106 protein-coding genes, 4 pseudogenes and 1 riboswitch are annotated in these 112,424 nt (G+C 73.2%); of the genes and pseudogenes, 58 read left to right on the forward strand and 52 right to left on the reverse strand.

The features are described 5' to 3' along the window. Positions 1-393 (forward strand): annotated as a pseudogene (locus tag ACFYOJ_RS25780) (glucose-6-phosphate isomerase); the annotation flags it as partial. A 90-nt stretch (positions 394-483) separates the two neighbouring features. Here the strand turns inward: ACFYOJ_RS25780 and pgl are convergent. From pgl to tkt, 5 genes are read right to left on the reverse strand one after another with little or no spacing between them, the layout of a single operon-like run. Next, positions 484-1,266 (reverse strand): 6-phosphogluconolactonase, encoded by a 783-nt coding sequence (gene pgl, locus ACFYOJ_RS25785; protein WP_356554985.1) that lies wholly within the window; start codon positions 1,264-1,266, stop codon positions 484-486. Beyond that, positions 1,263-2,318 carry a glucose-6-phosphate dehydrogenase assembly protein OpcA gene (gene opcA, locus ACFYOJ_RS25790; RefSeq protein ID WP_356554987.1) on the reverse strand — a complete coding sequence of 352 codons (1,056 nt, stop codon included), beginning with the start codon at positions 2,316-2,318 and terminating at the stop codon, positions 1,263-1,265. Before opcA ends, pgl begins: the two co-directional genes overlap by 4 nt. Then, positions 2,315-3,838, reverse strand: a complete 1,524-nt coding sequence (gene zwf, locus ACFYOJ_RS25795; RefSeq protein ID WP_356554989.1) for a glucose-6-phosphate dehydrogenase — start codon at positions 3,836-3,838, stop codon at positions 2,315-2,317. Before zwf ends, opcA begins: the two co-directional genes overlap by 4 nt. 3 nt (positions 3,839-3,841) lie before the next feature. Beyond that, positions 3,842-4,960, reverse strand: a complete 1,119-nt coding sequence (gene tal, locus ACFYOJ_RS25800) for a transaldolase (RefSeq protein WP_356554990.1) — start codon at positions 4,958-4,960, stop codon at positions 3,842-3,844. A gap of 34 nt (positions 4,961-4,994) precedes the next feature. Next, entirely contained in the window at positions 4,995-7,082 is a 2,088-nt protein-coding gene (tkt, locus tag ACFYOJ_RS25805) for a transketolase (protein WP_356554992.1), read from the reverse strand. Between the two features lie 373 nt (positions 7,083-7,455). Between tkt and ACFYOJ_RS25810 the strand changes: the two genes are divergently transcribed. From ACFYOJ_RS25810 to ACFYOJ_RS25820, 3 genes are all read left to right on the forward strand, one after another. Beyond that, entirely contained in the window at positions 7,456-8,409 is a 954-nt protein-coding gene (locus tag ACFYOJ_RS25810) for a heme o synthase (RefSeq protein ID WP_356554993.1), read from the forward strand. 183 nt (positions 8,410-8,592) lie between these two features. Beyond that, positions 8,593-8,925, forward strand: coding sequence for a hypothetical protein (locus ACFYOJ_RS25815; protein WP_356554994.1), 333 nt, complete (start codon positions 8,593-8,595; stop codon positions 8,923-8,925). A gap of 66 nt (positions 8,926-8,991) precedes the next feature. Further along, positions 8,992-10,128 (forward strand): amidohydrolase family protein, encoded by a 1,137-nt coding sequence (locus tag ACFYOJ_RS25820; protein ID WP_356554996.1) that lies wholly within the window; start codon positions 8,992-8,994, stop codon positions 10,126-10,128. 51 nt (positions 10,129-10,179) lie between these two features. On the opposite strand, the gene ACFYOJ_RS25825 is transcribed toward ACFYOJ_RS25820, so the two are convergent. Genes ACFYOJ_RS25825 through ACFYOJ_RS25840 form a run of 4 tightly spaced genes read right to left on the reverse strand, consistent with a single transcriptional unit; the run spans position 10,180 to position 13,782 of the window. Then, positions 10,180-11,190 (reverse strand): COX15/CtaA family protein, encoded by a 1,011-nt coding sequence (locus tag ACFYOJ_RS25825; RefSeq protein ID WP_356555209.1) that lies wholly within the window; start codon positions 11,188-11,190, stop codon positions 10,180-10,182. A 54-nt stretch (positions 11,191-11,244) separates the two neighbouring features. Continuing rightward, the gene (locus ACFYOJ_RS25830) at positions 11,245-12,018 is read right to left on the reverse strand and encodes an ABC transporter permease (RefSeq protein WP_356554998.1); all 774 of its coding nucleotides are present in this window, start codon (positions 12,016-12,018) and stop codon (positions 11,245-11,247) included. Further along, entirely contained in the window at positions 12,015-12,938 is a 924-nt protein-coding gene (locus ACFYOJ_RS25835) for an ABC transporter ATP-binding protein (protein ID WP_356554999.1), read from the reverse strand. The genes ACFYOJ_RS25830 and ACFYOJ_RS25835 overlap by 4 nt, the downstream gene beginning before the upstream one ends. A 31-nt stretch (positions 12,939-12,969) precedes the next feature. Next, positions 12,970-13,782, reverse strand: coding sequence for an AAC(3) family N-acetyltransferase (locus ACFYOJ_RS25840; RefSeq protein ID WP_356555001.1), 813 nt, complete (start codon positions 13,780-13,782; stop codon positions 12,970-12,972). Positions 13,783-13,942: 160 nt separating this feature from the next. Here ACFYOJ_RS25840 and ACFYOJ_RS25845 point away from each other — a divergent pair, with 160 nt between their 5' ends. From ACFYOJ_RS25845 to dapD, 10 genes are all read left to right on the forward strand, one after another. Then, entirely contained in the window at positions 13,943-14,674 is a 732-nt protein-coding gene (locus ACFYOJ_RS25845; RefSeq protein ID WP_356555002.1) for an ArsR family transcriptional regulator, read from the forward strand. Beyond that, entirely contained in the window at positions 14,671-16,092 is a 1,422-nt protein-coding gene (sufB, locus tag ACFYOJ_RS25850; protein ID WP_356555003.1) for a Fe-S cluster assembly protein SufB, read from the forward strand. Before ACFYOJ_RS25845 ends, sufB begins: the two co-directional genes overlap by 4 nt. A gap of 60 nt (positions 16,093-16,152) precedes the next feature. Continuing rightward, on the forward strand, positions 16,153-17,373 hold the full coding sequence (gene sufD, locus ACFYOJ_RS25855; protein ID WP_388597967.1) for a Fe-S cluster assembly protein SufD: 1,221 nt from the start codon (positions 16,153-16,155) through the stop codon (positions 17,371-17,373). Then, positions 17,370-17,687, forward strand: coding sequence for a non-heme iron oxygenase ferredoxin subunit (locus ACFYOJ_RS25860; protein WP_351140629.1), 318 nt, complete (start codon positions 17,370-17,372; stop codon positions 17,685-17,687). The genes sufD and ACFYOJ_RS25860 overlap by 4 nt, the downstream gene beginning before the upstream one ends. A 7-nt stretch (positions 17,688-17,694) precedes the next feature. Then, complete coding sequence (gene sufC / locus ACFYOJ_RS25865; RefSeq protein WP_356555004.1) at positions 17,695-18,459, forward strand: Fe-S cluster assembly ATPase SufC; 765 nt, start codon at positions 17,695-17,697, stop codon at positions 18,457-18,459. Beyond that, positions 18,456-19,712, forward strand: coding sequence for a cysteine desulfurase (locus tag ACFYOJ_RS25870; protein WP_356555006.1), 1,257 nt, complete (start codon positions 18,456-18,458; stop codon positions 19,710-19,712). Before sufC ends, ACFYOJ_RS25870 begins: the two co-directional genes overlap by 4 nt. 17 nt (positions 19,713-19,729) lie before the next feature. Then, positions 19,730-20,200 carry a Fe-S cluster assembly sulfur transfer protein SufU gene (sufU, locus tag ACFYOJ_RS25875; RefSeq protein ID WP_356555007.1) on the forward strand — a complete coding sequence of 157 codons (471 nt, stop codon included), beginning with the start codon at positions 19,730-19,732 and terminating at the stop codon, positions 20,198-20,200. After that, positions 20,197-20,529: a metal-sulfur cluster assembly factor gene (locus ACFYOJ_RS25880; protein WP_009187969.1), complete on the forward strand. Its 333-nt coding sequence runs from the start codon at positions 20,197-20,199 to the stop codon at positions 20,527-20,529. Before sufU ends, ACFYOJ_RS25880 begins: the two co-directional genes overlap by 4 nt. Before the next feature lie 95 nt (positions 20,530-20,624). Next, positions 20,625-20,945 (forward strand): multidrug efflux SMR transporter, encoded by a 321-nt coding sequence (locus tag ACFYOJ_RS25885; protein ID WP_356555009.1) that lies wholly within the window; start codon positions 20,625-20,627, stop codon positions 20,943-20,945. Between the two features lie 139 nt (positions 20,946-21,084). Further along, positions 21,085-22,074 (forward strand): 2,3,4,5-tetrahydropyridine-2,6-dicarboxylate N-succinyltransferase, encoded by a 990-nt coding sequence (dapD, locus tag ACFYOJ_RS25890; protein ID WP_356555011.1) that lies wholly within the window; start codon positions 21,085-21,087, stop codon positions 22,072-22,074. 221 nt (positions 22,075-22,295) lie between these two features. Here the strand turns inward: dapD and ACFYOJ_RS25895 are convergent. Beyond that, positions 22,296-22,379 (reverse strand): annotated as a pseudogene (locus ACFYOJ_RS25895) (IS200/IS605 family transposase); the annotation flags it as partial. Between the two features lie 65 nt (positions 22,380-22,444). Here ACFYOJ_RS25895 and ACFYOJ_RS25900 point away from each other — a divergent pair. The 3 genes and pseudogenes from ACFYOJ_RS25900 to ACFYOJ_RS25910 form a co-directional block, all read left to right on the forward strand. After that, positions 22,445-22,650, forward strand: a pseudogene (locus ACFYOJ_RS25900) (IS5/IS1182 family transposase); the annotation flags it as partial. A 33-nt stretch (positions 22,651-22,683) separates the two neighbouring features. Then, positions 22,684-22,920, forward strand: coding sequence for a hypothetical protein (locus ACFYOJ_RS25905; RefSeq protein WP_356555012.1), 237 nt, complete (start codon positions 22,684-22,686; stop codon positions 22,918-22,920). Positions 22,921-23,130: 210 nt separating this feature from the next. Continuing rightward, positions 23,131-23,361: a hypothetical protein gene (locus ACFYOJ_RS25910; protein WP_356555013.1), complete on the forward strand. Its 231-nt coding sequence runs from the start codon at positions 23,131-23,133 to the stop codon at positions 23,359-23,361. Here the strand turns inward: ACFYOJ_RS25910 and dapA are convergent. Further along, positions 23,346-24,269 carry a 4-hydroxy-tetrahydrodipicolinate synthase gene (dapA, locus tag ACFYOJ_RS25915; RefSeq protein WP_356555014.1) on the reverse strand — a complete coding sequence of 308 codons (924 nt, stop codon included), beginning with the start codon at positions 24,267-24,269 and terminating at the stop codon, positions 23,346-23,348. The two genes, ACFYOJ_RS25910 and dapA, sit on opposite strands and share 16 nt — an antisense overlap. A gap of 156 nt (positions 24,270-24,425) precedes the next feature. On the opposite strand from dapA, the gene ACFYOJ_RS25920 reads away from it, so the two are divergent. Together ACFYOJ_RS25920 and ACFYOJ_RS25925 are read left to right on the forward strand one after the other, a co-directional pair. Continuing rightward, on the forward strand, positions 24,426-24,845 hold the full coding sequence (locus ACFYOJ_RS25920) for a phage holin family protein (protein WP_356555016.1): 420 nt from the start codon (positions 24,426-24,428) through the stop codon (positions 24,843-24,845). Further along, a complete protein-coding gene (locus ACFYOJ_RS25925) occupies positions 24,842-25,294 on the forward strand; it encodes a DUF3618 domain-containing protein (RefSeq protein WP_356555018.1) in 453 nt (150 codons plus the stop codon). Before ACFYOJ_RS25920 ends, ACFYOJ_RS25925 begins: the two co-directional genes overlap by 4 nt. Before the next feature lie 94 nt (positions 25,295-25,388). On the opposite strand, the gene ACFYOJ_RS25930 is transcribed toward ACFYOJ_RS25925, so the two are convergent. Beyond that, on the reverse strand, positions 25,389-27,215 hold the full coding sequence (locus ACFYOJ_RS25930) for an endonuclease/exonuclease/phosphatase family protein (protein ID WP_356555020.1): 1,827 nt from the start codon (positions 27,213-27,215) through the stop codon (positions 25,389-25,391). Between the two features lie 393 nt (positions 27,216-27,608). Here ACFYOJ_RS25930 and ACFYOJ_RS25935 point away from each other — a divergent pair, with 393 nt between their 5' ends. Both ACFYOJ_RS25935 and ACFYOJ_RS25940 read left to right on the forward strand, forming a co-directional pair. Next, on the forward strand, positions 27,609-29,036 hold the full coding sequence (locus tag ACFYOJ_RS25935) for a hypothetical protein (protein WP_356555021.1): 1,428 nt from the start codon (positions 27,609-27,611) through the stop codon (positions 29,034-29,036). A gap of 214 nt (positions 29,037-29,250) precedes the next feature. Then, entirely contained in the window at positions 29,251-29,814 is a 564-nt protein-coding gene (locus tag ACFYOJ_RS25940) for a helix-turn-helix domain-containing protein (RefSeq protein WP_356555022.1), read from the forward strand. Between the two features lie 98 nt (positions 29,815-29,912). Here ACFYOJ_RS25940 and ACFYOJ_RS25945 read toward each other — a convergent pair whose 3' ends face one another. The 3 genes from ACFYOJ_RS25945 to ACFYOJ_RS25955 all read right to left on the reverse strand — a co-directional run bounded on the left by ACFYOJ_RS25945 (position 29,913) and on the right by ACFYOJ_RS25955 (position 32,314). Then, positions 29,913-31,121 (reverse strand): TerD family protein, encoded by a 1,209-nt coding sequence (locus tag ACFYOJ_RS25945; protein WP_356555213.1) that lies wholly within the window; start codon positions 31,119-31,121, stop codon positions 29,913-29,915. Positions 31,122-31,206: 85 nt separating this feature from the next. Then, entirely contained in the window at positions 31,207-31,428 is a 222-nt protein-coding gene (locus tag ACFYOJ_RS25950) for a hypothetical protein (protein WP_356555024.1), read from the reverse strand. 76 nt (positions 31,429-31,504) lie between these two features. Further along, entirely contained in the window at positions 31,505-32,314 is an 810-nt protein-coding gene (locus tag ACFYOJ_RS25955) for an NAD(P)-dependent oxidoreductase (protein ID WP_356555026.1), read from the reverse strand. A gap of 268 nt (positions 32,315-32,582) precedes the next feature. Between ACFYOJ_RS25955 and ACFYOJ_RS25960 the strand changes: the two genes are divergently transcribed. The 18 genes and pseudogenes from ACFYOJ_RS25960 (at position 32,583) to ACFYOJ_RS26045 (ending at position 53,213) form a co-directional block, all read left to right on the forward strand. Next, a complete protein-coding gene (locus ACFYOJ_RS25960; protein ID WP_356555028.1) occupies positions 32,583-33,533 on the forward strand; it encodes a 5-dehydro-4-deoxyglucarate dehydratase in 951 nt (316 codons plus the stop codon). Then, the gene (locus ACFYOJ_RS25965) at positions 33,530-34,699 is read left to right on the forward strand and encodes a hypothetical protein (RefSeq protein ID WP_356555030.1); all 1,170 of its coding nucleotides are present in this window, start codon (positions 33,530-33,532) and stop codon (positions 34,697-34,699) included. The genes ACFYOJ_RS25960 and ACFYOJ_RS25965 overlap by 4 nt, the downstream gene beginning before the upstream one ends. A gap of 185 nt (positions 34,700-34,884) precedes the next feature. Beyond that, entirely contained in the window at positions 34,885-35,637 is a 753-nt protein-coding gene (locus tag ACFYOJ_RS25970) for an MBL fold metallo-hydrolase (RefSeq protein ID WP_356555032.1), read from the forward strand. A 170-nt stretch (positions 35,638-35,807) separates the two neighbouring features. Beyond that, the gene (locus ACFYOJ_RS25975; RefSeq protein WP_356555034.1) at positions 35,808-36,476 is read left to right on the forward strand and encodes a GntR family transcriptional regulator; all 669 of its coding nucleotides are present in this window, start codon (positions 35,808-35,810) and stop codon (positions 36,474-36,476) included. Then, positions 36,473-37,381, forward strand: coding sequence for a dihydrodipicolinate synthase family protein (locus ACFYOJ_RS25980; RefSeq protein ID WP_356555036.1), 909 nt, complete (start codon positions 36,473-36,475; stop codon positions 37,379-37,381). Before ACFYOJ_RS25975 ends, ACFYOJ_RS25980 begins: the two co-directional genes overlap by 4 nt. Next, positions 37,378-39,120 (forward strand): L-arabinonate dehydratase, encoded by a 1,743-nt coding sequence (gene araD / locus ACFYOJ_RS25985; protein ID WP_356555038.1) that lies wholly within the window; start codon positions 37,378-37,380, stop codon positions 39,118-39,120. The genes ACFYOJ_RS25980 and araD overlap by 4 nt, the downstream gene beginning before the upstream one ends. A gap of 139 nt (positions 39,121-39,259) precedes the next feature. Then, on the forward strand, positions 39,260-40,195 hold the full coding sequence (locus ACFYOJ_RS25990; protein ID WP_356555039.1) for a sugar ABC transporter permease: 936 nt from the start codon (positions 39,260-39,262) through the stop codon (positions 40,193-40,195). Continuing rightward, positions 40,192-41,088, forward strand: coding sequence for a carbohydrate ABC transporter permease (locus ACFYOJ_RS25995; protein WP_356555040.1), 897 nt, complete (start codon positions 40,192-40,194; stop codon positions 41,086-41,088). Before ACFYOJ_RS25990 ends, ACFYOJ_RS25995 begins: the two co-directional genes overlap by 4 nt. Beyond that, positions 41,085-42,380, forward strand: a complete 1,296-nt coding sequence (locus tag ACFYOJ_RS26000; protein WP_356555042.1) for a pectate lyase — start codon at positions 41,085-41,087, stop codon at positions 42,378-42,380. The genes ACFYOJ_RS25995 and ACFYOJ_RS26000 overlap by 4 nt, the downstream gene beginning before the upstream one ends. Then, positions 42,377-43,537 carry a Gfo/Idh/MocA family oxidoreductase gene (locus ACFYOJ_RS26005; protein WP_356555044.1) on the forward strand — a complete coding sequence of 387 codons (1,161 nt, stop codon included), beginning with the start codon at positions 42,377-42,379 and terminating at the stop codon, positions 43,535-43,537. Before ACFYOJ_RS26000 ends, ACFYOJ_RS26005 begins: the two co-directional genes overlap by 4 nt. After that, entirely contained in the window at positions 43,534-44,379 is an 846-nt protein-coding gene (locus ACFYOJ_RS26010) for a PmoA family protein (protein ID WP_356555046.1), read from the forward strand. The genes ACFYOJ_RS26005 and ACFYOJ_RS26010 overlap by 4 nt, the downstream gene beginning before the upstream one ends. After that, positions 44,376-45,893: a family 43 glycosylhydrolase gene (locus ACFYOJ_RS26015; RefSeq protein ID WP_356555048.1), complete on the forward strand. Its 1,518-nt coding sequence runs from the start codon at positions 44,376-44,378 to the stop codon at positions 45,891-45,893. Before ACFYOJ_RS26010 ends, ACFYOJ_RS26015 begins: the two co-directional genes overlap by 4 nt. 33 nt (positions 45,894-45,926) lie before the next feature. Then, positions 45,927-46,976: pseudogene (locus ACFYOJ_RS26020) on the forward strand (polysaccharide lyase family 1 protein); the annotation flags it as partial. A 93-nt stretch (positions 46,977-47,069) separates the two neighbouring features. Further along, positions 47,070-48,434: a sugar ABC transporter substrate-binding protein gene (locus ACFYOJ_RS26025; RefSeq protein ID WP_356555050.1), complete on the forward strand. Its 1,365-nt coding sequence runs from the start codon at positions 47,070-47,072 to the stop codon at positions 48,432-48,434. A gap of 271 nt (positions 48,435-48,705) precedes the next feature. Continuing rightward, complete coding sequence (locus ACFYOJ_RS26030; protein ID WP_356555052.1) at positions 48,706-49,506, forward strand: rhamnogalacturonan acetylesterase; 801 nt, start codon at positions 48,706-48,708, stop codon at positions 49,504-49,506. Between the two features lie 30 nt (positions 49,507-49,536). Further along, positions 49,537-50,883, forward strand: a complete 1,347-nt coding sequence (locus ACFYOJ_RS26035; protein ID WP_356555053.1) for a polysaccharide lyase family 1 protein — start codon at positions 49,537-49,539, stop codon at positions 50,881-50,883. Between the two features lie 115 nt (positions 50,884-50,998). After that, positions 50,999-52,126, forward strand: a complete 1,128-nt coding sequence (locus tag ACFYOJ_RS26040; protein WP_356555055.1) for a pectinesterase family protein — start codon at positions 50,999-51,001, stop codon at positions 52,124-52,126. Then, a complete protein-coding gene (locus tag ACFYOJ_RS26045) occupies positions 52,110-53,213 on the forward strand; it encodes a dienelactone hydrolase family protein (protein WP_356555056.1) in 1,104 nt (367 codons plus the stop codon). The genes ACFYOJ_RS26040 and ACFYOJ_RS26045 overlap by 17 nt, the downstream gene beginning before the upstream one ends. Here the strand turns inward: ACFYOJ_RS26045 and ACFYOJ_RS26050 are convergent. From ACFYOJ_RS26050 to ACFYOJ_RS26100, 11 genes are all read right to left on the reverse strand, one after another. After that, positions 53,170-53,892, reverse strand: coding sequence for a DUF6250 domain-containing protein (locus tag ACFYOJ_RS26050; RefSeq protein WP_356555058.1), 723 nt, complete (start codon positions 53,890-53,892; stop codon positions 53,170-53,172). The genes ACFYOJ_RS26045 and ACFYOJ_RS26050 overlap by 44 nt on opposite strands. Continuing rightward, the gene (locus ACFYOJ_RS26055) at positions 53,876-55,810 is read right to left on the reverse strand and encodes a hypothetical protein (RefSeq protein ID WP_356555060.1); all 1,935 of its coding nucleotides are present in this window, start codon (positions 55,808-55,810) and stop codon (positions 53,876-53,878) included. Before ACFYOJ_RS26055 ends, ACFYOJ_RS26050 begins: the two co-directional genes overlap by 17 nt. 234 nt (positions 55,811-56,044) lie before the next feature. Beyond that, complete coding sequence (locus ACFYOJ_RS26060; RefSeq protein ID WP_356555062.1) at positions 56,045-56,878, reverse strand: pectate lyase; 834 nt, start codon at positions 56,876-56,878, stop codon at positions 56,045-56,047. Between the two features lie 84 nt (positions 56,879-56,962). After that, positions 56,963-57,826, reverse strand: coding sequence for a hypothetical protein (locus ACFYOJ_RS26065; RefSeq protein WP_356555063.1), 864 nt, complete (start codon positions 57,824-57,826; stop codon positions 56,963-56,965). Further along, a complete protein-coding gene (locus tag ACFYOJ_RS26070) occupies positions 57,823-58,389 on the reverse strand; it encodes a SigE family RNA polymerase sigma factor (RefSeq protein ID WP_356555065.1) in 567 nt (188 codons plus the stop codon). Before ACFYOJ_RS26070 ends, ACFYOJ_RS26065 begins: the two co-directional genes overlap by 4 nt. A gap of 194 nt (positions 58,390-58,583) precedes the next feature. Further along, positions 58,584-60,041, reverse strand: a complete 1,458-nt coding sequence (locus tag ACFYOJ_RS26075; RefSeq protein WP_356555066.1) for a penicillin-binding transpeptidase domain-containing protein — start codon at positions 60,039-60,041, stop codon at positions 58,584-58,586. 64 nt (positions 60,042-60,105) lie between these two features. Continuing rightward, the gene (locus tag ACFYOJ_RS26080; protein WP_356555068.1) at positions 60,106-60,768 is read right to left on the reverse strand and encodes a response regulator transcription factor; all 663 of its coding nucleotides are present in this window, start codon (positions 60,766-60,768) and stop codon (positions 60,106-60,108) included. Between the two features lie 125 nt (positions 60,769-60,893). Then, positions 60,894-62,147: a histidine kinase gene (locus tag ACFYOJ_RS26085; RefSeq protein ID WP_356555070.1), complete on the reverse strand. Its 1,254-nt coding sequence runs from the start codon at positions 62,145-62,147 to the stop codon at positions 60,894-60,896. Then, positions 62,144-63,166: a hypothetical protein gene (locus ACFYOJ_RS26090; RefSeq protein WP_356555072.1), complete on the reverse strand. Its 1,023-nt coding sequence runs from the start codon at positions 63,164-63,166 to the stop codon at positions 62,144-62,146. Before ACFYOJ_RS26090 ends, ACFYOJ_RS26085 begins: the two co-directional genes overlap by 4 nt. 175 nt (positions 63,167-63,341) lie before the next feature. Continuing rightward, a complete protein-coding gene (locus tag ACFYOJ_RS26095) occupies positions 63,342-63,812 on the reverse strand; it encodes a GNAT family N-acetyltransferase (RefSeq protein WP_356555073.1) in 471 nt (156 codons plus the stop codon). 28 nt (positions 63,813-63,840) lie between these two features. Continuing rightward, a complete protein-coding gene (locus tag ACFYOJ_RS26100) occupies positions 63,841-64,614 on the reverse strand; it encodes an IclR family transcriptional regulator (RefSeq protein ID WP_356555075.1) in 774 nt (257 codons plus the stop codon). Positions 64,615-64,733: 119 nt separating this feature from the next. Here ACFYOJ_RS26100 and ACFYOJ_RS26105 point away from each other — a divergent pair, with 119 nt between their 5' ends. The 4 genes from ACFYOJ_RS26105 (at position 64,734) to ACFYOJ_RS26120 (ending at position 68,976) form a co-directional block, all read left to right on the forward strand. Continuing rightward, entirely contained in the window at positions 64,734-66,263 is a 1,530-nt protein-coding gene (locus ACFYOJ_RS26105) for an aldehyde dehydrogenase (NADP(+)) (RefSeq protein WP_356555077.1), read from the forward strand. 71 nt (positions 66,264-66,334) lie between these two features. Next, complete coding sequence (locus ACFYOJ_RS26110; protein ID WP_356555079.1) at positions 66,335-66,943, forward strand: DUF1349 domain-containing protein; 609 nt, start codon at positions 66,335-66,337, stop codon at positions 66,941-66,943. A 158-nt stretch (positions 66,944-67,101) separates the two neighbouring features. Further along, positions 67,102-67,821 carry a DsbA family oxidoreductase gene (locus tag ACFYOJ_RS26115; protein ID WP_356555215.1) on the forward strand — a complete coding sequence of 240 codons (720 nt, stop codon included), beginning with the start codon at positions 67,102-67,104 and terminating at the stop codon, positions 67,819-67,821. Positions 67,822-67,917: 96 nt separating this feature from the next. After that, positions 67,918-68,976, forward strand: a complete 1,059-nt coding sequence (locus ACFYOJ_RS26120; protein WP_356555081.1) for an aminotransferase class V-fold PLP-dependent enzyme — start codon at positions 67,918-67,920, stop codon at positions 68,974-68,976. Between the two features lie 169 nt (positions 68,977-69,145). Here ACFYOJ_RS26120 and thpD read toward each other — a convergent pair whose 3' ends face one another. The 5 genes from thpD to ACFYOJ_RS26145 form a co-directional block, all read right to left on the reverse strand. After that, the gene (gene thpD / locus ACFYOJ_RS26125; RefSeq protein WP_356555082.1) at positions 69,146-70,051 is read right to left on the reverse strand and encodes an ectoine hydroxylase; all 906 of its coding nucleotides are present in this window, start codon (positions 70,049-70,051) and stop codon (positions 69,146-69,148) included. A gap of 7 nt (positions 70,052-70,058) precedes the next feature. Continuing rightward, complete coding sequence (locus ACFYOJ_RS26130; protein WP_356555083.1) at positions 70,059-70,457, reverse strand: ectoine synthase; 399 nt, start codon at positions 70,455-70,457, stop codon at positions 70,059-70,061. A 92-nt stretch (positions 70,458-70,549) separates the two neighbouring features. Then, entirely contained in the window at positions 70,550-71,821 is a 1,272-nt protein-coding gene (gene ectB, locus ACFYOJ_RS26135) for a diaminobutyrate--2-oxoglutarate transaminase (protein ID WP_356555085.1), read from the reverse strand. Between the two features lie 181 nt (positions 71,822-72,002). After that, entirely contained in the window at positions 72,003-72,518 is a 516-nt protein-coding gene (gene ectA, locus ACFYOJ_RS26140; RefSeq protein ID WP_356555087.1) for a diaminobutyrate acetyltransferase, read from the reverse strand. 329 nt (positions 72,519-72,847) lie between these two features. Then, positions 72,848-73,978 (reverse strand): aminotransferase class V-fold PLP-dependent enzyme, encoded by a 1,131-nt coding sequence (locus tag ACFYOJ_RS26145; RefSeq protein WP_356555216.1) that lies wholly within the window; start codon positions 73,976-73,978, stop codon positions 72,848-72,850. A 167-nt stretch (positions 73,979-74,145) separates the two neighbouring features. Between ACFYOJ_RS26145 and ACFYOJ_RS26150 the strand changes: the two genes are divergently transcribed. The 3 genes from ACFYOJ_RS26150 (at position 74,146) to ACFYOJ_RS26160 (ending at position 76,898) form a co-directional block, all read left to right on the forward strand. Continuing rightward, positions 74,146-74,643, forward strand: a complete 498-nt coding sequence (locus tag ACFYOJ_RS26150; RefSeq protein ID WP_356555088.1) for a hypothetical protein — start codon at positions 74,146-74,148, stop codon at positions 74,641-74,643. 44 nt (positions 74,644-74,687) lie between these two features. Beyond that, a complete protein-coding gene (locus ACFYOJ_RS26155; RefSeq protein WP_356555090.1) occupies positions 74,688-75,779 on the forward strand; it encodes an amidohydrolase family protein in 1,092 nt (363 codons plus the stop codon). 186 nt (positions 75,780-75,965) lie between these two features. Further along, positions 75,966-76,898 (forward strand): SCO1860 family LAETG-anchored protein, encoded by a 933-nt coding sequence (locus ACFYOJ_RS26160; RefSeq protein WP_356555092.1) that lies wholly within the window; start codon positions 75,966-75,968, stop codon positions 76,896-76,898. Positions 76,899-77,001: 103 nt separating this feature from the next. Here ACFYOJ_RS26160 and cobC read toward each other — a convergent pair whose 3' ends face one another. From cobC to cobM, 6 genes are read right to left on the reverse strand one after another with little or no spacing between them, the layout of a single operon-like run. Continuing rightward, a complete protein-coding gene (gene cobC / locus ACFYOJ_RS26165; RefSeq protein ID WP_356555093.1) occupies positions 77,002-78,081 on the reverse strand; it encodes an Rv2231c family pyridoxal phosphate-dependent protein CobC in 1,080 nt (359 codons plus the stop codon). Next, positions 78,071-78,988, reverse strand: coding sequence for a sirohydrochlorin chelatase (locus ACFYOJ_RS26170; protein ID WP_356555095.1), 918 nt, complete (start codon positions 78,986-78,988; stop codon positions 78,071-78,073). The genes cobC and ACFYOJ_RS26170 overlap by 11 nt, the downstream gene beginning before the upstream one ends. Further along, the gene (locus tag ACFYOJ_RS26175) at positions 78,985-79,572 is read right to left on the reverse strand and encodes a precorrin-8X methylmutase (protein WP_356555096.1); all 588 of its coding nucleotides are present in this window, start codon (positions 79,570-79,572) and stop codon (positions 78,985-78,987) included. The genes ACFYOJ_RS26170 and ACFYOJ_RS26175 overlap by 4 nt, the downstream gene beginning before the upstream one ends. Beyond that, positions 79,569-81,251: a precorrin-3B C(17)-methyltransferase gene (gene cobJ, locus ACFYOJ_RS26180; RefSeq protein ID WP_356555098.1), complete on the reverse strand. Its 1,683-nt coding sequence runs from the start codon at positions 81,249-81,251 to the stop codon at positions 79,569-79,571. The genes ACFYOJ_RS26175 and cobJ overlap by 4 nt, the downstream gene beginning before the upstream one ends. After that, complete coding sequence (gene cbiE, locus ACFYOJ_RS26185; protein ID WP_356555099.1) at positions 81,248-82,483, reverse strand: precorrin-6y C5,15-methyltransferase (decarboxylating) subunit CbiE; 1,236 nt, start codon at positions 82,481-82,483, stop codon at positions 81,248-81,250. The genes cobJ and cbiE overlap by 4 nt, the downstream gene beginning before the upstream one ends. Beyond that, entirely contained in the window at positions 82,480-83,316 is an 837-nt protein-coding gene (gene cobM / locus ACFYOJ_RS26190; protein WP_356555101.1) for a precorrin-4 C(11)-methyltransferase, read from the reverse strand. Before cobM ends, cbiE begins: the two co-directional genes overlap by 4 nt. A gap of 86 nt (positions 83,317-83,402) precedes the next feature. On the opposite strand from cobM, the gene ACFYOJ_RS26195 reads away from it, so the two are divergent. Then, entirely contained in the window at positions 83,403-84,131 is a 729-nt protein-coding gene (locus ACFYOJ_RS26195; protein WP_356555102.1) for a ZIP family metal transporter, read from the forward strand. Positions 84,132-84,151: 20 nt separating this feature from the next. Here the strand turns inward: ACFYOJ_RS26195 and cobI are convergent, their stop codons facing one another. The 9 genes from cobI to ACFYOJ_RS26240 form a co-directional block, all read right to left on the reverse strand. Further along, positions 84,152-84,883: a precorrin-2 C(20)-methyltransferase gene (gene cobI / locus ACFYOJ_RS26200; RefSeq protein WP_356555103.1), complete on the reverse strand. Its 732-nt coding sequence runs from the start codon at positions 84,881-84,883 to the stop codon at positions 84,152-84,154. Continuing rightward, positions 84,880-86,343: a cobyrinate a,c-diamide synthase gene (locus tag ACFYOJ_RS26205; protein ID WP_356555104.1), complete on the reverse strand. Its 1,464-nt coding sequence runs from the start codon at positions 86,341-86,343 to the stop codon at positions 84,880-84,882. The genes cobI and ACFYOJ_RS26205 overlap by 4 nt, the downstream gene beginning before the upstream one ends. Beyond that, complete coding sequence (cobO, locus tag ACFYOJ_RS26210) at positions 86,337-86,936, reverse strand: cob(I)yrinic acid a,c-diamide adenosyltransferase (RefSeq protein WP_356555106.1); 600 nt, start codon at positions 86,934-86,936, stop codon at positions 86,337-86,339. Before cobO ends, ACFYOJ_RS26205 begins: the two co-directional genes overlap by 7 nt. Then, a complete protein-coding gene (locus ACFYOJ_RS26215) occupies positions 86,936-88,951 on the reverse strand; it encodes a putative cobaltochelatase (RefSeq protein WP_356555107.1) in 2,016 nt (671 codons plus the stop codon). The genes cobO and ACFYOJ_RS26215 overlap by 1 nt, the downstream gene beginning before the upstream one ends. A 166-nt stretch (positions 88,952-89,117) precedes the next feature. Beyond that, complete coding sequence (gene cobN, locus ACFYOJ_RS26220) at positions 89,118-92,768, reverse strand: cobaltochelatase subunit CobN (RefSeq protein WP_356555108.1); 3,651 nt, start codon at positions 92,766-92,768, stop codon at positions 89,118-89,120. Further along, the gene (locus ACFYOJ_RS26225) at positions 92,765-94,273 is read right to left on the reverse strand and encodes a cobyric acid synthase (protein ID WP_356555110.1); all 1,509 of its coding nucleotides are present in this window, start codon (positions 94,271-94,273) and stop codon (positions 92,765-92,767) included. The genes cobN and ACFYOJ_RS26225 overlap by 4 nt, the downstream gene beginning before the upstream one ends. After that, positions 94,270-95,253, reverse strand: coding sequence for a cobalamin biosynthesis protein (locus tag ACFYOJ_RS26230; RefSeq protein ID WP_356555112.1), 984 nt, complete (start codon positions 95,251-95,253; stop codon positions 94,270-94,272). Before ACFYOJ_RS26230 ends, ACFYOJ_RS26225 begins: the two co-directional genes overlap by 4 nt. A gap of 137 nt (positions 95,254-95,390) precedes the next feature. Next, positions 95,391-95,473: riboswitch (cobalamin riboswitch) on the reverse strand. A gap of 183 nt (positions 95,474-95,656) precedes the next feature. Further along, positions 95,657-95,878: a hypothetical protein gene (locus ACFYOJ_RS26235; RefSeq protein WP_356555114.1), complete on the reverse strand. Its 222-nt coding sequence runs from the start codon at positions 95,876-95,878 to the stop codon at positions 95,657-95,659. 34 nt (positions 95,879-95,912) lie between these two features. Then, positions 95,913-97,166: an inorganic phosphate transporter gene (locus ACFYOJ_RS26240; protein ID WP_356555116.1), complete on the reverse strand. Its 1,254-nt coding sequence runs from the start codon at positions 97,164-97,166 to the stop codon at positions 95,913-95,915. Positions 97,167-97,402: 236 nt separating this feature from the next. On the opposite strand from ACFYOJ_RS26240, the gene ACFYOJ_RS26245 reads away from it, so the two are divergent. The 6 genes from ACFYOJ_RS26245 (at position 97,403) to ACFYOJ_RS26270 (ending at position 104,304) form a co-directional block, all read left to right on the forward strand. Beyond that, positions 97,403-98,077 carry a class II aldolase/adducin family protein gene (locus tag ACFYOJ_RS26245; protein ID WP_356555118.1) on the forward strand — a complete coding sequence of 225 codons (675 nt, stop codon included), beginning with the start codon at positions 97,403-97,405 and terminating at the stop codon, positions 98,075-98,077. A 163-nt stretch (positions 98,078-98,240) separates the two neighbouring features. Continuing rightward, positions 98,241-99,365 (forward strand): alpha/beta fold hydrolase, encoded by a 1,125-nt coding sequence (locus ACFYOJ_RS26250; protein WP_356555120.1) that lies wholly within the window; start codon positions 98,241-98,243, stop codon positions 99,363-99,365. Between the two features lie 203 nt (positions 99,366-99,568). After that, a complete protein-coding gene (locus ACFYOJ_RS26255) occupies positions 99,569-100,996 on the forward strand; it encodes a hypothetical protein (RefSeq protein ID WP_356555122.1) in 1,428 nt (475 codons plus the stop codon). Between the two features lie 194 nt (positions 100,997-101,190). Then, on the forward strand, positions 101,191-102,789 hold the full coding sequence (locus tag ACFYOJ_RS26260) for an ABC-F family ATP-binding cassette domain-containing protein (RefSeq protein ID WP_356555124.1): 1,599 nt from the start codon (positions 101,191-101,193) through the stop codon (positions 102,787-102,789). A gap of 335 nt (positions 102,790-103,124) precedes the next feature. Next, positions 103,125-103,346, forward strand: a complete 222-nt coding sequence (locus tag ACFYOJ_RS26265; RefSeq protein WP_029385158.1) for a helix-turn-helix domain-containing protein — start codon at positions 103,125-103,127, stop codon at positions 103,344-103,346. A gap of 154 nt (positions 103,347-103,500) precedes the next feature. Then, positions 103,501-104,304, forward strand: a complete 804-nt coding sequence (locus tag ACFYOJ_RS26270) for an enoyl-CoA hydratase/isomerase family protein (protein WP_356555126.1) — start codon at positions 103,501-103,503, stop codon at positions 104,302-104,304. Positions 104,305-104,392: 88 nt separating this feature from the next. Here the strand turns inward: ACFYOJ_RS26270 and ACFYOJ_RS26275 are convergent, their stop codons facing one another. Continuing rightward, complete coding sequence (locus ACFYOJ_RS26275) at positions 104,393-105,163, reverse strand: nucleopolyhedrovirus P10 family protein (protein ID WP_356555128.1); 771 nt, start codon at positions 105,161-105,163, stop codon at positions 104,393-104,395. 86 nt (positions 105,164-105,249) lie between these two features. Between ACFYOJ_RS26275 and ACFYOJ_RS26280 the strand changes: the two genes are divergently transcribed. The 5 genes from ACFYOJ_RS26280 to amaP are packed head-to-tail and all read left to right on the forward strand — an operon-like array spanning position 105,250 to position 107,539. Continuing rightward, positions 105,250-105,711: an Asp23/Gls24 family envelope stress response protein gene (locus tag ACFYOJ_RS26280; protein WP_356555130.1), complete on the forward strand. Its 462-nt coding sequence runs from the start codon at positions 105,250-105,252 to the stop codon at positions 105,709-105,711. 25 nt (positions 105,712-105,736) lie between these two features. Continuing rightward, positions 105,737-105,922, forward strand: coding sequence for a hypothetical protein (locus ACFYOJ_RS26285; protein WP_356555132.1), 186 nt, complete (start codon positions 105,737-105,739; stop codon positions 105,920-105,922). Continuing rightward, positions 105,919-106,308, forward strand: a complete 390-nt coding sequence (locus ACFYOJ_RS26290) for a hypothetical protein (protein ID WP_356555134.1) — start codon at positions 105,919-105,921, stop codon at positions 106,306-106,308. Before ACFYOJ_RS26285 ends, ACFYOJ_RS26290 begins: the two co-directional genes overlap by 4 nt. Then, positions 106,305-106,955: a DUF6286 domain-containing protein gene (locus ACFYOJ_RS26295; RefSeq protein WP_356555136.1), complete on the forward strand. Its 651-nt coding sequence runs from the start codon at positions 106,305-106,307 to the stop codon at positions 106,953-106,955. The genes ACFYOJ_RS26290 and ACFYOJ_RS26295 overlap by 4 nt, the downstream gene beginning before the upstream one ends. Next, positions 106,952-107,539: an alkaline shock response membrane anchor protein AmaP gene (amaP, locus tag ACFYOJ_RS26300; RefSeq protein WP_356555137.1), complete on the forward strand. Its 588-nt coding sequence runs from the start codon at positions 106,952-106,954 to the stop codon at positions 107,537-107,539. Before ACFYOJ_RS26295 ends, amaP begins: the two co-directional genes overlap by 4 nt. Before the next feature lie 26 nt (positions 107,540-107,565). On the opposite strand, the gene ACFYOJ_RS26305 is transcribed toward amaP, so the two are convergent. From ACFYOJ_RS26305 to ACFYOJ_RS26325, 5 genes are all read right to left on the reverse strand, one after another. Then, positions 107,566-108,321, reverse strand: coding sequence for an SDR family oxidoreductase (locus ACFYOJ_RS26305; protein WP_356555139.1), 756 nt, complete (start codon positions 108,319-108,321; stop codon positions 107,566-107,568). A gap of 4 nt (positions 108,322-108,325) precedes the next feature. Continuing rightward, on the reverse strand, positions 108,326-110,110 hold the full coding sequence (locus ACFYOJ_RS26310; RefSeq protein WP_356555141.1) for a glycoside hydrolase family 15 protein: 1,785 nt from the start codon (positions 110,108-110,110) through the stop codon (positions 108,326-108,328). A gap of 58 nt (positions 110,111-110,168) precedes the next feature. Next, positions 110,169-110,969, reverse strand: coding sequence for an SURF1 family protein (locus ACFYOJ_RS26315; RefSeq protein ID WP_356555143.1), 801 nt, complete (start codon positions 110,967-110,969; stop codon positions 110,169-110,171). Positions 110,970-111,111: 142 nt separating this feature from the next. Then, a complete protein-coding gene (locus tag ACFYOJ_RS26320) occupies positions 111,112-111,345 on the reverse strand; it encodes a hypothetical protein (protein WP_356555145.1) in 234 nt (77 codons plus the stop codon). Between the two features lie 92 nt (positions 111,346-111,437). After that, on the reverse strand, positions 111,438-112,424 hold the full coding sequence (locus ACFYOJ_RS26325; protein ID WP_356555147.1) for a DEDDh family exonuclease: 987 nt from the start codon (positions 112,422-112,424) through the stop codon (positions 111,438-111,440).

Raw genomic sequence — 112,424 nt, forward strand, 5'->3', positions numbered from 1 at the left:
AAGGCCCAGCACGACCTGCTGATGGCCAACTTCTTCGCCCAGACCCAGGCCCTCGCCTTCGGCAAGACACCCGACGAGGTCCGCGCCGAGGGCGTCCCGGAGGAGCTGGTCCCGCACAAGACGTTCAAGGGCGACCACCCGACGACCACGATCCTCGCCCGCGAGCTGACCCCGTCCGTCCTCGGCCAGCTCGTCGCCCTCTACGAGCACAAGGTGTTCGTCCAGGGCGCGGTGTGGGACATCGACTCCTTCGACCAGTGGGGCGTCGAGCTCGGCAAGGTGCTGGCGAAGCGGATCGAGCCGGCGCTCACCGAGGGAGCGGAGGTGGAAGGGCTGGACGCCTCCACGAAGGCACTGGTGGGAGCGTACCGGGAGCTGCGCGGACGGGCGTGAGCACGCACGCAGAAGGGGCGGCGAGGGTTTTCCCACCCTCGCCGCCCCTTCCTGCCCCCGGCGTCGCGCTCCCAGGGCCGGTCCGGCTCCCTAAGCCGACGCCGGCGGGTACAGCGACCTCGGCAGCTGGGACGCCGCCGCCGTGTCCAGCAGCCACAGGGTGCGGGACCGCCCCCGCGCCCCGGCCGCCGGGGCCTGGATCTCGCCCGCGCCCGACAGGGCCATCGCCACCGCGTTCGCCTTGTCCTCGCCCGCCGCCAGCAGCCAGACCTCACGGGCCGTGCGGATGGCCGGCAGGGTCAGGGAGACACGGGTGGGCGGCGGTTTGGGGGAGCCGTGGACGCCGATCACCGTGCGCTCCGCCTCCCGTACGCCCGGGTGCTCCGGGAACAGGGACGCCACGTGCGTGTCCGGGCCGACGCCCAGCAGCAGGACGTCGAAGGACGGCACCGCCGCGTGGTTCTCGGGCACGGCGGCGTCCGCCAGCTCCTTCGCGTACGCCGCCGCCGCGGCCTCCACGGAGCCGTGCGGACCGTCGGACGCAGGCATCGCGTGCACCCGCTCCGGGTCCAGCGGCACCGAGTCCAGGAGAGCCTCCCGGGCCTGGGTGACGTTCCGCTCCGGGTCGCCCTCGGGCAGGTAGCGCTCGTCGCCCCACCACAGGTCGATGCGGCTCCAGTCGACGGCGTCCCGGGCCGGGGAGCCGGCGATCGCGGCCAGCAGGCCGTTGCCGTTGCGGCCGCCGGTGAGGACCACGGACGCCGAGCCCCGGGAGGCCTGCGCGTCCACGATCTTCGTGATCAGCCGGGCCGCCGCGGCCTCGGCCATCAGCTCCTTGTCCCGGTGCACCACCAGCTGGGGAGTGTCGCTCATTTCGCCGCCGCCTTCCTCACCGGTGCCTTCTTCCGCGCCGCGTCCTTCGCGGGTGCCTTCGCCGCCGTCTCGACGGGGGCGGGCACCGCGACGGGCTCCTCGCCCGCTTCCCCTCCGGTCGCGGCCGCGGTGTTCAGCCGGTCCACTCCGAAGCGCAGCGCAGAGGCGTAGGTGTCGTCCGGGTCGAGGCGCCGCAGCTCCTCGGCGATCAGCTCGGCCGTCTCGCGGCGCTTGAGCGCCACCGCACGCGCCGGCTGGCCCTGGATGGACAGGGTCGCCAGCGTGCCGTCGGCCCGGTCGAGCACCACGGGACCGCAGTCGGTGTCCATGCGGACCGCCGTCAGGCCCGGGCCGCTCGACGGTGTGCGCCGGACCGGGACGCCCAGCCGGTCCGCGAGCCACATCGCCAGCAGCTCACAGCTCGGGTTGTACTCCTCGCCCTCCACCTCGACGGCCTGCACCTGGCAGTCGACCTGGTCCAGGGCCGCCGCGAGCATCGAGCGCCACGGGGTGATGCGGGTCCAGGACAGGTCGGTGTCGCCGGGCGTGTAGGCGTCGGCGCGGGCCGTCAGCTCGCGTATCGGCTCCTCGCAGGCGTAGGTGTCGGTGACCCGGCGCTGGGCCAGCGCGCCCAGCGGGTCCCCGGCCGGGTCCAGCGGCGCGTTCACCGGCCACCAGACGACGACGGGCGCGTCCGGCAGCAGCAGCGGCAGCACCACCGACTGGGCGTGGTCGACGACCTCGCCGTACAGCCGCAGCACCACCGTCTCGCCGGTGCCCGCGTCGGCGCCGAGGCGGACCTCGGCGTCCAGCCGGGACCGGGTGCGGTCCCGGGGCGAGCGCGAGACGCGCTTGATGACGACGAGCGTGCGCGAGGGGTGCTCGTGCGCGGCGTCGCTCGCGGCCTTCAGCGCGTCGTAGGCGTTCTCCTCGTCGGTGACGATGACCAGCGTGAGCACCATGCCGACGGCCGGCGTGCCGATCGCCCGGCGGCCCAGCACCAGCGCCTTGTTGATCTTGCTGGCCGTGGTGTCCGTGAGGTCTGTCTTCATGGCCGGCGCCAGCTCCGTCCGTCTCGCTCGAGCATCTCGTCGGCCTCGACGGGCCCCCAGGTGCCGGCCGGGTACTGGGCCGGGGTGCCGTGGGTGTCCCAGTACTCCTCGATCGGGTCGAGGATCTTCCAGGACAGCTCGACCTCCTCGGTGCGCGGGAAGAGGTTCGCGTCGCCCAGAAGGACGTCCAGGATGAGCCGTTCGTACGCCTCGGGGCTGGACTCCGTGAAGGACTCGCCGTACGCGAAGTCCATGGACACGTCCCGGATCTCCATCGACGTGCCCGGCACCTTGGAGCCGAAGCGGACGGTGACGCCCTCGTCGGGCTGGACGCGGATGACGATCGCGTTCGAGCCGAGTTCCTCGGTGGCCGTCGTGTCGAAGGGGGAGTGCGGGGCCCGCTGGAAGACCACCGCGATCTCGGTGACCCGGCGGCCGAGCCGCTTGCCGGTGCGCAGGTAGAAGGGGACGCCCGCCCAGCGGCGGTTGTCGATGCCCAGCTTGATCGCGGCGTAGGTGTCGGTCTTCGACTTCGGGTCGATGCCCTCTTCCTCCAGGTAGCCGACGGCCTTCGCGCCGCCCTGCCACCCGGCCGCGTACTGGCCGCGCACCGTGTCCCGGCCCAGGTCCGCGGGCAGCCGGACCGCGCCGAGGACCTTCGTCTTCTCCGCCGCCAGCGCGTCCGCGTCGAAGGAGGACGGTTCCTCCATCGCGGTCAGCGCGAGGAGCTGCAGGAGGTGGTTCTGGATGACGTCGCGGGCGGCGCCGATGCCGTCGTAGTAGCCGGCCCGGCCGCCGATGCCGATGTCCTCGGCCATGGTGATCTGCACGTGGTCCACGTAGGACCGGTTCCAGATCGGCTCGAACATCGTGTTGGCGAAGCGCAGCGCCAGGATGTTCTGGACGGTCTCCTTGCCCAGGTAGTGGTCGATGCGGAAGACCTGGTCCGGGGCGAAGACCTCGTGGACGATCGCGTTGAGCTCCTCGGCCGACCTCAGGTCGTGGCCGAAGGGCTTCTCGATCACCGCGCGGCGCCAGGAGCCGCCCGACTGGTCGGCCAGCCGGTGCTTCTTCAGCTGCTGGATGACCACGGGGAAGGACTTGGGCGGCACCGAGAGGTAGAAGGCGAAGTTGCCGCCGGTGCCCTGCGCCTTGTCGAGCTCCTCGATGGTGGCGCGCAGCCGCTCGAACGCCTCGTCGTCGTCGAAGGTGCCCTGGACGAAGCGCATCCCCTGGATGAGCTGCTGCCAGACCTCCTCGCGGAACGGCGTACGGGAGTGTTCCTTGACGGCGTCGTGCACGACCTGGGCGAAGTCCTCGTGCTCCCAGTCGCGGCGGGCGAACCCGACGAGCGAGAAGCCCGGCGGCAGCAGACCCCGGTTGGCGAGGTCGTACACGGCGGGCATGAGCTTCTTGCGGGACAGATCGCCGGTGACGCCGAAAATGACCAGACCCGACGGCCCCGCGATACGCGGGAGCCGTCGGTCTGCGGGGTCACGCAGCGGATTGCTGCTTGACAATTCCTAGCCCTCCGAGGGAGCGAGGCGCTTGAGCTCCGCCTCCGTCGACTTCAGCAGGTCGTTCCAGGCGTCCTCGAACTTCTCGACGCCCTCCTTCTCCAGGAGCTGGACCACCTCGTCGTAGGAGATGCCGAGCTTCTCCACGGCGTCGAGGTCGGCGCGGGCCTGCTCGTAGGTGCCGGCGACGGTGTCGCCGGTGATCTCTCCGTGGTCCTCGGTGGCGAAGAGCGTCGCCTCCGGCATGGTGTTCACCGTGTTGGGTGCGACCAGGTCGGTGACGTACATGGTGTCGCTGTACGCCTTGTCCTTGACGCCGGTCGACGCCCACAGCGGACGCTGCTTGTTGGCGCCGGCCTTCTCCAGGGCCGCCCAGCGGTCGGAGGAGAAGACCTCCTCGTACGCCTGGTAGGCGAGGCGCGCGTTGGCGACGGCGGCCTTGCCGCGCAGCGCCTTGGCCTCGTCGGTGCCCAGCGCGTCGATCCGCTTGTCGATCTCGGTGTCCACGCGGGACACGAAGAAGGACGCCACGGAGTGGATCTCCGACAGGTCCAGGCCGCGCTCCTTGGCCTTCTCCAGGCCGGTCAGGAAGGCGTCCATGACCTTGCGGTAGCGCTCCAGCGAGAAGATCAGCGTGACGTTGACGCTGATGCCCAGGCCGATGGTCTCGGCGATCGCCGGGATGCCGGCCTCGGTCGCCGGGATCTTGATCAGCGTGTTGGGCCGGTCCACCAGCCAGGCGAGCTGCTTGGCCTCGGCGACCGTCGCCTTGGTGTCGTGCGCGAGGCGCGGGTCGACCTCGATGGAGACCCGGCCGTCCTTGCCGCCGGTGGCGTCGAAGACGGGGCGCAGGATGTCGGCGGCGTCACGGACGTCCGCCGTCGTGATCATCCGGATGGCTTCCTCGACCGTGACCCGGCGGGCGGCGAGGTCGGAGAGCTGCTGGTCGTAGCCGTGGCCCTCGGAGATCGCCTTCTGGAAGATCGACGGGTTGGTGGTGACGCCCACGACGTGCTGCTGGTCGATCAGCTCGGCGAGGTTGCCGGACGTGATCCGCTTGCGCGACAGGTCGTCCAGCCAGATCGCGACGCCTTCATCGGAGAGGCGCTTGAGTGCGTCTGTCATGGAAAATACATCTCCTACGTGTCGTATACGAGCGTCAGCGCTGGGCTGCGGCGATCGATTCCCGCGCCTTGGCGGCCACGTTCTCGGCGGTGAAGCCGAACTCCTGGAAGAGCAGCTTGCCGTCGGCCGAAGCACCGAAGTGCTCCAGGGAAACGATGCGGCCGGCGTCCCCGACGTACTTGTGCCAGGTGAGACCGATACCGGCCTCGACCGCGACACGGGCCTTCACGGACGGAGGCAGGACGCTCTCCCGGTACCCCTGGTCCTGCTGCTCGAACCACTCGACGGACGGCATGGACACCACCCGGGTCGGCACACCGTCGGCCTGGAGCGCCTCACGGGCCTCCACCGCCACGTGCACCTCGGAACCGGTGGCGATCAGGATGACCTCGGGCTCGCCGCCCTCCGCCTCGAACAGCACGTAGCCGCCCTTGGCCGCGTCCTCGTTGGGCTCGTACGTCGGCACGCCCTGACGGGTGAGCGCCAGACCGTGCGGCTGGCCCTTGCCGAACTCCTTCGTCCAGCGGCGCAGGATCTCGCGCCAGGCGATGGCGGTCTCGTTGGCGTCGGCCGGGCGCACGATGTTCAGGCCCGGGATGGCGCGCAGCGAGGCCAGGTGCTCGACCGGCTGGTGGGTCGGGCCGTCCTCGCCCAGGCCGATGGAGTCGTGCGTCCACACGTAGGTCACCGGCAGGTGCATCAGCGCGGACAGGCGCACCGCGTTGCGCATGTAGTCGGAGAACACCAGGAAGGTGCCGCCGTAGATGCGGGTGTTGCCGTGCAGCGCGATGCCGTTCATCTCCGCGGCCATCGCGTGCTCGCGGATGCCGAAGTGGATGGTGCGGCCGTACGGGTCCGCCTCGGGCAGCGGATTGCCCGCCGGGAGGAAGGACGACGTCTTGTCGATGGTCGTGTTGTTGGAGCCGGCCAGGTCGGCGGAGCCGCCCCACAGCTCGGGGATGACCCCGCCGAGCGCCTGGAGGACCTTGCCGGAGGCGGCACGCGTGGCGACACCCTTGCCGGTCTCGAAGACCGGGATCTTCTCCTCCCAGCCCTTGGGCAGCTCACCGCGCGCGATGCGGTCGTACTCGGCGGCGCGCTCGGGGTTGTTGTCCCGCCACTGCTGGTAGGACTTCTCCCACACGGCGCGGGCGGCCTCGCCGCGCTCCAGGGCCTTGCGGGTGTGCGCGATGACCTCGTCGGAGACCTCGAAGGTCTTCTCCGGGTCGAAGCCCAGGACGCGCTTGGTGGCCGCCACCTCGTCGTCGCCGAGCGCCGAGCCGTGCGCGGCCTCGGTGTTCTGCGCGTTCGGGGCGGGCCAGGCGATGATCGAGCGCATCGCGATGAAGGACGGCCGGTCGGTGACCTTCTTCGCCGCCTCGATCGCGTCGTACAGCGCGGCCGGGTCCAGGTCGCCGTCGGGCTTCGGGGCGACGCGCTGCACGTGCCAGCCGTAGGCCTCGTAGCGCTTGACGGTGTCCTCGGAGACGGCGGTCTCGGTGTCGCCCTCGATCGAGATGTGGTTGTCGTCCCACAGCAGGATCAGGTTGCCGAGCTTCTGATGGCCCGCCAGGGAGGACGCCTCGGCGGAGATGCCCTCCTGGAGGCAGCCGTCACCGGCGATGCAGTAGATGAAGTGGTCGAACGGGGACTCGCCCTCGGCGGCCTCCGGGTCGAACAGGCCGCGCTCGTAGCGGGCGGCCATCGCCATGCCCACCGCGTTGGCGACACCCTGGCCCAGCGGGCCGGTGGTCGTCTCCACGCCCGTGGTGTGGCCGTACTCCGGGTGACCCGGGGTCTTGGAGCCCCACGTCCGGAAGGACTTCAGGTCGTCCAGCTCCAGGCCGAAGCCGGCCAGGTAGAGCTGGGTGTAGAGGGTCAGGGACGAGTGGCCGGCGGACAGGACGAAACGGTCGCGCCCGACCCAGTTCGCGTCGGCGGGGTCGTGCCGCATCACCTTCTGGAAGAGGGTGTAGGCGGCGGGCGCCAGGCTCATCGCCGTACCCGGATGGCCGTTGCCAACCTTCTGTACGGCGTCGGCGGCCAGAACGCGGGCGGTGTCCACGGCCCGCTGGTCCAGTTCGGTCCACTCGAGGTCTGTGGTGGTCGGCTTGGTGCTCACCCTGAGTCAGGGCTCCTCTCCACATGATCGGATGCCGGTGCACGTGGCGCCCACCGGCTGCCGGCGCATTCGTGCGTCGGCCGGCCGTTGTCGAGCCTACCCCCGTGAGTACGTGCGTTTTTCCCCCGGAAACCAGACTGCCGGGACTCTTCGGGATCCGCCTGCCGACTGGGCTGGACGGCATTCGGCAAGTGAATGCGCGGCCGCTCATCTGACCGCTCAATCGACTCTCCGTATGCACGTCGGAGCGTCCTTCTCAACACGAACGCACCCCCGCGAATGCCGGGGTATGGGCAACGTCTAAAGTGGCGTGGTACGCGCGAGCCTCTTCCGTCACTTCGTACGGGGGGCTTGCTGGGAGTCTCTGTCAGGGGTGTGCGTGACGGCCGTTGAATCCCGTCCTGCGGGGGTAATCGGGACGAGCCAGGGCCCGAGTCACCGGCCGTTCGGGGCCCGTGTCAAGGCGTTCGTGGCGCTGACCAAGCCGCGGATCATCGAGCTTCTGCTGATCACCACCGTTCCGGTGATGTTCCTCGCCGAGCAGGGCGTGCCCGATCTGAAGCTGGTCCTGCTGACCTGCGTCGGCGGCTATCTGTCCGCGGGCGGCGCCAATGCGCTGAACATGTACATCGACCGCGACATCGACGCGCTGATGGACCGCACCTCGCAGCGCCCGCTGGTCACCGGCATGGTCAGTCCGCGCGAGTGCCTGGTCTTCGGCATCACCCTGGCGGTCGTTTCCACGCTGCTGTTCGGCCTCACCGTGAACTGGCTCTCGGCGTGGCTCGCGCTGGGCGCACTCCTGTTCTACGTGGTCGTCTACACGATGATCCTCAAGCGCCGGACCGCGCAGAACATCGTCTGGGGCGGCATCGCGGGCTGTCTGCCGGTGCTCATCGGCTGGTCCTCGGTGACCAACTCGATGTCCTGGGCGCCGGTCGTCCTCTTCGCCGTGATGTTCTTCTGGACGCCGCCGCACTACTGGCCGCTGTCCATGAAGGTCAAGGAGGACTACGCGCGCGTCGGCGTGCCGATGCTCCCGGTCATCGCCTCCAACAAGGTCGTCGCCCGGCAGATCGTCATCTACAGCTGGGTGATGGTCGCCGTGTCGCTGCTGCTGCAGCCGCTGGGCTACACCGGCTGGTTCTACACGGCGGTCGCCCTGCTGGCCGGCGGCATGTGGCTCTGGGAGGCACACGGCCTGCAGAACCGGGCCAAGGCCGAGGTCACGGGCGTCAAGCTCAAGGAGATGCGGCTCTTCCACTGGTCCATCACCTATGTGTCGGTGCTGTTCCTGGCCATCGCGGTGGACCCCTTCCTGCGCTGAGCCCCCTGCGCCGAGCAGACGGCCGTCCGACGGGGGGGGGGGGGGGGGGGGGGGGGGGGGGGCGCGCCCCCCCCCCCGGCCGCCCCCCCGCGGGCGCGCCCGCCCCCCCCCCCCCCCCCCCCCCCCCCCCCCCCCCCCCCCCCCCCGTCGCCGTTCGGGCTACCCGTCGGTAGCATCCTGGGCATGGCAGACACGCAGCAGGTTGACGCGAAGGCCGAGCGCCAGGTGACCCGGCTGGCCCGGCGGATCGACTCCTTCTCCAAGGCGCACGGCGGCGCCGAGGGCCAGGTGGCCTACCTCGGCGAGCGCGGCGCCCGCATCGTCCTCGTCGGCGAGGACGGGAGCTGGGGCGACCTGGTCGCCACCTCCTGGGAGATCGCGCAGAAGGCGGTCGAGAAGGCCGGGATCACCGTCCACGAGGACTTCGACGGCGAGTTCGCCGCCAAGGTCACGACCGGCCCGTACGAGTGGTCGCGCATGGCCGGCATCCAGGTGGGCGGGCCGAGCAACACCTGACGCCGGTTCACCCGTTAGGACCGTAGGAAGCCGCACAGCGCACGGTCCCGACGCGGGGAGCCCCGGATGATCGAAACGCCGTCCCTGGTGGACCAGTACTGCCACGGCGTGCTGCGGACGGAGCTGGGCCTCGGCACCTTCGAGGCCCGGCTGGTCCGCACCGAGGGACCGCCCGCACCGGGCACCACCCTCTTCGACACCCAGACCGGCTTCGCGGTACGCCGCTGGTGCGCGCCCCTGCTCGGTCTGGAACCCCACTGCCCGCCCGCCCACTACCTCGCCCGGCGCCGCGAGCTCGGCGTCCTGGAGACGGACCGCAGGCTGCTGCGCGGCAGCGGCATCACCACCTACCTGGTCGACGCCGGGCTGCCCGGCGACCTCACCGGGCCCGCCGAGATGGCGACGGCCGCGGACGCCGACGCCCACGAGATCGTCCGCCTGGAACTGCTGGCCGAGCAGGTCGCCGACACCTCCGGCACCGTCGAGTCCTTCCTCGCCAACCTCGCCGAGGCCGTGCACGGCGCCGCCGCGCACGCGGTCGCCTTCACCTCCGTCGCCGGGCTGCGGCACGGGCTGGCGCTCGCCCCCGAACCGCCGGGTCCGGGCGAGGTGCGCGGTGCCGCCGCCCGCTGGCTGGCCGGACGCGAGGTCGGCGGCGAGCTCAGCGACCCCGTCCTGCTGCGTCACCTGCTGTGGAGCGCCGTCGCCTCCGGGCGCCCGCTCCAGCTGCACACGGGCCTCGGCGAACCGGGCCTGCGCGTCGACCGCACCGACCCCGTCCTGCTCACCGGCTTCGTCCGGGCCACCGCCGGCCTCGGCACCGACCTGGTCCTGCTGCACGGCCACCCGTACCACCGCCACGCCGCCCACCTGGCCGGCGTCTTCCCCCACGTCTACGCCGACTCCGGCACCGCCCTGGTGCGCACCGGCGCCCGCGCGGAGGCCGTCCTCGCCGAGATCCTGGAGCTGGCCCCCTTCGGCAAGGTCCTCTTCTCCAGCGGCGCCCAGGGCCTGCCCGAGCTGCACGTGGTCGCCGCCCGCCTGTTCCGCGAGGCCCTGGGACGGGTGCTGGGCACCTGGGTGGCCGAGGGAGCGTGGTCCCTGGGGGACGCGCAGCGGGTGGCGGGGATGATCGCGGCGGGGAACGCGGGGCGGGTGTACGGCCTGGAGGCGCCGGCCCCGGCGGGTTCCACCGGGACGTGAGCCCGCTCCGGCCGGTGGTGTGTGAGCCGGGGCCGGCCGGTGCGAGCCCGGTCAGGCCTTGGTGAGCGTCGCCTCCGCCACCACCGGGCCGGGAGCACCGGCCGTCTCCTCCGGCCGCTCGCGCAGCGCCAGCAGCACCCTCAGCGTCGCGATCCACATCACGCACGAGCCGAACATGTGCAGGCCGACCAGGACCTCGGGGAGGTCCGTGAAGTACTGGATGTAACCCACCGCACCCTGCGCGAGCAGCACCAGGAACAGGTCGCGGGTGCGGGCCAGCGGGCCCTTGGGCGCGTCGACGGCCTTGAGCACGAACCACAGGGCGAAGGCCAGCGTCACCACGATCCACGCCAGGACGGCGTGCACCTTGCTGACCGTCTCCCAGTCGACCGGCATCCGCTCGACCTCGCTGGAGTCGCCCGCGTGCGGGCCCGCCCCGGTCACCACGGTGCCGACCGCGATGAGCAGCACGGAGACGACGACCAGGACCCACACCAGCTGCTGGACGGCCTTGCCGGCCAGAGGGCGCGGTGCAGCGTCACCCTCCCGGGTGCGCTGCCACATCACGGTGGCGACCGCGATCAGCGCGGTGGACAGCAGGAAGTGGGCCGCGACCGTGTACGGGTTGAGGCCGACCAGGACGACGATGCCGCCGAGGACCGCGTTGCCCATGACGATCCAGAACTGCGCCCAGCCCAGCCGGGTGAGGCTGCGCCGGTACGGCTTCTGCGACCGGGCGGCGATGATCGCCCAGCCGACCGCGGCGCACAGCACGTACGTCAGCATGCGGTTGCCGAACTCGATGATGCCGTGGAGGCCCATCTCGCTGGTGGTGGTCAGCGAGTCGTCGGTGCACTTCGGCCAGGTCGGGCAGCCGAGGCCCGAGCCGGTCAGCCGTACGGCACCGCCGGTGACCACGATGAGCACGGACATGGCGAGCGCGGCGAAGGCCGCCCGCCGGACCGTCCGGGGATCCGGGGTCCAGCGTGCGGCGATGAAGGCGAGCGGGTTGCGCACGGCGGCTGCGGCGTCGGCGCGGGTCAGGTTCGGCACGCCGTCCATCGTAGGGGGCCGCTTGTGCACGCGTTCACGAGGGTCGGTCCCGGGCATGTGTCCCTACTCCCAGCGGAAGAACTTCCCGGCAGCCGCGAGACCCGCGACCGCCCACACGGCGAGGATCCCGAGGTCTCCCCACGGCATCGAGGCGCCGTGCTGCAGCACGTCCCGCAGCCCGTCCGACAGGGCCGAGATCGGCAGCAGGCCGAGCACGTCCCGCACCGCGTCCGGGAACTTGTCCAGCGGCACGATCACCCCGCCGCCCACCAGCAGCAGCAGGAAGACGAGGTTGGCGGCGGCGAGCGTGGCCTCCGCCTTGAGCGTGCCGGCCATGAGCAGGCCGAGGCCGGAGAAGGCCGCAGTGCCGAGCACCATGAGCAGCAGCACCGGCAGCGGGCCGCCGTGCGGCGACCAGCCCAGCGCGAAGGCGATCACGGTCAGCAGCGCCACCTGGAGCACCTCGGTGACCAGCACGGACACCGTCTTGGCGGTCATCAGTCCCCAGCGCGGCAGCGGCGAGGCGGCCAGCCGCTTCAGCACCCCGTACCGGCGCTCGAAGCCGGTGGCGATGGCCTGCCCGGTGAACGCCGTCGACAGCACGGCCAGCGCCAGGACGCCCGGGGCGAGGAAGTCGACGGCCTCGCCCTCGCCGGTGTCGACGATGTCGACCGAGCTGAACAGCACCAGCAGCAGCGTCGGGATGACCACCGTCAGCAGCAGCTGCTCGCCGTTGCGCAGCAGCATCCTCGTCTCGAGGGCGGCCTGCGCCGCGATCATGCGGCCGAGCGGCGCGGCGCCGGGCCGGGGGGTGTAGGTGCCGGTGGTCGTGGTCATGCGCGCAGTTCCTTGCCCGTGAGCTCCAGGAAGACGTCCTCCAGGGTGTGCCGTTCCACCGAGAGGCGGTCCGGCATCACCCCGTGCTGGGCGCACCAGGACGTCACCGTGGCCAGCAGTTGCGGGTCGATCTTGCCGACGACGCGGTAGGAGCCCGGGGCCGGCTCGGCGACCGAGCTGTCGGCCGGGAGGGCCTTGAGCAGCGAGGCCACGTCGAGACCGGGCCGGCCGGTGAAGCGCAGCGTGTTCTCCGCGCCGCCGCGGCACAGCTCCTCGGGCGAGCCCTGGGCGACGACCCGGCCGGCGTCGACGATCGCGACGTCGTCGGCGAGCTGCTCGGCCTCCTCCATGTGGTGCGTGGTGAGGATCACGGAGACACCGTCGCCGCGCAGGTCCCGTACGAGGTCCCAGGTGGCGCGGCGGGCCTGCGGGTCGAGACCCGCGGTCGGCTCGTCCAGGAACACCAGCTCGGGGCGGCCGACCACGGCCATCGCGAGGGCGAGCCGCTGCTGCTGGCCGCCGGAGAGCCTGCGGTACGCCGTCCGGCCGCACGAGCCCAGTCCCAGCCGCTCGATCAGCGCGTCGACGTCCAGCGGGTGCGCGTGCAGCCTGGCGACGTGGCGCAGCATCTCGTCGGCGCGGGCACCGGAGTAGACGCCGCCGGACTGGAGCATCACGCCGATCCGGGGGCGCAGCGCGGCGGCCTGCCGCACCGGGTCCAGGCCCAGGACGCGGACCGTGCCGGAATCCGGCTTCCGGTATCCCTCGCAGGTCTCGACGGTGGTCGTCTTGCCGGCCCCGTTGGGGCCGAGCACGGCGGTGACACCCGCCCGGGCCACCAGGTCGAGGCCGTCCACCGCGGTCTTCGTGCCGTACCGCTTCACCAGGGCCTGGACCTGGACCACGGGCTCGCTTCGCATGGGTCACGAGTCTAGGTACGCGGGCGGGGGCTCAGACGCGGGGGTGCTCGATGTCCCCCGCACGGGGCCGGTGCACCGGCAGCCACCGCTCGGCGTGGGCGACCGCGTCCGCCAGCGGGAACAGCCGTACGCCGGCCGCGCCGATCCGCCCGCGCAGGACCGGCCGGTCCCGCTCGAAGTCGCGGCCCAGCTCGTCGAACCGCTCCGAGGTGATCGACACCTCGGTCACCCGCTCCCAGCCCGCCGGTCCCGGCCGCCCCACCTCCACCAGCGGGGAGGGGATGCGGTACTCGGCGAGGTGGAAGGCGGTGCACGCCTCGTAGCCCGCCCCCAGCAGCAGCACCCGCGCGCCCATCCTCTCCAGGGTGGCCAGGGGGCTGTGCTCGCCCAGCCGGCAGTCGACGGCGTGGTCCGCGACCACCTCGGCCGCGCGCGGGCCGACGGCCGCGAAGGACGTCTGCGGGTGCGCGCTGCGCAGGGCACCGGGCCAGGTGCGCACGGTCTCGGGGACCACACCGACCCCGCGCGAGGGCGTGATCAGCGGATCGTAGGGCGGCATCGCGGCGCGGACGGTGTCCCACCACTCCTCGGGCACCGGCGGACTGCTCCACAGGGCCGGGTCGGACAGGTCACCGGTCTGGGTGGGGACGACCAGGGTGCCGCCCGGGCCGAGCGCGTCGAGCAGCCCCTGGACGACCGCGACGGGACCTCCGCAGACCCAGCCGAGCGAGCTGAGGGAGGAGTGCACCAGCAGGGTGTCGTCGGACCGGACACCCAGCTCGCGCAGACCGGCGGCGATCATGCCGCGGGTGACGAGAGGGCCGGTCGGGGCGGGTGTCGGCATGCGGGGGAGTCTTGCCGAAGCCGGCCGCGGACGCCAGCGGTCCGATCGGCCGGAGATCGTTTCCGCAGGTCATCTTAGGTATACCTAAGTGACGCAGGGCACCGTCCGGCTGTTCGGACGCGGCTTGCCGGGCCTCGAGGAATTACGCAACAATGGCGTTGTGAAAAACGTTGGCGAGGCTCCGCAGGAGGAACTCGCGACCGGTGAGCGGTCCACCCGCAACCGCGTCGCGCGCTCCATCCTGGACCACGGGCCGTCGACCGTCGCCGAGCTCGCCGGGCGTCTGGGGCTGACCCAGGCCGCCGTCCGGCGCCACCTCGACGCGCTGGTCGCCGACGACGTGGTCGAAGCCCGTGAACAGCGGGTCTACGGCACGCGCACGCGCGGGCGCCCCGCGAAGGTCTTCGCGCTCACCGACTGCGGCCGCGACGCCTTCGACCAGTCGTACGACAAGCTCGCCGTGGACGCCCTGCGCTGGATCGCCGAGCAGGAGGGCGGGGAGCAGGCCGTCGCCGCCTTCGCCCGCGCCCGGATCGCCGCCCAGGCCGGTGCGTACCGCAAGGCGGTCGAGGGCGCCGCTCCCGAGCACCGGACCCAGGCGCTGGCCAAGGCCCTGAGCGCGGACGGGTACGCTGCTACCGCGCGGAGCGCGCCCCATCCTCAGCAGGGTGAGCAGCTGTGCCAGCACCACTGCCCGGTCGCGCACGTCGCGGAGCAGTTCCCGCAGCTGTGCGAGGCGGAGACGGAATTCTTCGCCGAGCTGCTCGGTACGCATGTGCAGCGGCTCGCGACCATCGCGCACGGTGACGGCGTCTGCACCACGTACGTTCCCAAGACTTCCAAGACCACCGATATCGCATCCGCAAGCACGGCCGGGAGGAACCCCGCATGACTCTCCCCACGGAGACTGCTCACCCTGAGCTCGAGGGCCTGGGCAAGTACGAGTACGGCTGGGCCGACTCCGACACGGCCGGCGCCTCCGCCAGGCGCGGCATCGACGAGGACGTCGTCCGGGACATCTCCGCCAAGAAGAACGAGCCGGAGTGGATGACCAAGCTCCGCCTCAAGGGCCTCAAGCTCTTCGAGAAGAAGCCCATGCCGAACTGGGGCTCGGACCTGTCGGGCATCGACTTCGACAACATCAAGTACTTCGTGCGCTCCACGGAGAAGCAGGCGGAGTCCTGGGAGGACCTGCCCGAGGACATCAAGAACACGTACGACAAGCTCGGCATCCCCGAGGCGGAGAAGCAGCGCCTCGTCGCCGGTGTCGCCGCCCAGTACGAGTCCGAGGTCGTCTACCACCAGATCCGCGAGGACCTGGAGGAGCAGGGCGTCATCTTCCTGGACACCGACACCGCGCTGAAGGAGCACCCGGAGCTCTTCAAGGAGTACTTCGGGACCGTCATCCCCGTCGGTGACAACAAGTTCGCCTCGCTGAACAGCGCCGTGTGGTCCGGCGGCTCCTTCATCTACGTGCCGCCGGGCGTGCACGTCGAGATCCCGCTGCAGGCCTACTTCCGCATCAACACGGAGAACATGGGCCAGTTCGAGCGGACCCTGATCATCGTCGACGAGGGCGCCTACGTGCACTACGTCGAGGGCTGCACCGCGCCGATCTACAAGTCGGACTCGCTGCACAGCGCCGTGGTCGAGATCATCGTCAAGAAGAACGCCCGCTGCCGCTACACGACCATCCAGAACTGGTCGAACAACGTCTATAACCTGGTCACCAAGCGCGCCGTGGCGTACGAGGGCGCGACCATGGAGTGGATCGACGGCAACATCGGCTCCAAGGTGACGATGAAGTACCCGGCCGTCTACCTGATGGGCGAGCACGCCAAGGGCGAGACCCTGTCCATCGCCTTCGCGGGCGAGGGCCAGCACCAGGACGCCGGCTCCAAGATGGTCCACATGGCGCCGAACACGTCGTCCAACATCGTCTCCAAGTCGGTGGCGCGCGGCGGCGGCCGCACCTCCTACCGCGGGCTCGTCGAGATCGGCGAGGGCGCCCACGGCTCCAAGTCGAACGTGCTGTGCGACGCGCTGCTCGTCGACACCATCTCCCGCTCCGACACGTACCCCTACGTGGACGTCCGTGAGGACGACGTGTCCATGGGCCACGAGGCGACCGTCTCCAAGGTCTCCGAGGACCAGCTCTTCTACCTGATGAGCCGCGGTCTGAGCGAGTTCGAGGCGATGGCGATGATCGTGCGCGGCTTCGTCGAGCCGATCGCCAAGGAGCTCCCCATGGAGTACGCCCTCGAGCTCAACCGGCTGATCGAGCTGCAGATGGAAGGCGCGGTCGGTTAAGACCCGTCCTTCGCAGCAGTCCCAGATTTCTTGACGCAGGAAGAGAGCAGACCGACAGCCATGGCTGAGGCTCAGAACTCCCCCACCCTCAACTCCGTTCGGGCGGGGGGACCCCCACCCGCGGGTTCCACCACCGCGGGCCAGATCGCGGTGGCCGCCGAGTCGACCGTCGCCACGCGCATGAGCGCCCCCGCGTCCTTCGACGTGGCGGACTTCCCGGTCCCGCACGGCCGCGAGGAGGAGTGGCGGTTCACCCCGCTGGAGCGGCTGCGCGGGCTGCACGACGGCACCGCGGTCGCCACCGGCGACGGCGTGAAGGTCGACATCGACGCCCCCGAGGGCGTAGTCGTCGAGACCGTCGGCCGTGACGACGCGCGCATCGGCCGGGCGGGCACCCCGGTGGACCGGGTCGCCGCCCAGGCCTACTCGGCGTTCGAGAAGGCCGGCGTGATCACCGTCCCCAAGGAGACGGTCCTCACCGAGCCGATCCGCATCGCCGTGCACGGCGAGGGCGGCACCGCCTTCGCCCACCAGGTCGTAGAGCTGGGCCCCTTCGCCGAGGCCGTGGTCGTCATCGACCACACCGGTGACGCGGTGCTCGCCGCCAACGTCGACTACGTCCTCGGCGACGGCGCCAAGCTGACCGTCGTCTCCGTCCAGGACTGGGACGACAAGGCCGTGCACGCCGGCCAGCACAACGCGCTGATCGGCCGGGACGCCTCCTTCAAGTCGTTCCTGGTCACCTTCGGCGGCGACCTGGTCCGCCTGCACCCGCGCGTGACCTACGCCGCCCCCGGCGGCGAGGCCGAGCTGTTCGGCCTGTACTTCACCGACGCCGGCCAGCACCAGGAGCACCGCCTCCTGGTCGACCACAACGTCCCGCACTGCAAGTCCAACGTCGTCTACAAGGGCGCGCTCCAGGGCGAGGACGCGCACGCGGTCTGGATCGGCGACGTCCTCATCGAGGCCGCGGCCGAGGGCACCGACACCTACGAGATGAACCGCAACCTCGTCCTCACGGACGGCGCGCGGGTCGACTCGGTGCCGAACCTGGAGATCGAGACCGGCGAGATCGTCGGCGCCGGCCACGCCTCCGCCACCGGCCGCTTCGACGACGAGCAGCTCTTCTACCTGATGGCGCGCGGCATCCCCGAGATCGACGCCCGCCGCCTGGTGGTCCGCGGCTTCTTCGCCGAACTGGTCCAGCAGATCGGTGTCCCGGACATCGAGGAGCGCCTGATCGCCAAGATCGAGCAGGAGCTGGAGGCGTCGGTCGCATGACCTTCGTACGCGTCTGTGGAGCGGACGAGCTGGAGGAGGACACCCCGAAGCGGGTGGAACTCGACGGCACGCCGATCTCCGTCGTGCGCACCGAGGGCGAGGTCTTCGCCATCCACGACATCTGCTCGCACGCGAACGTCTCGCTGTCCGAGGGCGAGGTCGACGACTGCCACATCGAGTGCTGGCTGCACGGCTCGCGCTTCGACCTGCGCTCCGGCAAGCCCGACAGCCTTCCGGCGACGCGCCCCGTCCCCGTATACCCCGTAAAGATCGAAGGGGACGACGTGCTCGTCTCCCTCACCCAGGAGTCCTGAGGCACCCATGGCAACGCTTGAAATCCGAGACCTGCACGTCACCGTCGAGGCCGACAACGCCACGAAGGAGATCCTCAAGGGCGTCGACCTGACCGTGAAGCAGGGCGAGACGCACGCCATCATGGGCCCCAACGGCTCCGGCAAGTCGACCCTCGCCTACTCCCTCGCGGGTCACCCCAAGTACACGATCACCGGCGGCACCGTCACCCTCGACGGCGAGGACGTCCTGGAGATGTCCGTCGACGAGCGCGCCCGCGCCGGCCTCTTCCTCGCCATGCAGTACCCGGTCGAGGTCCCCGGCGTCTCCGTCTCCAACTTCCTGCGCACCTCCGCCACCGCCGTCCGCGGCGAGGCCCCCAAGCTGCGCACCTGGGTGAAGGAGGTCAAGGAGGCCATGGAGCGCCTCCACATGGACCCCGCCTTCGCCGAGCGCAACGTCAACGAGGGCTTCTCCGGCGGTGAGAAGAAGCGCCACGAGATCCTCCAGCTGGAGCTGCTCAAGCCGAAGGTCGCGATCCTCGACGAGACCGACTCCGGCCTGGACGTCGACGCCCTGCGCGTCGTCTCCGAGGGCGTCAACCGGGTCCGCGAGACCGGCGAGGTCGGCACCCTGCTGATCACGCACTACACGCGCATCCTGCGCTACATCAAGCCCGACTTCGTCCACGTGTTCTCCGCCGGCCGCATCGTCGAGTCCGGCGGCGCCGAGCTCGCCGACAAGCTGGAGAACGAGGGCTACGAGGCATACACGAAGGGTGGCGTATCCGCGTGACACAGCTGCCGGGCCTCCTCGACACCGAGGCGATCCGCAAGGACTTCCCCATCCTGGACCGCCAGGTCCACGACGGCCGGAAGCTCGTCTACCTGGACAACGCGGCGACCTCGCAGAAGCCGCGCCAGGTGCTCGACGCCATCAGCGAGTACTACGAGCGTTACAACGCCAACGTCCACCGTGGCGTGCACGTCCTCGCCGAGGAGGCCACGGCGCTGTACGAGGGCGCGCGGGACAAGGTCGCGGAGTTCATCAACGCGCCCTCCCGCGACGAGGTGATCTTCACCAAGAACGCCTCGGAGTCCCTCAACCTCGTGGCCAACATGCTGGGCTGGGCCGACGAGCCCTACCGCGTGGACCACGAGACCGAGATCGTCATCACGGAGATGGAGCACCACTCCAACATCGTGCCGTGGCAGCTGCTCGCGCAGCGCACCGGCGCGAAGCTCCGCTGGTTCGGTCTCACGGACGACGGCCGCCTCGACCTGTCCAACATCGACGAGGTCATCACCGAGAAGACGAAGATCGTCTCCTTCGTGCTGGTCTCCAACATCCTGGGCACCCAGAACCCGGTCGAGGCGATCGTGCGCCGCGCCCAGGAGGTCGGCGCCCTGGTGTGCGTCGACGCCTCCCAGGCCGCGCCGCACATGCCGCTGGACGTCCAGGCCCTCCAGGCCGACTTCGTGGCCTTCACCGGCCACAAGATGTGCGGCCCGACCGGCATCGGCGTCCTGTGGGGCCGCCAGGAACTGCTGGAGGACCTCCCGCCGTTCCTCGGCGGCGGCGAGATGATCGAGACCGTCTCGATGCACTCCTCCACGTACGCCCCGGCCCCGCACAAGTTCGAGGCGGGCACCCCGCCGATCTCGCAGGCGGTCGGTCTCGGCGCGGCGATCGACTACCTGAACGCGATCGGCATGGACAGGATCCTCGCCCACGAGCACGCGCTGACCGAGTACGCGGTCAAGCGGCTGCTGGAGGTCCCCGACCTGCGCATCATCGGCCCCACCACGGCCGAGGAGCGCGGCGCCGCGATCTCCTTCACCCTGGGCGACATCCACCCCCACGACGTGGGCCAGGTCCTGGACGAGCAGGGCATCGCGGTCCGGGTCGGCCACCACTGCGCACGGCCGGTCTGCCTGCGGTACGGAATTCCTGCGACCACGCGAGCGTCGTTCTATCTGTACTCCACGCCGGCCGAGATCGACGCGCTGGTCGACGGCCTGGAGCACGTACGGAACTTCTTCGGCTGACGGGACGAGCGAATCGCATGAAGCTGGACTCCATGTACCAGGAAGTCATCCTGGACCACTACAAGAACCCGCACGGGCGTGGTCTCAGGGATGGCGACGCCGAGGTGCACCACGTCAACCCGACGTGCGGCGACGAGATCACGCTGCGCGTGAAGTACGACGGCACGACGGTCAGCGACGTCTCGTACGAGGGGCAGGGCTGCTCGATCAGCCAGGCCTCCGCCTCCGTACTGAACGACCTGCTCGTCGGCAAGGACCTCGCCCAGGCGCAGAAGATCCAGGAGACCTTCCTGGAACTGATGCAGTCCAAGGGGAAGCTCGAGCCCGACGACGCCATGGAGGAGGTCCTGGAGGACGCGGTCGCGTTCGCCGGGGTCTCGAAGTACCCGGCCCGGGTCAAGTGTGCCCTGCTGAGCTGGATGGCCTGGAAGGACGCGACCGCCCAGGCACTGGACGGAGCCGACGCCGAGAAGGAGACGACGGCATGAGCGAGACCGTGGAGATGAAGCCGGCCTCGGAGGAGGAGCTCCGCGAGGCCCTGATGGACGTCGTCGACCCCGAACTGGGCATCGACGTCGTCAACCTGGGCCTGATCTACGGCATCCACGTCGACGACGCGAACATCGCGACCGTCGACATGACCCTGACGTCGGCGGCGTGTCCGCTGACGGACGTGATCGAGGACCAGGCCAAGTCCGCCACGGACGGCCTCGTCAACGAGCTGCGCATCAACTGGGTCTGGATGCCGCCGTGGGGCCCGGACAAGATCACGGACGACGGCCGCGAGCAGCTGCGCGCGCTCGGGTTCAACGTCTGAGACACGCTGACGCGTCGTGCGCGGGACGGCGGTGCCCCTCGGGGTGCCGCCGTCCCGGCGTTCTCGGGGCCGGCTCGCTGTGTACGCTCGTACACATGGGTTATCTGCTCCTGGCCGGAGCCATCGCCGCCGAGGTCGCCGGGACCACCGCCATGAAGTACAGCGAGGGCTTCAGCCGCCTGGTGCCGTCCCTGCTGACCGCCCTCGGGTACCTGGTCTCCTTCACGCTGCTCGCCCAGACCCTGAAGACCCTCTCCGTCGGCACGGCGTACGCCATCTGGTCCGGGGTGGGCACCGCGGCCATCGCCACGATCGGGGTGGCCTTCATGGGGGAGGGGATGACCGCCACCAAGGCGGCCGGGATCGCGCTGATCATCATCGGCGTGGTGGTGCTGAACCTGGGCGGGGCGCACTGACGGCCCGGTACCGGCCGAGCCGTCCCTGACCTCGGTGCGGGCCCTTTCCGGCACTGTGGGAGTCTTTGCGGCGCCCGGCACGCGAGACGGCCGCGGGGTCGGCTCGCTTCCTTGCGCGGCGGCCGGTTAGGTTGCCCTCATGACCGACACGACTGCTTCCCGCACCACCGGCGCCGTGGCCGCCGGCCTCGCCACGATCGCCGCCGACGGCACCGTCCTCGACACCTGGTTCCCCGCCCCCGAACTCGTCGCCGAGCCCGGCCCGGCCGGCACCGAGCGGCTCTCCGCCGAGCAGGCCGCCCAGCTGCTCGGCGGCGGCGCGACCGCGGCGGCCGGCCCCGACGCCCGGCGCGGCGTCGAGGTGGTCGCGGTCCGCACGGTCATCGCCTCCCTCGACGACAAGCCGATCGACGCCCACGACGTCTACCTGCGCCTCCACCTGCTCTCCCACCGCCTGGTCAAGCCGCACGGCCTGAACCTGGAGGGCCAGTTCGGCTTCCTCGCCAACGTCGCCTGGACCTCCCTCGGCCCCGTCGCCGTCGACGACGTCGAGAAGGTCCGCCTCAACGCCCGTGCCGAGGGCCTGCACCTCCAGGTGACCTCGATCGACAAGTTCCCGCGCATGACGGACTACGTCGCTCCCAAGGGCGTCCGCATCGCCGACGCCGACCGCGTCCGCCTCGGCGCGCACCTGGCCGAGGGCACCACGGTCATGCACGAGGGCTTCGTCAACTTCAACGCCGGCACGCTCGGCACGTCGATGGTCGAGGGCCGCATCTCCGCCGGCGTCGTCATCGGCGACGGCTCCGACATCGGCGGCGGCGCCTCCACCATGGGCACGCTCTCCGGCGGCGGCAACGTCGTCATCTCCATCGGCGAGCGCTGCCTCATCGGTGCCGAGGCGGGCGTCGGCATCGCGCTGGGCGACGAGTGCGTGGTCGAGGCCGGCCTCTACGTCACCGCCGGCACCCGCGTGACGATGCCCGACGGCCAGATCGTCAAGGCCCGCGAACTCTCCGGCGCCTCCAACATCCTCTTCCGCCGCAACTCGGTCACCGGCGCGGTCGAGGCCCGCCCCAACAACGCGGTCTGGGGCGGCCTGAACGACGTCCTGCACAGCCACAACTGATCACGGGCGGCCGTGACCTGCGGCCGCCTTATGGATCAACGCCCTGACCTGCTGCTGAGCTGTCGGCAGTTGTCGACGTTGGTCAACGCCGAGCGCCCTTCCACGGCCCGAGGACGGCCCGGGAGGGCGCTTACCGGGGCCCTTGCAGAAACCCCCGGCGTTCACGCCGGGGGTGAATGCATCACGAGGCTGCTCTGAGGTGCGCTTCGGAGCGGACGTCTTTACTGCTCGGTGTACTGGCGGACGATCGCCGGCGGTGCTCCGCCGCACGGTGCGGAGAAATACGAGGGCGACCACAGGTGCCCGTGCATGATGGCGCGGTCGATCCGGCCGGTGAACTCTCCCCCGGCCTTCGGCCGGGAGGCGCCCCAAGGAGAAGGGCCGTCGGGGCGGCCGGCCCGTCACGCACGACGCCGAGCTGTACGAGGAGCGCAACACCGGCGAGCGCCTGATCAGCAAACTGAAGGCATGGCGCGGCATCGCCGCCCGCTACGACAAGCCCCCGAGAGCCACCTCGCCGGACTTCACCTCCGCGCAGCGGCCGTCTGGATCGGCAGCCTCCTGCAACCCCGTTGATCACGGCAGGGTCTGTCCGCAGAATGGTTATCCATGACCGACGCCGTACCCTCACGTTTCCTGCGCATCGTCCTGCGTGCCGACTCCTTCGCCACGTCCTCGGTCGGGACGATCACGCTGATCACGGCCCTGCTCATGCTCGTCATCATCGACACCGTCGCGGGCTTCGTCGCCGCCACCGTCCTCTTCGCCGCCTGGGTCGCCGTCGGCTTGACCGGCCGCAGACAGCAGCGGCTCGGTGGGAGGAACTGGACCGCTGAAGACCGATGATGTCCACGATCTGCCACCTCGTCGATCGCGACCGAAGACAGTCCCTGGGCGGGCGGGCGGGTGGTGTGCCGCCGAGGGGATGGTGACCGCGTGCTTCGTGCGCCCCCTGCCCGCAGGGGTGACGGGGCGTTACCTTCCGGTGGGCTCGGCGGATGAACGGGTGGACGCAGGGTCCGATCAGACGCCGATCAGACGAGACGAGGGGCTGGTATGACGAGCGAGCGGGTGAGGAACGTGGTGGGCCGGCTGGCCGGGGTGGGGGCCGCGGTGCTGGTGTGCTGGGCCTCCGCCGGGACCGCGCACGCCGACGAGACCACCACCGGTTCGCACAACGGCCCCCGCTTCGGGCTCCTCAACGTCCACGTCGGGCAGATCGACGACCCGGCCGAGGACGTCCTGGAGCACACGCTGCTGTTCGGTGACGGTTACGCCTGGAACTGACCGGTGGCGGTGACCAGTTCCCCGTACGCCGCCAGCAGGGCGTCGGTCGTCGGACGGTCCGCGTCCCGCAGTGGGGCGCGGACCGGGCCCGCGGGCAGGTCCAGGGCGCCCAGCAGCGCCTTCGCGGTGACCGTGCCGGGCAGTCCCGAGGCCATCATCGACTCGACGAGCGGGAGCGTCCGCCGCTGCAACAGGGCGGCCCGCCCGGTGTCGCCCGCGTCGAAGGCGTCGAGGACGGCCCGGAACACGTCCGGTACGACGTTCGCGACCGTGCTCACGTATCCCGCCGCGCCGACCGCGTACAGGGCGAGGATCTGCTCGTCGCAGCCCGCGTAGCAGGCGAGATCCGTGCGGGACAGCACCTTCTGCGTGCCGAGCAGGTCGTAGGCGCAGTCCTTGACGGCGACGATCCGCGGGTGCCCGGCGAGGCGGACGAGCGTGTCGGGCTCGATGCGGGTGCCGGTGCGGCCGGGGATGTCGTACAGGACGAGAGGCAGGCCGGAGGCGTCGGCGACCTCCCGGAAGTGCGCCTCCAGGGCGTCCTGCGGGGGCCTGCTGTAGTAGGGCGCGACCACCAGCAGCCCGTCCGCGCCGGCCTTCTCCGCCGCCAGGGCCAGCTCCACCGTGTGCCGGGTGTCGGCGGTGCCCACCCCGGCGACGAGTGCCGCCCGGTCCCCGACCGCCTCGCGCACCGCCGTCACCAGCGCCGTCTTCTCGGCGTCCGTCGTGGTCGGCGACTCGCCCGTGGTGCCGGACAGCACCAGGCCGTCGCAGCCCCGGGAGACCAGCCGGTCGGCGAGGAGCTGGGCACCGTCGAGGTCGAGCGCGCCGGTCCTGGTGAACGGGGTGACCATGGCGCACAGCGCGCGGCCGAAAGGTGCGGGGGAACGGTCGTCCGTCGTCGTCATGGGAGCAGTCTCGGAGGAACGATCGCGTAGTTCCACTTAAATCTTCTACGAGGTAGTGATAAGGAACGCTGCGAGGTCGTCCGGGCGGAGGGCGCGGGGTAGCGGTGGCCGGCCGGGGGTACCCGGAAGGTTCCCGAAACGAGAGGAGGCGGAACTGTGACCGGGACCATGCACACCAGGCCTGTGCACGACGAGCACCACTCCGTGGGCGAACTCGTCGGTCAGGCCACCGAACAGCTCTCCCGGCTCGTGCGCCAGGAAGTCGCCCTCGCCAAGATGGAGCTGGCCGAGAAGGGCAAGCGTGCCGGGCGCGGCGGCGGGATGCTCGGTGCCGCCGGCGCCGTCGCGTACGTCGGGCTGTTCGCCCTGGCCGGTACGGCCGTCGCCGCACTCTCGCTGGTGCTGCCGGTCTGGGCCGCGGCGCTCATCGTGACGGCGGTGCTCTTCGCGATCGCGGGTGTACTGGCCGTGACGGGCCGTTCCCAGCTCCGCCGTGCCGTGCCCCCGAAGCCCGAGGCGACCCTCGGAAGCGTCAGGGCCGACGTGGACGTGATCAGGGAAAGGGCGCATCGATGACCGACACGACGAGGGGTGACGGCGCGAGGTCCGGCTCCACCGCGCAGCCGGTGGGCGGGGCCAAGGGGCCCGACGAGCTGCGGCAGCAGATCGAGCAGACCCGCAGCCAGCTCGGTGACACCGTGGAGGAGCTGGCGGGGAAGGCGGACGTCAAGGGGCGTGCCAAGGCCCGCGCCGCCGACCTCAGGGACAAGGCCGGTGCGATGACCGTGCAGCTGCGCAGTTCCGTCGCCCAGGCCGGCCACGGCGTGCAGGACAGAGCGGGCCGGGCCGGCCACGCGGTCCAGGAGAAGGCGGGCCGGGCCGGGCACACGGTGCAGGAGAAGGCGGGCGGGGCCGGGCAGGCCGCGCGGCGGCGTCCGGGGCCCGTGCTCGTCGCCGGGGCGGTGGCGGGTGTGCTGGTCGCGGTGGGCGTGGTGCTGCGGCGCCGGAGCCACGGGTACTGCTGAGGGAGCGGACACGGTGGTGAGGGGACCGGTGCACCGGGCCCCTCACCTGTGTGTACGGCGCCGGCTCGGCGACGGCCGGGTGGGCTCCCCGTCCCTACGGGCGGAACCGCAGGACCTGCGGGTCGTGGTCGCTGATCTGGTCGTGGAACTCGGCGTTGATGTGCACGCTGTCGTAGGACAGGTGGCCGCCGTGCCGGACGGAGGGGCTGACCAGGATCTGGTCGAGGACCTGGCTGTTGCCCTGGTAGACGTACGAGTAACGCTCGCCGCGGGGCAGCGACTTGACCGCCGACCACAGGGCGCCGTCGTCCTCCAGGATGCGGGTGGTCGTCGAGAACTCGAAGTCGTTGATGTCGCCGAGGGCGATGACGTCGGCGTTCTTCTGGGCGGCCAGGATCTCCTTGACGAAGGTGTTGACCACCTTCGCCTGGGCGTGGCGCTGGGTCTCCGAGCTGCGCGCCGGGGGCTGGTACTGCGCGGTCAGACCCTGGTCGCCGCCCTTGGAGTTGAAGTGGTTGGCGATGACGAACACCGTCCGGCCGCGGAAGACGAACTCGCCGGCCAGCGGCTTGCGGCTGTCCTCCCAGGCCGCGTTCGCCGGGTCGACGCGGCCGGGGGAGTGGGTGAGGACGGCCTTGCCGCGCACCTTCGTCACCCCGGTCGCGGTGGTCGCGTCGCCGGCCGCGCGGTCGGTGAAGGAGACCCGCTCGGGGTTGAACAGGAACGCCTGGCGGATGTTGCCGCCGGGCTGGCCGCCGTCCTCGCCGTCGGCCGGGTCGATGCCGCGCCACTCGTAGCGCGGGCCGCCCGCCGCGACGATCGCGTCGATCAGCTTGCCGACCGTCGCGTCGGCGGCCACCGTGCCGTCGTCCTTGGTGCCGTTGTTGTCCTGGATCTCCTCCAGGGACACGATGTCGGGCGACGCGAGGTGGTGCACGATCGCCTCGGCGTGCGCGGCGAAGGTGGCGTCGGACGGGTCGAGGTTCTCGACGTTGTACGTGGCCACCGCCAGTTCGCGGCCGCTCTGCGCGCGCGTCGTCTCGCGCTCGGTGCCGCCGCTCTCCAGGGTGCCGATGCGGCCCGCGACCAGGGTGTAGCCGCCGTACTGGTTGTAGTCCAGCGGGCCCGACGTCGTGCCGGCGAGGGTGTCGCCCACGTTCGCGTCGGGGAAGTCGGCCGGCTTGCCCAGGGACTGGATCTGCAGGCGGCCGGTGTTCTGGGAGCCGTAGGAGCCGTAGACCGTGCCGCCGCGGCGGTTGGCGTTCTCCCACGGCTTCACGGTGACCCACAGCTCGGTGTACGGGTCCGAGGCGCCGACCACGCGGACGTCCGAGACCTGGACGTTCATGCCCTCCAGGGACTCGTAGTGGTCCAGGGCGTACTCCGAGGGGCGCAGCGGCAGGGCGTTGACGGAGCCGTTCGCGGCCGGGTCGCCCTCGGGGGCGTAGGCGCGCGGCACGGAGCGGGCGGAGACGGCCGTCGGGGCCGGGACCGTGTTGCCGCCGGAGACGACGGTGACCGTCGGGCGGGTGATCTCGGTCAGCGACTGGTTGCCGGACGAGGTGCCGCCCGGCACGTACTCCGTCACCGTGCCGGAGACGGTGACCGCGTCACCGACGGCGACCTTCGGGGTGGAGCCCGTGAAGACGAAGACGCCCTCGCTGGTGGCCGGATCGGCGTCCGGGCGCGGGTCCTGCATCCAGAAGCCCCTGGAGGAGCCGTAGCCGCGTACGCCGGTGACGATTCCGGCCACGTCCGTGACCTGCTTGCCGGCGTACGGCGACAGCCGGGTGCTGCCCTGGATGTCGTGGATGCGCACCGGGTCGGCGTGCGCGGGCGAGGCGATGACGACGGTGGACGCCGCCGAGCAGACGGCGGCGACGGTCAGCGCGGCGAGGCGCGTGGAGGACTTGCTGGCCAACGGGATCCCTCCGGGGAGGTGACGGAGCGCCGGGACACAGGCGGGGCGCGGACGGGACAGGGATGGGACAGAGGTGGAGCAGGGCGGAGCAGGGTGGAGCAGGGTGGAGCAGGGTGGGACGGGAGCGGGACCGGGGCGGGGTGCGGGGACCGCAGGGCCCGCAGGATCCGCAGGGCCTTTCAGGGGCCCGGTCGGACACCTGTCCCACCGCTTTCTACGCGCGTCAATCTCCTTCTTGCTCACGTGCGTTGTCAAGGTTTCGGCCATGTACGGAAGCCGACGGGGAGATGAACCGGGCGGCATGGGTGGAAACCCGTCTAGGCTGAGCGGCTGAGCCGTACGGCGGTGAAGGACGGCCGTACGGCGGTCGAGGCGCGCGAGGAGAAACATCCGATGTCAGACAGCTCCACCCTGCCGCCCGCGCGGCTGCACCCCGAAGCGGAGCTGGCCCGCGACGCGCTGTCCACGCCGGTGCTCTCCCGGGCCGCCCGGCTGGCCCGCTGGGCCGGACCGGACACCCGCGTCGACGCCGGCGGCGGACTCGTCGAGGAACAGCTGCCGGCCGCCGCCGAGCTGCTCGGGCTGACCGGGGACGACGCCGCGGCGTACGCGAGCGAGGCGTGGCGGATCGCCGTGGACACCGGCCTGGTGGAGATCACCGACGAGGAGAAGGGCACCGTCGCGACGGGCGAGGACCTCGCCCTCCTCACCGGCGGCTCCCCGCAGGACGTGCTCGGCGTGTGGCTCACCGCCCTGGAGACGGTGCTCGCCGACGCGAGCGTGCCCGACCTGGACGACATCGTCGACGCCATGGCCGAGGGCGGCGAGATCGACCTGTCGTCCCTGGGCTGGGACCCCGAGGCCGAGGCCGAGTTCCTCGACGGCGTGCTGGGCAACCTGTACCTGCTCACCGTCGGCGAGGACGGCTCCGGCGACACGCCGGTTCCGCTGCCCGCGCTGGCCGCGTCCGTGATCGTGCCCGGCGACATGGACGAGCCCACCGACGACGTCCTGGAGCAGGTCTCCGACGCGATGATGCGGCTGGACGACCAGTTCCGGCTGCTGGAGCCCATCGGCCTCGTCGCGTACCAGCCGGTGGACGAGGCCCTCATGGCCGACGGCGACGAGGAACCCGCGGCGCCCGTCGACGACACCGACGTCGCCCGCTACGGCATGGTCCGGCTCACCCCGCTCGGCCTGTACGGGCTGCGCGCCCGCCTGCTGGAGGCCGGCTTCGACGCCCCCGCCGTCGGCGACCTCGCCGACAAGGACGCCGACGCGCTGCTCGACGGCACCGCCCACTTCCCGCCGGCCGCGGCCCACGCCGAGACCGAGCGGTGGCTCGCCCGCCGCGATCCGCTCGCCTCCGCGCGCGAACTGCTCGCCGCGGCCCGCGGCTCGGACACCGGCGCGCCGCTGCGCCGGCTGCGCTGCCAGCAGGCGCTGTCCCTGGTCGGTGCCGATGCGGAGCCCGCGCTGCGGGAGGTCCTCGACGACCCGGAGCTGGGCGGCCTGGCCCGGGTCTGGCTGACCGAGCACGGCGCCCGGGACGTGCCGGCGCCGCCGGAGGCGATGGTCTTCTGGCTGACCGTCGACACCCTGGCCGCGCAGCTCGCCGCAGAGGGCGACTCCGAGGAACTGCGGGCGCTGGTGGAGGGACTGGCCCTGCAGCACAGCGGTTTCTTCGACACGGCGTGGCGGGTCGAGCACCCGGCGACGGCCGACGTCCTGGAGGCGATGGGGCGGCTGCACCCCGACAAGAGGATCGCCAAGGAGGCGCGGAAGGCTGCGTTCAAGGCGCGGTCGCAGCGCGGGGGGTGAGCGCGGGGCGGTGCGCCGGGGCCGGCTCCGGCGGGCCCGGCGTCGCCCCCGGCCGGGAACGGGGTGCGCGGCCCGGCGAGGAGGCTGCCGGGCGCGGCGTTCCGGACGGTGCCGCTGCTCGGGGCGGTCCGGGACGCCGACCGGCTCCGGGACACCCGGTCCGGGCACCCGCGGTAGGGTTCCCGAAAGGTCGGCAGGGCTGCGGGGAGGGGCGATGACGCAGGTCAGGCCCATGCGGGCGGATGCGCGGCGCAATCGTGAGCGGCTGCTCGCGGTGGCGGTGGAGGCCTTCGCCGAGCACGGTGAGGGCGCCTCGCTGGACGACATCGCCCGGCGGGCCGGGGTCGGCGTCGGCACCCTGTACCGGCACTTCCCGACGCGGCAGGCGCTGCTGGAGGCGGCCTACCTGGAGCGGATCGAGGCGATCGCCGCCCGCGCGGACGAGATCGCGGCCGGGCGTGAGGCGGGCGAGGCGCTCGTCGCGTGGCTCGACGAGCTGGCCGTCGGGATGCTCCGGGTGAGGGGACTGAGGGCGCTGCTGGGCAACGCCGTCACCAGCGGCGGACCGGCCTGCGGCGACTGCGTGCGGGGCGCGGCGACGCGGCTGGTGCGGGCGGCGCAGGAAGCGGGGGCGCTGCGGCGGGACGTCGAGCCGATCGAGGTGCTGCGGCTGGTGCACGCGGTGGTGACGGCGTCCGAGGCGGCCGGTGAGGTGGACGGGACGGCCGTGCGGCGGTATCTGTCGCTGCTCATGGAGGGGCTGGCGCGGGTGCGGTGAGCCGGTGAGCCGAGAAGCCGGAAGCCGGTGAGCCGGGAGGCGCTCGCGCCGGGGCAGGGGAGCCGGGGAAGGCCGGGCGCCCCCGCCCCGGGCACCGCCTACAGTGCCTGGGCCGCGGGCTTCACCATGCCGCGGACCGTGCGGGACTTGACGAAGTCGCCCATGGCGGTCATCTCCCACTCGCCGGAGAACTGGCGGATCAGCTTCGCCATCATCACGCCGGTCTGCGGCTCGGCGCTGGTGAGGTCGAAGCGGACCAGCTCCTCGCCGGTCGCGGCGTCCATGAGGCGGCAGTACGCCTTGGCGACCTCGGTGAACTTCTGGCCGGAGAACGAGTTGACCGTGAAGACCAGGCCGCTGACCTCCTGCGGGAGCCGGCCCAGATCGACGGTGATCACCTCGTCGTCGCCGCCGCCCTCACCGGTGAGGTTGTCGCCGGAGTGCTTGATGGCGCCGCCGACGATCTGGAGCTTGCCGAAGTAGCAGCTGTCGATGTGGTTGCGCCGCGGGCCGTAGGCGATGACGGAGGCGTCCAGGTCGATGTCCTTGCCGCGGTACGCGGGCTCCCAGCCGAGGCCCATCTTGACCTGGGAGAGCACCGGACGGCCGCCCTTGACCAGGGACACGGTCTGGTTCTTCTGGAGGCTGACCCGGCCCTTGTCGAGGTTGATCTTCCCGGCGCCCGGGGCGGGGGCGGGCGGCGCGGCGGGCGCGGCCGGGGGAGCGGACGGCGCGGCGGGAGTCGTGGGCGCGGCGGCGGGGGCGGCCGGCGGCGTGACCGTCTGCGGCGGGGCCGGCTGGGCGGGGGCCGCGGGCTCCTCCACGGAGACGCCGAAGTCGGTGGCGATGCCCGCCAGGCCGTCGGCGTAGCCCTGGCCGACCGCGCGGGCCTTCCAGACACCGTTGCGCAGGTAGACCTCCACGATCACCAGTGCCGTCTCGGAGCCGAGCTGCGGCGGGGTGAAGGTGGCGAGGACGGAGTTGTCGTCCGCGTTGCGGATGGTGGCGGTCGGCTCGATGCCCTGGAACGTCTGGCCGGCGGCGTCCGGGCTGGCGGTGACGACGATCTTCTCGATGCCCGGCGGGACGGCGGTGGTGTCGACCGTGATCGCGTCCGGGGCGGTGCCGCCGCCGGAGCGGTAGGTCACGCCCTGGCCGGTGGGCTGGTTGTAGAAGATGAAGTCGTCGTCGGAGCGCACCTTGCCGTCGGCGGTGAGCAGCAGGCCCGATACGTCCAGCCGCACGGGCGCGGTGACGTCCACCGTCACGCGGGCGGCGGAGAGGGGGATGTTCGAGCCGGGGGTCATAGCTGTCATGCCGGGTGAACGAGCGAGGGTGTTTTACCGTTCCCTTACCCGGGGCCGATCGGGGCGGGGTGTCCGGGCGGCGTGGTCAGCGGCGGTTCCGGGGGTGGTCGCGGGCGGTACGTTCGTTGCCGCGTCGGTAGTTGCCCGTCCAGCGGGCCATCACCAGCTGGGGGTCGCCGGCGGTGACCTCTTCGAGGAAGCGGGCGGCGCGGGAGCCGTTCAGGGTGGTGGCGGGGCGGTGGTGGTGGGTGATGCGGACGGTGCCGTTCGCGGCGGCGGTGTAGGCGAAGCCGTGGGGTCCGGGCATGCGGGGATCGTAGGCGGGGATGGTGGCAGCGGGCCAGGGCTTTTCCGCCTCCGCCGCCCCGTCCCGCCCCGCCGCGTCAGTACGGCCAGATCGGGGGGTCGGTCACGAAGTGGCCGCCCAGGCAGGCGTGCGCCGGGTCGTCCGGGTCGAGTTCGCCCTGTGCGGCGATGAGCTCGGCGGCGTACGGCTCGGAGTCGTCCTGGGGTTCGTAGCCGAGGGCGCGGGCGGAGGTCAGGTCCCACCACAGCCGGGTGTTGGCGGAGGAGCCGTGGACGACGGTGTGGCCGACGTTCTCGGCGGTGAGGGCGGCGTGCAGGAGGCGGGCGCCGTCGGCGGGGCTCATCCACACCGAGAGCATGCGCACGCTGGTCGGCTTCGGGAAGCAGGAGCCGATGCGGACGGAGACGGTCTCCAGGCCGTGCTTGTCCCAGTAGAGCTGGGCGAGGTCCTCGCCGAAGCACTTGGACAGGCCGTAGAAGGTGTCCGGGCGGCGCGGGGTGTCGACGGGGATGAGGGGGTCGCCGCCCCGGGGGCGCGGGGTGTAGCCGACGGCGTGGTTGGAGGAGGCGAAGACGATGCGGCCGACGCCCTCCTCGCGGGCGGCCTCGTACAGGTGGTACGTGCCCTCGATGTTCGCCTTGAGGATCTTCTCGAAGGGGGCTTCCAGGGAGATGCCCGCGAGGTGGATGATCGCGTCGACGCCCCGGACCGCCTCGCGGACGGCGTCCTTGTCGGCGAGGTCGGCGACGATCGCGTCCGGCTCGCCGTCGACCGGGCGCAGGTCGAGCAGGCGCAGCTCGTAGCCGTAGCCGGGGAGCAGGTCCCGCATCAGGGTGCCGAGGCCGCCGGCGGCGCCGGTGAGCAGAACGGTGCGGGGAGCGGGCATCCGCGGGGTCTCCTAGAGTCTCCTCGAATCGGCCGCCCCGCCTGCGCGCGACGGCCGAGCGTGCGCATGCACGCACGGTGTTCATATGCGTGGACACGCTAAGGAAGGGAGGCGGGGCCCGTCAAGTGTCCGGACGGTGCCGTGCGAAAGCGAAGTCTCCGCTGGTGCGTGGGGCGTGGGCACGCTTGACCGGCCTCCGGAGGGCGGCTTAGCGTGGAGGCGTTCAGAAATATAGACGCCGGTCATACATATGGAATGGGGAGCGCCCGTGACCTCAGCCCCTCTCGCCACCCGCCTCACCGTCCCCAGCGGGCCGCTGTTCTTCCCCGTCACGGCGTACGGCCCCGGCGGCGGCGTCGATCCCGGCGCCTACCGCGCGCACGTGCGCCACGGCGTCGAGGCGGGCGCCGCCGCGGTGTTCGCCTGCTGCGGCACCGGGGAGTTCCACGCCCTCACCCCCGAGGAGTTCCAGGTCTGCGTGCGGGCGGCCGTCGAGGAGACGGCCGGCCGGGTGCCGGTGATCGCCGGCGCGGGCTACGGCACCGCGCTCGCCGTGCGCTACGCCCGGCTCGCCGAGGAGGCGGGGGCCGACGGGCTGCTCGCCATGCCGCCGTACCTGGTCGTCGCCGGGCAGGAGGGGCTGCTGCGCCACTACCGCGAGGTGGCCGCCGCGACGTCTCTGCCCGTCATCGTCTACCAGCGGGACAACGCCGTCTTCACACCCGAGAGCGTGGTCGAACTGGCCCGCACGGACGGCGTCATCGGCCTCAAGGACGGCCTCGGCGACCTCGACCTCATGCAGCGGACCGTCAGCGCCGTGCGCACCGAGGCCCCGGACGGCGACTTCCTCTACTTCAACGGCCTGCCGACCGCCGAGCAGACCCAGCTCGCCTACCGCGCGCTCGGCATCACCCTCTACTCGTCCGCCGTGTTCTGCTTCGCCCCCGAGATCGCCCTCGCCTTCCACCGGGCGCTGCGCGAGGGCGACGACCCGGCCGTGCACCGCCTGCTGGACGGCTTCTACCGGCCCTTCGTCGAACTGCGCGCCCAGGGCCGCGGATACGCCGTCTCCCTCGTCAAGGCGGGCGTGCGGCTGCGCGGGCTGGACGTGGGGGAGGTGCGGCCGCCGCTGCACGAACCGGGCGAGGACCATGTGAAGCAGCTCGCCCGGCTGATCGAGCGGGGACAGGCGCTGCTGGACGGGGAGGGCGGCAAGTGAGGACATCGGCGTTCGTCTACCCCTGGGACGTCAACGGGGACCCGGCGGCGGCACGGTGGCTCGCGGGCATCGGCGTCGAGCAGGTGACGCTCGCCGCCGCCTACCACTCCACCCGGGCCCTCACCCCCCGCCACCCGCGCCACCGCGTCGTCACCGCCGAGTACGCCGCCGTCCTCTACCCGCCGGACGCCGCCCGCTGGGACGGACGCGTGCCGCGGCCGTACGCGGCCGGCGACTGGGCGCCCGGCGACGCGTACGGCGAGGCCGCCGCCGCGCTCGCGGACGCGGGACTCGAGGTGCACACCTGGGTCGTCCTCGCCCACAACTCCCGCCTGGGCGCCGAGCATCCGGACACCTCGGTCGTCAACGCCTACGGCGACCGCTACCCGTGGGCGCCGTGCATCGCGCGGCCCGCCACGCGCGCCTACCTCACCGCGCTGGCCGCCGAGGCGGCGGTGCGGCCCGGGGCGCGCGGCACCGAGCTGGAGTCCCTCGGCTGGTACGGGCTCGCCCACCTGCACGCCCACGACAAGACCGGCGGAGTGGGGCTGGGGGACGCGGGCCAGTACCTGATGTCGCTCTGCTTCTGCCCGGACTGCCGCGCGGGATACGGCACGCGCGGACTCGACCCCGACGAGCTGGCCGGCGCGGTGCGGGACGCGCTGGAGCCGGTGTGGCGCGGGGCGGCGCCCTCGGACGGGGGCTGGGCGGGCGTGGAGAAACTGCTCGGCGAGACCCCGGCGAACGCCACGCGCGCGTGGCGGGACGACACCGCGCGGAGCCTCCAGGAGGCGGCGGTCGCCGCCGTCCGCGCCGCCGCGCCCGACGGCTTCCAAGTGCTGCTGCACGCCGACCCGGTGTCGTACCACTGCGGCGCCAACGCCGGCGTCGACCCCGCGCACATCCTCTCCGTCGCCGACGGCGTCGTCGTCCCCTGCACCGGCGGCGCGGGCCCGCTGACGCCCTTCGCCGAGCAGAGGCGCGACGGGGCCGTCCTCGCCGCCAACCTCACCGTCGTCTCCGGCATGGGCGGCAGCCCCGGCACCCTCGCCGCCGACGCCGCCCGCGCACGCGACCTGGGCGCGACGGAACTGCGGCTCTACCACGCCGGGCTGGCGTCGGACGGCGACCTGGACGCGGTGCGCGCGGGACTGGCGGCGCTGTAGCGGGACCGCCGGGCCGGCGAGGCCGGGGGCCGGGCGGCGCGGCCGGGGCGACCGGCGTGACCGGGGCGGGCGGGGGCGCGGGGCCGGCGACGGCGCGGGCCCCCGGGCGGCGTCGTGGTGCCCCGCGCCCCCGCCCGCCCGCAAAGGCCCTCCGCCGGCCCGGTGGAGCCGCGTACGCTCGCCGCATGGCGTTCTCCCTCACCGTCCTCGGCACCGCCTCCCCGCACCCCGCCCCGGGCCGCCCCTGCTCCGGCCATCTGCTGCGCGGCGGGGGAGCCGAGGTGTGGGTGGACGCCGGACCCGGCACGTTCGCGGAATTGCAGCGGCACACCGACCCGGCGAGGCTGAGCGCGATCTGGATCTCCCACCTCCACGCCGATCACACCGCCGACCTGCTCTCCGCGCTGTACGCCTTCGCCCACGGGGGAGCGACTCCGCCCGCACCCGTCCCCGTCCACGCCCCGCAGGGCTGCGCCGAGCGCCTGGCCGGGTTCCTCGGACGCCCGGACACCGCGTTCCTCGACGGCGTGCTCGACTTCCGTCCCCTGTACGACGGCCACACCGCCCGCCACGGCGGCCTGCTCCTCACCGCCCGCGCCGTCCGTCACGACGTCGAGGCCTACGGCCTGCGGGCCGAGTGCGACGGGCGGGTCCTCGCCTACTCGGGGGACAGCGGCCCGTGCGCCGCGCTCACCGGGCTCGCCCGCGACGCCGACCTCTTCCTGTGCGAGGCGGACATCGACGTGCATCGCGAAGGCGAACAGGTGCACCTGACGCCCGAGGACGCCGGGAACACCGCCCGTGAGGCCGGCGCCCGGCGCCTGCTCGTCACGCACGTCGGACCCACGCTCACCCGCGAGGCGGCGACCGCACGGGCCGCCGCGGCCTTCGGCGGCCCGGCCGCCGTCGCGCGCGAAGGGCTGCGCACATCCGTGTGAGCGGCACCTGAACTTTCTTCGTCAGAAGCATTGACGCGGCCCTGCGCCCCTCCTACCTTCAACGCGTCGTACTCCGTACGTCATATATGAGACGCGATACGTGAGATCGGATATCCCAGAGCCGGATGTCCGAGGTCCGCGCATCCGACGCGAGATTCCGAGAGGCGCGCATGACCTCTGTGCCCACGCCGATCCCCTCCCGCACGCAGTACGTGCTGGAGGAGATCAAACGCCGCATCCTCACCGGGCGGCTGACTCCCGGCCAGGCCCTGGTCGAGACCGACCTCGCCGCACAGTTCGGGGTGTCCAAGACACCGGTGCGCGAGGCGCTCAAGACCCTGGCCGGCACCGGACTGGTCGTGATGAGCCAGTACAAGGGCGTCACCGTGCGCATGGTGGACGCGGACATGGCGCGCGAGGTCTACGACGTGCGGCTGCTCCTGGAGCCGGAGGCACTGCGGCGCGCGGTCCGCCGCGGCGCCTCCCTGGACGCGGCCCGCGACGCGCTGACCCGGGCAGACCAGGCCACGGACACCGCCGAACGCTCCCTCGCCAACCGCGAGTTCCACCGCGCCCTGTACCTGCCGTGCGGCAACCCGCTGCTCGGCCGGATGCTCGACGAGGTCCGCGACCAGGCGGCCCTGGTCTCCGCCGTCGCCTGGGCCGCCGACCCCTCCTGGGAGCAGGAGGCCACCGAGCACCAGGACATCCTGCGTCTCGCCCTCGCCGGCGACGCGGACGGCGCGGCACGCGCCCTGCACGCCCACATCGCGTCGTTCGTCGAGCGGGCCTTCCCCCACACGGATCCCGAGGCCCAGGAAGAGGTCGGTCAGACATGACAACGACGTTCGAGACCCAGCGGGCGGCCCTGGCCGACGTGGTGGCGATCCCGGTGACCCCGTTCGCCGAGGACGGCTCCGTCGACCCGGCCACGTACCGGGCCCTGCTGCGCCGTCTCCTCGACGCCGGGATCACGACCCTCACCCCGAACGGCAACACCGGAGAGTTCTACGCCCTGACCCCGGCCGAGCGGCGCCTGGTCACCGAGCTGACCGTCGAGGAGGCCGGCGACGGCACCGCCGTCCTGGTCGGTGTCGGCCACGACGTGCCCACCGCGGTGGCCTCCGCGCAGCACGCCCGTGAGCTGGGCGCCCGGATGGTGATGGTCCACCAGCCCGTCCACCCCTACGTCTCCCAGGCCGGCTGGGTCGACTACCACCGCGCGATCGCCGAGGCCGTGCCCGAGCTGGGCGTCGTGCCCTATCTGCGCAACGCCCAGCTCCCCGGCTCCCGCCTCGCCGAACTCGCCGACCACTGCCCCAACGTCATCGGCGTCAAGTACGCCGTCCCGGACGCGGCCCGGTTCGCCGCCTTCGCCCGCGACGCCGGCCTCGACCGCTTCGTGTGGGTGGCCGGACTCGCCGAGCCGTACGCCCCCTCGTACTTCTCCGCCGGCGCCACCGGCTTCACCTCGGGCCTGGTGAACGTCGCCCCGGCCGTCTCGCTGAACATGATCGAGGCGCTCCGGGCCGGCGACTACCCGGCCGCCATGAAGGTCTGGGAGCAGATCCGCCGCTTCGAGGAACTGCGCGCCGCCAACGGCTCCGCCAACAACGTCACCGTCGTCAAGGAGGCCCTGGCCTCGCTCGGACTGTGCCGCCGCGAGGTCCGCCCGCCGAGCAGGCCGCTGCCCGAGGACGAGCGCGCCGAGGTCGCCGCCATCGCCGCGGGGTGGGCGATATGAGCGCCCCCAGGAAGCGCCCGGAGGAGCTGCGCAGCCACCAGTGGTACGGCAGCGGCGTCTCGTCGGGCCTGCGCTCCTTCAGCCACCGTGCCCGCACCCGCCAGCTCGGCTACCTGCCCGAGGAACACCTCGGCAAGCCGGTCATCGCGATCCTCAACACCTGGTCCGACATCAACCCCTGCCACGTCCACCTGCGCGACCGCGCCCAGGCCGTGAAGCGGGGCGTGTGGCAGGCGGGCGGCTTCCCGCTGGAGTTCCCGGTCTCCACGCTCAGCGAGACCTTCCAGAAGCCGACCCCGATGCTCTACCGCAACCTGCTCGCGATGGAGACCGAGGAGCTGCTGCGCTCCTACCCGGTCGACGGCGCCGTGCTGATGGGCGGCTGCGACAAGTCCACGCCCGCCCTGCTCATGGGCGCCGCCAGCGTCGACCTGCCGGCGGTGTTCGTGCCGGCCGGCCCCATGCTCCCCGGCCACTGGCGCGGTGAGACCCTGGGCTCCGGCACCGACATGTGGAAGTACTGGGACGACATGCGGGCCGGCCTCATCGGCGACTGCGAGATGCAGGAGCTGGAGAGCGGCCTGGCCCGCTCGCCCGGCCACTGCATGACGATGGGCACCGCCTCCACGCTGACCGCCGCCGCCGAGGCCCTCGGCGTCACCGTCCCGGGCGCCTCCAGCATCCCGGCCGTCGACTCCGGCCACGACCGGATGGCCGCCGCGGCCGGACTGCGCATCGTCGAACTGGTCCACCGGGACCGGAGGCTGAGCGACATCCTCACCGCCGACGCCTTCCACGACGCCGTCACCACCGTGCTCGGCCTCGGCGGCTCCACCAACGCCGTGATCCACCTGATCGCCATGGCGGGCCGCGCGGGCGTCACCCTCACCCTCGACGACTTCGACCGCATCGCCCGCACCGTCCCGGTGCTGGCCAACGTCCGCCCCGGCGGCCGGAAGTACCTGATGGAGGACTTCCACTTCGCCGGCGGCCTGCCCGGCTTCCTCTCCCGCATCCCCGACCTGCTCCACCTGGACCGGCCCACCGTCTCGCACGACACGATGCGCGAGCAGATCGCCGGCGCGCGGGTGCACGACGACGACGTCATCCGGCCCCGCGACAACCCGGTCGCGAGCGAGGGCGGAGTCGCCGTCCTGCGCGGCAACCTCTGCCCGGACGGCGCCGTCATCAAGCACATCGCCGCCGAACCGCACCTGCTCAAGCACACCGGCCGGGCCGTCGTCTTCGACGACTACAAGACCATGCAGCGCACCATCGACGACCCGTCGCTGGGCATCACCGCCGACAGCGTGCTGGTGCTGCGCAACGCCGGACCCAAGGGCGGCCCGGGCATGCCCGAGTACGGCATGCTGCCCATCCCCGACCACCTGCTCAGGCAGGGCGTGCGGGACATGGTGCGGATCTCCGACGCCCGGATGAGCGGCACCAGCTACGGCGCCTGCGTGCTGCACGTGGCGCCCGAGTCGTACGTCGGCGGACCGCTCGCCCTCGTGCGCACCGGCGACACGATCACCCTCGACGTGGAGGCGCGCACCCTGCGCCTCGAGGTGGACGACGACGAGCTGGAACGCCGCAGGGCCGCCTGGACCCCGCCGCCCGCCCGCCACGAACGCGGCTACGGCGCGCTCTACGACGACCAGATCACCCAGGCCGACACCGGCTGCGACTTCGAGTTCCTGGCCCGCCCGGGCACCGTGCAGGACCCGTACGCCGGCTGACCCCCGCCACGGCGGGAGACCGTACACGTCTGCCCTGGCAGAAAGCGCTTCCTGTGCCACCTGCGTGCAGCGCTCACGCACCGCACACGGCACCGCCCACGCACCGCACACGCACGACGTACCAGAACGGAGAACTGTCATGGCCCAAGCCGCAGCCGTGGCGAAACCGCCCGCGCCACCGAGGCGGCGCCGTGCCTCCGCCACGCCGCGCAGGCTCCCGTACCTGCTGATCGCCCCCGCCGCCCTGCTGATGCTGGGCTTCATCGCCTACCCGGTCATCAGCGTCTTCTACTACAGCCTGCAGAACTACAACCCCACCAAGCCGTGGCGGAACGGCTTCGCCGGCCTCGACAACTTCACCAAGATCTTCACCGACGACCCCATGTTCTGGGACACCCTCGTCTTCAGCGCGAAGTGGGTCTTCGTCGAGGTCGGACTGCAGCTCCTCTTCGGCCTGGCGCTGGCGCTCATCGTCAACCAGACCTTCGTGGGCCGGGGGATCGGGCGCGCCCTGGTCTTCTCCCCGTGGGCCGTCTCCGGCGTGCTGACCTCCGCGATCTGGGTGCTCCTCTACAACTCCCAGACCGGCATCACCCGTTACCTCGCCGACATGGGCATCGGCTCGTACGGCACCAGCTGGTTGTCGGACACCTCCACCGTGTTCTCCGCGGCGGTCGTCGCCGACCTGTGGCGCGGTGTCCCCTTCTTCGCGATCCTCATCCTCGCCGACCTCCAGTCCGTCTCCAAGGACCTCTACGAGGCCGCCGAGGTCGACGGCGCCAGCCGCATCCAGCAGTTCTGGCACATCACGCTGCCCCACCTGAAGGACGCCATCATCCTGTCCACCCTGCTGCGCGCGGTGTGGGAGTTCAACAACGTCGACCTCCTCTACACCCTGACCGGCGGCGGACCCGCGGGCGTGACCACGACCCTGCCCCTGTACATAGCCAACACCAGCGTCGACGCCCACAACTTCGGCTACGCGTCGGCCCTCACCACCGTCGCGTTCGTGATCCTGCTCTTCTGCTCGATCGTCTACCTGCGGCTGAGCAAGTTCGGAGGCGAGAACAAGTGATCACCAAGGAGGCCCCCGCGCCCGCCCCCGCGCCCCTGCGGGCCGGCCACGAGCCGCCGCGCGCCGCGAAGAAGCACCCCGCCTGGGACGAGGTCCCCCGCTGGCAGATCTACCTGCCGCTCGGCGTCTACCTCGTCTTCACCCTGATCCCGTTCTACTGGATCCTGCTCTTCGCGCTGCGCCCGGCCGGCTCGACCTCGCTCGTGCCCTGGCCGATGACCTTCGAGCACTTCGAGAAGGTGTGGACCGACCGCGCCTTCGGCACCTTCTTCCAGAACAGCCTGCTGGTCGGCATCGCCACCCTGTTCACGACGACGCTCGTCGCCCTGGCCGGCGGCTACGCCCTCGCCCGGTTCGACTTCAGGATCAAGCGGGGCTTCATGCTCGCCCTGCTCTGCTCCCAGTTCGTGCCCGGCGCGCTGCTGCTGGTCCCGCTGTTCGAGATCTTCGCCGGACTGCAGATGATCAACTCGCTCGGCAGCGTCATCATCGCCGAGACGGTCTTCCAGCTGCCGCTGTCGATGATCCTCATCAGCAACTTCATCAAGAACGTGCCGTACTCCCTGGAGGAGGCCGCCTGGGTCGACGGCTGCGGACGGTTCCAGGCCTTCCGGATCGTCGTGCTGCCGCTGCTGCGCCCCGGCCTGATCGCCGTCGGCTCCTTCGCCTTCGTGCACTCCTGGAACCACTTCCTGTTCGCCCTGATGTTCCTCAACGACCAGGGCAAGCAGACCATCCCGGTCGGCCTCAACACCCTGATGAGCGCGGACAGCGTCGACCTCGGCGCGCTCGCCGCCGGCGGCATCATCGCGGCCGTGCCCGTGGTGCTCGTCTTCGCCTTCATCCAGAAGTGGCTGATCACCGGCTTCAGCGCGGGGGCGGTGAAGGGATGAGACTGCGACACGCGGCCGCCGCCGCCGGACTCCTCGCCCTGCTCTGCGTCCCCGCCCACGCGGACGGCACCCGGGACATCAGCCGCGACACCCTCGGCCCGGACGACGGCTGGGCCGCGGCGGAGGGCGGCACCACCGGAGGCGCCGCCGCCGACGACGCCCACGTCTTCACCGTCACCGACCGGGCCGGACTGGTCCGCGCCCTCGACAACGGCAGCGACACCCCGAAGATCATCAAGATCGCCGGGACCATCGACGCCAACACCGACGACGACGGCCGGCGCCTGGACTGCGCCAACTACGCGACCGACGAGTACAGCCTGAAGAAGTACCTGGCGGCCTACGACCCCCGCACCTGGGGCGCCGCCAGGCCCAGCGGCCCGCAGGAGGAGGCCCGCAAGGCCTCCGCCGCCCGGCAGGCCGAACGCGTCGTGCTGACCGTCGGCTCGAACACCACCCTCGTCGGCCTCGGCGACGACGCCGTCCTCAAGGGCGCGAGCCTCCAGGTGAAGGACGCGGACAACGTCATCGTCCGCAACCTCGAACTGCGCGACGCCTACGACTGCTTCCCCGTCTGGCAGCCCAACTCCGGCGGCCTCGGCGACTGGAAGACGGCCTACGACAACCTCTGGCTGAAGGGCGCCACCCACGTCTGGGTCGACCACGTCACCCTCAGCGACAAGGGCCACCCGGACGAGAAGGAGCCCACCCTCTTCGGCCGCAACTACCTGCGCCACGACGGCCTGCTCGACATCACCAACGAGTCAGACCTGGTCACCGTCTCCTGGAGCCGCTTCGCCGACCACGACAAGGCGATGCTCATCGGCAACGGCGACTCGGCCACCGGCGACCGCGGCAAGCTCCGGGTCACCCTGCACCACAACGAGTTCGAGTCCGTCGCCCAGCGCGCCCCGCGTGTCCGCTTCGGCCAGGTGCACCTCTACAACAACCGGTACGTCGTCGACGAGAAGGACGCCGACTACCGCTACTCCATCGGCGTCTCCACCGAGTCCCGCATCCACGCGCAGAACAACGCCTTCCACACCCCCGGCCACGTCGAGGCCGCCGACCTGGTCAAGAGCTGGAACGGCAGCGCCCTGCACGCGAGCGGCAACGTCTTCAACGGCTACCCGGTGGACCTGCTCACCATCTACAACGCCTACAACTCCGGCAGCGAACGCGACCTGACCGCCGACGTCGGCTGGACCCCCGTCCTGCACGGCCCGGTCGACAGCGCCGCCGAGGCCGACCGGGCGGTGGCCGGGGGCGCGGGCGCGGGGAGGCTGCGATGAACGCGCCGCTGCCCGTCGTCCTCGCCGGCGCCCGCGGCCACGGCCGCTGGCACGTCGCCAACATCCGCCGCCTGGAGCGGGCGGGGCTGGTCCGGCTGGCCGGCATCTGCGAGCTGACCCCGCTGACCGAGGAGGAGGCCGGCGGGGAACTCCCCGAGCAGTCCGCCGACCTCGGCGCCCTGCTGGACTCCACCGGCGCCCGGATCGCCGTGATCTGCACGCCGATCCCCACCCACACCGACCTCGCGCTGACCGCCGCCCGCCGGGGCGTGCACCTGCTGCTGGAGAAGCCCCCGGCACCGTCGTACGCCGAGTTCCGGCGCATGGCCGACGGGATCGCCGAGGCCGGCGTCGCCTGCCAGATCGGCTTCCAGTCGCTGGGCTCGCACGCCGTGCCCGCGGTCCGCGCGCTGCTCGCCGAGGGCGCGATCGGCGAGGTGACGGGCGTCGGCGGGGCCGGCGCCTGGGTGCGGGACGAGGCCTACTTCCGCCGGGCGCGCTGGGCGGGCCGCCGGCGCCTGGACGGCGCCGACGTGATCGACGGCGCGCTGACCAACCCGCTCGCGCACGCCGTCGCCACCGCCCTCGCGCTGGGCGGCACCGCCCGCGCCGAGGACGTCACCGGCGTCGAGACCGAGCTGAGCCACGCCAACGACATCGAGGCCGACGACACCTCCTGCGTACGGATCACCACCACCCGCGGCCACCGGGTCACCGTCGCCGCGACCCTGTGCGCACAGCGGGCGCACGAGCCGTACGTCCTGGTCCACGGCGACCGGGGCCGCATCACCTTCTGGTACAAGCAGGACCGCGTCCTGCTCCAGCGCGCCGGCCACGGCCCCGAGGAGTACGACCACGGCCGCACCGACCTGCTGGAGAACCTCGTCGCCCACCTCACCGACGGCGCCGGGCTGCTGGTCCCCCCGGAGGCGGCCGGCGCGTTCATGAAGGTCGTCGAGGCGGTCCGCCGCGCCCCCGATCCCCAGGCGCTGCCCGAGGGCGCCTGGCGCGCCGTGCCCGGCGAGAGCCGCCGCGTGGTGCCCGGCGTCGACGCACTCGTGGACGCCGCCGCCGACACCCTCTCCCTGTACTCCGAGCTCGGCGCCCCGTGGGCGCCCCGCACGGAGCACCCGCTGAAGGAGGCGAGCACCCGATGACCGCCGCCGACTCCCCGGTGCTGCGCGTGGCGGGCCGCCCCGTCGGCCGGTACGTCGTCCGGCCCGAAGTGCCCGGCCGGCTCTCCCCGCGCCCCTGCCTGCACCCCGTCACCACCCTGGCCGGCACCGCCGTCACCGAGTTCGCCCCCGCCGACCACCTCCATCACCTCGGCGTCGGTGTCGCCGTTCCCGACGTCGAGGGCCACAACTTCTGGGGCGGACGCACCTACGTCCGCGGCCAGGGGCCGACCGAGCTCGACAACCACGGCACCCAGCGGCACACCGCCTTCCAGCTCTGCGACCCCGACGGCTTCGTCGAGGAGCTGCGCTGGACCGCCGCCGGCACCGAGCTGCTGCGCGAGCACCGCACCGTCGCCGCCACCGCGCTCACGGACACCGCCTGGGCGCTGGACCTCACCTTCTCCCTCACCAACGTCACGGGCGCGCCGCTCTCGATCGGCAGCCCCGCCACCAACGGGCGCCCCGGCGCGGCCTACGGCGGCTTCTTCTGGCGGGCCCGCAAGGAGAGCACGGCCCCGCGCGTCTTCACCGCGGACCGCGAGGGCGAGAAGGACGTCCACGGCACCACCGCCGACTGGCTCGCCCTCACCGGCACCACCTGGTCGCTGGTGTTCGCCGGCGCCACCGAACGGACCCGGCGCGACCCGTGGTTCGTGCGCACCGAGGAGTACCCGGGCGTCGGCTCCTCCCTCGCCCACGACGAACGGCTGACGGTCGCCCCCGGCGACACCCTCGTCCGCCGGATCGTCACCGTCGTCGCCGACGGCCGCCTCGACGCCGACGACGCCGCGACCCTCGTACGAAAGGCGGTGAACCCGTGACCCCCCAGACCGCGGACACCTACACCAACCCGATCCTGAACGCCGACTGGTCCGACCCGGACGTCGTCCGCGTCGGCGACGACTTCTACCTGACCGCCTCCAGCTTCGGCCGCGCCCCCGGCCTGCCGCTGCTGCACTCCCGCGACCTGGTCAACTGGACCCTCGTCGGACACGCCCTGGAGCGCCTGGAACCGGCGGACGCCTTCGCTGCGCCCCGCCACGACTGCGGCGTCTGGGCCCCCTCCCTGCGCCACCACGCCGGCCGCTTCTGGATCTTCTGGGGCGACCCCGACCAGGGCGTCTTCCAGGTCAACGCCCCGGACATCCGGGGTCCGTGGACCGAGCCGCACCTGGTCAAGGCCGGCAAGGGCCTGATCGACGCCTGCCCGCTGTGGGACGAGGAGACCGGCGAGGCCTATCTGGTGCACGCCTGGGCCCGCTCCCGCGCCGGCATCAAGAACCGCCTCACCGGGCACCGCATGAACCCCGACGGCACCGGGGTCCTCGACGAGGGCAAGGTGATCGTCGACGCCGACCGCATCCCCGGCTGGTTCACCCTGGAGGGCCCCAAGCTCTACAGGCACGACGGCTGGTTCTGGATCCTGGCGCCCGCCGGGGGAGTGGAGACCGGCTGGCAGGGCGCCTTCCGCTCCCGCGACTTCTTTGGACCCTACGAGGAGAAGGTCGTCCTGGAACAGAAGGACACCGACGTCAACGGCCCCCACCAGGGCGGCTGGGTGCGTACCGCGGCCGGCGAGGACTGGTTCCTGCACTTCCAGCAGCGCGGCGCCTACGGCAGGGTGGTCCACCTGCAGCCGATGACGTGGCCGGAGGGAGACTGGCCGGTCCTCGGCGACGACGGCGCCCCGGTCACCGTCCACCGGCGCCCCGCCCTGCCGCCGCAGCCGCCGGCCGCGCCCGCGACCGACGACGACTTCCCCGGCGGACGGTACGGCCACCAGTGGTCCTGGACCGCCAATCCCGGCGAGGGCTGGACCGCGCACCACTCCGGGGACGGGCTCCGGCTCACCTGCGTCCGCACGGCCGACGCGCACGACCTGCGCAAACTGCCGAACGTCCTCACCCAGCGGCTGCCCGGCCTGCCGGTGTCCGTCGAGGTGGAGCTTCGCCTGGACAGCACGGAGCCGGGCGCCCGGGCCGGGCTCGCGGTGCTCGGCGACGCCTACCGCTGGATCGGGCTCCAGCGGGGCACCGACGGGGAGGTGCACCTGGTGCACCGGTTCGCCGAGTCGGTGGCCGAGGCCGAGCGGGACGCCGACCACCCCCGCGTCGCACCCGGCGGACGGGTGCGGCTGCGGATCGAGACGGCGCCCGGGGCGCGCTGCCGCTTCTCCTACGACCTCGGCGACGGCCCGAGGCCCACCGGCCAGGTCTTCGCCGCCACCCCCTGGCGCTGGGTCGGCGCCCTGCTGGGCCTGTTCGCGCTCGCACCCGCCGGCGAGGGACACGCCGGTGCCGCCGAGTTCACCCGCTTCAGGATCACACCGCAGTAACCCACCTCACCCCCGAGCCTGTTGGGAGCCGCAATGACGCACCTTCCGAGCAAGCGCACACCAGGGACCGGCAGAACCATCGGCACCGTCCTGGGCCTGGTCACCGCCCTGGCCCTGGGCACGGCGGGGCAGGCGCACGCCGCCGCCCCGCCGGAGGAACGGACGGCGGTCAACCCGCACCTGGGCGACCGCCCGCACGGCTTCGCCTCCCTGGCCGGCGGCACCACCGGCGGCGAGGGCGGGAAGGTCGTCACCGTCACCGACCAGGCCGCGCTGGAGAAGTACGCGGCGGCCGAGGAGCCGTACGTCATCCGGGTGGCGGGCACGATCGAGGCCGAGCCCTTCGGCGCGGAGATCGTCGTCGCCTCGGACAAGACGATCGTCGGTGTCGGCGACACCGGCGAGATCGTCCACGGCGAGCTGAACCTGAAGCCCGGCACCCACAACGTGATCATCCGCAACCTGACGATCCGCGACTCGGCGGTCCCCGGCAACTGGGACTGCAAGGACACCGACTTCGACGGCATCCAGATGGACACCGTCCACCACGTGTGGGTCGACCACAACCGCTTCTCGAACATCTGCGACGGGCAGCTCGACGTCCGCAAGGACAGCGAGTACGTGACCGTCTCGTACAACCGCTTCGAGAACAACAACAAGACGTTCGGGCTGGGCTGGACGAAGAACGTCAGGACGCAGATCACCATCGACCACAACTGGTTCTCGAACACCAAGCAGCGCAACCCCTCGGTGGACAACGCCGCCTACGCGCACCTCTACAACAACTACCTGACGGCGCAGGCCGATCCGGGCGACCCCGTGTGGACGTACGGGAACTGGTCGCGCGGCGCCACGAAGATGGTCATCGAGAACAGCTACTACCGGGACGTCCAGCACCCCTACCAGGCCGACGCCACCGCGGAACTCGTGGAGCGCGGATCGATCCTGCGCAACACCACGGGCCGCCACGACGAGTGGGGCGACGCCTTCGAGCCGCGTGACTTCTACGACTACCGGCTCGACCCGGCGGCGGCCGTGCCCGCGCTGGTGAAGCGCTTCTCGGGACCGCAGAAGCAGCTCGGCACCCACTGAGCCGCCCGCGGCACCACCCACCGACCCCCCCCCACGTTGTTCAGCACCGCACCGTTGGATCCAGAAGAAGAAGAGAGCCGACCAATGAAGATCAGCATGCGCAGCAGCAGAAGCACAGGCAGGCGCCGGACGACCGCCGCCGTCGCGCTGGGGGCCGTGCTCGCGCTGACCGCCACCGCCTGCGGTGACGACGGCAGCGGAGCGGGCGGCGACAAGGGCGCCGAGGGCAGCGGCACGGGGAAGATCGTCTTCTGGGACAACAACGGCGGTATCCGCACGGCCGTGTGGAAGGAGATCATCGCCGACTTCGAGAAGGCCAACCCGGACATCGACGTCGAGTACGTCGGCATCGCGGCCAAGGAGTACCAGTCCAAGGTCGACACCGCCATCCAGGGCGGCGGCCTGCCGGACGTCGGCGGCGTCGGCGCGGCGATGATCGCCGGGTTCTCCGCCCAGGGCGCGCTGGAGCCGCTGGACAACCGGCTCACCGGGTCGTCCCTGAACGGCAGGATCAACAAGGAGATGATCGAGTCCCTGCGGGCCGCCGGCGGCGGTGACGGCCGTCTCTACTCGGTGCCGACCTCCGCCAACAACGGTGTGCTGTACTACCGCACCGACCTGTTCGAGAAGGCCGGCCTGGAGGCGCCGACGACCTGGGACGCCTTCTACAAGGCGGCCGAGAAGCTCACCGACGCGGGCAAGAACGAGTTCGGCTACACCATCCGCGGCGGTTCCGGCTCCATCGCCCAGGCCGTCGACGCGATGTACGGGCAGTCCGGCATCACCTCGTTCTGGGACAGCGAGAAGAAGAAGACGACCCTCAACGACCCGAAGAACGTCGAGGCGCTGGAGAAGTACGCCGGCCTCTACAAGAGGGTCACGCCGGCCGCCGACGTCAACAACGACTTCGCCAAGATGGTCGCCCAGTGGGACTCGGGCACGATCGGCATGCTCCACCACAACCTGGGCTCCTACCAGGACCACGTGAAGGCGCTCGGCGTGGAGAAGTTCCGCGGCATCCCGCAGCCGACCGGCGCCTCCGGCAAGCGCGTCCAGGTGTCCAACCCGGTCGACGGGCTCGGCCTGTTCAAGAGCTCCAAGAACAAGGAGGCCGCCTGGAAGTTCATCGAGTTCGCCGCCTCGCACAAGGAGAACTCGAAGTTCAACGAGTCGGCCGGGCAGGTGCCGGCGAACACCGACGCCGCGAAGGACCCGTGGGTCTCCGAGGCCGAGCCGACGAAGCTGGCCGCCGAGGCGCTGAGCGACGGTTCCACGACCATCGTCCAGCTGCCGTACTACCTGCCGGACTGGAACACCATCTCCAAGGCCGACAACGAGCCGAACTTCCAGAAGGTGCTGCTCGGGAAGATGAGCGCGAAGGAGTTCCTGGACACGATGGCCGAGCAGCTGAACACGGCGCAGGCCGAGTGGAACGAGCAGAAGGGCTAGTGCGGGCCTGATCCCCGCCGTGGGACGGCCCGTGGTCCGCGGGCCGTCCCCGGCCGGTCGCGCACACGCGGCCGGTCGCGCACACGCGGCGGGGCCGCACCCCACCACGGCCCCGCGGGGCCCGCCCCCCCCCCTGGGGCGCGCCGGGGGCGGGGGCCCCCCCCCCGCCGGGGCCCCCCCCCGCGGCGGGCCCCCCCCCGGGGGGGGGCCCCCACCCGGGGGCGCCCCCGCGCCCCCAGGGAATCTGGTCCCCTCTCGAAAGGTGCACAGCGTGGCTCTCAGCCGAAGGCAAGTCACCGCGGCCGCCGTCGCCGCCGTCCCCCTCGCGGTCGCCGGCGCCGGTACCGCACAGGCCGGCGGGCGAGGCACCCGCACCCTCCACATCGCCGGCGACTCCACCGCCGCGCAGAAGTACGCCGACGCCGCGCCCGAGACCGGGTGGGGCATGGCGCTGCCGTTCTTCCTCCGCAAGGATCTCCCCGTCGCCAACCACGCGGTGAACGGCCGCAGTTCCAAGAGCTTCGTGGACGAGGGAAGGCTGGACGCGATCCTCCGCGTGATCCGTCCCGGCGATCTGCTCCTCGTCCAGTTCGGGCACAACGACCAGAAGCGCGACGACCCCTCCCGCCACACCGAGCCCTGGACGACGTACCAGGACCACCTGCGCCTGTACGTCGAGGGCGCCAGGGCCCGCGGGGCGCGGCCGGTGCTGGCGACGTCCGTCGAGCGGCGCCGGTTCGACGCGGCCGGGAACGCGACGACCAGCCACGGCGAGTACCCGGCGGCGATGCGGGCGCTGGCCGGCGAGGAGGGCGTGGCCCTGCTCGACGTACAGGCGCTGTCGCTGGCGCTGTGGCAGCGGCTCGGTGTCGAGGGGACCAAGACGCACTTCAACTGGACCGCCACCGAGCAGGACAACACCCACTTCAACCCGCCGGGCGCGATCGAGGTGGCCCGGCTGGTGACGCGGGAACTGCTGCGCACCCGGGTGCTGGCGCGCCGGGACGTGCGCCGGCTGGACGAGGAGATCCCCGCGTCCTGGATCGGCTGGCCGCAGCCGGCCACCGCGTAACCCCCGTATCCGGAGAAGGAGAGCCGCACCATGAGCACACGGAGATGGCATGCACATGCCACAGGGAGGGCGGTCGTGCTGGCGGGCTGCACCGCCCTCGTGCTGGGCCTGACCACCGGCACCGCCCAGGCCCGCCCCGGCCACCCGCACCACCCCCACCACCCGCGCGACATCGCCCGGCAGACGCTGCCCGCGAACGACGGCTGGGCCTCCCACGGCACCGGCACCACCGGCGGAGCCGCCGCCGACGCCGAGCACGTGTACACGGTCACCACCTGGGCCGGGTTCAGGGCCGCCCTCGCCGCCGGCGGCGACGCGCCGAGGATCATCAAGGTGAAGGGCACCATCGACGCCCTCTCCGGGGGCTGCGAGTCCTTCGCCGCCCCCGGCTACGACTTCGACGCCTACCTCGAGAAGTACGCGCCGGAGAAGTGGGGCCTGGACACCGACCTGAGCGCCGAGCCCGACGACAGCCCCGAAGGGCTGCGCCGCGCCTCCGCCGCCCGGCAGGACCAGGCGATCAAGGCGTACGTCCCCGCGAACACCACGATCATCGGCATCGGCCGCGACGCCGGCTTCAAGGGCGCCAGTCTGCAGATCAAGGGTGTGGACAACGTCATCGTCCGCAACCTCACCTTCGAGAGCCCCGTCGACTGCTTCCCGCAGTGGGACCCCACGGACGGCGCCAGGGGCAACTGGAACTCCGAGTACGACAGCGCCGTCGTCCACGGCTCGACCCACGTCTGGCTGGACCACAACACCTTCACCGACGGCGAGCACCCCGACAGCGCGGCCCCGGTCCACTTCGGCATGCTCTACCAGCAGCACGACGGGCAGCTGGACGTCGTCAAGGGCGCCGACCACGTCACCGCCTCCTGGAACGTCTTCACCGAGCACGACAAGACGATCCTCATCGGCAACAGCGACGGCGAGTCCACCGCCGCCGTCGACCGGGGCCACCTCAAGGTGACCTTCCACCACAACCTCTTCAAGAACCTCGTCGAACGCGCGCCCCGCGTCCGCTTCGGCCAGGTCGACATCTACAACAACCACTTCGTGGCCTCGGACGGCTACGCCTACAGCTTCGGCGTCGGCAAGGAGTCCGCGATCGTCGCCGAGCACAACGCCTTCACGCTCCCCAAGGGCGTCAGCCCCGCCAAGATCCTGAAGAAGTGGAGCGACGCGCCGGTCACCGCCGCGCACAACCGGGTCAACGGCCGCGCCGTCGACCTGATCGCCGTGCACAACGCCGAGATCCCCGCCGAGACCCTGCGCTCCGGCGCGGGCTGGACACCCGCCCTGCGCACCGAGGTCCTCCCGGCCGCGGCCGTCCCCCACGTCGTCGACCGCGGTGCGGGCGCCGGCCGCCTGCGCTGACGCCGCACCACCCGAACCGGGCCGGGGCGCCCGCACCGCCCCGGCCCACCCCACCCCACCCGCACCGCACCCCACCTCTCCTCACGCACCGCGATCCCGCCCTGGAGGCACCCGCATGCCCCGACCCGCCCCCACCCGCAGAGGCTTCCTGCTGACGACCGCCGGCGCGGGCGCCGCCCTCGGCCTCGCCGCCGCCCCCGCGGCCGCCGGCGAACGCCCCCACCCGCGCCCCTTCGGCCGCCACGGCTCACCGGCCGCCCGCCTCACCCCGAAGACCCTGTACGTCGACCCGCACGGCCGCGGCGACTTCACCTCCGTCCGGGCCGCCGTGACCGCCGCCGCCGGCAGCGGCTGGACACTCGTCCTCGCCCCCGGCACCTACCGCGAGACCGTCGCCCTCGACGCCGGCCGCACCGACGCCACCTGGATCGGCGCCGCCGAGGACCCCCGCGACACCGTCATCGTGTACGACAACTCGGCCGGCACCCCCAGACCGGACGGCTCCGGCACCTACGGCACCAGCGGCTCGGCCACCGTCACCGTGCAGGCCGACGGCTTCACCGCCCACCGGATCACCTTCGCCAACGACTGGCTGCGCGCCGACCACCCCGGCTGGTCCGGCACCCAGGCCGTCGCCCTCAGGGCCCAGGGCGACCGCACCGCCTTCCACCACTGCCGCTTCCTCGGCCACCAGGACACCCTGCTCGCCGACACCCGCTCCCTCGGCCACTTCGCCCGCCAGTACTACGCCCACTGCCACATCGAGGGCGACGTCGACTTCGTCTTCGGCCGGGCGACGGCCGTCTACGACCGCTGCCACTTCCGCACCCTGGTCCGCACCGACCTGGCGGGCGCCCCGTACGGCTTCGTGTTCGCGCCGTCCACGGCGGGCGCCAACCCGCGCGGCTACCTCGTCATCCGCAGCCGCGTCAGCAGCGAGGCCCCCGACGGCTACTACAAGCTGGCCCGCCCCTGGGTGCCCAGCTCCGACCCCACCGCCCGCCCGATGCTCACCGTGCGCGAGACCCGCCTCGGCGCCGGCATCGACGCGGCCGCGCCCTACGCGAACATGCGCGACGCCCACCCCTGGCAGGAGCAGCGCTTTCGCGAGTACCGCAACACCGGCCCCGGCGCGGCGATCACCGTCCCCGGGAACCGGCCGCAGCTGACCCGCGCCGAGGCCGCGGCACACACCAGGGAGGCGTACCTCGGCGACTGGCGGCCCTATGCCCGCCACCGGTGACCTGCCCGCCTTCCACCCGGCGCTCAAGGAGGAGCTGACCTTCCCGCTGGCCTGGGGCACCTCGCCGATCAGGGACTTCGGACAGTGGCGGCGGACGGCCCGCGCCACCGTCGAGGAGCACCTGCTCGTCGGCCGGCAGGACGGCACGCCGTACGCCCCCGAGTTCGCCGACCGCGAGGACGGCGACGGGTACACGCGCGAGACGGTCACCCTCTCCCTCACCCGCTGGACCCGGGTCCGCGGCGCCCTGCTCACCCCGCGGGGCGCCGGGCCCTTCCCGGCCGTCCTCCTCCTGCACGACCACGGCTCCCGCTTCGACATCGGCAAGGAGAAACTGGTCCGCCCCTGGTACGACGACACGCGCCTGCCCGCCGCCGAGGAGTGGGCTCACCGGCACTTCGGCGGCCGGTTCCCCGGTGACGAACTGGCCCGGCGCGGCTATGTGGTGCTGTGCCTGGACGCTCTCGGCTGGGGCGACCGCGACCCGCTCACCTACGAACGCCAGCAGGCCCTGGCGAGCAACCTCTTCCACCTCGGCAGCTCCCTCGCCGGACTGATGGCCCGCGAGGACGAGCGGGCCGCCGGCTTCCTGGCCGGCCTGGAGAGGGTGGACGCCCGCCGGGTGGCGGCGCTCGGCTTCTCCATGGGCGGCTACCGCGCCTGGCAGACGGCCGCGCTCAGCGACGACGTCGCCGCCGCGGTGAGCGTGTGCTGGATGACCGGGCTGAAGGAGATGATGGTCCCCGGCAACAACACCCTGCGCGGGCAGTCGGCGTTCCACATGCTGCACCCCGGACTCGCCCGCCACCTCGACCTCCCCGACGTGGCGAGCCTCGCCGCGCCGAAGCCGATGCTCTTCCTGAACGGTGAGCACGACCCGCTGTTCGTGCCCGAGGGCGTCCGGGCCGCGCACGCCCGGCTCCGCGCGGTCTGGGAGTCCCTGGGCGCTGGCGGCCGGCTGCGCGCCGAGACCGTCCCCGGTGTCGGCCACGCCTTCACCGGCCCCATGCAGGACGACGCCCTCACCTGGCTCGACGCGGTCCTCAGCGGTGGCCGGACGCCACCCGCCACACGCGGAAACCGGTGATGCGGAAGTGGCTCCAGGTGGTGCGGAAGGCGAAGTGCCCCGCGGTGTACGGCTCCGGGTCCCGGTGGTCGAAGACCAGGCGGCCGTTGTTCCACCAGCGCACCGTCGGCCCGTCGGAGAGGATCCGGACGTGGTGCGGCCGGCCGGGCACGAGCAGCGGTTCGGTGTAGTCGTGGACCAGCGGGCGCACCCCCGCCTCGCCGACGTAACGGCGCAGCCGGGTGGTGGTGTTGCCGTTGGCGCCGTAGCCGACGTAGTACGTCCGCAGCCGGTCGTAGTCGGCCAGCGAGCCGTCCCGGCGGGTGGCGAGGAGATCGTGCGGGGAACGCGTGTCGGTGGCGTTCCAGAAGTTGTTGAGGTCCGAGACCCGGTCGTTGGGACCGCCCCCGGAGACCGGCGTGGCGGTGTACTCCAGGACGTACGGCCCGGTCAGCCGTTCCCTGAACCAGACGGTGGCGCCGGCCGGGACGTCGATCTCCAGCGTGCCCCGGGAGGCGGTGACGGTGCCGCCGTCCTCCAGTTCGACGGCCCACCGGCGCAGGCCGTGCCGGAAGTCGTCGTGGGCGAGCAGACGTCCGCGGCGGCGCCCCGGGGCCGCCTGGGCGCCGCCCGCGGGGACGGCGGCGGCCAGCGCCGCGCCCGCCGCCAGAGCGGTGAAGGTCCTACGCGTGGTGGCCATGGGAGGGGGCTCCTTCCGGGGTGGTGAGGGCGGGCCTGGGGACCCGGCGGGTCTCCGTGCCGAGGTGGTAGTCGGTGTACGTGGACTGCAGGTAGCCGCGCACGGTCCAGCCCAGCCGGTAGGCGGGGTTCTGCGCGAGGGTGTAGAGGCGGGTGGAGGCCGGCTCGGTGGTGGTGTACAGGTGCAGCGCCGTGCGGTCGGCCGTCTCGGCGAGGATCTCCTCGCGCCAGTCGCCGAGCAGGTCGCCGTAGAACGGGGTCGCGGCGCGGGGCCCGGAGACCACGCCGGAGGGGTCGAAGAGCCTTCTGCTCGTCCCGGTCTCGGGGTCCCACTTCTCGACGTGGGTGGAGTCGAGGAGTTCGGCGGTCAGGTCGCCGTCCCACCAGATGCGGAAGTTGACGCTCGGAGTGGTCGCGGAGACCCTGCCGTCCCGCACGTTGAAGACGCCCGCACCGGGCCGGGTGACGTCGGCGGCGGACGTCCAGTACTCGTAGCCGGGGTGCCGGGGGTCGATGTCGGCGGCGGTGCCGCGGCCGACGTCCAGATCGGCCTCGCCCGCCGGGTGCTCCGGGTGCGTACCGGTCGCCAGACGCTCACCGGTGGCCGCGTCGTAGTAGTACCAGGGGAAGCGGGAGACGACGCCCAGTTCGGACTGCTGGACGGCGAAGCCCTCCAGGCCGGGGCGGGCGGGGTCGAGGTCGGCGACGGCGAAGCGGTCGCCGTGACCGGCACCGTCGACGACGTAGCGCAGGGTGCCGTCGTCGTCGACGACGTAGTTGCCGTCGGCGATCTCGTCGCGGCCGTCGCCGTCCAGGTCGACGGTGCGGATCTGGTGGAAGCTCGTCGCGCCGCTGCCGGCGGGCACCACGTACTTCCAGCGGCGGGTGAGGTCGGTGCCGTCGAAGTCCCAGGTCTGGAACAGGACGCGGAAGGCGCCGCGCCCGGCACCGGTGCGGGTGACCAGCTTGGTGACCAGGCTGGGCCGGGAGCCGTCCAGGTGGGCGATGCCGAAGTGGCCGCCGGAGGGGCCGTCGGCGGTGAAGTCCCCGGGCACCGGCTGCCGGGTCCGCTCCGCGCCGGTGCGCCCGTCCACGACGGAGACGAACTGGGCGGCGGGCGAGGCCGCCTCGACGGCCCTGCCGTCGGCGAAGGTGGTGCCGTCGGCGGTGTGCAGCAGCACCTCGGCGCGGCCGTCGCCGTCGAGGTCGTAGACGGTCACGTTGTCGTCGTTGCGGTAGCCGCCGATGGCGGTCGAGCCGCTGACGGCCGCGGGGGCGGGGTCGTTGGCCCCGTTGCCGGGCGCCTGGGCGAGCGAGTTGGGCCCGAGGTCGATGCGCCACAGCCGGCGGCCGGTGAGCGTGTACGCCTCCAGCAGGTCGGTTCCGGTGCGGTCCGCGGAGAGCCGGCTGACGACGAGTTCGTACCGTCCGTCGCCGTCCAGGTCGCCCGGCCAGGCGTGCTGCACCGTGTAGCCGTCGGCGGCGGCGAGCGGTATGCGGGCGTACCCGCCGGCGAGTTCGAGCGCGGCCCGGCTCGGCCGCCCCTCCCGCCCGTCGACGACGGCGCGCACGGTGTACGTACCGGTGCCCCGGGAGACGTCCCGGTACGTCGTCGTGCGGGTGACCGGCGTGCGGTTGAGTCTGCGCCCGTTCTTGTAGACGTTGAAGGCGATGCCGTCGCCCTCGCGGGCGTACTCGGTGCCGAGCAGCCGCCAGCTCAGGAAGGTGCCCCCGGCACGGGGGACGGCGACCAGGCCGCGGTCGAGGTCCTCCACCACCCGGCGGGGCGTCTTCCGCACGGTGCCGGCGGTGGCGGTGGTGTCGGTGCCGGCGGTGGCGTCGGTGGTGTGCGCGCCGAGCAGGGCGGTCAGGAGGACGGCGGCGGTCGCACCGGTTCTTCGGCGGCGCGTGGACTTCACGGGACGGCGCTCCTTCGGGGCGGGGGAACAGGTGTCCTCACTCTGCCGTTCCGGGGGCCGTCCGGACCGTTCTGCCACAGGACCGCAATGAAACGATCACGAAAGCCCGCGGGGCCACCGCTCAGGGGGAACGCCCCCGCCGGTCGTCACCGGCGGGGGCGTTCGTCGTGCCGGCCGGGTGGGGGCCCGGGCGGCACACACACCGGTCCGGGGGGCGGACCGGCGGGCCGGGGGTCACTTGTACGTGATGTCTGAGGCCGTGAAGTCGCAGACCTTGCCGTACGGGCCGGCCGGCGACAGCTCCTTGGGCTCCTTGCCGGTGTTGTTGCCCTGGAAGCGGACGCAGGTCTTCATCTTCTTCTTGCTGTCGCCGTGGATGCGGACGTTGCGCAGCGCCGCCGTGTCGCCGTAGTTCTCGTTGATGCCGACGATCGACTTGCCCGGCGCGGTGATGTCCACGTCGTTGATGATGATCGTCCGCTTGTACTGCTTCGAGCAGTTGCCGCAGGAGCGGACCAGCTTGCCGAAGTTCTCGACCCGGAACTTGCTGACGACGAGCTTGCCCGCGCCGTTGAACTGGAGCACCTTGTCGTCGGCGTTCTTCGCGCCGCCGCCGTACACCGTGTACACGGCCGACGGAGAGGTGCCCTTGAAGCTGGCGGCGTCCTCGCCGACGTCCAGCCACCACACGTTCTGCAGCGTGCAGGAGCCCTTGCAGTGGACGCCGTCCGCGGCCGGGGTGCCGATGACGACGTTCTTCAGCACGGCGCCGTCCGCCAGCTCGAAGACCGGGTCCTGGCCCTCCTCCTGGCCGTCGCCGCCCAGTTCGCCGGTGCCGTAGAACTTCTTCATCCTGCCGTCGTAGGTGCCGGAGACCGGGATCGTCGACGAGACGGGCCTGCTGCCGGTGTCGGAGGGCCAGGGCGAGGCGGCGCCGGCCGTGGACAGCATCGTCGTCGTGACGATCGCCGCGCCCGTGAGGCCGAAGGCGGCGGCCCCGGCGATCACCGCCCGGCGCTTGGTGACCCGGCGGCGGTGACGGACCCGCTGGGGAGCTCCTGCAGTCATGCTCACGTCCTTGTGTGGGGAGGGGGAAGCCTGCGCTTCCTGGTCGCCACGGACGGGCAAAGGGTTGCCGGATCTCCGGTTTTTTCACGAACCGCCGTCGCGGGGCGCGAAGTCGCCCCGGACCGCGTACTGTTCGGCGCCCGCCGAGGCTGTCGCCGAGTAGCTGTCGCCGTACGCGTTCCGGCCGCCGCTCTCGTGGTGGTACTGGCCCGCGAACATCCACTCGCCCGCCGGGACCGTACGGCCCTCCTTGAGCGTCCACCGGTGGACGAGGAAGCCGTCCCGCTCCTCGAGGGTGAACGTGAAGTCCTGCTCGGGCAGCGACCGCCAGGCGCCTGCGGAGACCACCCCGCCGGTCTGCGCCACCCTCAGCTCCACGGTGAGCGCGGTCAGCGGGACGCCGGTCTTCAGGGTGACGTTGCTCTGCGCCCAGTAGTCGTTGCTGTGCGGGTCGACCGAGCCGTCCGACCACAGCGGGCCGTCCTCGACACCGGCGGCCGGCGGCCGGACGGGGGCGGTCGTCGCGGCGCCGGTGGGCGTGCGGGAGGGCGAGGGCCGGACCGGGGGCGCCGGCTCTTCGGTCTTCGGCGAGGTGCTCGGCGCCGGGCCGACGGGCGGCGGCTGGGGCGCGCGGCTGGTGGGGCCGCCCACGGTGGGCACGGGCGTCGGCGAGGTGGCGACCGAACGCTGCGGGGGAGGGTCGTCCTTCACCGCGGACGCCACCGCGTACCCGCCGACCGCGAGGACCCCCGCGACCGCCGCCGTCGCGCCCGCCACCCGGGCCCAGCCCAGCAGCGGCGGCCGTACCGCCCGGTGCTGGGCCGGACCCGGGCCCGCCATGCCGCGCTCGACCCGGGCCAGGATGCGCGCACGGTCGGGTTCGTGCGCGCCGGCCGCCTCACGCAGCCGGGCACGCAGCTCCTCGTCCACGTCCCGCCGCCCGGTCATCGTTTCCTTCCCGCGGTCCCACCGGTGTGCGCGATCGCCGCGCGCACCCGCTGCGGAGCCTCCCGTGTGCCGAGTGCCCGCTGCAGTTCGGCCATCCCCTTCGACGTCTGGCTCTTCACCGTACCCACCGAGACGCCCAGGGCGAGGGCGGTGTCCTTCTCGGAGAGGTCGAACGCGTGCCGCAGCACCACGCACGCCCGCTTGCGGAACGGCAGCGAGCGCAGCGCCTCCTGCACGTCCACCACGCCCGCGACGTCCGGGTTCTCCGCCTTCTCCTCGCGCTGCGACCAGAACAGGGCCACACGCCGGCGCTCGCGCACCGCGCTGCGGATCCGGCTGCGGGCGAGGTTGGCGACGACACCGCGCGCGTACGCCACCGGGTGGTCGGCCGCGCGCACCCGGTCCCAGCGGTGCCACAGCGCCAGCAGGGCGTCCGCGGCCAGGTCGTCGGCGGCGTCCGGCTCGCCCGTCAGCAGATGGGCGAGCCGGGACAGTTCGGCGTAATGGCGCTCGAAGAAGTCGTGGAACTCCACGGAGGCGGCGTCGTCGACGACTGTGCCCACGGGCGGACTCTCCTCGCAGCGGCTTCCCCGGCGTCGAACAGCCGTGCGCCGGGCCCGGATCCGGAACTGTAGCAGCGTCGGCCACGCCGACCGTACGGTGCATCGAACACCGTATGGCCGGCCGAACCGGAGGGGGAAGGGCCCGGACCGTACGGGAAGGGGGAGTTCCGGCCGGGGGAGTCCGGCGGCAGGCCCTAGTTCCGGAGCGCCGCCTCCATCATCGCCTTGGCCACCGGGGCGGCCAGTCCGTTGCCGCTGACCTCGGAGCGGGCCGCGTCGGACTGCTCGATGAGGACGGCCACCGCGACCTCCTGGTCCGACGAGTCGGACCTGGCGTAGGAGGTGAACCAGGCGTACGGCGTCTTGCTGTTGTTCTCGCCGTGCTGGGCCGTGCCCGTCTTGCCGCCCACGGTCGCGCCCGCGATCTGCGCGTTCGACCCCGTGCCCTCGTCGACCACCGTCTGCATGGCCGACTGCAGCTGCCGTGCGGTGGAGGAGCTGACGATCCGCTTCGTCCCCGCCGCGTCGTCGTGGTCCTCCAGGACGTCGCCGTCGCTTCCCGTGATCTGCGACACCATGTGCGGCGAGACCAGCTCGCCGTCGTTGGCGATGGCGGCGGACACCATCGCCATCTGCAGCGGGGTCGCCGTCACGTCGAACTGGCCGATGCCCGTCAGCGCGGTCGACGGCCGGTTCATGTCCTTCGGGTACACGCTCGTGTGGGCCCGCACCGGAACGTCCTGCGTCTCGTCGTTGAACCCGAACCTCTCGGCCGTCGCCCGGAGCTTGTCCTGGCCCAGGTCGACCGCCATCTTCGCGAAGACGTTGTTGCACGAGTACTGCAGCGCGGTGCGGATCGTGGCGTTCTCGCAGGGGGCGTCCGGGTTCTCGTTCGTCAGGTCCGTCACGGTGTCCGGCAGCCGGTACGGGTCCGGGCTGTCGGTCGGCTCGTCCACCGACCCGTACAGCCCGTCCTCCAGCGCGGCCGCCGCCACCACGAGCTTGAACGTGGAGCCCGGCGGCAGCGGCTGGCGCAGCGCCCGGTTGGTCAGCGGCTTGTCCGGGTCGTCCGTGAGCCTCTTCCACGCCGCGCCGGCGGTGTTGGCGTCGGTCAGCGAGGACGGGTCGTACGACGGGGTGGACACCACCGCGAGGATCCGGCCCGTCCTCGGGTCGAGGGCGACGGCGGCGCCCTTCTTCCCGCCCAGCGCCTCGAACCCGGCCTTCTGCACCGCCGGGTCGATCGTCGTGACCACGTCGCCCGGGTCGGCCCGCCGGCCGGTGACCGTGTCCGTCAGGGTCCGCAGCCGCGGGTCGGTGCCGTTGAGGAGGTCCTGGTAGATGCCTTCCAGCTGGGTCGGCGCGTACGCCTGCGAGGCGTAGCCCGTCACCGCGGCGTACAGCTTCCCGTCGGTGTACGTGCGTCTGTACGCGAGGTCGCCTCCCTCCGTCCGCGCCGATCCGGTGACCGGCCGTCCGGCCACGATGATGTCCCCGAGCGGCTCCGCGTACGTCTCGATCGCGTTGCGCCGGTTGTTCTTGTCGTCCGCGAGCGCACGGCCCTCGTAGAACTGCACCCAGGTCGCCCGCACCAGCAGAGCGAACACCAGGAGCAGCGTGAAGACCGATGCGCGCCTGATCGTCTTGTTCATCCCGTCCACAGGACGAACGGGCCGGGGCGAAACGTTCCCCCGCGCCCGTTTTCTCATCGTCCGTTCATGTGGCCGGGGTGGTCCAGCCGGCCTCGTAGGCGCGGACGACGGCCTGGGTGCGGTCCCGGGAGCCGGTCTTGGCGAGCACCGACGCCACGTGCGTCTTCACCGTGGCCGGTCCCACCCCCAGCCGCCCGGCGATCTCGGCGTTGGTCAGCCCGGCCGTCATCAGCCGCAGCACATCGCCCTCGCGTTCGGTGAGCCGCGCCACCCAGGCGGGCGGGGCCGGTTCCGTCCGCGCGTGCTCGGCCGCGAGCGCCCGCACCGCCGCCGGGAACAGCAGCGTGTCGCTGCGCGCCAGCAGCCGTACGGCCTGGACGAGCGTGTCGGCGTCGGCGCGTTTGAGCAGGAAGCCCGCGGCCCCGGCGCGCAGGGCGTCGTAGACGTAGGAGTCGTTCTCGAAGGTGGTGACCACGAGGACGCGCGGCGGGTCGGCGAGCGTGGCGAGGATCCGCTCGGTGGCGCGGATGCCGTCGACCCCGGGCATGCGGACGTCCATGAGGACGACGTCCGGCCGCGTCTCGCGTACGACGGAGACGGCCTCGGCGCCGGTGGCCGCCTCGCCGGCGACCTCCAGGTCCGGCTCGGCGCCGAGGATGGCGCGCAGGGCGGTGCGGACCATGCGTTCGTCGTCGGCGAGGACGATCCTGATCGGCGGGCGGGTCATGGCCGGTCCCTTCGGGCGGTGGGGCGTACGGGAGGTGTGCGGGGTCCGTGCGGGAGACGGGGCATGCGGGTGGCGGGGTGTGGCGGGCCGGCCGGACGGCGGGGGCCGGTGTCGGCGCGTCCCGTTCACGCGGGTCCTCCGAGCGGCAGGTGTACGCGCAGGTGCCACACCCCGCCGGCGGCGCCCGCCTCGGCGGTGCCGCCCAGCAGCCGGGCCCGGTCGGCGATGCCGCGCAGGCCGTGACCGCCACCGGGGCGCGGTGCGCGGCCGGCCTTGCCGAGCGGGTTCTCGACGGTGATGCGCAGGTGTCCGTCCGCCACGTCGATCCGCAGGTCCACGGTGACCTGCGGGCCCGCGTGCCGCAGGGCGTTGCTCAGCCCCTCCTGCACGATGCGGTACGCCTCGCGGGAGACCAGGGGCGGCAGCGACTCCCGGCCGGCGGACACGGCGGCCGTGATCCGGGCGCCGCCCGCGCGGGTACGGCGCAGCAGCCCGTCGAGGTCGGCGGCGAGGGTGGGCGCCGGCGCGGTGCCGGGCGCGTCGCCGTCCCGCAGGACGCCGAGGACGGCGTCGAGCTCGCCGACGGTGCGCCGGGTGGTGTCCTCGATCGCGGCGAGCGCCTCGCGGACGAACTCCGGGTCGGTGTCCAGCACCCGCCGGGCCGCGCTCGCCTGGAGCCCGACCGCGCTCAGTGCGTGGCCGACGCTGTCGTGCAGTTCCCGCGCGAGCCGGTTGCGGACGGCGAGGTCGGCGGCGCGCGCCTCGGCCGCCGCGACGCGGTCCGCGGCGGAGGGGCCGAGCAGCACGGGCGCCCAGCGGGCCAGCAGCGCGCCGCAGCCGGCCGCGCACCCGGCGAGCGCGACGAGCATCGCGGCGCCGGCGAGGGGCAGGAGCGCGAGCGCCCAGGCGTGGTCGAAGGGGCCGGACGGTGCCAGGGGGCCTTCGCGCAGGGCCGGGACGAAGGGCAGCGCGATCAGCGCGGCCGCGAACGGCGGCACCGCCAGCGTCGCCCCCGCGACGACCCCGCCGACGCCCAGGTGCAGCGTGAACCAGGCGGCGGTACGGCCCTTCTCGTCCTTCGTCCGGGCGGGCCCGTGGGCGAGCCGGCCGGCCTCCACCCCGCACAGCCACTGCACGATGCCGGCCTCCAGGGGCCTGGCCAGCGGGGACAGCGAGGTGACGGCGGCGAGCGGCAACCCGACGGCGAACGAGGCGAGTTGCGGCACCAGGGAGCCGAAGACCTCGTCGGCGCCGGCGAACAGGCCGACGACGACCGAACCGACCAGGAAGTACGGCATGGCGAGCGCGCCGCCGAGGATCAGGTGGATCCACCGCAGGCGGGCCCGCCGGCCGAACAGGGACCGGGCGAGCGCGCTCACGGCCGGACGCGGGACGTGGCCGTCCGCAGGGTGAGGAAACGGGCGCCGACGGTGGCGAGGAGAAGGCCGACGAGCATCTGTGCAGCGTAGGTGAAGAGCGTCAACGGCGTGGTGTCGTCGGCGGATCCGCCCGCCGTGGCGAGCGAACCGAGCAGCATCCAGCCGCCCCAGCAGGCCGCGGCGCCGGAGCACACCCAGGTCAGGGCGAGGGGCACCCGGACCCGCAGGGCGGGCGCGCGGCGGAAGGCGAGCAGCAGGGCGCCCGCGACGGCCCCGGCGAGGAAGGCGGCGTACATGCCCTCCAGGACGTGGAAGTCGCCGGTGCGCTCTGCCGCCCTGTCCGCGCCGAGCCCGGCCGTGCCCCCGCAGGCCCAGTACAGCCGCACGGCGGCCGGGAACAGCGCGAGAGCGCCGGCCGTGACGGCGACGGCCTGCTGGGTCCGGTCGGTGACGCGGGACGGCAGGTCCCACATCCGCCCGCGCCACAGATGCCCCCAGCGGTCCCGGGCGTAGAGCACGAACAGGGCGCCGAGGGCGAGTCCCTGCACGATGAACCCCGTGTACACGACCCCGAACACCCACTCGTCCAGGAAGGGCTCCCGCCCCGCGCCGCCGCTCTCCCCGGCGGTGTCGCCGGTGAGCGCCCGGGTGAGGAGCTGCAGCGGGAACCCGGTCATGATCGGCGCGAGCAGCCCTGTCGCGACCCACACCGGAAGGGCCAGCGCCGGCGCGGGCACCCGCCTGCCCCAGGGCCGGGTCAGCACCAGCGCCAGCACGATCACGCAGCTGTCCATCAGCAGGGAGACGCCGTTGGCCACGGCCATGGTCGTCCGGTGGTCCAGCAGCGTGCTGCCCTCCGGGATGCCGGCCCGGCTCCCGGCGATCCAGGCGGCCTTGAGCCCGAGGTAGGGCAGACAGGACACGACGGCGACCGCGCGCAGCAGCCGACGGGTCCGGGTGGGGCCGTCGGCCGCGGCGGCCGGGGTGGAGGAGGGGGAGGGGACGGGTGTCTGCGTCATGGCTCCACGCTTCCGCGCACCCGCCCGCCGGCACGTCCTGCGTGCCGACGATCCGCCTCCCCCGCGCGGCGGAGGCGGGGCGGCCCGCGAGGGGGAGAGCGGGTCGGCCGGCGAGGGGGAGAGCACGGCGGAGGGCGGGTCGGCCGGCGAGGGGGGAGAGGCGGCGGAGGGCGGGTCAGCCGGCGAGGTGGAGGACGACCTCGTCGATCACCTCGCCCCGCGCCGGGGCGAAGCCCCGGGCCCGGGCGCCCGTCACGAAGCCGCACTTCTCCAGGACGCGCAGCGACCCGGCGTTGTCGGCCGCCGCACGCGCGTACAGCGGCCGGTCGGCGACCTCGGCGAGCAGCGCCCGCAGCGCGGCCGTCGCCACGCCCCGGCCCCAGTACGCCCGGTCCACCCAGTACGTCACCTCGCGCTCGCCCGGCTCCCCGTACACCGCGACGCTGCCGACGACGTCCCCGTCGCCCAGGACGGTCCGCACGACGGCGTCCGAGGTCCGGATCTTCTGCCAGTGCGCCGTGAAGGCGTCCCGGTCGGCCGGGTCCGGCGGGGTGAAGGCCGCCATGCGCAGGGCCTCCGGGTCGTTCAACTGCCGGAAGAAGACGGGCAGATCACTGTCGTGTACCTCGCGCAGCGCGATGTGCATGGGCCGGATCCTACGCGGCGTACGCGGTTCAGAGCCTGCGCGTCGCCAGGGTCAGCCGGTCGCGGGCGTCGAACAGGGCGTCCTTCACCGTCTGTTCGTGCGCTGGCGTCAGCCGCGCCACCGGCACCGAGCAGCTGATCGCGTCCCGCGCGGGGGTGCGGTAGGGGATCGCCACGCCGAAGCAGCGCAGCCCCAGCGTGTTCTCCTCGCGGTCCACGGCGAAGCCCTGCTCCCGCACCTGGTGCAGCTCCTCGATGAGCCTCTCCCGGTCGGTGATGGTGTGCTCGGTCAGCGCCGGCAGGGTCTCGGGCAGCATCTTGCGCACCTGCTCGTCGCTGTAGGTGCTCAGCAGCGCCTTGCCCAGCGACGTCGAGTGCGCGGGCAGCCGGCGGCCGACCCGGGTGAAGGGCCGCAGGTAGTGCTGGGACTGGCGGGTGGCCAGGTAGACGACGTTGGTGCCGTCCAGCCGGGCGAGGTGGATGGTCTCCGTGGTGTCGTCGGAGAGCCGGTCCAGCGTCGGCCGGGCCGCCGCGACCACCTCGTCGCCGTCGATGTACGACGTGCCGACCAGCAGCGCCCGCACGCCGATGCCGTACCGCGTGCCCGTCGCGTCCGTCTCCACCCAGCCCAGCTCGACCAGCGTGCGCAGCAGCATGTACAGGCTCGACTTGGGGTAGCCGACGGCCTCCTGGACCGACGCGAGGGAGTGCATGCCGGGGCGTCCGGCGAAGTACTCGAGCAGTTCCACCGTCCGCACGGCGGACTTGACCTGCGCCCCGCCCCCCGTCTCGCCAGCCGACATCGACCTTGACCCCTTCGTTCGACGGGAAATAATCTCCACCGTATTCATCATCGGAGACAGCGTTCAGTATATCGAACGAGCCCGATGCGGAGAACGCAGAGCACGTGGAGGAACCCGCGGTGGCAGCAGCACCAGTCTGGAGTGTCGACCCCCGTACCGGGAAGCAGCGCGAACAGGTCGCGGTGGAGGCCACGGCCCAGGAGGTGGACGCCGCCGTCCGCGCCGCCCACGCGGCTCGCGGGTCCCTCGCCGACCGCGCCGTCCGCGCGGCCTTCCTGCGCACCGCCGCCGACGAGCTGAAGGCGTCCGAGAGCTCCCTCGTCGAGGTGGCCGACGCCGAGACCGCGCTCGGCCCGGTCCGGCTCACCGGCGAACTCGCCCGCACCTGCTACCAGCTGCGGGCCTTCGCCGACATCGTCGACGAGGGCGAGTTCCTCGGCGTCGTCATCGACCACCCCGACGACACGGCCACCCCGCCGATCCCGGACCTGCGCCGCTACAAGGTGCCGCTGGGCGTCGTCGCCGTCTACTCGGCCTCCAACTTCCCCTTCGCCTTCTCCGTCCCCGGCGGCGACACCGCGAGCGCCCTCGCGGCCGGCTGCCCGGTCGTCGTCAAGGCCCACCCCGACCACCCGGCCCTGTCCGAGCTGGTCGCGAGCGTGCTGCGCCGCGCCGCGGCCCGGCACGGCATCCCCGAGGGCGTCCTCGGCCTGGTGCACGGCTTCGACGCCGGCGTCGAGCTGATCAAGCACCCGCTGATCGCCGCGGCCGGCTTCACCGGGTCGGTCCGCGGCGGCCGCGCCCTGTTCGACGCGGCGGCGGCACGCCCGGTCCCGATCCCCTTCCACGGCGAACTGGGCTCCCTGAACCCGGTCGTCGTCACCGAGGCGGCGGCGGCCGAGCGGGCCGAGGCCATCGGCGCCGGGCTCGCCGCATCGATGACCCTGGGCGTCGGCCAGTTCTGCGTGAAGCCCGGCCTGGTCCTGGTGCCCTCCGGCGCGGCCGGTGACGGCCTGGTCAAGACCCTCACGGACGCCGTCAGCGACACCGACGCCGGCGTGCTGCTCGACCACCGCATGCGGGACAACTTCGTCGCCGGGGTCGCCGAGCGCGCCGCCCTGCCCGACGTGGAGTCCCCGGTGACGCCGGGCGCGGGCGGCGCGCACACCGTCAGCGCCGGCTTCCTGACCGTGCCGGCCGCGCGGCTGACCGCCGAGGGCGAGCACGACCTGCTCCTGGAGGAGTGCTTCGGTCCGGTCACCGTGGTGGCCCGCTACGAGGACGAGGCCGAGGTGCGGGCCGTGCTGTCCCGCCTCCCGGGCAACCTCACGGCGACCGTGCAGTTCTCCGCCGAGGAGGCGGCCGGGCAGGGACGCGGCGCGGAGATCCTCGCGGAGCTGACGCCGCTCGCCGGGCGCGTGCTGGTCAACGGCTGGCCGACCGGGGTCGCGGTGGCGCCGGCCCAGCACCACGGCGGGCCGTACCCGGCCACGACCTCCACGTCCACCTCGGTGGGCGGCACGGCCATCGAGCGGTGGCTGCGGCCGGTCGCCTACCAGGGGACGCCCGAGGCCCTGCTGCCGCCGGAACTGCGGGACGACAACCCGCTGGGACTGCCCCGCCGTTTCAACGGCCGTCTGGAGCGGTAGCGCTCCGCGGCCACGCCCGTCCACCCGCCCCCGCCCCTGAGGACCCGCACCGGTCCGGAGAGAATCAGCAGATGGATCTCGTCATTCCCGAACTGCCCTTCCCTCTCCGGACCTACGGCCCCGACGGCGGCTGGTCCTACGAGGACGGCGTCCTCACCGGACGGGCCGGCCCCCGGCAGGACCGCTTCGTGCCGCCCACCGGCGAATCGCTGGAGCCCGCCTCCGACGCGCCCCGGCTGCTCGGAGCGCCCGAGGGCGACTTCCAGCTGATCGCCCGGGTCACGGCCGGCTTCGAGGCCGCCTTCGACGCCGGAGTCCTCTACGTCCACGTCGGCGAGCGGGCCTGGGCCAAGCTGTGCCTGGAGTACTCCCCGGACGTGCCCACCGTCTGCACGGTGGTCACCCGGGGACACTCCGACGACTGCAACTCCTTCCCCGTGGACGGGAGTTCCGTCTGGCTGCGGGTGAGCCGCACCGGGCGGGCCTTCGCCTTCCACGCCTCCCCCGACGGCGAGCGCTGGACCTTCGTCCGGCTCTTCACCCTGGGCGACGAGAAGGAGACCGGCGCCGCCCTGGCCGGCTTCCTCGTCCAGTCACCGACGGGCGAGGGCTGCACGGTGACCTACGACCACCTGGAGTTCCGCCCGGGCGCACCGGCGGACCTGCGCGACGGCAGCTGACGCAACCGCGGGCCCGGCTCCCCGAGGGCGGCCGTCACCTGCGCCTGTGCTTCGACGTGCCCGGGGGAGCGAGAGGAATGAGACGCGGCGCCCGGACGTTCACGTACGCGGCGGAGGGGAGGCCTCCGCACCCGTACGACCTGGAGAAGAGCCGGAACATGCGCGTCGAGATCTGGAGCGACATCGCCTGCCCCTGGTGTTATGTCGGAAAAGCCCGGTTCGAGAAGGCGCTGGCGGCCTTCGAGCACCGGGACGGCGTCGAGGTGGTGCACCGGTCCTTCGAGCTGGACCCCGGGCGCGCCAAGGGCGACGTCCAGCCCGTGCTGACGATGCTCACCGCCAAGTACGGCATGAGCGAGGCGCAGGCGCAGGCCGGTGAGGACAACCTCGGGGCGCAGGCCGCCGCCGAGGGCCTGGACTACCGCACCCGCGGCCGTGACCACGGCAGCACCTTCGACATGCACCGGCTGCTGCACCTGGCCAAGGAGAAGGGGTGTCAGGACGCGCTGCTGGACGCCTTCTACCGGGCCAACTTCGCCGAGGAGCGGTCCGTCTTCGCCGACGACGAGCGGCTCGTGGAGCTGGCCGCCGGCGCCGGGCTGGAGGCGGACACCGTCCGCGAAGTGCTCGCCGACCCCACCGCCTACGCCGACGGGGTCCGCGCCGACGAGCGCGAGGCCGCGCAGCTCGGGGCCACGGGCGTGCCCTTCTTCGTGCTCGACCGGGCCTACGGCGTCTCCGGCGCCCAGCCCGTCGAGGTCTTCGCCCGGGCACTCGCGCAGGCGTGGGGCGAGCGCACGCCGCTGAAGCCCGTCGACGGCGGGGACGCGGGTGCCGACGCGTGCGGCCCGGACGGCTGTGCGGTGCCGCAGGACTGAAACCCCAGGTAGCAGGGGTTTCATAAGCGGTCCTTGGAGACATCGCGCAGAGATACGTGATGGACGGGGAGGTCCCGGGGCCGCACAGTAGGTGCCATGGAGAGCTTCGAGACCCTCGTCCGTACCGAGTTCGCCCCGAGGACCACGTACCTGAACACCGCGAGCACCGGCCTGCTGCCCGCCCGTACTCTCGCCGCCATGCGGGAGGCGGCCGAGTCCGCGGCGGCCGGGCAGCCCCTCGACATGTTCGCCGACGTGGAGGCGAGCCGGTCCGCCTTCGCCCGCCTCCTCGGCGTGCCCGCCTCCCGGGTGGCCACCGGCGCGTCGGTCGCCACCTTCAGCGGGCTCATCGCCGCCTCGCTGCCCCCGGGCGCCGAAGTCCTCACCGCCGAGGCCGACTTCAGCTCCCTGGTGAACCCGCTGCACCTGCGCGGCGATCTGAAGGTGCGCAGTGTGCCGCTGGAGCGGCTCGCCGAGTCGGTGGGGCCGGACACCGCGCTCGTCGCGGTCAGTTCCGTCCAGTCGGCCGACGGACGGATCGCCGACCTCGCGGCGCTGCGGGACGCCGCCCGGGCGCACGGCGCGCGGACGCTGATCGACGCCTCCCAGTCCACCGGGTGGCTGCCGCTGGACGCCGGCGACTTCGACTACGTGACCGCAGTCGGCTACAAGTGGGTCTTCTGCCCGCGCGGCGTCGCCTTCCTCGTCGTACCGGAGGACCTGGGACGGGCGGCCGGGCTGAGGCCGCTGTTCGCCGGCTGGGCTTCGGGCGAGCACCCCTGGGACAGCTGCTACGGCCCCGTCGAGGAACTCGCCCGCTCCGCACGGCGCTTCGACGAGAGTCCCGCCCTGTTCTCCTACACCGGCGCCCGGCACTCCCTCGCGCTGATCGAGGAGATCGGCGTGGACGCCGTGCACGCCCACGACACGTCCCTCGCCGACCGGTTCCGTACGGGGCTGGCCTCCCTGGGGCACGAGGCGGTGCCGGCGCCGGGGTCGGCGATCGTGTCGGTGCCCGGACTCGGCCACCGTCAGGAGGAGTTGAGCCGGGCCGGCGTCCAGGTCTCCGACCGCGCGGGCAATCTGCGGGCCGCGTTCCACCTGTACAACACGGCGGCGGACGTCGACCGGCTGCTGGACGTACTGGCGGGCTGAGACGCCCGGGACGCGACAGCGTACGGGCAGGGACCTCCCGTCCCACGCGAGAAGGCCCCTGCCCGAGTCCTGGACTCTTCGACCGCGGCTCACCGCACCGGCGTGAAGTCCCTCGCCCCGATGCTGTGTTCCTCCGGGGGGCGACCCCCGGACCCCCGGCCGGATCGGTTCACCGCACCGGCGTGAAGTCCCTCGCCCCGATGAACTCCGGACGCCGGACCGGTGCCGCGAAGGGCTCGACCGCCGTGTTCTCCACGCTGTTGAACACGATGAACACGTTGCTGCGCGGGAACGGCGTGATGTTGTCGCCCGAACCGTGCATGCAGTTGCAGTCGAACCAGGTCGCCGAGCCGGCCTTGCCGGTGAAGAGCCTGATGCCGTACTCCGACGCCATCTTCGTCAGCGCCTCGTCGGACGGCGTCCCCGCGTCCTGCATCTGCAGGGACTTCTTGTAGTTGTCCTTCGGCGTGGCCCCCGCGCACCCGAGGAACGTCTTGTGCGACCCCGGCATGATCATCAGACCGCCGTTGGTGTCGTAGTTCTCGGTGAGCGCGATCGAGACCGAGATGGTGCGCATGTTCGGCAGGCCGTCCTCGGCGTGCCAGGTCTCGAAGTCGGAGTGCCAGTAGAAGCCGCTGGCCCCGAAGCCCGGCTTGACGTTGATCCGCGACTGGTGGACGTAGACGTCCGAGCCGAGGATCTGCCGGGCCCGGCCGACGACCCGCTCGTCGCGCACCAGGTCCGCGAACACCTCGCTGATCCTGTGCACCTCGAAGACGGACCGGATCTCCTGGGACTTCGGCTCGACGATCGAGCGTTCGTCCGCGCGGACGGCCGGGTCGCTGATCAGCCGCTCCAGCTCACGGCGGTAGACCTCGACCTCGTCCGGCCCGATGAGCTGGTCGACGGTGAGGAAGCCGTCGCGGTCCAGTGCCTCCAGGTCGGCGGCCGAGACCGGGCCGGGCGTGTCCGGGGAGCCCCAGACGACCGGGTCCCGCCGAGGGGTCGCCACCTCGGTGGCGCCGCGGGTGGGGTAGAGATCGGTGACGTTCGCGGGCGTGTTCGTGGTGGTCACGGTGGACTCACACCTCCTCGGTGAGCAGCGGGTAGACGCCGTTCTCGTCGTGGTCCTCCCGTCCGGTCACGGGCGGGTTGAAGACACAGATGCAGTGGAAGTCCTCCTTGACCTTGAGCGTGTGCCGCTCGTGGCCGTCCAGGAGGTACATCGTGCCCGGCGTGATGCGGTACGTCTTCCCGGTCTCGCGGTCGGTCAGCTCGGCGTCGCCCTTGGTGCAGACGACGGCCTCGATGTGGTTCGCGTACCACATGGAGGTCTCCGTACCCGCGTACAGGATCGTCTCGTGCAGGGAGAAGCCGACCTTCTCCTTGGCGAGGACGATGCGCTTGCTCTCCCAGGTGCCGGACGCGGACTTCACGTGCCGGTCGGTGCCTTCGATCTCCTTGAACGAACGGACGATCACAGTGGTGCGATGCCTCCTAGGTGAAGGGTGTGCAGGGGTCCCCGGGACCCCGGCCGCGCGGGCCGGGGACCCCGGAAGCACGGGGGGTGGTGTCAGACGGTCTCGCGCACGGCGCGGGCGAGGGTCTCCATGCCCTCGTCCAGCTCGTCGGGCGTGACGGTGAGCGCCGGCAGCAGCTTGACGACCTCGCTCTCGGGGCCGGACGTCTCGATGAGCAGCCCGAGCTCGAAGGCGCGCGCGGCGACGCGGCCCGCACGGTCCTTGTCGTGGAACTCCAGGCCCCAGACCAGGCCGCGGCCGCGGTACTCCTTGACGTCGGCGAGGTTCTCCTCGGTGATGGCGATCAGGTGCTGCTCGACCTGCTCGCCGCGGGTGCGGGTCTGCTTCTCCATCGCCGACCCGTCGGCCCAGTACGCCTCCAGCGCGGCGGTCGCCGTGACGAAGGCCGGGTTGTTGCCGCGGAAGGTGCCGTTGTGCTCGCCCGGCTCCCACACGTCCAGCTCGGGCTTGAACAGGCACAGCGACATGGGCAGGCCGTAGCCGCTGATCGACTTGGAGACGGTGACGATGTCCGGCGTGATGCCCGCCTCCTCGAAGGAGAAGAACGCGCCGGTACGGCCGCAGCCCATCTGGATGTCGTCGGCGATGAGCAGCATGTCCTGCCGCGCGCACAGGTCGGCCAGGGCGCGCAGCCACTCGGGCCGGGCCACGTTGATGCCGCCCTCGCCCTGCACGGTCTCGACGATCACGGCGGCCGGCTTGTTGAGGCCGGAGCCCTGGTCCTCCAGGAGCCGCTCGAACCAGAGGAAGTCCTCGACGGTGCCGTCGAAGTAGTTGTCGAAGGGCATGGGCGTGCCGTGCACCAGCGGGATGCCGGCGCCGGCCCGCTTGAAGGCGTTGCCGGTCACCGCGAGCGAGCCCAGCGACATGCCGTGGAAGGCGTTGGTGAAGGACACGATCGACTCGCGTCCCTTCACCTTCCGCGCCAGCTTCAGCGCGGCCTCCACGGCGTTGGTGCCCGTCGGGCCCGGGAACATGACCTTGTACGGCAGGTCGCGCGGCCGCAGGACGATGTTCTGGAACGTCTCCAGGAAGCGGCGCTTGGCGGTGGTCGACATGTCGAGCCCGTGGGTGACGCCGTCCCGCTCCAGGTAGTCGATCAGCGCCCGTTTCAGCACGGGGTTGTTGTGCCCGTAGTTGAGCGAGCCCGCTCCGGCGAAGAAGTCGAGGTACTCGTGGCCGTCCTCGTCGTACATGCGGCTGCCGTGCGCGCGGTCGAAGACGGTGGGCCAGCCGCGGCAGTAACTGCGCACCTCGGACTCGACGGTCTCGAAGACGCTGAGGTCGGGCTGGGTGATGGTCACGGCAAATCGCTCCTCGTGGGGTGAGGGTGGGAGAGGGAGGGCGTGCGGATCCGGGGGACCGGGGCGGTCCCGCCGGGAAGTCTCAGGGGGGCGGACGTCCGGGGCGCCGGGGCGTCCGGGGGTGTGCCGTCCGGGGCGCCGGGCCGTCCGGGAGGCCGGGGCCGTCCGGAGGACCGGCTGGTCAGCGGCCGGCGGCGGTCAGCGGGCCTATGCGGTACAGGACCTCCGGCTCGTGCGGTCCGTCGGGGAAGTCGCCCGTCCCGAACAGCACTTCGCGCTCCAGTCCGGCGCCGTGGCGTTCGGCGAACGAGATGAACAGCCGCTGGGAGGCGGTGTTGTCGGGCGAGATCGTGGTCTCCAGGGTGGTCGTTCCGTGCTCCGCGACGGTCCGGGCGGCCAGCTCGTCCAGGAGGGAGGCGGCGAGCCCGCGCCCGCGGTGGGCGTGGTCCACCGCCACCTGCCAGACGAACAGGGTGTCCGGGCGGTCCGGCCGTACGTAACCGGTGACGAAGCCGACCGGCTCACCGTGCTCGTCGCGGGCGACGGCCGACGTGGCGGCGAAGTCCCGGCACCACAGCAGATAGCTGTAGGACGAGTTCAGGTCGAGGACCTTCGAATCCCTCGCTATCCGCCACAGGGCGGCCCCGTCGGCCACTTTCGGACGGTCGATCTGCAGGTCTGCTTGCGCGGCAGTCATGCAAATTGAACTTACCCAGCGGAATTGAAAAATGCATCGCCGGCCGGGGTTACGGATGGGCGTGCCGTGTGTTATCACGCGGGCGCGTGCCGCCGCGCGAGAGGGTGGCGTATTGCACCTGTTTGTCCGAAAGAAAAACCGCAAAACGGGCAGCATGTGTAACGGGTCACAATCATGTAACCCGCACGGAGCGTGCCCGTATTGCGGTGGTCTGGGTTCGCGGAATCTTTGTGTTTAGGGTCGGGGAAAGCGGGAAGAAGAAGACGGGAAGCTGTCCTCGAAGTAATTCAAGAATTCCCCTCGTGAGTTTCCCGAAATTGCTCCTGAATTCACGCCTCCGAAAGGCCGGACTCCGCCGCCCGCCGCCAGGCTTCCCCGGCGGCCCGCCGCGCGGCCTCGAGGTCGGTCCTCCGCCCCGCGTCCGCCAGCGCCGCGCCCAGTGCCGACAGGCAGTCCCGCACCGCTTCGGGCGTCGCGTCCGGTCCGTAGTGGTTGACGCGGATCATCTCCTCGGCCAGCGCGCCGCCGCCCGCGGCCAGCGGCAGCGACGGGCCGGACTCCAGCGCCCGGGCCACCAGCTTCGAGGCGTCCAGGTCCGAGGGGACCCGCAGCGTCGTCGCCACCGGCGCCGCCTCGCGGGCCTCGTGCACGTACGGCTCCAGCCCGCCGCCCAGCGCGAGCGCCCCGGCCCGGGTGGCCGCCGCGGCCGACGCGTGCCGCGCCATCACCGTCTCCAGGCCCTCCGCCTCGATGCGCTCGACGCACGCCTCCAGCGCCAGCATCTCCAGCTGCGCCGGCGCGTGCAGCAGCGCCTTGCGCCCGCCGTCGATCCAGCGCTCCTTCCAGTCCAGCAGCGACAGGTACGACCGGCGAGGCGCCCCGGGGTTCGCGGCCATCCGCGCCCACGCCCGCTCGCTCACCGACACCGCCGACACCCCGGCCGGGCCGCCCATCGCCTTCTGCGCGCCGATCACGCACAGGTCCACGCCCCACGCGTCCGGCAGCACCGGCTCGGCACCCACCGACGCCACCGCGTCCAGGTAGAACAGCGCGCCCTGCTCCCGCACCACCTCGCCGATCTCCGCGACCGGGTTGGTGTTCCCGGTCGCCGCCTCCGCGTGCACCAGGGACACGAAGTCGATCTCCGGGTGCTCGGCGAAGGCCTGGCGGACCAGGTCGGCCGTCACGGCGGTGTGGAACGGCACGGTCAGGTCGTGCACCGTCGCGCCGCAGTCCCGCAGCCAGTTCCCGAACGTCTGCCCGTACGGGCCGGTGACGACGTTCAGCGCGACGGTGTCCGGACCGGCGCATCCGCGGATCGCGCCCTCCAGCGGCAGCAGCGCCTCGCCCTGCGTGATCACGACGTCCTGCCGCGTGCCGAGCAGGCGCGCGACCCGGTCCTCGATCGCGGCGAAACGGGCGGCGCTCAACGGGGCGAGGTCCAGGAAGGGGTGGGTCACGGCGGTGCTCTCTTCACTCACGGTCAGGTGTACGACGCGTACGGAGTCGAGAGTAACCGCGGCCCTTGCCGCCACTCGCGGCGGAGGGCTTCCGTCGCGACACCGTCACGCCCGGAACTGTGGCTTCCGCCACAGCCGGGCGGGCGCCGGGCTGATGGACTCGGGCCGTGCTCGCTCTCCTTCTGCTCGTCCTCGTCGCGGTGGCGGCGGCCGTCCTCCTCGGCCGTGGCTCCGGCACGTACCCCCGCGCGGCGGCCTCGGGGGCCGTCGCCCCCGTGCCGCGCAGACCGGGCGCGCCCTTCCGCGTCGTCGCCGGCACCGCCGGCGGGGCCGCCGCCCTGCTGTACCTCTGGGGCCTGCTGTGCGTGGGGCTCGCGGTCATGGAGGCGGAGGACGGCGGGACGGGTTCCGCGCCGCTGCGGCCCTGCCGTACCGGCGCGCCCCCGGAACCGGCCGGGCGGATCGTCGACTACTCCGTCTCCTACCTGCCCCTCGGCTTCCGCTGCGAGACCGCCGACGGCGACGGTTATGACTCCGCCGACGTCCCCGGCTACGTCGACCCCGGCGTCGCCGTCCTCGCCCTGACCGCCGTCGCGAGCGCCGTCGCGGCCGGGTACGCGACCGAGCTGCGCGCCCGCGCGGCAGTGCGGGACGGTGGCCGGTGACCGGGCCTTCGGACAGCCCACGGGTCCGGTCTAAGGTGCCGGGCATGAGCGATCACGCGGTGCTGCACGTGAAGGGGCGGGTGCTCGTCGGACCGGAGGACGTCCGCGACGAGCTGTGGGTGATCGGCGGCCGGATCTCCTACGACCGTCCCGCCGGGGCCGGAGACGTCCGCACCGTCGAGGGCTGGGCGCTGCCCGGCCTGGTCGACGCGCACTGCCACGTCGGCCTCGACCGGCACGGCGCCGTCCCCCCGGACGTCGCCGAGAAGCAGGCGCTGACCGACCGGGACGCCGGCACCCTGCTGATCCGCGACGCCGGCTCGGCCGCCGACACCCGCTGGATCGACGACCGCGAGGACCTCCCGAAGATCATCCGCGCGGGCCGGCACATCGCCCGCACCCGCCGCTACATCCGCAACTACGCCTGGGAGGTCGAACCCGACGACCTCGTCGCGTACGTCGCCCAGGAGGCCCGGCGCGGTGACGGCTGGGTGAAGCTGGTCGGCGACTGGATCGACCGCGACCTCGGCGACCTGTCCGCCTGCTGGCCGCGCGGCGCCGTGGAGGCCGCCATCGCCGAGGCCCACCGCCTCGGCGCCCGCGTCACCGCGCACTGCTTCGCCGAGGACTCGCTGCGCGACCTGGTCGAGGCCGGCATCGACTGCGTCGAGCACGCCACGGGCCTCACCGACGACACGATCCCGCTCTTCGCCGAGCGGGGCGTCGCCATCGTGCCCACCCTCGTCAACATCGCCACCTTCCCCGCGCTCGCCGACGGCGGCGAGGCCAAGTTCCCCCGCTGGTCGGCCCACATGCGCCGGCTCCACGCCCGCCGCTACGACACCGTCCGCAACGCCCACGACGCCGGGATCCCGGTCTTCGTCGGCACCGACGCGGGCGGTGCCCTGCCTCACGGCCTGGCGGGCGCGGAGGTCGCCGAACTGGTCACCGCCGGCATCCCGCCCGTCGAGGCCCTCGCCGCGACGACCTGGGCCGCCCGGCGCTGGCTCGGCAGGCCCGGCCTCGACGAGGGCGCGCCGGCCGACCTGGTGGTGTACGACGAGGACCCGCGCGCGGACGTGCGCGTGCTCGGCGCTCCGCGCCGGGTGGTGCTGAACGGGCGGGTCGTCGGGTAGTCGGCACGGGTGACGCCGGGGAACAGAGGTGCCCCAAGAATCGAAAAGATTCACGCAAACCCCACGAAGGGGTGAAGTGACCCCGGATCGCTGACGGCCGGGCGCGGCCGGGGACATCCTTTCCGGGTCCCGAGCTTGTCGCTCATGCGTGCCCCGCACGCATGTCTCACTGGGGGTCCCACCACCTTGAACGGCAACACCTTCCGCATGCCCGCACGCCGCCTCGTCACCGTCGCGGCGGCCACGGCCCTGGCCGCAGGTCCCGCGGTCCTGGCCGGCGCGGGCACCGCCCACGCGACCGGCGACCACGGCCGCGCGAGCGCCACCGTCCTGCGCACCGGCCTCGACGTCTCCCTGCTCAAGAAGACCGTGCACGTCCCGCTCGCGGTCACCCTCAACGAGGTGCAGGCCCCCGGCAGCGCCCGGAAGACCGCGCTGACCGCCCGTCTGGACGGCGTCGAGGGCGGCAGGCCCTTCAGCGTGCTGCGCGCCGACGTGGCCGACGCCGAGGCGACGACGAGCGCGCACCGGGCGGAGGGCCGCACCGAACTGGCCCGGGCCAGGGTCCACGTCCCCGGGCTGCCGCTGCTGTCGCTCATCGAGGTCGGCCAGGTCACCTCCACGGCGACCTGCGAGGCGGGGAAGAAGCCCGTCGCCTCCTCGAACCTGCTGGGCGCGGTCACCGTCCTCGGTAAGAAGGTCACGCTGACCACCGGCGGGCCGACGGCCGTGAAGGTGCCCGGTGTCGGCGAGGTCCGGCTCGACCTGTCGAAGACGGAGACCACCACGCGTACGGCCGCCGCCACCGCCCTCGAACTCACCGTGCACGTCGACCCGCTCGACCTGGGCGTGGCCGCGGTCGACGGCACCGTGACCCTGGCGAGCGCCACCTGTGAGGCACCGGTGGCACCGCCGGCCGAGGCCGCGCAGCCCCCGGCGAAGGCGGAGGAGACCCCCGCCGAGCAGGCCGCGGACGTGAAACCCCAGGGCGCCCGCGCCGGGGCCGGCCTGGCCGAGACCGGCGGCGGCTCGACCACCCCGTACCTCGCGGCCGGCGCCGCGGCCTTCGTCCTCGCGGGAGGCGGCGCCCTGGTCCTGGCCCGCCGCAGGCGCGGCTGACCGACGAGCGGCCCGGCCCCGGTCTCGGGCCCCGGTCCCGGGATGGCCGGTCGCCAGGCACCGCCTGAGGCGGGTCCCCGCGCCGCCGGAGCGGGGACCCGCCTCAGGCGGGCGGTGCCGCCAGCGCCCGCTCCAGCGCCGCGAGGAACCCGTCCGTCGTGGCCCGGTCCCGGACCGCGAGGCGCAGCCACTCCTCGCCCAGTCCCGGGAACGTGTCCCCGCGCCGCACCGCGTACCCGAGGCCGCGCAGCCGGTGCCGTACGGCGGCGGCGTCCGGCAGCCGGACGAGGACGAACGGGCCCTCGGCGGGCCCGGCCACCCGGAGCCCGGCGGACGCGAACCGGCCCAGCCCGGCGACGAGACGGTCCCGGTCCGCGGCGATGCGGCGGGCGGCGTGTGCCGCCTCCGCCAGCGCGCGCGGCGCCACGCACGCCTCGGCCGCCGCCAGCGCGGGTGTCGACACGGGCCACAGCGGCTGGGCGCGCTCCAGGCCCGCGATCGTCTCCGGGGCCGCCAGGACGTACCCGATGCGCAGCCCCGCCAGCCCCCACGTCTTGGTGAGACTGCGCAGCACGACCAGACCGGGCACGTCCGTCCGCCCGGCCAGCGCCTCCCGCTCACCCGGCACCGCGTCCATGAACGCCTCGTCCACCACCAGCGTCCGCCCCGGACGGGCGAGCCGGGCGATCACGTCCGCCGGATGCAGCACCGACGTCGGGTTGGTCGGATTGCCGATCACCACCAGGTCGGCGTCCTCGGGGACGGCCGCCGGATCCAGCCGGAAACCGTCCGCCTCCCGCAGCAGCACCCGGCCGACCGTGTGCCCCGCGTCCCGCAGCGCCGCCTCCGGCTCCGTGAACTGCGGGTGCACCACCACCGGCCGGCCCACCTTCAGCGCCCGCGCCAGCAGCACGAACGCCTCCGCCGCGCCCGCCGTCAGCAGCACCCGCTCCACCGGCAGCCCGTGCCGCGCCGCCACCGCCGCCCGCGCGGCCCGCCCGTCCGGGTAGGCCGCGAGGGAACCGAGCGAGCCGGCGATGTGCTCGCGCAGCCACGCCGGGGGCGTGTCCGAGCGGACGTTCACCGCCAGGTCCACCAGCGCCGACCCGTCGTCGCGCACCTCGGCGTCGCCGTGGTGCCGCAGATCGTGGCCCCCGGGACCGGGCCCGGCCTCAGTGCGCATGCGAGTGCGCGTGTCCGTGCCCGTGGGAGTGCCCGTGGTGGTGATGGCCGTCGTCGTCGGGGTGGAAGTGCGGCTGCTGCGGCAGCCCCACCTTGTCCTCGAACCCCGGCAGCGCGATCCGGTACACGCAGGAGTCGCAGTTCATCCGCAGATCGCCCTTCACCGCCTCCTCGTACCGCTCCCACACCAGGTCCAGCAGCTCCGGCTCGGGGCCGATGACGTCCGCCGACCGCACCTCGGTCTCCGGGTGCGCCGCCGCCCACTCCTCGGTCTGCTGCCGGACCCGGTCCGGGAGGATGCCGGTGAACAGGAAGTACGGCAGCACCACGACCCGCCGCGCCCCCAGCCGCGCGCACCGGTCCAGGCCGCCCGGCACGTCCGGCTTCGCCAGCGACACGAACGCCGTCTCCACACCGGCCCACCCGCGGCCCTCCCACAGCAGCCGCGCAGCCTTGAACACCTCGGCGTTGGCGTCCGGGTCCGTCGAACCGCGCCCCACCAGCAGCACGGTCACCTCGGCCGGGTCCCAGGACGGGTCGACGGCCTGAGCCAGACGCCGTTCCAGCACCCGCAGCAGCGAGGGGTGCGGGCCCAGCGGACGCCCGTACGTGTACGAGATGCCGGGGTGGCGCTCCTTCTCGCGGGACAGCGCCGCCGGGATGTCACCCTTGGCGTGCCCGGCCGACACCAGCATCAGCGGCACCGCCGCGAACCGGCGTACGCCGCGCTCCACCAGCTCGGCGACCGCCTCGCCCAGCGGCGGCGGGGACAGCTCGATGAAACCGCCCGCGACGGGCAGGTCGGGGTGGCGGCGGCCCAGCTCGCGCACGAAGTCGCGGAACGCCTCGGCACCGGCGTCGTCCCGGGTGCCGTGGCCGGCGATGAGCAGGGCGGGCGGGGTGGTCACAGGGTCTCCTCGGCGGAAATCGGGTGGTACAGCAGGGCGTTGAGCGCGGCGGACGCGACCGCCGACCCGCCCTTCTCGGACACGTTGCTCACGGCGGGCAGCCCGCTCTCGCGCAGCGCCGCCTTGGACTCGACCGCGCCGACGAAGCCGACGGGCAGCCCGATGACGAGCGCGGGGGAGGCGTCCAGGGTCAGCAGCTCCTCCAGCGCGGTCGGCGCGTTGCCGATCACCCACAGGGCGCCGGGACCGACCTGCTCGTACGCCAGCCGCATGCCGTGCGCCGAGCGGGTCAGCCCCGGCCCGGCGACGGCGTCCTTCAGCCGGCAGACGGTCTCGCGCCGGGTGATGCCCGCGCCGACCATCTCGACGTCCACGACGACGGGCGCCCCGGCGTGCAGCGCCGCGTGCGCCGCCTCCAGCTCGCCCTCGTCCATGACGAGATCGGTCGCGTACTCCAGGTCGGCGGCGGAGTGGACGACCCGCTCCACCACCGCCCGCGTCAGCGGCGGGAAGTGCGAGGTGTCCAGCCGGGCACGCAGCCGCCGGTAGGACTCCTCCTCGATGGGATGGACGACACGGTTCACCGGGAGGCCTCCTGCCAGCGGTAGCCGCGCGGGGTGACCATGCGCCCCGCGATCTCGCGGGTCGCCGTGTTGCCCACCGTCACCACGGTCATCATGTCGACCGTCGCCGGGTCGAGAGCCGCGAGCGTGGTCAGCCGGCTCGACTCGTCGGCCCGCGACGCGTTGCGCACGACCCCCACCGGCGTCGCCGGCTCCCGGTGCCCGGCGAGGATCGCCAGCGCCTTGGGCAGCTGCCAGTCCCGGCCCCGGCTGCGCGGGTTGTAGAACGTCACGACGAGGTCCGCCTCGGCCGCCGCCCGCACCCGCCGCTCGATGACCTCCCACGGCGTGTGCAGGTCGGACAGGCTGATCGACACGTGGTCGTGGCCCAGCGGCGCGCCCAGGATCGCCCCGGCCGCCAGTGCCGCCGTCACACCCGGCACCCCGACCACGTCGATGTCGTCGGACGCCTCCGCCAGCGCGGGCGAGGCCATCGCGTACACCCCGGCGTCCCCGCTGCCGATCAGCGCCACCGCGTGCCCGCGACGAGCCTCCTCGACCGCGGTCCGGGCCCGCTCCTCCTCGGCGCCGAGCCCCGATTCCAGGATCCGCGTGCCGGGCCGCAGCAGGTCGCGGATCTGGTCGACGTACTGGTCGAGCCCGACCAGCACCGACGCCCGCCGCAACTCCGCCTGCGCGCGCGGCGTCACCAGGTCCCGGGCGCCCGGCCCGAGTCCGACCACCGCGAGCCGCCCGCGCCCCGGCCGCCGTACGACCGCACAGGTCGCCATCGCCGGCGTCGCCGCCGACTTCCGCTTGGGAACGAGGAGTTCGCCACCGCGCACCAGCGCCGCCGCCTCCGCCACCGACGGGGTGCCGACGGCCGCGAGCGGGGCGTCGGAGGGGTTGGGCACCTCGACGCCCGCCAGCTCGCCGGCGGCGTACGTCACCAGGGGAACGCCGAGGCGCTCGGCGGCGCCCACGATGCCGGGCTCCCCGGCCTTGGCGTCCACGGTGGCCAGCTCGGCGACCGACGCCGCCGACAGCCCGGCGTCCCGCAGCGCCGCCTCCACCAGCCCGTACACCTCGTCGACCGGCGCCCCCTTCGAGGCGCCCACCCCGACGACCAGGGACGGCGGACGCAGCACGGCCTCCCGCTCGGCCGGCTCCACCAGCCGGTCGGTCACCCGGACCGCGTACGCCCCGTCCCCGGCGACCGGCAGCGGCGGCAGCGGCCAGGACACCTCCACCCGCAGCGCCACCGGCTCACCGTCCAGCAGGGCCCGCGAGACCCCGGCGACATCGCCCTCCACGGGCAGCCCGAGCGTGTCCAGACCGGCCAGGCCCACGGCGTCCGTCGCCGTCGTCACCACCGGCTCGGCGCCCAGCACCTCGCCGACCGCGCGGGCGAGTTCGTTGGCGCCGCCGCCGTGACCGCCGACCAGCGACACGGCGAACCGCCCGCCCTCGTCGACGCAGACCACACCCGGGTCGGTGCGCTTGTCGTCCAGCAGCGGCGCCACCAGCCGGACCACGGCCCCGGTCGCCAGGAAGCACACGAGCTGCTCGCACTCGGCGAACGCGGTCCGCACGGCGTCCGCCACGGGACCCCCGTACACGCGCGTGCGGTCCGGCCACGCCGCGGCCAGCCGGTCCCGCGCCGCAGCTCCCGCCGCGGTGGCGGAAATGAGGCCGATCAAGGGGAAACTCCTTCGGTACGGCTGTGCGGCCTGACGCCCCACAGCAGGAACACGGGATTGGTGGCCGCCAGCCGGGTCACGTCACCCGGCAGCGGCGCCAGCCGGGACGACTGCAGCAGCACCCCGTCACACTCCAGCCCGGCGGCGGCCAGCGCCTCCCGGGCCGCCGGCACCCGGTCCAGGGCCGCCATCGCGACGACCACGGCCCGCCGGGCCCGCCGCGCGCACGCCGAGACGATCGCGGGCAGTTCACGCCCGCCGCCCCCGACGAACACGGCGTCCGGATCGTCCAGTGCGGAGAGCACCGCGGGCGCCGCCCCGTGCACCACCCGCACGTCCACACCGTGCGCGGCGGCGTTGGCGCGCACCCGCGCCACCCCGTCCGGCGTCTTCTCCACGGCGGTGACGGCCGCGCCGAGCCGCGCGCACTCCACGGCCACGGACCCCGAGCCCGCCCCGACGTCCCACACCAGGTCACCGGGCCGCGGCCCGAGCCGGGCCAGCGCCAGCGCCCGCACCTCGAACTTGGTGATCATCGAGTCGCGGTGGGAGAACTCCGTCTCGTCCAGCGCCCACCCGCCGGGCTTGGCGAGCGGCCCCGCGACCGCCCGTACGGGGCCCAGCGCCCGCGCCTCGTCCAGGCACAGCACCACGCTCACCGCCGTCCCCCAGTCCCGGCCGGCTGCCTCGGCGGGCGTCACCCGCTCCACGCGCTCCTCGCCGGAGCCCAGCGCGGAGGCCACGACCAGGACCCGGGCGTCGCCCCGCAGCGCGGCACCCAGCTCCGCCGGCCCGGCACCGGGCCCGGTCAGCACGGCGACCTTCGGGTGCGCCCGGCACAGGTTCACCGCCGTCCGCAGATCCCGCCCGTGCGCGGACGCCACCACGGCGTCGTCCCACGGCAGTCCCACCCGCGCGAACGCGGCGGCCACCGACGACACCCCGGGCCGCACGTCCAGCCGCTCCGGCCCGAACCGCTCGGCCAGTACCCGCACGATCCCGAAGAACCCCGGGTCACCGGAGGCCAGCACGGTCACCGGCCGCCCCTTCGCGACGTACTGCGCGACCGTGTCCAGGGCGGGCGCCAGCGCCCCGAGCACCACCCGCTCGGCCCCCTCCGGCAGCCGCACGGCGTCCAGGTGCCGCCGCCCGCCGACGACCAGCTCCGCCCCCGCGACGACGTCCCCGGCGGGCGCCGCGCCGGCGGCCCCCGTCCCCACGACGGTGATCACGTGCGCGCACCCCGCGCCCGCAGCTCACGCCGCGCCTCGGGATCGGCCTTCCGGTACCCGTGGAAGTGCCCCGGGTGGTACAGGTGCGACCGCGTGCCGTGCGCGTCCAGGGCCGGACCGACCAGGAACAGGGTGTGCTTCCAGAGCTTGTGCTCCTTGACCGTCTCCTCCAGCGTGCCGACGGTGCACTTCACGATCAGCTCCTCCGGCCAGGTGGCCTGGTACGCCACGACCACCGGCGTGTCCGTCGGATAGCCGCCCTCCAGCAGCTCCCGCACCAGCTGCCCGCTGCGCGCCGCCGACAGGAACACCGCCATGGTCGTCCCGTGCTTCGCGAACTCGCGGACCTCCTCCCCGGGCGGCATCGGCGTCTTCCCGCCGCCGAGCCGGGTGAGCACCACGGACTGCGCCACCTCAGGGATCGTCAGCTCCCGCTGCGCCAGCGCGGCCACGGCGGAGAACGCGGAGACACCCGGCACGACCTCGGTCGCGATACCGATCTCCGCGCACCGGTCCAGCTGCTCCTGCGTGCCGCCCCACAGCGCCGGATCGCCGGAGTGGATCCGGGCCACCCGCAGCCCCTCCACCGACGCCCGCCGGTAGACGGCCACGACGTCCTCCAGCGACATCGTCGCCGAGTCCAGGATCTCCGCGCCCTCCCGCGCGTGCTGCAGCACCTCCGCCTGCACCAGGCTCGCCGCCCAGATCACGACGTCGGCCTCGGCGATGGCGCGCGCCGCGCGGAACGTCAGCAGATCGGCGGCGCCCGGACCGGCACCGACGAAGGTCACCTTGCCGGTGCGGACAGCGGCATCACGGGCCACGGAATCCATGGGACGGGGTCCTTTCCTACGCATACTTACTGCCGTTGCTGCTGTCGTGCGCACGAATCCGCGCTCCGATCCGATAGCAAGGGCCCATGGCGGTCTTCGTCGCGCTCGGCGCGTTCCTGATGACGCTGGCCGGCGGCTGGACGGCACAGCGTGTGACCGACCGGCGCCACCTGGTTCTGGGGCTGGCCGGCGGTCTGATGCTCGGTGTGGTCGGCCTCGACCTGCTGCCGGAAGCCCTGGAGGCGGCCGGCGACGAGGTGTTCGGCGTGCCCGAGGCGCTGCTGCTCTTCGTCGCCGGCTTCCTCCTCGCCCACCTGGTGGAACGCCTGCTGGCCGCCCGCCGCGCCGCGCACGGCGCCGAGGAGCACGGACACCGCTCGCCCCAGGTGGGCCTGACGGCCGCCGCCGCGATGGTCGGGCACAGCGCGATGGACGGCGTGGCGATCGGCGCGGCCTTCCAGGTCGGCGGCGGCATGGGCGCGGCCGTCGCGATGGCCGTGATCGCCCACGACTTCGCCGACGGCTTCAACACCTACACGCTCACCAGCCTGTACGGGAACGCCCGCCGCCGCGCGATCGCGATGCTGGTCGCCGACGCCGTCGCCCCGGTGGCCGGCGCCGCCTCCACCCTCCTGTTCACCATCCCGGAGGGCGCGCTCGGCGCGTATCTCGGCCTCTTCGGCGGCGTACTGCTCTACCTCGCCGCCGCCGAGATCCTTCCCGAGGCCCACCACGAGCACCCGGCCCGCTCCACACTGCTGTGCACGGTCGCGGGCGTGGCGTTCATCTGGCTGGTGGTGGGCGTGGCGGAGTGAGCCGCCGCCCCTCGCGGAACTCACAGCTTCCCGCCCCGCCCGCCCTCGCGCCGGGCGGGCGCGATGAGCGTCGAGAGATACGGCAGCGGCCCGCCGTCCAGCTCCGCCGCCGCCCGCACCGACTCCTCCGGCAGCCCCAGCGCCGACCCCCACACGGCGTCCTCCAGCCGCCCGGTCTCCCGCAGCGCCTCGGCCACCTCGGCGGCCTGCCGGCCGAACTTGTAGGCGACGACCGTGCCGGGCCCGTTCAACGCGTCCTTGAGCACGGCGGCCCCCGCCGTCACCGGCACCAGCGTCAACGGCTCCGTACCCTCCGTCAGCACCGCGCCCGACCGCGCCGCGAGATCCTGCATGGCGGTGATCCCCGGCACGGTCTCCACGACGGTGCCCGGCACCAGCTCGCCCACGGTCTGCGCGAGATAGGTGAACGTCGAGTACACGTTGGGATCACCGATGGTCGCGAAGGCGACGCCGCCGTGCTCCCGCAGCAGCCCGGCAACCCGCTCCCCGGCCGCGTCCCACGCCGCCTCCCGGCGCGCCCGGTCGGTCCGCTCGTTCAGCGCGAACACCACCCGCACGACCTTCTCGGCCGGCACATAGTGCAGCACGGTCGCCTCGGCCCGCCCCCGCTCCCCGGTGTCCATCACGGGTACGACGACCACGTCGGCGGCCCGCAGCGCGTTGACCCCCTTGACGGTCACCAGCTCCGGGTCCCCGGGCCCCACTCCGACCCCGACCAGCCTGCTGCTCATGACGTCCGGCACCTCTCCACGAACCGACGGGCGACACCGGGCTCGGACGCCCAGTGCGTGTGCAGATAGCTCGCGTGCACACCGCGCTCCACAAAACCCTCGACGCGCCGATCCGGCGCCCGCACCCCCCACGCCGGCGCCGCACCGGCCCCCGGCTCCACCACGGTCCGGTGGAACTCGTGCCCCCGCATCCGCGTCCCCGCCGCGGCCAGCGCGCTGTCGGTCACGGCGACGGCGTCCCGGTAACCCAGCGTCAGCCGCTCCGACATCCGCGCCGACGCGTCCAGCACCCCGCACATCGGCAACCCGTCCAGCTCCCGGCACAGATACAGCAGCCCCGCACACTCGGCGGCCACGGGAGCACCGCTCAGCGCCAGCTCGGCGACGGCCTTGCGCAACGCCTCGTTGGCCGACAGCTCGGCCGCGTACACCTCGGGGAACCCGCCCCCGACGACCAGCCCGGCGGTCCCCTCGGGCAACTCCTCGTCCCGCAGCGGATCGAACGTGACGACCTCCGCCCCGGCGGCGGCGAGCAGCTCGGCGTGCTCGGCGTAGGAGAACGTGAACGCGGCACCTCCGGCGACGGCGACGCGCTTCAGCCTGTCCGGCGTTCGAGGACGAGGCCGTCCAGGCCGAAAGCGGGGGCGGGGGGCTGGGGGCGCAGCCCCCAGGGAAGGGAAGGGAAGGGGCGGCGGGGGCGAGGAAACCAAGGCCTCACCCGCGTCCCAAGCCGCACACTCCAACGCCCCCGCACTACGCGCCAGCCCGACCAACGCCTCCAGATCACACCCGTCGGAGACCTGCGCGGCCATCGCCGCAACGGCATCCACCGCCGCAGCCCGCCGCTCGGCGACCGGCACCAACCCCAGATGCCGAGACGGCGTATCGACCCGCGGCGCCCGCCGCAACACCCCCAGCACCGGCACCCCGACGGAGTCCAACGCCTCCCGCAGCAGCGCCTCGTGCCGGTCCGACCCCACCTTGTTGAGGATCACGCCCCCGACCCGCACCTCCGGATCCCAGGACACGAACCCGTGCACCAGCGCCGCCACCGACCGCGACTGCGACGACGCGTCCACTACCAGCACCACCGGCGCCCGCAGCAGCTTCGCCACCTGCGCGGTGGACGCCAGCTCACCCTCGCCCGCCGCCCCGTCGTACAGCCCCATCACGCCTTCGACCACGGCGATGTCGCACCCGCGCGCCCCGTGCAGGAACAGCGGAGCCACCAGCTCCGCCCCGCACAGGTACGCGTCGAGGTTCCGCCCCACCCGCCCCGTGGCGAGCGCGTGGTACCCGGGATCGATGTAGTCGGGCCCGACCTTGTGCGGCGACACGGCGAGCCCCCGTCCGGCGAGCGCGGCCATCAGCCCCGTGGCGACGGTGGTCTTGCCGCTGCCCGAGGAGGGCGCGGCGATGACCAGCCGGGGAACGGCGGAGGACGAAGGCGAGGTCACCACTCGATGCCCCTCTGCCCCTTCTGCCCCGCGTCCATCGGGTGCTTGACCTTCGACATGTCGGTCACCAGGTCGGCGAACTCCACCAACTTCTCCGGCGCGTTCCGCCCGGTGATCACGACATGCTGGGTCCCCGGCCGCTCCCGCAGCACGGACACGACCTCATCGGTGTCCACCCACCCCCAGTGCATCGGATAGGCGAACTCGTCCAGCACGTACAGCCTGTACGTCTCGGCGGCCAGGTCCCGCTTGACCTGCTCCCAGCCCTCCCGGGCCTTCTCCTCGTTGTCCATCTGCTGATCGCGCTGCACCCACGACCAGCCCTCACCCATCTTGTGCCAGTCGACGGACCCGCCCTCACCGGAGGCGCCCAGCACCCGCAGCGCGTTCTCCTCGCCGACCTTCCACTTCGCCGACTTGACGAACTGGAACACCCCGATCGGCCACCCCTGGTTCCACGCCCTGAGCGCCAGCCCGAAAGCGGCGGTCGACTTGCCCTTCCCGATGCCCGTGTGCACGACGACCAGCGGACGGTTGCGCCGCTGTCGCGTCGTCAGTCCGTCGTCCGGTACGACACTCGGCTGCCCCTTCGGCACTACGCGGCCCTCCTCGTCCCCTGCACGTCCCTCACCAGCCCGGCGATCGCATCCGCCCGCAGCCCGTCCAACGTCACCGCCGTACCGCCCAGCTCACCGGCGAGCTGCCCGGCCAGCCCCAGCCGCACCGGCCCCGACTCGCAGTCCACGACCACGGACGCGGTCCCGTCCGCCGCGAACAACCGCGCCGCACGCCCCGCCAGCGCCACCGGCTCCGGACCACCCGTGGCCCGCCCGTCCGTCACGACGACCAGCAGCGGCCGGCGGACCGGATCCCGCAGCCGCTCCACCCGCAGCACCTCGTGCGCCTTCAGCAGCCCGGCCGCCAGCGGCGTGCGCCCGCCCGTCGGCAGCGACTCCAGCCGGACCGCCGCCGCGTCCACCGACGACGTCGGCGGCAGCGCCACCTCGGCCGCCGCACCCCGGAAGGTCACCAGCCCCACCTTGTCCCGCCGCTGGTACGCGTCGAGCAGCAGCGACAGCACGGCACCCTTCACGGCGCTCATCCGCTGCCGCGCCGCCATCGACCCGGAGGCGTCCACGACGAAGAGCACGAGATTGCCCTCACGTCCCTCACGCACCGCCTGCCGCAGATCGTCCCGGCGCACCACCAGCCCCGGACCGCTGCGTCCCCGCGCCCGCTGGTGCGGAGCGGCGACCTGCACGGTCGCGGCGAGGTGCAGCTTGGTCAGCGCCCCCTGGGGCCGCCGGGACCCGATGGTCCGCCCGTGCTCGGCCCGCGCCCGCGAACGCCGCCCGGCGGCGCCCTCGCCCAGCCCCGGCACGCTCAGCACCCTGGTCCGGAACGGCTCGGCGGCCCGCACGGGCTGCTGCTCGCCGGCGCCGGATCCGGACGGCTGCGGCTCCCCGCCCTCCCCGGCCTCGGACCGGGCGGCGGTCTCGCCGTCGCCCTGCGGCGCGTCATCAGGCTCGGGCTGCCCGCCGGGACCGCCGCCGGGGCCCGGGTCGGGATCGTCGTCGCCCCCGTCCCCGTCCCCGTCCTGCCCGCCGAATTCCTCCAGCGTCTCGTCGAGCTTGTCCTCGTCGAGGCCGGGCGCGTCGAACGGCGCACGACGTCGGCGGTGCGGCAACGCCAGCAACGCCGCCTGCCGCACATCCTCCGCCAGCACATCCGTCCGGCCCGCCCACGCCGCCAGTGCCGTCGCCGTCCGCGCCATCACGATGTCGGCGCGCATGCCGTCCACCTCGAAGGCGGCACAGGTCGCCGCGATCTGCCGGAGCGCCCCGTCCCCGAGCCGCACCGACGGCAGCAGCTCCCGCGCCGCCACGATCCGCGCCCGTACGGCGGCCTCCTCGTCGGCCCAGCGCGCGGCGAAACCGGCCGGGTCGTCGTCGTACGCCAGCCGGCGCCGTACGACCTCCACCCGCTGGTCGGGCTCGCGCGAGGCGGCGACCTCGACGGTGAGGCCGAAGCGGTCGAGCAACTGCGGCCTCAGTTCCCCTTCTTCCGGATTCATGGTCCCGACGAGCAGGAACTTCGAGGCGTGCCGCACCGACACACCCTCGCGCTCGACGTAGGAGGCACCCATCGCGGCGGCGTCCAGCAGGAGGTCCACGAGATGGTCGTGGAGGAGGTTGACCTCGTCGACGTAGAGGATCCCGCGGTGCGCGTCGGCCAACAGCCCCGGCTCGAACGCCTTCACGCCCTCGGAGAGCGCCCGCTCGATGTCGAGGGCGCCGACGAGTCGGTCCTCGGAGGCACCGACGGGCAGCTCGACCATCCGCGCGGGCCGCGCCTCGGACGCCCCGGTCCCGTGTGGCCCGTCCGGGCAGGCGGGGTCGGGGGATACGGGATCACAGGAGAAGCGGCACCCGGCGACGACGTCCACCTCCGGCATCAGCGCCGACAGCGCACGCACGGCGGTGCTCTTCGCGGTCCCCTTCTCACCGCGCACAAGGACGCCACCGACGGCTGGGCTCACGGCGTTGAGGAGCAGCGCCAGACGCAGGTCGTCCTGTCCGACGACTGCGGTGAACGGAAAGGGACTGCTCACGCGGTGATCACTCCTTCGGGTGGCTCAGTCGAGAAACGCGCGCGACTCACATGTCGATCAGCGACGGTGGATGCCTGCTCTCCGCCGATGCGGGGATGGTCCGTCCCGTTTCTCCGGGGACAAGACGTACTCGGGATGCTCCCCGCCGACGCGGGGATTCGGGAGATCATTCGTCTCCCTCCAGATCGCCCTCAAGTTCGAGGTAGGTCGTCCGGAGCCGGTCCAGGGTCTCCTGGTCCGGCTCTGCCCACAGCCCGCGGTCTGCGGCTTCCAGCAGGCGTTCCGTGATGCCGCGCAGCGCCCACGGGTTGGACTGCTTCATGAAGGCGCGGTTTTCTGAAGAGAACACGTACTCGGCGGCCAGCTTTTCGTACATCCAGTCATCGACCACGCCCGCCGTGGCGTCGTAGCCGAAGAGGTAGTCGACGGTTGCCGCCATCTCAAAAGCACCCTTGTAGCCGTGCCTTCTCATGGCGCTCATCCAGCGCGGATTGACCACCCGGGCGCGGAAAACGCGGTGGGTTTCCTCACCCAGGGTCCTTGTTCTCACCTGGTCCGGCACAGCCGAGTCCCCGACGTACGCCTCCGGACTCGCCCCCGTCAGGTGCCGCACCATGGCGACCATCCCGCCGTGGTACTGGAAGTAGTCGTCGGCGTCGACGAGGTCGTGTTCGCGGGTGTCGACATTTTTCGCCGCCACCGCGATCCGCCGGAACGCCGTCTCCATGTCGCCGCGCGCCGCACGCCCGTCCAGCCCGCGCCCGTAGGCGTAGCCGCCCCACACCGCGTACACCTCGGCGAGGTCCGCGTCGCTGCGCCAGTTCCGCGCGTCGATCAGCGGCAGCAGACCCGCCCCGTACGCGCCCGGCTTGGAACCGAAGATGCGTGCCGTGGCCCGCCGCCGGTCGCCGTGCTCGGCGGTGTCCTCGTCGGCGTGCGCCTTCACGAAGTTCTGCGAGACCGGCTCGTCCAGCTCCGCCACCGCCCGCACCGCGTCGTCGATCAGCCCCACCACGTGCGGGAACGCGTCCCGGAAGAACCCGGAGATCCGCACCGTGACGTCGACGCGCGGCCGCCCCAGCTCCTCCAGCGGCACCACCTCGAAGCCGGTCACCCGCCGCGACGCGTCGTCCCACACCGGACGGCAGCCCAGCAGCGCCAGGATCTCGGCGATGTCGTCGCCCTGGGTGCGCATCGCGGACGTGCCCCACACCGTCAGCCCGACGGACTTCGGGTACTCGCCCGTGTCCTGCAGATACCGCTGCACCAGCGAGTCCGCCAGCGACTGCCCCACCTCCCAGCTCAGCCGGGACGGGATCGCCTTGGGGTCGACGGAGTAGAAGTTCCGCCCGGTCGGCAGGACGTTGACCAGACCACGGGTCGGCGAACCGGACGGACCGGCCGGGACGTAACCGCCGTCCAGGGCGCGCAGGATGTGCCCGATCTCGTCCGTCGTCCGGGCCAGCCGCGGCACCACCTCCGTGCAGGCGAACTCCAGCACGGCCACCGCGTCGGGCAGTTCCGCGCCGAGCACCTCCCGCACCAGGCCCGGTACCGCGGCGGTGTCCCAGTCCCGCGCCTCCAGGCCCTCCGCGAACCGCCGGCACAACTGCTCCAGCAGGTCGATCGCGTCGGCGGCCGACCGCGCCGGACCGTCCACCAGGTCCGTCAGCTCCACCGGCACCTTCACCGGGGCGCCCGGCTCGGCCAGCAACTCCTTCTCCACGAGCCCGAAATGAGCCGCCAGCGCCGCCCGCAGACCCGGCAGCGCGTTCGCCCGACCGCCCCACACCTGCGAGGCGCGCAGCACCGCCAGCACCAGGTTCACGCGCGGCTCGCCGACCGGGCCGCCGCCCAGGATGTGCAGGCCGTCACGGATCTGCACGTCCTTGATCTCGCACAGATAGCCGTCGATGTGCATGACGAACTCGTCGAACGCGTCGTCGTCCGGCTGGTCGTCCACGTGCAGGTCGTGGTGGAGCTCGGCCGCCTTGACCAGCGTCCAGATCTGCGCCCGGACCGCCGGCGCCTTCTGCGGGTCCAGGTCGGAGACGAGCGCGTACTCGTCGAGCAGCTGCTCCAGCTTGGCCAGGTCGCCGTACGTGTCGGCCCGCGCCATCGGCGGGACGAGGTGATCGACGACCGTGGCGTGCCCGCGCCGCTTGGCCTGGGTGCCCTCGCCGGGATCGTTGACGATGAACGGGTAGATCAGCGGCAGATCGCCGAGGACCGCGTCCGGGGCGCACCCGGCGCTCAGCCCGAGGCCCTTGCCCGGCAGCCACTCCATCGTGCCGTGCTTGCCCATGTGCACGATCGCGTCGGCGCCGAAGCTGTTCTCCAGCCACCGGTAGGCCGCCAGGTAGTGGTGGGACGGCGGCATGTCGGGGTCGTGGTAGATCGCGATCGGGTTCTCGCCGAAGCCGCGCGGCGGCTGGATCATGACCACGACGTTCCCGAACTGGAGCGACGCCAGCACGATGTCGTCCCCGTCCACGTACAGCGAGCCCGGCGGCTCACCCCACGCCTCCCGCATGGCTCCCTTGAGGTCCGGGTCGAGCTTCTCGAACCACGCCCGGTAGTCCGCCAGCGGCACCCGCGCGGGCGCCGCCGCCAGCTGGTCCTCCGTCAGCCACTCCACGTCGTGACCGCCGGCCTCGATGAGCCGGTGGATCAGCTCGTCGCCCCCGGACGGGTACTCGGTGAGCGAGTACCCCGCGTCCCTGAGCGCGTCCAGCACCCGCACCGCCGACGCCGGGGTGTCGAGCCCCACCGCGTTGCCGACCCGGGAGTGCTTGGTCGGGTACGCCGTGAAGACCAGCGCCAGCTTCTTCTCGGCGTTCGGCTTGTGCCTGAGCGCCGCGTGCCGTACGGCGATCCCGGCGACCCGCGAGGCCCGCTCGGGGTCGGCGACGTACACCGGCACCTCGTCCGGCCCCTGCTCCTTAAAGGAGAACGGCACGGTGATCAGCCGCCCGTCGAACTCCGGGATGGCGACCTGCATCGCCGCGTCCATCGGGGAGAGCGCGGCGTCCGACTCCTCCCAGGCGGCGCGCGACGAGGTGAGGCACAGCCCCTGCAGCACCGGCACGTTCAGGTCGGCCAGCGCGCCGATGTCCCAGGCCTCCTCGTCGCCGCCCGCCGACGCCTGCGAGGCGTGCGTGCCGCCCGCCGCGAGGACGGTGGCGACCAGGGCGTCGGCCCGGCCCAGCAGCCCGTACAGCCCGGCGTCCGCGCCGCGCAGCGAACCGCAGTACACGGGCAGCGCGTTGGCGCCGTGCGCCTCGATCGCGTCGCACAGGGTGTCGACGAAGGCGGTGTTGCCGCTGAGCTGGTGGGCGCGGTAGAAGAGCACGCCGACCGTCGGACGGCCCGCCACGGCGTCCCGCTCGCCGTGGACGCCGTACTCCGGCATCTTCCGCGGCTCGTCGAAACCCTCGCCGGTCAGCAGCACGGTGTCCGACAGGAACCGGGCGAGCTGGGCGAGGTTGTCCGGCCCGCCCTCGACCAGGTAGCGCAGCGCCTCCGCCACCACCCCGGCGGGCACCGAGGACTCGGCCATCAGCTCGGCGTCCGGCACGGACTCGCCGCCGAGCAGCACGGTCGGGATGCCGGTGGCCTTCAGCGCGGCGAGCCCGTCCTCCCAGGCCCGCTTGCCGCCCAGCAGCCGTACGACGGCGACGTCCGCGCCCTCGACGAGCCCCGGCAGTTCCTCGTGTACGTCGACCCGGGTCGGGTTGCCGATCCGGTAGGCGGCGTCCGACGCGCGGGCCGCCAGCAGGTCCGTGTCGGCGGTCGACAACAACAGCACAGTGCTCATGCGGGCGCTCCCGGTGGAATGAAGGGCAGTCCTTGTGGCGCGCCGGACTCGATGAGCCGCCACAGCGCGTCCGTGTCCGCGTGGTGTTCGATCAGGTCGCCGAGCCGGTCGAGCTGCTCCTCGCGCAGCGCGGCGAACGAGGTGTCGGGGGCCGGCACGAAGCGGCGGCCCGCGGCGGCGGCCACCTCGCGCAGGAACGCCCGCCGGAAGCCGTCCGACTCCAGCGAGCCGTGCCAGTGCGTGCCCCAGGTCCGGCCGACCCGGCAGCCGTCCAGGAAGGGGGTGCCTCCGGTCACTTCGGCGACCCCGTGGTGGATCTCGTACCCCTCGACCCGCTCGCCGAGGGCCTCGCCGACGGGCCGGGTGAGGGTCTTCTCGCGGGCGAACCGCACCCGCACGGGCAGCAGTCCGAGCCCGTCGACGTGCCCGGCGCGGGACTCGACGTCGTCCTCGATGTGCTCGCCGAGCAGCTGGAAGCCGCCGCAGATGCCGAGCACCGGCCGGCCCTCGGCGGCCCGGCGCATGAGGGCGTCCGCGAGCCCCCGCTCCCGCAGCCACCGAAGCGCCCGGACCGTCCCGCGCGTCCCCGGCACGATCACCAGGTCCGCGTCGGCCAGCTCCTCCGGCCGGTCCACGAACCGCACCACGACGCCCGGTTCGGCGGCGAGCGCGTCCACGTCCGTGAAGTTGGACATCAGCGGCACCGCGCACACCGCGACCCGCAGCACGTCCTCGCCGACCGGCGGCGCCACGACCGACTCCCGCACGGTCCCGCGCAGCGAGACGCGCAGCCCGTCCTCCTCGTCGATGCCGAGCCCGTGCCGGAAGGGCAGTACGCCGTACGTCTGCCGCCCGGTGAGCCCGTGGAGCATCTCCAGCCCCGGCTCCAGCAGCGACACGTCGCCGCGGAACTTGTTGACGAGGAACCCGGCGACCAGCGCCTGGTCCTCGGGCGCCAGCAGCGCCACCGTCCCGAAGAACGAGGCGAAGACCCCGCCCCGGTCGATGTCGCCCACCACCAGCACGGGCAGCCCGGCGCCCCGGGCGATCCCCATGTTCACGATGTCGGTCCGGCGCAGGTTGATCTCGGCCGGACTGCCCGCCCCCTCGCAGATCACCGCGTCGTACGTGCTCCGCAGTTCGGCCAGGCAGTCCAGCACGGTGCCGAGCAGCCGCTGCTGACGTCCGCCGTGGTAGCCGCGGGCGCTCATCTCCCCGACCGGCTTGCCGAGCAGCACCACCTGGCTGCTGCTCTCGCCGCCCGGCTTGAGCAGCACCGGATTCATCAGCGCGGTCGGCTCCACGCGGCACGCCTGCGCCTGCATGGCCTGCGCCCGCCCGATCTCGGCGCCCTCGCGGGTGACGAACGAGTTGAGCGACATGTTCTGCGCCTTGAACGGCGCCACCTTCACGCCCTGCCGTACCAGCCAGCGGCAGATCCCGGCGGTGACGACGCTCTTGCCGGCGTCGGAGGTGGTACCGGCGACGAGAAGACCACCACTCATGACATACGTCCCTTCCTGCTGCCCCCGCTGCCCCCGCTGCCCCCGCGGACGAGCAGCCGCGCGCCCGCGCACACGCCCAGCGCCAGCCAGCCCACGCGCCGGGACAGCCGTACGGCCCGCTCGATGTCGCCGCAGCCGGCCCGGACGGCGCGTCCCGCCGCCCCGTTGAGCACCGGCCGGTGCTCGACCCGTCCTCCGTAGGAGAGCGTCCCGCCCAGCCGCACGCCCAGGGCGCCCGCGAAGGAGGCCTCCACGGGACCGGCGTTGGGGCTCGGATGCCGTGCGGCGTCGGCCCGCCAGGCCCGTACGGCGCCCCGCGGATCCCCGCCGGCCACGGTGGCCAGGACGGCGGTCAGCCGGGCGCCCGGCCGGCCCGCGAGGTCGTCGAGCCGGGCCGAGGCCCAGCCGTACCGCCGGTACCGCGGGGATCTGTGGCCGACCATCGCGTCCAGCGTGTTCACGGCCCGGAAGCCGAGCAGCCCCGGCACTCCGGCCACGGCACCCCACACCAGGGCGCCCACGACCGCGTCGGAGGTGTTCTCCGCGACGGACTCCACGACGGCCCGGGCGATCCCGTCGGCGTCCAGCGCCTGCGGGTCCCGCCCGCACAGGTGCGGCAGCCGGGCCCGCGCCGCCTCGACGTCCCCGGCGTCCAGCGCCCGCCCGATCGCGCGGGCCTCCCGGGCCAGCGAGGTGCCGCCGACGACCGCCCAGGTGGCGGCGGCGGTCAGCGCGACGGAGGCGGCGGGGGAGCGGCGTACGGCGCGGGCGGCCACGGCACCGGCGGCGACGGCGCCACCGGCGCACACGGCGGTGTGCAGCGCGCCCCAGCCCCGGTGGTCGTGCCACAGCACCCGTTCCACGGCACCGGCGGCACGGCCGAACGCGGCGACCGGGTGTCCGCGGCGCGGGTCGCCGAGGAGGAGGTCACCGAGAAGGCCGGCGGCGGCGCCGTACGCGAAGACGCGTTCGGCGCGCACGGCTCAGCCGGCCGTGGAGGCCGTGGGAAGGGACGACGGAAGAGGTGCGTCGCTGATGAGCCTGGAACGGCAGCCGCGCATGGCGATATGTCCTCACTCAGGGTGTCCACGCCCTGGTTCGACGAGATCGGCGGTGAGAGTTCCTGGCTCCCGGGGCCGTACTCGCGTACCGCCCCGGTGACAGTGGCGGGACCGCGCCGGACTCGCACCGGCTTCCTCTCCTGCCGCCGTAATGGCTCCGGCAGTCCACCACGGTCCGCGAACACCCGTCAACTCGCCGTTGACCTGCAGCGGGGGAGTGTGCGAAGGCCCACACGCGGACGGCGTGCGCCGGCACGGGAAAAGCGCGGGGCGCGGGACGGTGGAGTCCGTCCCGCGCCCCGCGCGGTGTGCGCCCTGCCGGTCAGGCGACGATCAGATAGATCCCGTACGCCACCGCCGCCGCGCAGGCCGCGAAGCAGGCGTAGGCGCCGGTGACGGCGAGTGCGGCGGAGCCGCCCCGGGCGGCGGCCTGCTCCTGGCGGGAGAGGCCGACGATGCCGAGGGTGAACAGGGCCACCAGAGCCACGGTGACCACGAGACTGACGCCGAAGACGGAGCCGAGGGCTGCCCAGTCGATTGTCATGGAGGTTGGCTTCCTTCGTACCCGGGACGCGGGCTCAGACGGTGGTGGCGGCCGACGGGGCCTTGGAGTCGGTGGCCTGGGCCGGGATCGAGACCGGGAGGTCGTCGGTCACGGTGCCCGCGGGCGGCGGGACGACGGCGGCCATCGCCGTGGTCACCACACCGGCCGGCTCGGTCTCCGGCTCCTCGTCGACGGCGTTGACGTTGGTGTGGTCGACGACCTCGCGCCGGGAGACCAGCCAGATCGCGAAGCTGGAGGCGACCAGGAAGACCGCCACGAGCGCCGTGCCCCAGTCGCCGAAGCCGCACACCCACTCGGCGAGCGCGGCGACCAGCGCCGCCGCCGGCAGGGTCAGGCCCCAGGCGACGAACATCCGGGTGGCCGTCGACCAGCGCACCACGCCGCCCTTGCGGCCCAGGCCCGCGCCCATCACGGCACCGGAGACCGAGTGCGTGGTGGACAGGGAGAAACCGAGGTGGGAGGAGGCCAGGATGACCGTCGCGGCACTGGTCTGGGCGGCGAAGCCCTGCTGCGGCTGCAGGTCGGTCAGGCCCTTGCCCATGGTGCGGATGATGCGCCAGCCGCCGAGGTAGGTGCCGAGCGCGATGGCCACACCCGCGGACAGGATGACCCACACCGGCGGGTCCGAGTCGGGGGCGAGGGAGCCGCCGGCGACCAGGGCGAGGGTGATGATGCCCATCGTCTTCTGGGCGTCGTTGGTGCCGTGGGCGAGCGAGACCAGGCCGGCCGAGGCGATCTGCCCGGCGCGGTAGCCCTTGGCCGCGGCCTTCCCGTCGGCCTTGCGGCCGAGCGTGTACGTCAGCCGGGCGGCGAGCAGCGCGGCGACGCCCGCCACGATCGGGGCGGCGATCGCCGGCAGCAGCACCTTGGTGACGAGCACGTCGCCGTGGACCGCGCCGACGCCCGCCGAGGCGATCGCGGCACCGATCAGACCGCCCATCAGGGCGTGCGAGGAGCTGGACGGGAGTCCGACCAGCCAGGTCAGCAGGTTCCAGAGGATCGCGCCGACCAACGCGGCGAAGATGACCTCGGGACGGATGCCGGTCTCGTCGACGAGACCCTTGGAGATCGTGTTGGCGACCTCCACGGAGAGGAAGGCGCCCACAAGGTTCAGCACGGCGGACATGGCCACCGCCACCTTGGGCTTGAGCGCACCGGTCGAAATGGTCGTCGCCATCGCGTTCGCGGTGTCGTGGAAACCGTTCGTGAAATCGAACGCGAGTGCGGTTATCACCACAATCGCGAGGATCAGCGAGAAGCTTTCCATTTACCCAGGCAATCGTTCGAGGTCATTGGAGCTTTGAACGTAGGCAACCAGGGTGAACGGAAGATGAACTGGGCCGGGCGTTGCGGTGACCGGAAACGGCGCCGTGACCTCCGCGAACGCTGGCTCAGCGTGCCCGCGCCGGCGCTCTCCGGAGACGTGCCTGGCAGGATCGCCGCGAGGCCGCCGGACGGCGGCGCGGCGAGGGGCGTGCGGACGCCCGGCGGGAGGCGTGGACTGTGACGGAATCGAAGCCCGGACGGGTGCGCGAGGAGGAGGCCGAGGCGTGGGAGGCGCTCGTCGCGACGGCCCGGCGGACGGTGAGCGACGGACTGGTGGTCGGCACCTCCGGCAACGTCTCGGTGCGCGTCGGCGACACCGTCCTGGTCACCCCCTCGGGCGTGCCCTACGACCGGCTGGGCCCCGGCGACGTGACCGGCGTCGGCCTGGACGGCCGGCAGGTGCTCGGCACCCTGGTCCCCACCAGCGAGCTGCCCATGCACCTCGCCGTGTACCGCAGCGCCCCCGAGGCCCGCGCCGTCGTCCACACCCACGCCGTGCACGCCACGGCGGTCTCGCTGCTCGTCCCCGAGCTCCCGCCGGTCCACTACATGACCGCCGCGCTCGGCGGCCCCGTCCGGGTCGCCCCCTACGCCCCCTACGGCACCGAAGAACTCGCCCGCCACGTGCTGGCCGCCCTCACCGACCGCACCGGCTGCCTCCTGCGCAACCACGGCACGGTCACCCACGGCACCACCCTCGACCAGGCCTACGACCGCACCGCGCAACTGGAGTGGATGTGCCGCCTGTGGCTGACCGCCGCCTCCGTCCCGGGCCACACCCCGTCCCTGCTCACCCCGGCCCAGCTCGACGAGGTCACCGACCGCCTGCGCGACTACGGCCGGCCGGCCTGAGGGGACACCACCGGCCGACGACGGGACCCCGGGCTTACGGGGCGGATCCGGGGGTACCGGCTGTGCAGTCGAGCTGACCCCTGGCCCCGGGCCCGGGCGGACGTCGTCACCCCGTGCCTGCCGTCCGCTGGCCGCCCACGGACTCCACCGGGAGACTGGCCCCATGCGCACTGTCACAGCAACGGCCGCCGCCGTCACCGCAGCCCTGGCGGCCGGCGCAGCGAGCGTCGCCGCCGGCCGCCTGGCCGGCGACGCCGCGCTCAGGACGTCCCCCGGACGGCCCCTGCCCACCGAGCCCCGGCTCACCGTGCACGCCACGGCCCCCGGCCGGATCACCCTCACCCGCGACCTGGCCGCGCTGCGCCCCGGCCGCTACGGCCTCGCCGGCGACGCCTCCCACGCGGTGGTCGGCCCGGTCCTCTCCACCGCCGCGCACGGCGCCGACACCGTCGTACGCTGCCTCGAAGGCGTCACCCACGGCACGTTCGCCGCCGGCGACCGCGCCTGGTTCACCCCGAACCTGTACGTCGGCGACCCGGGCACCGCCCTGGGCCTGGACTTCACCGACGTCCGGATCCCCGGCGAGTACGGCCCGCTGCCCGCCTGGTTCCTGCCCGGCGCCCGCCCCACCTGGGTCATCGCCGTGCACGGCCTGGGCGCCACACGGGAGCACGCCCTCAACATCATCGCGCCCCTGCACGAGCGGCACGTCCCCGTGCTGGCCGTCACCTACCGCGGCGACGCCGGCGCCCCGCCCTCGCCCGACGGCCTGCACCACTTCGGCGAGACCGAGTGGCGCGACGTGGACGCGGCCGTCCGCTACGCCCTCGACCACGGCGCCCGCCAGGTCGTCCTGCTCGGCTGGTCCACCGGCGCCACCATGGCCCTGCGCACCGCCGCGCGCTCCGCCGCCCGCGACCGCATCGCGGGGCTCGTCCTGGACTCGCCGGTGCTCAGCTGGGAGACCACCCTGCGCGCCCTGGCCGCCGCCCGGCGCACACCGGGCGCGCTCCTGCCGCTCGCCGTCCGCGCCGCGCAGGGCCGCGCCGGACTCCCGGCCGACCGGGCCCCCGACCCGGCCCGCGAGCCCCTCACGGTGCCGGCCCTCGTCTTCCACGGCCCGGGCGACACGGTCGCCCCCTGGGGACTCACCCGCCGCCTCGCCGACGCCTACCCGCTGCTGGTCTCCCTGCACACCGTCGCGGACGCCCCGCACGGCGCCATGTGGAACGCCGACCCCGACACCTACGAAGAGACCGTGCGCCGCTTCCTCACCCCCCTGGTGTGACCCCCTGGTACGGCCCCGCCGTCGCCTCCGCCGCATCCGCCCCGCCCGGCGCCGCTCCGGTTCCGCTCACCCCTTGCCGCCCCCCTTGTCACCGGCCGTTCTCCCCGCCCGGACCGCGTGCCGAGGGGGCTCTTCTCCCCTCCCCGTCGCCGCCCGGGGCATTCCGTTTGGGTTTTCGGACCGTCAACCGGAAGACTGCACCCGTGACGTCCCGTATTCCGCGCGACTCCAGGCTCCGACTCGTCCGCCCGCGACCCCTGGCCGCCGCCCCCAGAACGATGAACCAGCGGCGACCGCGCCGCACCGCACCCCGCCCCCCGGAGGGCACACCGGCCCGGTCGGAACTGGCGCGGATGGCGCGCTCCCGCCTGGCCGACGCCGCCCGCATCGCCCGCTGGGCCGACTCCGCCCTCGGCCCCGGCCGCAGCAGCGCGACCGCCGACGCGAAGGCCACCCTCTCCGACGCGACCGCCGGACACGCGGCCCGCGAACTGGGCCTGACCGTGGAGAAGGTCCGCGCCGACTGGGACACCGCCCGTCTCGCCGGACTGGTCGAGGTCCACGGCGGCACCGCCCGCCCCGGCTGGCGCCTGCGCGCCTGGAACCGCGACGACAGCGCCGTGCTCCGCGGCTGGGTGGCCCTCTTCGACGCGTGGTCGCTCGCCCACCCCGAGCCCGCCGGGCAGGAGCCCGCCGCCGTCGCCGAGGTCGTCTCCGCGATGCCCCAGGTCCTCTCCTTCCTCCAGCTGTCCGCCGGCCCGGTCCCCGTGGAACAGCTGCTGGACCTGCTGGAGCAGCGCGTCACCGAACTGCGCACCGAGCGCTGCGAGGTCCCCTACGGCCCCCGGCTCGAACCGGGCACCCCCGACACCCCGCAGCCCCCGCCGGCCACGGACGCCACCGGCGGCGCCCCGCTCGCCCCCCTCCTCGACTGGGCGCTGCACGCCCTGGCCTCCGTCGGCGCCCTCACCTGCGGCGACGGCCACGCCACGCTCACCCCGCTGGGCAGCTGGGCGGTCTGGGTCAAACTGGAGCAGATCTGCGTGGCCGCGCAGAGCCCCGCCGGCAACATCGAGCAGTCGGCCGAGGACATGCTCCGCGGCTGCGCCCGGCTCCGCCCGAACGCGGCCCGCGCCGAGTACCGCGCCTGGCTCGCCGCCCGCCCCGTCGGCAGCGCCGTCACCGAGCTCCTCGCCGCCGCCCGCGGCGAGGACGCCCTGCTGCGCGGCCTCGCCTTCGAGGCGCTGCGCGTCGTCGGCGCCCCCGCCGAGCCCGACGTACGCGCCGTCCTCGACGAACCCACGCTGCGTCCGTACGCCCTGCTGTGGCTGGCCGAGCACGACGGTGCCGACCCCGAGGACGCGCACGAGGTCCTCACCCGCCGGGAAGCTACCTGGCTGTGGGTCGACACGGCCGCCGCCATCGCCGACCACGGCGAGGCCCCGCTGCTGGTCCGGCACCTGGAGTCCGCCGTGCAGCCCACCGTCCCGTCCCTCCTGGACGAAGTCCGCGCCGTCGGGCACCCGCGCACCGTGCAGGTCCTGGTCGCCCTGGCGGCCGCCCACCCCGACCCGGCCCTGGCCAAGGCCGTACGCCGGGCCGCCTTCCAGGTCCACACGGGAGGCAACTGACCGGACCCCGGCCCCCGACAACCACCCCGGGCCCCGGACGCCGGCCCCGGACCACGGCCGCGGACACCGGCGCCCGGGAAAAGTGGTTGCACGCCCCCGTTAGACTGGCCCCATGGCCATTCTCCTCGCGCATTAGACGGCGGGAAACGTCCTCAGCCGCCCATCCCGTCAATCACCCGCCCTGGAGTCTGTCCGTGATCTCCGCTTCCGGCATCGAGCTGCGCGCCGGTGCCCGTGTCCTCATCGAGAACGCCACCTTCCGCGTCGCCAAGGGCGACCGCATCGGCCTGGTCGGCCGCAACGGCGCCGGCAAGACCACCCTCACCAAGGTCCTCGCCGGCGAGGGCATCCCCGCCGGCGGCACCGTCACCCGCTCCGGCGAGGTCGGCTACCTCCCGCAGGACCCGCGCACCGGCGACCTCGACGTGCTCGCCCGTGACCGCATCCTCTCCGCCCGCGGCCTGGACACCCTGATCCGCAAGATGCGCGAGAACGAGCAGCGCATCGCGAACGGCCAGGGCGCCACCCGCGAGAAGGCCCTGCGGCAGTACGAGCGCCAGGAGACGGAGTTCCTCACCAAGGGCGGATACGCCGCCGAGGCCGAGGCCGCCACCATCGCCGCCGCGCTCAACCTGCCCGACCGCGTGCTCGGCCAGCCCCTGCACACGCTCTCCGGCGGCCAGCGCCGCCGCGTCGAGCTGGCCCGCATCCTCTTCTCGGACGCGGACACCCTGCTCCTCGACGAGCCCACCAACCACCTCGACGCCGACTCCATCACCTGGCTGCGGGACTACCTGAAGACCTACCGCGGCGGCTTCATCGTGATCTCCCACGACGTCGACCTGGTCGAGACGGTCGTCAACAAGGTGTTCTACCTGGACGCCAACCGCTCCCAGATCGACGTCTACAACATGGGCTGGAAGCTCTACCAGCAGCAGCGCGAGGCCGACGAGAAGCGCCGCAAGCGCGAGCGCGCCAACGCCGAGAAGAAGGCCGCCGCCCTGCACTCGCAGGCCGACAAGATGCGCGCCAAGGCCACCAAGACGGTCGCCGCGCAGAACATGGCCCGCCGCGCCGACAAACTGCTGTCCGGCCTGGAGGCCGTCCGCCGGTCCGACAAGGTCGCCAAGCTCCGCTTCCCCGAGCCCGCGCCCTGCGGCAAGACCCCGCTGATGGCCGAGGGCCTGTCCAAGTCGTACGGCTCGCTGGAGATCTTCACCGACGTCGACCTGGCCATCGACAAGGGCTCCCGCGTCGTCATCCTCGGCCTCAACGGCGCCGGCAAGACCACCCTGCTGCGCCTGCTCGGCGGCGTCGAGAAGCCCGACACGGGCAAGGTCATCGAGGGCCACGGCCTCAAGCTCGGCTACTACGCGCAGGAGCACGAGACCCTCGACCCCGACCGCACCGTCCTGGAGAACATGCGCTCCGCCGCACCCGACATGGACCTCGTCGAGGTCCGCAAGGTGCTCGGCTCGTTCCTCTTCTCCGGCGACGACGTCGACAAGCCAGCCGGAGTCCTCTCCGGCGGCGAGAAGACCCGCCTGGCACTCGCCACCCTCGTGGTCTCCTCGGCGAACGTGCTGCTGCTCGACGAGCCGACGAACAACCTCGACCCGGCCAGCCGCGAGGAGATCCTCGGCGCGCTGCGCACCTACAAGGGCGCGGTCGTCCTCGTCACCCACGACGAGGGCGCCGTCGAGGCGCTCCAGCCGGAGCGGATCATCCTGCTGCCGGACGGCGTCGAGGACCTGTGGGGCGCCGACTACGCGGACCTCGTCGCCCTGGCTTGACCGAACGGGTGATCCACGGGGCATGGATCATTCGGCCGACGAGTGATCCGCCATCTGTGTGAGATCTCCTCATCATGAGCTGTGTCCTACATCGATTTCCCGGCCGGGGCCTCCACGATGGAGGCCCCGGCCGCGTCGCCTTCCTGACCTGGAACGACGCAGGGGAAATCGCTCGGTGGACGGCGCGCGAACCTCTGGAATCACGGCTTCCGCATGTGGGGGAGCGCCGCTGTCGTCGCCTTCTCGTCTCATCGACCTTGCCGAATGGGTGGCCATGAGGCCCATGAGGGGTGATCATGAGGAGTCCAGAGCGCACTTCCCATGAGGAGGCACGGGTGGCCGAGACTCTGAAGAAGGGCAGCCGGGTGACCGGCGCCGCGCGCGACAAGCTCGCGGCAGACCTGAAGAAGAAGTACGACGCCGGTGCGAGCATCCGGGCGTTGGCCGAGGAGACCGGCCGCTCGTATGGCTTCGTGCACCGCATGCTCAGCGAGTCGGGCGTCACGCTCCGAGGGCGTGGCGGGGCGACCCGGGGCAAGAAGGCCCCATCGGCCTGATTCTCCCCGGGTGGCCCGTCGGCTCCGATGGTGGCCACCCGGCCGGCCGTCCGGCCGGCCGGGTGGTTACTGTGCAGTCACTCAGCTCTGTCGTGGTACGGCGTGACAGCTGGCGCACGGCAGGGACGACGACCGCACCCCTCGGAGGCGCCCCATGGCTTCGCCCGCCCACGACCCCGGTCCCGCACTCGACAGGGACGGCGTGCGGCTCACCGTCGACGACGCGATCGCCACGGTGACGCTGACCAACCCGGCCAAGCGCAACGCGCAGAGCCCCGCTCTGTGGCGCGCGCTCACCGAGGCCGGCCGGCTGCTGCCGGGCTCCGTCCGGATCGTCGTGCTGCGGGCCGAGGGCAAGTCGTTCTCGGCCGGGCTCGACCGGCAGGCGTTCACCCCCGAGGGCTTCGACGGCGAACCGTCGTTCCTCGACCTGGCCCGGGGCGGTGATGCCGAGCTGGACGCGACCATCGCCGAGTACCAGGAGGCGTTCACCTGGTGGCGGCGCAGCGACATCCTGTCGATCGCCGCCGTCCAGGGGCACGCCATCGGGGCCGGTTTCCAGCTGGCCCTCGCCTGCGACCTGCGGGTCGTCGCGGACGACGTGCAGTTCGCCATGCGCGAGACCAGCCTCGGCCTCGTGCCGGACCTGACGGGCACCCACCCGCTGGTGGGCCTCGTCGGGTACGCCCGCGCGCTGGAGATCTGCGCGACCGGGCGCTTCGTCACGGCCGAGGAGGCCGTGAACACCGGGCTGGCCAACCTCGCCGTGCCCGCGGACCAGCTCGACGGCGCCGTGCACGACCTGGCGTCGGCCGTCCTGGCCGCGCCGCGCGACGCGGTCGTCGAGACCAAGGCGCTGCTCCAGGGCGCGCAGGGCCGCGACTACGAGGCCCAGCGCGCCGCGGAGCGCGCCGCCCAGGCACGCCGCCTGCGCGACCTGGCCGGTATCGGCGACTGAGCCTTCACCGGAGCGTCTCCGCACCGGGCCGCCGACCGGCGCGGCCCGGCGCGGTTAGGGCCTGTCCGGTGATGCCCCGCCCGGCTGTTCAGCCGATCGCCGTCACCAGGACGGCCACGGTGGGACGGTCGGGCAGCGCCTCGGTCACCGCGGCCCGCACCCGCCGGGCCACCTCCGCGGCCGGCCGCTCCGCACCCACCGCCAGCTCCACCCGGACATGACGGCGCGGCAGCGCCGCCTCCTGCCCGGCGTCCGGCTCCGTGATGAGCACCGGACGGCCCAGCATGCCGGTCAGTTCCCGCACCCCCGGGACCGCCAGCGCGGCGCCCGCCGCCCTGCCCTCGTCCGTGTCGTCCGTGTCGTCCGGGGCGTCCACGTCATCCGGTTCCCGCCGGGCCGCCGGCCGGTCCGCGGGCCCGCGGACCGGCTCCGGTGCGGGGCCGGCAGCCGGTTCCGGTTCCGCGTCGAGCAGTTCCGTCGCCCGGAGGTCGATGTCCGTCACCGCCAGGCCGATCCGGTGCGCCGCCGCCGAGGCCAGCACGGCGCGCAGACGGCCGGCCGCGGCCGGCAGCGGCTCGGCCACCGACGCCGCGAAGTCGGCCGTCACCCGCAGCGGGCCGGGCGGCAGCCCGCTCGGCGGTGGCGGCACCACCGGTTCCCGGCTCTGTTCCACGGCGGCCGGTCCGATGCGCAGACGTTCCATGCGCACGCCCGGCACGCCCCGGGCGGCGGCCAGCAGCACCTCCCGCGCCGCGCGTTCCGCGACCCACGCACCGTCCCGGGGCCCGCCCAGCGGCAGCAGTCTGCCGAGCCCCAGTTGCTCCCGTACCGTCCGCGTCCACCGATCAGGCGTCGTCATTCCTTCAGCCTGCCGCATCCCCGGCGCGCGCCGACGCAACCGTGCTTACGGTGGGGGAAGAACGACGACCGAAGGGACGTGCGGCCATGAGCGACTTGACGGAGAAGGACACGCCGGACACCGGAAGGGCGCAGGGGATCCGGCGCGGCGGCGGCGACCCCGGCACCCGCGGCAGGACCACCATCGCCGACGGCGTCGTGGAGAAGATCACCGGGATGGCGGCGCGTGATGTCGCGGGCGTGCACGCCATGGGCAGCGGCATGTCGCGGACCTTCGGCGCCGTGCGGGACCGGGTGCCCGGCGGATCGAAGTCGGTGACCCGCGGGGTGAAGGCCGAGGTCGGTGAGAAGCAGACCGCGCTCGATCTGGAGATCGTCGTCGAGTACGGCGTGTCGATCAGCGACGTCGCCCGGGACGTACGGGAGAACGTGGTGGCGGCGGTGGAGCGGATGACCGGTCTCGAGGTCGTCGAGGTCAACATCGCGGTGAGCGACGTGAAGCTGCCCGACGAGGAGGACGAGGAGCCGGACGAGCCGCGGATCAGGTGACGGACACGGACCGAGGGGAGCGCACATGAGCATGGCGGTGGTCGGCCTGATCGCCGGGATGGCGCTGGGATTCGCCGGGTACTTCGGTGGATTCGCGGCCTTCCTGCTGGTGGCGGCCCTGGGTGCCGTCGGGTTCGTCGTCGGCCGGTTCCTCGAGGGGGACATGGACCTCGGTGACCTGTTCCGCGCCCGTGACGACCGGCGGCGGTGACCGGCGTGAGCGAAGGGGCCGCCGAGGTCCGTGACGTGCCCGCTTTGCCGGCGGTTCCCGCGGCCGAGCGCGGGGCCACGCGGATCGCCGACCGGGTCGTCGCCAAGATCGCCGCCCGGGCCGCCCGGGAGGCGCTCGGCGTGCCCCACCCGGACGCCGGGCGCCCGTACGCCACCGTCGTCGTCCACCACGACACCGCCCGCGTGCACGTGCACGTCGAACTGGGCTATCCCTGCGACATCGGAACCCGCTGCGGCCAGGTGCGCCACCGGGTCGTCCAGCGGGTACGGGGACTGGCGGGCATGGCGGTGCCGGAGGTCGTCGTCCAGGTGGAGCGGCTGCACCTGACGGCGGAACACGGCGCGAAAGGGGGGAGGACACGATGAGCGAGCCCCGGGACCCCGAGGGCAGCACACGGCGCCCGCCCGTCATGGAGAAGCCGGACACCCCTGTGACCGGGCCGCAGCCCCCGGCAGAGGACGGGCGCGGACCGCGCGGCCGCTTCTGGTCGGCGCGGCGCGTCCCCGCGGGCGTCGTCGCCCTGCTGCTCCTGGTCACCGCGGGCGCCTTCCTGTACGACGTCGTCGCCGTCCGCGCCGGCCGCCCGGCCCTCGGATGGCGCCGGGAACTGGCCCGGCAGCTCGCCGGCCGGCCCCTCGACGACATCTGGGTGAGAATCGGCGCGGGTGTCGCCGCCGCCCTCGGGCTCTGGCTGCTGGTGCTGGCCCTCACGCCCGGACTGCGCAAGGTGCTGCCGATGCGGCGCACCCACCCGGACGTACACGCGGGACTGCACCGGAACGCCGCCTCGGCGGTGCTGCGCGACCGGGCCGTGGAGGTCTCCGGCGTGCAGTCGGCGCGCGTGAGGATGCGCCGCAGGAAGGCCAAGGTGCGCGCGTACGCGCACTTCAGGGAAGTGGACGACGTACGGGCCGATCTGGACGAGGTGCTCGGCGACACGGTGCGGGGGCTGGGGCTGGCCCGGCCGCCCGCCGTGTCGGTCCGGGTGGCCCGGCCCGGACGGAAGAGGTGAGCGGCGTGCTCAGGACCGTCGACCGAGTGCTGCTCGCCCTGGTGGGCCTGGTCCTGCTCGCCGTGGGCGGCGCCGTCCTCGCGGTGGGGTTCGGCGTGTCGCCGCCCTCCTGGTGGGTGCACCAGGGACCGCACGACGTCCTGCTCGGCGAGGCCGAGCGGACCCGGTGGCGGGACGCCGGCTGGTGGTGGCCGGCCGTCATCGCCGCGCTCGCCCTCCTGCTGCTGGCCGCCCTGTGGTGGCTGGTGGCGGTGGTGCGCCGGCGCCGGCTCTCCGAGGTGCTCGTCGACACCGGCGACGGCGAGGGCGCGGTGCTGCGCGGCCGGGCCCTGGAGGGCGTCATCGCCCAGGAGGCCGAGGAGGTGGACGGAGTCGAACGGGTCGAGGTCCGGCTCACCGGGCGGCGCGACGCCCCGCGGGCCCGCCTCCGGCTGCTGCTGGCCCCGCACGTCGACCCGGGCACCGCGCTGGCCGACGTCACCGCCCACGCCCTCGCGCACGCCCGCGACTCCGCGTCCCTCCCCGCACTCCCGGCAAAGGTGCGGCTCCGGGGCGTCAGACACCACGCCGAACGGGTCACCTGACCCGCCCCGGCCGCGGCACGCGAGGATCAGAAGCCGTGCCGTACCCCGCCGTCGACCGGGAGCATCACGCCCGTCAGGTAGGACGCGGCGGGGGACAGCAGGAACGCCGCCGCACGGCCGAACTCCTCCGGCGCGCCGTAACGGCGCAGCGGGATGCGGGACTCGGCCGCGGCCCTCGTCGCCTCCGGGTCGGCCGACATGGCGTCCAGCTCGCGCACCCGGTCGGTGTCGATGCGGCCCGGCAGCAGGCCGACGACGCGGATGCCGCGCGGGCCGAGCTCGTCGGCGAGGGACTTGGCGAAGCCCGCGAGTCCCGGCCGCAGGCCGTTGGAGATGGTCAGGCCCGGGATCGGCTCGTGCACGGAACCCGACAGCACGAAGCCGACGACCCCGCCCTCCTCCAGCGCGGCGGCCGCCGTACGGGCCAGCCGCACCGCGCCCAGGAACACCGACTCGAAAGCGGCCCGCCACTGCTCGTCGGTGTTGTCGGCGACGAACCCGGGCGGCGGGCCGCCCACGCTGATCAGGACGCCGTCGAGGCGTCCGAAACGCTCCCGCGCGGTGGCGACCAGCCGGGCGGCGGCCTCGGGGTCGGCGTTGTCGGCGGCCACGCCCACGACGTCCGGGCCGAGCGCCGCCGCCGCTTCGGCGACGCTCTTCTCGTCCCGCCCCGTGACGACCACCTTCGCGCCGTCGGCGGCCAGTTCGCGCGCGGCGGCGTTGCCGAGGCCCCGGGTGGCCCCGGTGACGACGTACACCCGGTCCTTCAGTCCAAGATCCATGGCCCTATCCTGCCCCCTCCTCCCCGAACAGGGCGAGGGCGGTGCCCACCAGGCCGATGTGGCTGAACGCCTGCGGGAAGTTCCCGAGCTGGCGGCCGGACACCGGGTCGTACTCCTCGGCCAGCAGCCCCACGTCGTTGGCGAGCCCCACCAGCCGTTCGAACAGCTGCCGGGCCTCCTTGGTGCGGCCGGTCGCGTGCAGGGCGTCCGCGTACCAGAACGAGCACACCAGGAACGTGCCCTCGCCGCCCGGCAGTCCGTCCACGGGCGGGCCCTCGGTGCTGTAGCGGCGCACCAGGCCGTCCCGGGTCAGTTCCGCGCCGATCGCGTCGACGGTGCCGACGACGCGGGGATCGTCCGCGGGCAGGAAACCCACCCGCGGGACGAGGAGCAGCGCGGCGTCCAGCTCGGCCGAGCCGTAGGACTGGGTGAAGGTGTTGCGTCCGGGGTCGTAGCCCTTCTCGCACACCTCCCGGTGCACCTCCTCGCGCAGCGCGCGCCAGCCGTCCAGGTCGCCGCCCAGCTCGGGGTGGTCCTCCAGGGTGCGCACCGCCCGGTCGGCGGCCACCCAGGTCATCACCTTCGAGTGCACGAACTGGCGGCGCCCGCCGCGCACCTCCCACAGCCCCTCGTCCGGCTGCCGCCACGCCGTGGCCAGGAAGTTCATCAGCGCGCGCTGGAGCTCCCACATCTGCGGCTGCGGGTGCATGCCGGCCAGCCGGGCCAGCGACAGGGTGTCCATGACCTCGCCGTACACGTCCAGCTGGAGCTGGTTGACGGCGTCGTTGCCGACGCGCACCGGCGTGGAGCCGGCGAAGCCGGACAGCCAGGGCAGCTCGGACTCGGGCAGCCGCCGCTCGCCCGCCAGGCCGTACATGATCTGCAGATCGGCCGGGTTGCCCGCGACCGCGCGCAGCAGCCAGTCGCGCCAGGCCTCGGCCTCCTCCCGGTACCCGGCCGCCAGCAGGGCGCCCAGGGTGAGCGTGGAGTCGCGCAGCCAGCAGAAGCGGTAGTCCCAGTTGCGGACGCCGCCCGGTTCCTCGGGCAGCGAGGTGGTGGGGGCGGCCACGATGCCGCCGGTGGGGCTGTAGGTGAGCGCCTTCAGCGTGATCAGGGAGCGGACCACGGCGTCCCGGTACGGACCGTCGTAGCTGCAGTGCGCGGCCCAGGCCCGCCAGTCCTCGACGCTGTGCTCCAGCGACACGTACGGGTCGATCAGCGGCGGGCGCGGCTCGTGCGAGGGGTGCCAGGTGAGGACGAACGCGACCTTCTCGCCCTCGGCGACCGTGAACTCCGCGTGCGTGCCGAAGTCCCGCCCCCAGCTGCGCACCTCCGGTTCGCTGCGCAGCCACGCCGAGTCCGGGCCCGCGACGGCCACCCGGTGGCCGTCGGCCCGGCGCACCCACGGCACGACGGAGCCGTAGTCGAAGCGCAGCCGCAGCGCGCTGTGCACGGTCACCTCGCCGCGCAGGCCCTCCACGATCCGCACCAGGTCGGGGGCGCGGTCGCGCTGGGGCATGAAGTCGGTGACCCGGACGGCGCCGTCGTCCGTCTCCCACTCGGTGTCCAGGACGAGGGTGTCGGGGCGGTAGGCGCGCCGGGTGCAGCGTCCGGCACCGACGGGGGCGATGCGCCAGTGGCCGTTGTCCTCGTCGCCGAGCAGCCTGGCGAAGCAGGCGGCGGAGTCGAAGCGGGGCAGACACAGCCAGTCCACGGAGCCGTCCGCGGAGACCAGGGCCGCGGTCTGCTGGTCGCCGATGAGCGCGTAGTCCTCGATACGGGGGTGCACGGGTTTCCGTCTTCCCGGTCCGCGACGGGGCAATCGGGGCCGTGCGCCGCCGCGCGTCCTACACGGGCGCGGGCTCGGTCTTCGCCGGCTCCGTGCCCTCGGCGGCCTCGGACGCCTCCCGGTCCCGCTTCTCGCGGCGGACCAGGAACCACCAGCCGACCGGTACGGCCGCCGCGAACAGCCACCACTGGACCGCGTACGCGAAGTTCAGCGCGGCGTCCTCGTCGCCGGGCCTGCCGATCAGCTCCGGGGTGCCGCCCTGGGGCTTCGGGGTGGCCAGGGCGACGTAGCCGCCGAGCACCGGGGCGTCCAGGCGCGCGGCCTCCTGCTCGCTGTCGATGAGCATGATCTGCCGGTCCGGCAGGCCCTCGAGGTCCTTGATGCCGCTCGCGGCGGTCGTCTCGTCGGGCATCATGCGCCCGGTGAGGGTGATCTCCCCCCGGGGCGGTGCGGGGACCTCGGGGAACGCGGTCTGGCTGGGGCCGTCCGCGGGGATCCAGCCCCGGTTGACGAGCAGGACCTTGCCGTCGTCGAGGACGAACGGGGTCAGCACGTGGTAGCCGATCTTGTCCTGGGCGTTCGTGCGCCGCCGGACGACGACCTCGCGGTCCGTGTCAAAACGGCCCTTCGCGGTCACCGTGCGGTACCGCTCGCGCGAGGTGATCTTCTTGCCGGGGGCGGTCAGCGACTCCACGGGCACCGGCTCGGCGTCGAGCGCCCTCGCGACCAGGTCGTTGCGGGCGGTGCGCTCCTCGTAGCGGTGCATCTGCCAGAAGCCCAGCCGGATCATCGTGGGGATGAGCAGCACGGCGACCAGCGTGAGGATCACCCACTGGCGGGACAACAGGAAGCGGTACACGCATCGACGGTACCTTGCCGGAACACGGCCCCCGCCGGAGGGTCCGGACGAGGACCGCGGCCCCGGGCCGGCGGGGAGCGGGTCCCGCGCCGGCGCGGCGGTGCGGAGCCGGCGACGGTCCCGTACGGCGGGCGCCTCCGGCTCAGACCTTGTCGACGATGCCCGCCCTCCCCTCGGCGCGGGCGCAGTGGGCGCCGCAGTACCAGTGGCCCTCGGCCTCGACGCCCTGGCCGATGATCTGCACCCGGCAGTGCTCGCAGATGGGGGCCATCCGGTGGATCGCGCAGGAGAAGCAGTCGAAGACGTGCACCGCTCCCTGGGCGTGGACCTCGAAGGTCATTCCGTAGTTGTTGCCGCAGACTTCGCATGTCGCCATGGGCCACAGGGTGAGCCGTCGCACGCGGCGCGGGCGAGCGGGAACCGGGCGAGTCGCCCGGCTGTCACCCGTCCGTACGGCCCGCGCGGGGCTCAGCCGTCCGCCGGCTCCACGTCCCGCAGCAGCTGCCCGAAGGCCGCCTCGTCCACCACCGGCGTCCCGAACTGCCGGGCCTTGACGACCTTCGACGTGCCCGAGTCCGGGTCGTTGGTGACCAGCAGGCTGGTCAGCCGGGACAGGCTGGTGGCGACGTGCAGACCGGCCTCGGTCGCCCGGTCCTCCAGCAGGTCCCGCTCGATCGACGTGTCGCCCGAGAAGGCGACCCGCATGCCCTGCTTGAGCGGTTTGCCCTCTTCGTACCGGCCCGGGTTGGGATAGGGGCACGCGGGCCTCCTGCGGGCGGGGCGCCAGCCGCCCGGCCGGTGGCCGCCGGAGCTTGCCGGCCGGCCGCTCGGCGGCGCCGGCCGGTCCGCCCACTCCGTCAGCGGCCGGCACTCGTGCAGCGGCAGCCGCACACCGCCCGCCGCCGCGGCACGCAGGCTCGGCCGGAACGCCTCCGCCAGCACCCGCGCGTCGTCCAGCGCGTGGTGCGCCCGCTGCTGGACCACGCCGAAGTGCGCGGCGAGCGACTCCAGCTTGTGGTTGGGCAGCGGCAGCCCCAGCTCCTTGGAGAGCGCGATGGTGCACAGCCGCTGACGCACCGGCGCGACCCGGCCGGCGCGCGCGTACTCGCGGGCGATCATCTGCCAGTCGAAGACGGCGTTGTGCGCGACGAGCACCCGCCCGTCGAGCCGGGCCGCGAACTCGTCGGCGACCTCCCGGAACAGGGGCGCCCCCGCGAGCACCTCGCTCGTCAGCCCGTGTATCCACACCGGGCCCGGGTCCCGCTCCGGATCGACCAGCGTGTACCAGTGGTCCTCGACCTCGCCGCGCGCGTCCAGCCGGTAGACGGCCGCGGAGATGATGCGGTCGTCGCGGGCCAGGCCGGTGGTCTCCACGTCGACGACCGCGTACCCCTGCGGATACGCGGCCGGCCACGCGGGGGCGGGCGACGCTGCGGTCGTGCGGTCTTCGAGCAT

The sequence above is a fragment of the Streptomyces sp. NPDC006384 genome (assembly GCF_042870695.1).
GTDB lineage: Bacteria > Actinomycetota > Actinomycetes > Streptomycetales > Streptomycetaceae > Streptomyces.

Coding starts and splice junctions, on each gene's coding strand:
- pgl (WP_356554985.1), bottom strand. CDS start 1,266: ATGAGCGACACTCCCCAGCTGGTGGTGCACCGGGACAAGGAGCTGATG.
- opcA (WP_356554987.1), bottom strand. CDS start 2,318: ATGAAGACAGACCTCACGGACACCACGGCCAGCAAGATCAACAAGGCG.
- tal (WP_356554990.1), bottom strand. CDS start 4,960: ATGACAGACGCACTCAAGCGCCTCTCCGATGAAGGCGTCGCGATCTGG.
- ACFYOJ_RS25815 (WP_356554994.1), top strand. CDS start 8,593: ATGGCAGACACGCAGCAGGTTGACGCGAAGGCCGAGCGCCAGGTGACC.
- ACFYOJ_RS25820 (WP_356554996.1), top strand. CDS start 8,992: ATGATCGAAACGCCGTCCCTGGTGGACCAGTACTGCCACGGCGTGCTG.
- ACFYOJ_RS25825 (WP_356555209.1), bottom strand. CDS start 11,190: ATGGACGGCGTGCCGAACCTGACCCGCGCCGACGCCGCAGCCGCCGTG.
- ACFYOJ_RS25830 (WP_356554998.1), bottom strand. CDS start 12,018: ATGACCACGACCACCGGCACCTACACCCCCCGGCCCGGCGCCGCGCCG.
- ACFYOJ_RS25835 (WP_356554999.1), bottom strand. CDS start 12,938: ATGCGAAGCGAGCCCGTGGTCCAGGTCCAGGCCCTGGTGAAGCGGTAC.
- ACFYOJ_RS25840 (WP_356555001.1), bottom strand. CDS start 13,782: ATGCCGACACCCGCCCCGACCGGCCCTCTCGTCACCCGCGGCATGATC.
- sufB (WP_356555003.1), top strand. CDS start 14,671: ATGACTCTCCCCACGGAGACTGCTCACCCTGAGCTCGAGGGCCTGGGC.
- sufD (WP_388597967.1), top strand. CDS start 16,153: ATGGCTGAGGCTCAGAACTCCCCCACCCTCAACTCCGTTCGGGCGGGG.
- ACFYOJ_RS25860 (WP_351140629.1), top strand. CDS start 17,370: ATGACCTTCGTACGCGTCTGTGGAGCGGACGAGCTGGAGGAGGACACC.
- sufC (WP_356555004.1), top strand. CDS start 17,695: ATGGCAACGCTTGAAATCCGAGACCTGCACGTCACCGTCGAGGCCGAC.
- sufU (WP_356555007.1), top strand. CDS start 19,730: ATGAAGCTGGACTCCATGTACCAGGAAGTCATCCTGGACCACTACAAG.
- ACFYOJ_RS25880 (WP_009187969.1), top strand. CDS start 20,197: ATGAGCGAGACCGTGGAGATGAAGCCGGCCTCGGAGGAGGAGCTCCGC.
- ACFYOJ_RS25885 (WP_356555009.1), top strand. CDS start 20,625: ATGGGTTATCTGCTCCTGGCCGGAGCCATCGCCGCCGAGGTCGCCGGG.
- dapD (WP_356555011.1), top strand. CDS start 21,085: ATGACCGACACGACTGCTTCCCGCACCACCGGCGCCGTGGCCGCCGGC.
- ACFYOJ_RS25905 (WP_356555012.1), top strand. CDS start 22,684: ATGACCGACGCCGTACCCTCACGTTTCCTGCGCATCGTCCTGCGTGCC.
- ACFYOJ_RS25910 (WP_356555013.1), top strand. CDS start 23,131: ATGACGAGCGAGCGGGTGAGGAACGTGGTGGGCCGGCTGGCCGGGGTG.
- dapA (WP_356555014.1), bottom strand. CDS start 24,269: ATGACGACGACGGACGACCGTTCCCCCGCACCTTTCGGCCGCGCGCTG.
- ACFYOJ_RS25925 (WP_356555018.1), top strand. CDS start 24,842: ATGACCGACACGACGAGGGGTGACGGCGCGAGGTCCGGCTCCACCGCG.
- ACFYOJ_RS25935 (WP_356555021.1), top strand. CDS start 27,609: ATGTCAGACAGCTCCACCCTGCCGCCCGCGCGGCTGCACCCCGAAGCG.
- ACFYOJ_RS25940 (WP_356555022.1), top strand. CDS start 29,251: ATGACGCAGGTCAGGCCCATGCGGGCGGATGCGCGGCGCAATCGTGAG.
- ACFYOJ_RS25945 (WP_356555213.1), bottom strand. CDS start 31,121: ATGACCCCCGGCTCGAACATCCCCCTCTCCGCCGCCCGCGTGACGGTG.
- ACFYOJ_RS25950 (WP_356555024.1), bottom strand. CDS start 31,428: ATGCCCGGACCCCACGGCTTCGCCTACACCGCCGCCGCGAACGGCACC.
- ACFYOJ_RS25955 (WP_356555026.1), bottom strand. CDS start 32,314: ATGCCCGCTCCCCGCACCGTTCTGCTCACCGGCGCCGCCGGCGGCCTC.
- ACFYOJ_RS25970 (WP_356555032.1), top strand. CDS start 34,885: ATGGCGTTCTCCCTCACCGTCCTCGGCACCGCCTCCCCGCACCCCGCC.
- ACFYOJ_RS25975 (WP_356555034.1), top strand. CDS start 35,808: ATGACCTCTGTGCCCACGCCGATCCCCTCCCGCACGCAGTACGTGCTG.
- ACFYOJ_RS25980 (WP_356555036.1), top strand. CDS start 36,473: ATGACAACGACGTTCGAGACCCAGCGGGCGGCCCTGGCCGACGTGGTG.
- araD (WP_356555038.1), top strand. CDS start 37,378: ATGAGCGCCCCCAGGAAGCGCCCGGAGGAGCTGCGCAGCCACCAGTGG.
- ACFYOJ_RS25990 (WP_356555039.1), top strand. CDS start 39,260: ATGGCCCAAGCCGCAGCCGTGGCGAAACCGCCCGCGCCACCGAGGCGG.
- ACFYOJ_RS26000 (WP_356555042.1), top strand. CDS start 41,085: ATGAGACTGCGACACGCGGCCGCCGCCGCCGGACTCCTCGCCCTGCTC.
- ACFYOJ_RS26005 (WP_356555044.1), top strand. CDS start 42,377: ATGAACGCGCCGCTGCCCGTCGTCCTCGCCGGCGCCCGCGGCCACGGC.
- ACFYOJ_RS26010 (WP_356555046.1), top strand. CDS start 43,534: ATGACCGCCGCCGACTCCCCGGTGCTGCGCGTGGCGGGCCGCCCCGTC.
- ACFYOJ_RS26025 (WP_356555050.1), top strand. CDS start 47,070: ATGAAGATCAGCATGCGCAGCAGCAGAAGCACAGGCAGGCGCCGGACG.
- ACFYOJ_RS26035 (WP_356555053.1), top strand. CDS start 49,537: ATGAGCACACGGAGATGGCATGCACATGCCACAGGGAGGGCGGTCGTG.
- ACFYOJ_RS26040 (WP_356555055.1), top strand. CDS start 50,999: ATGCCCCGACCCGCCCCCACCCGCAGAGGCTTCCTGCTGACGACCGCC.
- ACFYOJ_RS26045 (WP_356555056.1), top strand. CDS start 52,110: ATGCCCGCCACCGGTGACCTGCCCGCCTTCCACCCGGCGCTCAAGGAG.
- ACFYOJ_RS26050 (WP_356555058.1), bottom strand. CDS start 53,892: ATGGCCACCACGCGTAGGACCTTCACCGCTCTGGCGGCGGGCGCGGCG.
- ACFYOJ_RS26060 (WP_356555062.1), bottom strand. CDS start 56,878: ATGACTGCAGGAGCTCCCCAGCGGGTCCGTCACCGCCGCCGGGTCACC.
- ACFYOJ_RS26065 (WP_356555063.1), bottom strand. CDS start 57,826: ATGACCGGGCGGCGGGACGTGGACGAGGAGCTGCGTGCCCGGCTGCGT.
- ACFYOJ_RS26075 (WP_356555066.1), bottom strand. CDS start 60,041: ATGAACAAGACGATCAGGCGCGCATCGGTCTTCACGCTGCTCCTGGTG.
- ACFYOJ_RS26080 (WP_356555068.1), bottom strand. CDS start 60,768: ATGACCCGCCCGCCGATCAGGATCGTCCTCGCCGACGACGAACGCATG.
- ACFYOJ_RS26090 (WP_356555072.1), bottom strand. CDS start 63,166: ATGACGCAGACACCCGTCCCCTCCCCCTCCTCCACCCCGGCCGCCGCG.
- ACFYOJ_RS26095 (WP_356555073.1), bottom strand. CDS start 63,812: ATGCACATCGCGCTGCGCGAGGTACACGACAGTGATCTGCCCGTCTTC.
- ACFYOJ_RS26100 (WP_356555075.1), bottom strand. CDS start 64,614: ATGTCGGCTGGCGAGACGGGGGGCGGGGCGCAGGTCAAGTCCGCCGTG.
- ACFYOJ_RS26110 (WP_356555079.1), top strand. CDS start 66,335: ATGGATCTCGTCATTCCCGAACTGCCCTTCCCTCTCCGGACCTACGGC.
- ACFYOJ_RS26115 (WP_356555215.1), top strand. CDS start 67,102: ATGCGCGTCGAGATCTGGAGCGACATCGCCTGCCCCTGGTGTTATGTC.
- ACFYOJ_RS26120 (WP_356555081.1), top strand. CDS start 67,918: ATGGAGAGCTTCGAGACCCTCGTCCGTACCGAGTTCGCCCCGAGGACC.
- ectA (WP_356555087.1), bottom strand. CDS start 72,518: ATGACTGCCGCGCAAGCAGACCTGCAGATCGACCGTCCGAAAGTGGCC.
- ACFYOJ_RS26155 (WP_356555090.1), top strand. CDS start 74,688: ATGAGCGATCACGCGGTGCTGCACGTGAAGGGGCGGGTGCTCGTCGGA.
- cobC (WP_356555093.1), bottom strand. CDS start 78,081: ATGCGCACTGAGGCCGGGCCCGGTCCCGGGGGCCACGATCTGCGGCAC.
- cobM (WP_356555101.1), bottom strand. CDS start 83,316: ATGGATTCCGTGGCCCGTGATGCCGCTGTCCGCACCGGCAAGGTGACC.
- ACFYOJ_RS26195 (WP_356555102.1), top strand. CDS start 83,403: ATGGCGGTCTTCGTCGCGCTCGGCGCGTTCCTGATGACGCTGGCCGGC.
- cobI (WP_356555103.1), bottom strand. CDS start 84,883: ATGAGCAGCAGGCTGGTCGGGGTCGGAGTGGGGCCCGGGGACCCGGAG.
- cobN (WP_356555108.1), bottom strand. CDS start 92,768: ATGAGCACTGTGCTGTTGTTGTCGACCGCCGACACGGACCTGCTGGCG.
- ACFYOJ_RS26225 (WP_356555110.1), bottom strand. CDS start 94,273: ATGAGTGGTGGTCTTCTCGTCGCCGGTACCACCTCCGACGCCGGCAAG.
- ACFYOJ_RS26235 (WP_356555114.1), bottom strand. CDS start 95,878: ATGACAATCGACTGGGCAGCCCTCGGCTCCGTCTTCGGCGTCAGTCTC.
- ACFYOJ_RS26240 (WP_356555116.1), bottom strand. CDS start 97,166: ATGGAAAGCTTCTCGCTGATCCTCGCGATTGTGGTGATAACCGCACTC.
- ACFYOJ_RS26250 (WP_356555120.1), top strand. CDS start 98,241: ATGCGCACTGTCACAGCAACGGCCGCCGCCGTCACCGCAGCCCTGGCG.
- ACFYOJ_RS26270 (WP_356555126.1), top strand. CDS start 103,501: ATGGCTTCGCCCGCCCACGACCCCGGTCCCGCACTCGACAGGGACGGC.
- ACFYOJ_RS26275 (WP_356555128.1), bottom strand. CDS start 105,163: ATGACGACGCCTGATCGGTGGACGCGGACGGTACGGGAGCAACTGGGG.
- ACFYOJ_RS26280 (WP_356555130.1), top strand. CDS start 105,250: ATGAGCGACTTGACGGAGAAGGACACGCCGGACACCGGAAGGGCGCAG.
- ACFYOJ_RS26285 (WP_356555132.1), top strand. CDS start 105,737: ATGAGCATGGCGGTGGTCGGCCTGATCGCCGGGATGGCGCTGGGATTC.
- ACFYOJ_RS26295 (WP_356555136.1), top strand. CDS start 106,305: ATGAGCGAGCCCCGGGACCCCGAGGGCAGCACACGGCGCCCGCCCGTC.
- ACFYOJ_RS26305 (WP_356555139.1), bottom strand. CDS start 108,321: ATGGATCTTGGACTGAAGGACCGGGTGTACGTCGTCACCGGGGCCACC.
- ACFYOJ_RS26320 (WP_356555145.1), bottom strand. CDS start 111,345: ATGGCGACATGCGAAGTCTGCGGCAACAACTACGGAATGACCTTCGAG.
- ACFYOJ_RS26325 (WP_356555147.1), bottom strand. CDS start 112,424: ATGCTCGAAGACCGCACGACCGCAGCGTCGCCCGCCCCCGCGTGGCCG.